The organism is Sporosarcina sp. FSL K6-5500, from assembly GCF_038005665.1.
GTDB classification, from domain to species: Bacteria; Bacillota; Bacilli; order Bacillales_A; family Planococcaceae; genus Sporosarcina; species Sporosarcina psychrophila.
The window spans coordinates 3,432,058-3,547,400 of the sequence record NZ_JBBOTP010000001.1 but is presented as its reverse complement, the minus strand read 5'-3'; the positions used below and the strand labels follow the sequence as shown (position 1 = coordinate 3,547,400).

The following is a 115,343-nucleotide window of genomic DNA, read 5'->3' as shown; positions in this document are numbered from 1 at the left end:
TGGTAAATTACATAAACGATTGTCACCAAGGGTAAATTAAACAAAACGAGCCCAGTAAAAGTATGTCCAATGTCCCCCATTGGTTGGCCTCTCAAAAAGTATTCAAAATCAGGAGCCATACTACCGAATACCATTGCAGAAAAGTTAATATATTTACTTTTTCTTGAGAACGGAAGTATGGCTGCTGGGTGAGCAAAAGTTAGTGGCATGCTATTACACTCCTAGTTGTTTTGTTAAATTTTATTTCAGTTAAATATTGATAGTCTTAATCTATCATAAGAAACTTCGAAATAAACAGTGGAGTAATCCCTCATGATTGAAATCCCAGTTATCAACCATATTAATATGTAATTAAATGAAAGTTCTTTCATAGTAATGTTGATGGTTATTCAGCCCAATTAGCATAAAGCTTGTTATGCCCGCCACACTTTCAATATAAGCTCCTGCGAGACAATTACTCGATATTCAAAATAGCATATGCAAAACCCTCCTAAAAGTTAAACTTTCAGGAGGGTTTTTACTGAGTATTTTTTAGTTAGCTGCAGCTTCTAATAGTTCTGCCGGAACCTTTACATCATCCACGTTGTCGTAGTGACTATAAACTGCATTGATCGTTTGTTTAACTCGATGGGAATTACCATCAACTTGTACCATTGAGTACGTTGTTGTATCAAGTGTCATTTTGAAATCAGTTACATAGAATGATTTGCTATCAATTCCAATCACAATGTCGAATTTATTAATAAGGGGAAACTCACTGTCCACTACATCTACATCCGTATCGCTACCGTTGTTCGACAGGTACAGTGTTTTTTTAAATTCTTTATATTGTTCTCTCGATAATGACAGCCTTAAGTTATAACCATAGTCAATCGGTTCTAACACAAAATCGTTTTCAAAGTCGTTAAAAAACGCGAGGTCCAGTGTTGGCTGAACATTTTCAATCATCGAACCGAATAATTCAGCAATCGAACCGGACTGCAACTCTTCCCATTCCTTTACTTTCGTATCCTTAATGAAAACACGGTCATTTACTTTATATACTTCCGCATCCCATGGATCCCCATTTATCGGTTGCGGTCGCACTTTTACGTCCTGTTTAACTATTTCTGGTTGTAGCGCAGCATCTGAAGTCATTTCATATTTCACGCTATATCTTTCATCAGGTGCTGTTGTTTTCCAAAAATCATCATAAGAGATATGTGTACGCACATTTTTCAATTTAGCAGAGGCATCTTTCGCTTTTTCGAAAACGTCTTGTGCCGTCATTCCTTGTTTCGCTTCCACATTGCCACATGCTGTTAATAAAAGGGCAACTAACCCAAAAACAAATACCTTAAACACTTTATTCACACATAAACACCCTTTCTAGCAATCCAAGTTCATTTTCATAAGCAATCACTCTATTATACCTCTACCCATATTTTGGTGACAACCAAAAAGGTACCGCATGAAAATGAACACAGCCTAAGTTCGCCACATCGTGTGGCAACAAGGAGGGATGAAGTTCAATCCCTCCCTGCTGCGTGACCTACATCCTGTAGGTCCGCGGTGATATCCATTATACTTTATCTTTCACTCGCCGGATAGGAATATCGGCAACGATATCATTCATTACCCAGCTGGCGCAAACAAGACCAGCAACTGATGGGACGAATGCGTTCGATGCAGGTGGCATTTTTGCTTTTCGAATGAAGGCATCAGGTTTACCAACTGTGTCAACAACATCCGGTCTCACGACAATTGGGCTTTCATCAGAAAAGACCACTGACACTCCTTGATAAATACCTTCTTTTTTAAGTTTGCGACGAATTACTTTCGCTACCGGATCTGTATGCGTCTTTGAAATATCCGCAATTTGAAAACGGGTCGGATCCATCTTATTAGCAGCACCCATACTCGATATAATTTTCACGTTACGTGCGACACATTCTTTAATCAAATGAATTTTAAAAATGATTGTATCAGATGCATCGATGACATAATCAGGTTTGTAACTGAAAAACTCTTCAGCTGTCTCTTCCGTATAAAACATATGGAGCGAAATCACTTCACACTCTTTATTAATATCAGCAATGCGCTCTTTCATCACTTCTGCTTTAGAACGGCCGACTGTCGACAAATTAGCGATTAGCTGTCTATTAATATTCGTTATGTCAATATCGTCCTTATCGACAAGGATAATCCGTCCAATTCCGCTCCGCGCACATGCTTCTGCCGCAAATGAACCGACTCCTCCAACACCAAGTATCGCGACAGTCATGTCCCGCATACGATTTACACCTTCTGTACCTATGGCTAATTCATTTCTTGAAAATTGATGTAACAATTGAAATTCCGCCTTTCCATCCATTATAAATTTAAATTTTCCCCAATAAAAAACCCCTCCGCACGTAAGTCAGAGGGGTGTATGATCATGTAAGTAACGAATCCCAAATGTGCCGTCTTTGTAGTATCGCTTTGAACCCGCTCTCAGCAGGTGGGTGTCCTATCCGATTCTTTTGAGGTCCCGACTAAAGGCATGTCATCCGACTCGAAATGCGGACTCCCGACGAAAAAATGTTCGGTCAAAACTGATTGGCAAATAACGAACACTTCAGGATTCGTATTACATGTATAATAACATACATCTTTAGTCAGTTCAACGATTTCACGGAAATAGTTTTTACATTTTTCTAACTTAACTGATTACCGTTTACTCTTTGCCATCACTCGAATTCCAAGTTCAGCTAGTTGAGTATCGTCAACGTGATCAGGCGCTGACGTTAACAGGCAGCTTGCACTCGCTGTTTTCGGAAATGCAATAGTGTCGCGCAAGTTCGTCGAACCAGATAACAACATTACAATACGGTCGAGACCGAATGCAATTCCGCCATGCGGAGGTGTTCCATAGTCAAATGCTTCAAGAAGGAATCCGAATTGTTCGTTCGCTTGTTCCTTACTGAATCCAAGTGCTTCGAACATTTTTTCCTGAACATCACGTTTGTAAATCCGTAGTGACCCACCACCAAGTTCATAACCATTTAAAACAAGGTCATAGGCTTGTGCTTTTACTGTCTCAGGACTTGTTACTAGTTCTTCCACATCTGCCGGCATTGTAAATGGATGGTGTGCTGCCTGGTAGCGACGAGCTTCTTCGTTATATTCGAACAGAGGCCATTCAGTTACCCAAAGGAAGTTGAACTTCGATTCGTCAATTAAGTCGTGGTCTTTTGCAAGCTTAGTACGTAGTGCTCCTAATGTATCTGCGACAACTTTCTTTTTGTCTGCTACAAATAACAATAGATCTCCTACTTCAGCATTCGCTGCAGCTTTTAGTCCTTCGCCCTCTTCTCCTTCGAAGAACTTCGCGATAGGTCCTTTCAGACCTTCGGCATCGACTTTCAACCATGCAAGGCCTTTTGCGCCATAGACTGCTGCAAACTGGCCAAGTGCGTCGATGTCCTTACGAGAATAGCTATCCGCTACTCCTTTTACATTGATGAGTTTAACTTGCCCACCTGACTCGATTGCTGCCGTAAATACTTTGAATGAAGAATCTTTAACGACGTCAGAGACATCTGTCAGTTCCAATGCAAATCGCGTATCCGGTTTATCTGAACCGAAACGCGCCATTGCTTCGTCATAAGGAAGACGTTTAAATGGAATTTGAACATCGATTCCTTTTACATCTTTCATTACCTTTTGCATCATTCGTTCATTCAATTCAATAATATCTTCAATTGACATGAAACTCATTTCCATATCGATCTGAGTGAACTCCGGCTGGCGATCAGCGCGAAGGTCTTCATCGCGGAAACAACGTGCAATTTGATAATAACGGTCGAATCCGGCTACCATCAGCATTTGTTTGAATAGTTGTGGTGACTGTGGCAGCGCGTAAAATTCGCCTTCGTGAACTCGGCTAGGTACTAGATAGTCGCGTGCGCCTTCAGGTGTAGATTTCGTTAGAATCGGCGTTTCTACTTCGAAAAATCCTTCATCGTCAAGGAAGTTACGGACTGTTTTAGTGATGTCTGAACGCATTTTGAACGTATTCGCAAGTTTTGGACGGCGTAAATCAAGGTATCTATATTTCAGTCTAATTTCTTCATTCACGTCTGTTTCATCTTCAATCATGAACGGCGGGTTTTTCGCCTCATTCACGATGTTCAATTCAGTAACTTGAATTTCAATCGAACCGGTTTTCAATAGCGGATTTTTCTGGCCTTCTGCGCGCTCAACAACTAAACCTGTTAGCTCGATTACGAACTCATTGCGCAGTTTGTCTGCCGTCACGATTGCTTCGCTTGAAAAACTCGGGTTAAATACTGCCTGAACGATTCCTGAACGGTCCCGTACGTCGACGAAAATTAGTCCCCCAAGATCCCTTCTTTTTTGAACCCATCCTTGTAATGTAACCGGTTGTCCGATTACCTCTTCTGTCAATTCACCACTATAATGTGTACGTTTCATTGCCTTCATCCGCCTCTCTTTAGCCAATCAATGTTTCTTTAAGTTTTTGAACCAGTTCAGCAACAGGAACTTTTACTTGCGCCCCGTCAGCCATGTTTTTCAATAAAGCAACGCCTTCCGCTACTTCATCTTCACCGATTAGTACAACTGTCCGTGCATTCAATCTATCTGCCGATTTCATTTGCGCTTTCATTTTCCGGTCCATATAATCCATATCCGACCGAATACCAGCTTCTCGAAGTGCACCAAGCAATTTATAGCCTGGACGACGTGCTGTTTCCCCAAGAGTAACGATATAAACGTCAAGTACTGGCTCAGCTTCAAACGATTTCCCTTCAGCAGCCATCGCAAGAAGTAAACGCTCAATACTCATCGCAAAACCGATACCTGGTGCAGAAGGTCCACCGATTTCCTCAGCGAGACCATTGTATCTACCACCGCCGCACAAAGTCGTAATTGCTCCGAATCCTTCCGAAGTGCTCATAATTTCAAATGCCGTGTGATTATAATAATCAAGGCCACGCACAAGATTTGCATCGACCTCATAAGAAATCCCTGCATCGTCGAGATAACCTTTTACATCTGCAAAGTATTGAGCAGACGTTTCATTCAAATAGTCAGCTAAGGATGGTGCTGAAGCAATGAGCGGATTGCCGTTATCGACTTTACAATCTAATATGCGTAGTGGATTTTTTTCCAATCTAGATTGACAATCAGAACAGAATTCCCCTATATGCGGATTGAAGTGCGCAATAAGCGCTTCGCGGTGCGCTATTCTGCACTCTGTATCGCCTAGCGAGTTAATAACAAGTTTCAACTTTGTCAATCCCACTCGCTTATAGACATCCAGTGCCAACGCAATCACTTCTGCGTCAATCGCAGGATCTGCGCTGCCGATTGCTTCTGCTCCAAATTGAACGAATTGACGGTAACGTCCTGCTTGCTGACGCTCATAACGGAACATTGGACCTGTGTAAAAAAGCTTTACAGGCTGATCCGGGTAACCAAACATTTTATTCTCCACGAAAGAGCGTACGACAGCTGCAGTTCCTTCAGGTCGTAGCGTCATTGAACGATCGCCTTTATCCGTAAAGGTATACATCTCTTTTTGAACGACATCAGTTGTCTCACCTACGAGACGTTGAAATAATTCCGTTTGTTCAAATATCGGTGTACGGATTTCTTTATAACGGTAGATATCGCATACTTCGTTAATGATTTTTTCTGCTTGCTGCCATTTCCATGTTTCAGACGGCAAAATATCCTGAGTTCCTCTTGGCACTTTGAAAATCATATAAATTCCCCTTCCTAAATAAGAATCGCAGTCTAGGTACACCACGACCTGTAGCAACTAAGAGGGATGAAGTTCAATCCCTATCCACTGCATAACCTACTTCCTGTAGGCCTGCCGAAGCCTAGACACGCTTAGTCGGTACACAAAAAAAGACCCCCATCCCTTGCCTATGCAAGGGACGAGAGCCTTTATAGCTTCCGCGGTTCCACCCAAATTGACGCAAAAGTTTGCGCCCACTCTAAAACCGGATAACGGCCGGTTCCGTCTGTACTTACTGAATTAGAAATCGTTCAGCACAGAGCCTCGATGGTGTTATTCATTGTAAATCGCTGTAGGATGGATTTCAGCCACGTCCGTCCCTCTCTTGTCAGTCAATTATACAATTACTTTCCATGTCGTTGGCATAAATATAACACGTACTATCCGTGTGAGTTAAATTGTTAATTAATCATCATCTTAATGATTCTGCGTCATAGTGTCAACCTTTTTCGATTAATTGTAGTTTTTTGTAGTGAAAACTTCTACAATGGACTGTAGGGGGTATGATATTTTGTCAAAAATGAGCAAATGGATGATCGCATTCATACTTTTATTCAGCGTATTCTACGACATTCCAACGACTTACGCTAATACGGATTCAGTCGTCGTTGATGCAAAATCCGTACACATCCGGTCCGGTGCCGGTCTTACTTCTGCTGTAATCGGCTCGCTAAAACAGGGTGATCGGGTAGACGTTATTGCTGTTTCTGGAGACTGGTACCAAATCCAGCATGGCAACAGTTCTGGATGGATTGCATCTTGGCTAACTGCTTCCGCAGATCAAGCTACTGGGACAAGTACCGCAGTCGTTTCACGTGTCAGTCAGTTAAATGTGAGATCCAGTCCTTCCACCAATTCAGCAGTACTTGGTCGGATGGCCGCTGGGGACGAAGCAATTGCCACTGGAAATGACGGTGAATGGACTTCCATTACATTTAACGGCACAAACGGTTGGGTACATACAGATTATATTACACCGGTGGCAGATCAAACTGAACCACTGACAACCAATCAAGCCGCAACACCCGAGTCATTTACCGTTTCAGTTGAAGCACTCAACGTCAGAAAAAATGCAGACCTGACCTCCAAACGAGTAGGACTCATCCGTCAAGGTGAATCGTATGACGTTAAGGTAGTCAATGGCAATTGGGTACAAATTTCATTAGATGATAACGAATTGGGTTGGGTCTACTCATTCCACGGCACGCTCACATCGAATGGCAACCAGACTTCCGAAAGCTCAAATTTAGGAACGGTTACCATCCTATCAAATGGGACGAATATCCGTGAAGCCGCTACGACTTCTTCACAGATTGCCGCTCGAGCAGATGCAGGAGAAAAGTTTCCAATTGTTAAACAAGATGGCGACTGGTATGAAATTTCTTTACCGACAGGGGCTTCTGCATTTATTGCTACATGGGTAGTCTCTACGGGCGACGAGGCACTATTGACAGAACCCGTTATGAAAGAATCAGTCCCACGTGTTGCCGGCACTTTAAAGGGGCTTACTATCGTGATTGATCCTGGACACGGCGGTAATGACCGCGGCACAACAGGAGCCCGTGGAACAGACGAAAAGGACATTACAATTCTTACTTCTGAATTATTAGCAGCTAAATTAAAAGCTGCAGGCGCGAATGTGATTACAACTCGTGAAACAGACACTTATGTATCGTTGAGAAAACGAGTCGCTATCAGTAATCAGCATGCTGCGGATGCATTCATCAGTCTCCATTATGATGCCAATCCCGATTCTAGCGTAGCGGGCTTTACGACGTATTACTCACACGCACATCAACAAGCGCTTGCTTCTTCGGTTAATGACGGGCTTGCCTCAACAGTGAATTTGCGTAATCGAGGATCTCAGCCTGGCGATTTCCTAGTTCTTCGTGAAAATAGGCAAAATGCTATTCTGATTGAACTCGGTTTCCTATCGAATTCTGCCGAGGAACGAACGGTCACAAGCGATATGTTCCGTGAACGTGCGACGCATGGTATATATCAAGGTCTTCTTGACTATTTCAATAAAAATTAACTAGAAATGTTGAGTTAAAGAATCCCATTGAATTCGTTACGACGCTCGGGGATGCCTTCCGCCCTAAGCCAAGCAGCTTCGCCGCCGGTCTTAGGGCTTCGGCTACCCCTTGTAAGGCGCCTTCACTTAGTTTGTATAGAATACAATCACTAGTAGTATGAAGAAAAATGCAACGTGCCAGTTACTAACACCATTCGTGCACTTCGAATTGTGGCAGCAGCTGGCACCACGCATTGAATAGAAAAGGACATACCAAACACTCTCTTCTCTTCCAAAACATAAAGGACCTTCCCAGGTATTGAGGAAGGTCCTTTTTCTTATTATTTCGAGTCTAGAATAATCGTTACCGGACCATCGTTAATGAGCTCGACATCCATCATTGCGCCAAAAACACCGGTTTGAACTTTCAAGCCCTCTTCTTCTAATTTTTGGTTGAAGAATTCCCAAAGCGGTTTTGCCTGTTCGGGTCTTGCCGCTTCAATGAAACTTGGGCGACGTCCTTTTTTCACGTCTCCGAACAAAGTAAACTGGGATACTGAAAGAATATCCCCACCTACCTCAACGATTGAATGGTTCATCTTCCCCTCCGTATCTTCCCATAAACGAAGGCCTGCAATTTTCTTCGCAAGATAGGCAGCGTCTTCTTCGCTATCCGAGTGAGTTACACCAACAAGGAGCACGTAGCCCTTTTCAATTGACCCCGTTTTCTCCCCATCGACGCGGACAGTAGCTGGACCCGATCGTTGCAACACAACTTTCATCTGTTACACCTTCCAATCAATTAATGACACGTTCTACAGAATAGATATCGCGGATTTGTTTAATCCGATCAACAATTCTTTGCAAATGTGCAATATCCATAATTTTAATCGTCATATGAATGCGAGCGATTTTGTCTCGGTCCGCTTTGCCACTGACCGCAACCATCGGCGTTTTCGTATCGGCGACAACCATCATCACTTCATTCAACAACCCTTGTCGATCAAAAGCTGACACTTCTATATCAACCAGGAACTCTTTCCTTGAACTAGAAGGCCCTATCGCCCATTCGACGTCGATAATTCGATCATGCTCATCATCTTCGACCACAATATTAGGGCAGTCGGTACGATGGACGGAAACACCGCGACCTTTTGTGATGAATCCTACAATCTCATCACCTGGGACTGGATTACAACACTTCGATAACCTAATTAGCAAATTGTCGATCCCTTTAACAATAACACCTGATTCAGTCATTTTTTCCGGTTGAGGGGATTTCATGTCTGAAACGATTTTGTCAATTGTATCTTGTTGTTCACGTACTTTCCGTAACTTTTCAGCAAGACGATTAACTACCTGCTGAGCGGTTATTCCATTGAACCCAACAGCTCCATACATATCATCTTCGGAAGTGAAGCTGAATTTTTCGATTGTGCGTTTAATATTTTCCTGTGTTAGTACTTCTTTCACATCAAACTCTTGTGATTTTATTTCTTTTTCAATCATTTCTCGGCCTTTTAGGATGTTTTCTTCCCGGAGTTGTTTCTTGAAAAACTGCCGAATTTTATTTTTCGCCTGCGATGTATTGGCAAGTTTTAACCAATCACGGCTTGGTCCAAGCGATTGCTTCGATGTCAAAATTTCAATAATATCTCCCGTAAACAATTCAGTATCAAGCGGGACCATTTTTCCATTCACTTTTGCACCTATTGTCCGATTCCCAATTTCTGAGTGGACACGGTAGGCAAAATCGATGGGGACTGAACTTGCCGGCAGTTCAATAACGTCTCCGTCCGGCGTAAAGACATAGACCATATCCGAGAATAAATCGAATTTAAGTGATTCCATAAATTCTTCAGCGTTAGATGATTCGTTTTGAAATTCGAGTATCTCTCTGAACCAAGTCAATTTCGAATCAATATTACTTGGGGTTTCGGCTACCGTTTTTCCTTCTTTATAGGCCCAGTGTGCTGCAACTCCGAATTCAGCAATTTTGTGCATCTCTTCGGTCCGAATTTGTACCTCAAGCGGATCGCCAGCCGGTCCTACTACGGTCGTATGCAACGACTGATACAGATTCTGTTTTGGCATCGCAATATAATCTTTGAATCTGCCAGGCATCGGCTTCCATAATGTGTGAATGATACCAAGAACCGCATAGCAATCTTTAATACTTGAAACGAGAATTCTGACAGCCAGAAGGTCATAAATCTCATTGAATTCTTTCTTTTGGATAACCATCTTGCGGTAAATCGAATACAGATGTTTTGGACGTCCTGAAAGATCAGCGTCAATTTCCATCTCTCCAATTTCCGTCTTGATTTGCTCCATAACGTTTACTAAATAGTTTTCTCGTTCGACGCGTTTGCGCTTCATCATATTGACAATTCGATAATATTGCTGTGGGTTTAAATAACGTAATGCCGTATCTTCTAACTCCCATTTAATAGCTGAAATACCTAAACGATGGGCAAGTGGCGCAAAGATTTCCAGCGTTTCAGCCGCAACCCGGCGCTGTTTTTCTTCCGGGACATGTTTTAACGTTCGCATATTATGAAGCCGGTCCGCTAATTTAATAAGTATGACACGGATATCCTGAGCCATTGCTACGAACATTTTACGATGATTTTCTGCCTGTTTCTCTTCTTTGGATTTATATTGTAATTTTTCGAGTTTCGTCACACCATCGACAAGCATTGCCACTTCTTCTCCAAAATCTCGGATGATGTCGTCCCTGCTGATGTCTGTATCTTCCACAACGTCGTGTAGAAACCCAGCTGCAACTGTCGAAGGGTCCATTTCCAATTCGGCAAGAATACCCGCTACTTGGACAGGGTGAATAATATATACCTCACCTGAACTTCTATGCTGTCCTTCGTGTGCAGTTTTCGCTGCCTCATATGCTTTTTTGACGAACTCAACATGTTCTTCATTCATATAAGAGGCAACAAGTGTGAATATTTCTTCCGCCGTCATGTCACGATTTTTCGCCATACGATTACCCCTTCCGACTTTATCCGCAAAAATGATTGTATTACCTATTGTATGTATAAATACATGCTCGTGTAAAGGGTTAGTATATGGAAAAGTGGTTCGCACCTTCATTCTGAACATATGAAAAGATCCCCCGCTTATTATCGCGGAGGACCTTTTTCAATATGTGATCAGTGAACGCATGTCATAACCTTGCAATTTTTCACGACCGCTTAAATACGATAACTCTATGATAAACGCACAGCCCGCAACAACTCCGCCTAGTTTTTCAACTAGCTCGACTGTCGCTCCCACCGTACCGCCTGTCGCAAGAAGATCATCGACAATCAATACACGTTGACCAGGCTTTATGGCATCTTTGTGAATTGTTAATGTATCTTTTCCATATTCAAGATCATATTCGACTTCAATTGTTTCTCTTGGCAATTTTCCGGGTTTACGGACAGGAGCAAATCCTACTTCCAGTGCATAGGCAACTGGGCAACCAATGATAAATCCACGCGCTTCAGGGCCGACAATTATATCAGTATTAACCTCTTTCGCAAACTTAACAATTTCATCTGTTGCAAATTTATAAGCTTGACCATTATCCATGATTGTTGAAATATCCTTAAAGCTGATTCCCTTTTTCGGATAATCCGGTACAATCGTCACATATTCTTTCAAATCCATTAGTGTTCCTCCCTGTCGACAATTCCATTTCGCACAGTATCGAACCATTGTTTCAATTCCATATAAGGCGCATATAGCAGTCTTTTCTCAAGCTCAATTTGACGTTCGCGCTCTTTATAAGCTGGCGCTTCCGTCAAATCGCGTTTACCGGCTGTTTCCTGAACGGAAACAAAACCATCTTCAATCTTAACAAATCCTAGCTCAGAAAACACCTTTGACATGAAATAAACCGTATCTTTTTTCCATGCTTTATGTTTTGTGAGCTGAGCTCCGTTCGTAACGAAGTCAAATTTCTCACGTTTTTTCAAGAAACTGTAATACCAGCCAAACTGCTCACGATCAGGAATTCCATCAAAATACCTTGATTCGGATGCATGGAAATGTGCATAGACGCGATCTGGATGGACAGAACCTACAAGTTCTTCAAGTTGGATAACATCGTCCGGTATATCTAGAAGGACAAGATTTTCAGCCTTCGTTATTGCTTCTTGTCCAAATAGAGTAATAACAATCCCCTTCATGGATGATTGAAAATGTGTCACCGTTTGTTCATGGAAAGCAACAAACACTGTATCGTCTAATGGAATGGTTGGCAGCCATCTTGTTGCTTCGCGTACGCCACGCAAATCGAACAGTTGCCATTCATCTGAACGGATATCGCTGATTAATAACTGTGGCTTCTTATTACCATTCCATTCATTCACCTGCAAATCGCCCGTAACCGACAACTTTACACCTGGTGTCAGTTGGTCCGCAATAGGACCCAGTCCGAATCCAATGGCATCAAGTGAAACGCCCTCATCCGCCAATTCCAGCTTCATATGATTCTTTGCCGCACCAATTTTCCGCACAGTCGTGGCTGTAATATCTTCGATCATATAAACAGGCTTTTCAAAAGCCATTCCAAATGGACGCAGCAGTTCTAGCGATTCCAAAACGCTAACATCAATTTCACTAATTGACAGTGGAACATCGATACGAACTTCAGGCGTCAACATTTCTTCAGTCAACACCTCAACTGCCTGTTTATTCAGGTTTTCACGTAGCGTAACAACGTCTGTCACTGCAAGAGACATTCCCGCCGCCATCTGATGACCTCCAAAGTGAGGTAGAAGCTGCGCATTTTTGGATAGCTCGACAAACATATCAAAACCAGCAATACTTCTTGCAGACCCTTTCGCAATTCCTGTTTCCCTGTCAATCGACAAGACAATTGACGGACGGTAATATTTCTCAGTTAATCTTGATGCTACAATTCCCACCACACCTGAATTCCAACCTTCTCCTCCGATAACGAAGACGAGCGGAACTGTATCACCATACATTTTCAATATCATGTCTTCCGCTTCTTTAGCTATTTCAGCTACAATCGCTTGTCGTTCCTTATTCAGCGTATCAAGTTCTTTTGCCAATGTTGTCGCAAGCGTTGCGTCTTCTGTCTTCAATAGTTGAACTGCCGGGGTAGCATCGCCTAGACGCCCAGCTGCGTTCAGACGAGGCCCAATCATAAATCCGATTGACTCCTCTGAGAGTGTTGCTTGTTCAGTGCTAGCGATGCGTGCGAGCGCCTGGATTGCAGGACGTTTTGAAACACGCATCTGCCTGATGCCCTCTTTGACGAAATATCTGTTTTCATCGCGAAGCGGAACTAAATCTGCAACTGTCCCGATAGCAACAAGTTCAAATAAATCTTCCGGAACATCCTCAAGTAATGCGCACGCAAGTTTGAATGCTACACCAACCCCAGCAAGCTCTCCGAACGGATACTCCCCTTCTGGATGTCGAGGATGGATGATGGCATCTGCTGCTGGTAAAACTTCACCGATTTCATGGTGGTCTGTAATGATGATGTCCATTCCGAGTGATTTCGCATATGCAATTTCATCAATACCCGAAATGCCATTGTCGACAGTAATAATAAGCGAGGCCCCTTTTTCGTATAGCTCCAAGAAAAGGTCTTTATTCGGTCCATAGCCGTGCTGGAACCGATTGGGTATCGCATAGAACACATCTGCACCCATTCGCTCCAAAGCCGTTGTAAGGACCGTCACACTCGTCACACCATCACCGTCATAATCGCCATAAACAGCAATTTTTTTATCTGAAGCGATTGCTGTTGTTATGAGCGACACCGCTTTGTCCATATCATATAGTAAAAAAGGGTCATGCATGCTAGATGCATCCATATGTAAAAAATCTTTTGCCACTCCGGAATCTATTATTCCCCTTGAAGTAAGTATTTTTGCCTGGACAGATGAAATACCGAGATCCTTTGTCAACATTGCTACAATTTCTTCATTCGGTCGTTCCACTTTCCATCTTTTCATTGATTCGATCAAATTCCTTCACATCCTTACATTCATTATAGCGGATGGTCTCCGACTCTAAAAGAAAAGACTGCTAAAATTTCCTGAAGTAGAAGTCTGCACTAAATTCGTTAACAAAAAAGAGCATCTTCCCTGTATTAGTAGCTGGAAGACGCTCTTTGCTTATACATTTTTATTTTCGATAATTACTTCGTCATTGGATGGTAAGGCTGTGTACTTTTGCAGTTCCGCAATTTCATTCTGTTGTGCTGCAATTGTAAGCTCTTTGGTGGTCATTTCTTTCATAAGCTCTTTTATGCGACGGCTTGATTGAAATGACAGGAACATTGCGACAAATCCGCTGACTACGGCACCAAGAAGTGCTGCACCTAAAATAACAAGAACGAGTGGCCACTGTGCTTTGCCAAACACATAATTGACTTGAACCGCGTCAACATTAAAAACAGCAAAGATGGCGATAATAATGGCGAATAATAGACCTAGCAGCAAATTCCACTGAAACTTCATATAGTTTTCCCCTTTCATTAAGAAAAAAATAGAACAGAGTATACATAAAGTATACCCTGTTCCATGAATAACCGAAACTTATCATAATATATATTAAACGATAGGTTCGTCTGAACCCCATTGTTTCTTCTTGTCTTCGACTTTAATTGCGCCTTTTTTATTGATTTCACGTTTCTTCAGATCAAACCAGATTTGAGCTGAGATGAAAATCGATGAATAAGTTCCCGCAAACAGTCCAATTAGAAGTGCTATTGAGAATGTCCGGATTGATTCTGCACCGAATAGCATAAGCGCTACTACGACAATGATAACTGTGAGTACCGTATTAACAGAACGCCCAAGTGTCTGACGCAATGATTTGTTAACGATATCTGCCAGTTCTGCCACATTATCGATACGACCGCGATGATTGACATTTTCTCGTATCCGGTCAAATGTCACAATCGTGTCATTGATGGAGTAACCAACAATCGTCAATACGGCGGCGATGAAGGTAATGTCGACTTCTAGACGCAAAAGACTGATTGCTGCTACCATAAAGAACACGTCGTGGAGAAGTCCGACGATGGTCGCGACTCCCATACGCCATTCAAAACGAAGTGCAACGTAAATAACGATACCTAGCATGGCAATCAGCAATGCTTTAATAGCATTCTTCGCGAGTTCCTTACCAACTGTTGGTGAAACAGTAGATATATTCGGATCTGCTCCATATTCTACTGCAAGATCCGCTTTAAATTTGTTGACTTCCTCTTGTTTAAACTCTTCTTTGTAACGCATAACAGCCATATTGCCGGTATCACCAGAAATAACGATATCCTCTGTCGGGTGCCCGATTTCATCCAGATAAGTAGAAATTTCATCTTTCGTCACTGGATGATCGGCAAGCACTTCAACACGCGTACCACTCGAGAAATCAATGCCGAGGTTCAGCTTGAAGATACCGAGCGCAATGACACCACTAATTAGCAATACTGCTGAAATAACATAGAACTTTTTGCGCGTAGCAACGAAATCGAAACGATCAAATTTCGTTGTCAGGTCCAATGTTTCAACATTTTCTTCGGGTGCATGAACCCTGCTTTTCGAAATACCGAACCATGCAGTTTTCCCATCAAACGCACCACTATCAACGAGTAGACCCAAGAGTATACGAGAGCCCCATACAGCCGTTAAGAAGCTAGCTAGAATACTGATGATGAGAATTGTTGCGAAGCCTTTCACTGAGCTTGTCCCGAATATGAACAGAACAACTGCTGCAAGAAGCGTCGTGATATTAGCATCTAGAATGGCGGTGAAAGAATTTTTCGCTCCAGCCATAAACGATGTCTTGACGGATTTACCAACACGTAATTCTTCACGTATCCGTTCATACATTAAGATATTCGCATCGACCGCCATCCCGACCCCGAGCATGAGTGCCGCAATACCAGGCAGGGTTAGCACGCCGTTAATGAGCGTGAAGACAAGTAAAATGATGAAAATATAAACCGTTAACGTAATGACTGCCACTAAACCTGGCAGGCGGTAATACACAAGCATGAATAAGAAGATAAGCGAGATACCGATAATCCCCGCAAAAATTGTCTTGTTAAGTGCTTGTTCACCAAACTGTGCGCCGACGGATGTCGAATAGACTTCTTCAAGGTGAACAGGTAGTGCACCTGCGTTCAAAATTCCCGCAAGGTTCTTCGTCTCTTCTAAAGAGAATGATCCCGATATTTCAACGTCTGATGAGTTAATCGGGTTTGCCACATAGGGTGCTGAAACGAATTTTGGTTTTTCTTTCGTTACTTCCGCTCTAAATGAATCTTCACCTTCTACGAAGTCTAACCAGATGACCATTACGTTCTCTGGTTTTTTTTGTGAGATCAATGTTGTCACTTCACCGAATTTAGTTGGTGATTTCATTTCAAGGGTAACAACTGGATTACCATTTTCGCCAAAGTTAGCCTTGGCCTTCCCCTCTTTCAAGTCGTTTCCGTCTAAAAGGAGATTGTCATCGGCATCCCTGAACGTCAGATTTGCCTGTGTCGACAGGAGTTCCCTAGCTGATTCCTGGTCCTCTACTCCCGCAAGCTGCACGCGAATCCGGTTACCCGACTCGATTTGGATACTTGGTTCACTTACCCCAAGTACGTCAACCCGGTTTCTTAGTGCATTTGCTGTATCTTTAACCATTTCTTCCGTTATTTTTGGGGCATCGTCTTTCAAAGGTTTCACTTGATAAAGGACTTCAAAACCGCCCTGTAAATCCAGACCCAACTTTACATCGTTCACTACCGGTTTCGCAGTCGTTCCAATCGTCAAGCCAAACACGACGATTAATAATAGAAACGCTACGATCCGTCCTCTTCTTTTCATAATCCAATTTCCCCCTCTAAATATGGAGTGCAACTGTACGGCATTTATCTATGTACATACTCCGAGAATAGCGACAGCGCCCCGCAACAACTAGGCGCTGAATACTACACAATTATAAAAACACAATATGTCTATTATGAAACACAGTCATTCATGTGTCAAATTGTCACCTTTGACTCTATCATAACTCACTTTTCGATTTATGTGGTGTCAGTAAGATTTGAAGTTCTTCACTGTTCAAGTCGGTAAACCAGTTTGCACCACGTTGTTCTTCAATCTGTGTAAACGTCATATATTCTGCTGGTGAGATTTTGAGGATTCCATTTGCAATTTCATGCATCCCCATCTCCTCGATATTTTTTTTACGCCATTTCTTCTGGACGCAAAATGTCCAAATGTCCTCTTCGGTTACTGTTGTATAGCCGTACAGATGAAATTCAGTCTTTTTGCTTTCAATTGCAGGCAGCATATGTGTGAACAGTTGTCCGAATCGTCTTGGCATCTTTTCCATCCCTTTCCTGGACAGTCGTAAGTATGGATATTTCTGCATAGGTTTAGTGTATACGAAATGACCGGAATTGAGAAGGAGTTGTTTAAATTGTCTTCATTCATCCGCGGAACTGTCGTACTGATGGTTGCCGTCTTCCTAACCAAGCTTTTAGGATTCGTCTTCCGGATTCAATTCATGCGGATTGCAGGCGAAGAGGCGGTCGGCATCTACATGACCGCTTATCCCGCTTTTATCTTTTTCCTGTCACTTGTTCAGCTTGGTGTACCGATTGCCATAGCCAAAGTGATTGCCGAACTCGAAGCGAAAGGGCAATCCGTAAAAATCCCTTCTCTTATGAAGACAGCTTCCTTCATCACTATCTTGACCGCAGTGGTATTCATTCCAGCTTCTATTTTGTTCGTTCCCTACTTAGCTGAAACACTTCTCGGTAATTCTGCTTCATCCACCACACTGTATGTCGGAATCGCAATCGTACCTATCGCTGCTATCGGGGGCTTGATCCGCGGATATTTCCAAGGTATCGCACGAATCGAAGAAACCGCATGGTCACAAATCATAGAACAAATATGCCGTATCACGCTAATCACATGGCTTTTACCGCATCTACTCGTAGCTGATAATACAGCACTGAGTGCCGCTTATGCGATGGGCGTCACGCTTCTTGCGGAAATGCTATCCGTCCTTTATTTGTTGTTCAAATATAGGCAACAAAAGAAGCGAATACCAAAACAGCAGGAGAAACTCAAGCGCTATCCAATGGAACCTTTGCTAGCCATCGCTTTGCCATCGTCTGGTAGCCGCCTATTCGGTACGTTCACTTGGTTCCTTGAGCCGATTATCTTCCTCCGTGCACTCGCGTTTTCAGGTGTTTCAGCGGTAGCTGCCACAACGTTGTACGGCATTGTATCCGGTGTCCTTGTCCCGTTGCTCCTATTTCCGGCGTTCATCCCATATGCCTTGTCTGTTGTCCTAGTGCCCGCCGTAAGCGGAGCAGTCGCATCAAATAATACGAGAAAACTGAAAGAACGAATTCATCTATCGCTCCGCCTGTCCGCTTTAACAGGTACGTTTGCAGCAACTGTGTTTTTCATTCACGGTGAGGATTTGGCAGTAAAGTTATTCCATGTCACTCAGGGTGCTTCCTATATGGCGTTACTTGCTCCAGTTTTTTTCTTTTATTATATCCAAGGCCCGCTCTATTCAATTTTACAAGCTACGGGTGATGCCAAGGCAGGGATGATGAACTCCGTATACGGTGGTATTGCTAAACTGGCGGTCATGTTCATCCTCGCTTCCCAGCCTGGTTTACAGGTGACAGGGGCAGTCCTTGCGATCGGCTTTGGCGTGCTTATTACATCATTCCTTCATATAGCAACACTTCGGAAAAACAAATCGACCGCTTCCGGCTTCACCATATTTGCTCTGCCTTATGCTTCCTTTATCATGACCTGTATTATGCGACCAATTTTCATCCCAATTGGAGATTTTGGTTTATTCACAGAATGTGCAATCACAAGTGTTTTCCTTCTTGTGATACTTATTTTGACGGGTCAAGTTAAAAAAAGTGATCTATTTCTGTTCAGGAGACTACTGAAAAGTCATTGATAACTCTCTTTCAACTGAAACTTCAGTCCATCATTTTCAAATGAACAATAGAAAATCTGTTCAACATCATTTATTCCGAGGTTCAGTAGTTCTTCTAAAAGCCACTCTTCGGTTTTATCGATAAGTTCAAGATGTTTACCTTGGATAACTCCATCGGAAATAAGCGAAAGTACTGGTTGGATACTGTCGTGTTTAAAGACCGACAAATTTCCCGATGGTTCCAAATAAGCGAATGAGACTTCATGAACAGAGCCAATCTGTTGTTCACGAAGTTGCTGAAATAAATCGTCAAGATTATAACGTTGTTTCCGCATTTCATGCTCAATTATTTTACCGTGCCTAATAATAAGTGTTGGTTCACCATCGACAATATCTCTAAACCTCTTACTTCTCATTGAAAAATAAGAAGAAACGACTTGAATGACGAGTAAAATAAGCATCGGTATGACGGATTGAATCAGATCTTTGTCGGGGGAATCGAGTGCAAATGCGGCAACCTCCGCCATAAAGACGAAGACCACAACATCGATTACACCCAGCTCGCCGACTTCTCGTTTACCCATAATCCGTAAGATGATCAAGATGAGCACATAAAGAAATACCGTCCTAAAACCGATAATTAATAAATCGTTCATAAAGATCTACCCCTTTTACGAAAGGATGCCCTTTACACTTCTGCTTATATACACGTTCAGTACGGAAAAAGAGGCGATTGCCTGAATGGGAAATATCCCACTCAGCCAATCGCCTCTTCAAATTCTTACAATACTTAAATTGATTCTGTTACACGTCCAACAGCTTGTCTATCGAACTGCAGTGTCGTGCCTTCAGAAACTTTAAGAAAAACCGATGAATCATCTACAGCGTCTATCGTGCCGTGAATGCCACCAATTGTGATGACCTTATCTCCACGTTTCAAATCTCCTTGCATCTGCTTCGTCGCTTTCTGTTTCTTTTGCGCCGGTCTGATTAGCAAGAACCACATCACTGCGAACATCGCAACGAATGGCAATAGTTGTGTTAATGAACCCATATATATATCCCCCCTTCAATCAAGATTCATTATACTAGATTTAAAAGTTTTTTGCATTCGGTTTATTAAATCCGTAGCTCTCAAAAAATTCTTCACGGAAATCTCCCAGTCGATCATGGCGAATTGCATCCCTTACCTGCTCCATTAAATTAAGTAGGAAGTGGAGATTATGATAAGAAGTCAGCCTGATTCCGAAAGTTTCATCCGCTCTGATAAGATGGCGAATATAAGCCCTGCTGTACGTTTTACAGACATGGCAGCTACATTTTTCATCAAGAGGACGGAAATCACGCTCGAATTTCGCATTGCGGATATTCAAACGTCCTTCACTCGTCATAAGCGTACCGTTTCGCGCAATACGAGTCGGTAGGACACAGTCAAACATGTCTATACCGCGGATAGCACCGTCAATAAGTGAGTCAGGCGAACCTACACCCATCAAGTAACGCGGCTTGTCCTGTGGTAGAAGCGGTGTTGTGTGTTCAAGGATACGGTTCATAATATCTTTCGGCTCGCCAACAGACAAGCCGCCGATTGCATAACCTGGGAAATCAAGTGACACAAGATCTTTTGCACTTTGAGCACGTAAATCCTCAAACTCGCCACCTTGTATAATGCCGAATAGTGCTTGATCTGCCGGACGTGCATGTGCTCCTAGGCATCTTTCAGCCCATCTAGATGTCCGTTCAACGCTAGCTTTCATATATTCACGAGTTGCAGGGAACGGCGGACATTCATCGAAAGCCATCATAATATCTGCGCCTAGTGAATTCTGAATTTCCATCGCTTTCTCGGGGCTAAGGAACAATTTACTACCGTTCAAATGATGTCTGAAATGGACACCTTCCTCTTCGATTTTACGGAATTCGCTTAGTGAAAACACTTGAAAACCGCCTGAATCGGTCAGAATCGGTCTATCCCAGTTCATGAACTTATGTAGTCCGCCTGCCTCTTCAATGATATCCTGACCCGGACGAAGCCACAGATGATAGGTATTACTTAAAATAATGCCTGCTCCGACTTCTTTCAGCTCTTCAGGTGATAATGTTTTGACAGTTGCCTGTGTACCAACCGGCATAAATGCTGGTGTTTCAAATGAACCGTGTGGTGTATGGACGATTCCAAGACGTGCTCCGGTTTGTTTACAAGTTTTGATATGTTCGTATGTAACTGCTGTCATTTTATGATTCCTTCCTTTGTGACGGTTTTATGAACATTGCATCTCCAAAGCTGAAGAAGCGATATTTTTCCTCAACCGCCCTGTTATATGCCGCTAAAATATGTTCTCGAGTTGTTAGCGCTGAAATCAGCATGATCAACGTCGATTTAGGTAAATGAAAATTGGTTAATAGTCCATCCAAAATACTGAATGTATAACCTGGATAGATGAAAATCGAAGTCCAGCCGCTTGAAGCCACAATTTTACCGGCATTTTCCGAAGCGATTGTCTCTAGTGTTCTCGCAGACGTCGTACCGACCCCTATGACGCGTCCACCTTGTGCTTTGGCTTCATTTATTGCATCCGCTGTTTGTTCAGTGACATGATAATATTCGGAATGCATCGTGTGATCCTCAATCGTATCTGCACTGACTGGACGGAATGTGCCAAGACCGACATGCAGTGTAATGAATGCGATATTGACGCCTTTATTCTGGATACTTTCTAGGATTTCATCGGTGAAATGAAGTCCTGCAGTCGGTGCTGCTGCCGAACCTCGTTCTTTGGCGAACACAGTCTGATAGCGTGCTTGATCATCCAGCGTTTCAGTAATATATGGTGGTAGTGGCATCTGCCCAAGTTCATCTAGGATTTCATAAAAAATACCGTCATAGATAAATTTGAATGTACGTCCACCTTGTTCCAAAATCCCCGTGCACTCTGCTTTCAGACGTCCGTCACCAAAAGTGACAATCGTACCAAGTTTCACACGTTTCGCAGGTTTTGCTAGCGTCTCCCACTCGTCATCTGCCGTTTGCTTCAATAGTAACACTTCAATCATGGCTCCAGTATCTTCTTTCACACCCATTAATCGAGCAGGCAGCACCCGCGTATCATTGAGTACGAGCATATCTCCCGACTCTAGCTCTTCGAGAAGATCACGAAAATGACGGTGCTCTACTTCCCCTGTTTTTGGGTCAAGCACCATAAGACGGCTTGCTGTGCGGTCTAGTAACGGTGTTTGTGCTATTAGATTATCTGGTAAATCGAAATCAAAATCATTTACATCCATCGTCTATAAATTCTCCCTTTATAATTGAATTAGAAATCGTTGTGCTCGGGAATTGGATAGCCAAAATGTTCATATGCAAGACGAGTCGCAATCCGCCCACGCGGTGTCCGTTGGATAAAACCGATTTGAAGGAGATACGGTTCGTAGACATCTTCAATCGTTACCGATTCCTCGCCAATACTTGCAGATATCGTATCAATTCCAACAGGCCCGCCACGAAAGCGCTCAATCATTCCCGTAATCAACTTATGGTCAATATGATCAAGACCACGTGAATCGACTTGCAGCATTTCTAGTGCTTCATTTGCCATTTCCATTGTAATGCTCCCGTTGCCTCTTACTTGTGCATAGTCACGCACACGGCGCAACAGTCGGTTTGCAATACGCGGGGTGCCGCGAGAACGGCGTGCTATTTCTACTGCAGCCTGTTCATCAATTGCTACTTCAAAAAGGCCTGAGCTACGAATGACAATTTCCTTGAGCGGCGCAACTTCGTAATACTCGAGGCGCAGCGGAACACCGAAACGATCACGTAGCGGCGCCGATAATGCTCCTGCACGGGTTGTCGCACCAATCAGTGTGAATGGCGGCAAATCGAGTCGGATAGAACGCGCAGAGGGCCCTTTTCCGACAACGATATCCAAACAGAAATCTTCCATGGCAGGATACAGCACTTCTTCGATTGTACGGTTCAGCCTATGGATTTCATCGATGAATAATACATCCCCTGGTTCGAGAGATGAAACGACCGCTGCGAGATCGCCAGGGCGTTCAATTGCAGGGCCACTGGTCATGCGGATATTGACGTCCATCTCATTGGCAATGACCGTTGCAAGCGTCGTCTTACCGAGACCTGGTGGTCCATACAATAGGACATGATCCAAACTTTCGCTACGACCTTTTGCTGCTTCGATGAAAATACCGAGGTTTTCCTTCACTTTTTCCTGTCCTATATACTGACTAAGAAATTGCGGTCTAAGCGATTGTTCAAAACGTTCATCGAAATCCGATGCTTCTCCGGAAATAACACGTTCCTCCATTGTCCGCCCCCCCTTTCTGCCATTGCTATATATGTTGAGATAAAGAATTCCATTGAATTCGCTACGGCGCTAGGGGATGCCTCCCGCCCTAAGCCAGGCAGCTTCGCCGCTAGTCTTAGGGCTTCGGCTACCCCTTTTAAGGCGCCTTCGCTTAGTTTACATAAGCATTCATTTGTTCAACATATACATACAATTAGTTCTGTTTTAATAATAACCGAAGTGCCATTTTCATGTAGCCTTCTGTATCAAGTTCTTCTTTTTCTAATTTAGGTTTCACTTTTGTTAGCTCGCGCTGTGAGTAACCGAGTGCTTCTAGTGCAAGTATTGCTTCATCAAGTGCACCATTTTCCGCCATTGTCAGAAGTGTGATATCCTCATCTGGCATGTCCATCGCATTAAATAGATCATACAACTTCCCTTTCAAATCGAGGATCATCTGTCGTGCCGTTTTTTTCCCAACTCCCGGAAATTGAACAAGGAACGTTTCATCCTCCCGTTCGATTGCACCAATTACTTGTGAAGGGACGCCGCTAGCAAGTATTGCCAAGGCACCTTTTGGGCCAATACCGGATACCGTGATCAATTTTTTGAACAACTCCCGCTGTTCCAAGGATTTGAATCCAAGAAGCAACTGGATATCTTCACGTACATGCAAATAAGTAAATACTTGTTGGATTTCTTCTGTTTTATGAAAAGCATACGGATTGGGCGTCATGATGAGCCAGCCAATCCCACCCTGTTCGAGTGTGATATGTTCAGGCGTCACACGTGTGACCTGCCCTTTTATGTAGTCGTACACGCTACTCTCCCCCTATATATAGAACCGATTATACCATACGAACGCGCTTTCTACCTTTAACTTGAATCTTCAGAAGTTCCTGCTGATTAGTGGAACTCAGACTGAAAACACCGTATCCAGTGGCAAGCCCATTTCAAAAAGTGGACATAATAATAACCAGGCGCAGTTGATTGGTGGTTGGTATGCAAAAGAAAAGATGACCGCTTTATCGGCGGTCATCGGTCATTCACTCACATAAATCTAGATTACACTTATCATAGCAATTACCACACTATTTATCAATATAGTTATACAGGTATGTATAACAGAAAAGTTGTTCCCTTCCCTACCGTACTTTTCACTTTAATTTCCCCTTTAACATTCCTGATTGTGCTATAAACCATGAACATTCCAAGGCCTGTTCCTTCTGTTTTTGTAGAATAATATGGTTTTCCCATTTGTGAAATCCCTTCTCTTGTCATGCCGCTCCCACTGTCTTGAATCTTTATCAAGATTTTTTTCTTGTGTTCCGACACATCGACATAAAGCACACCACCGTGATCCTGCATTGATTCGATACCATTTTTAACCAGATTAATGAGACATTGCTGCATCTGATTTTCATCATATGTTGCTTTCAGCGTATTTGTTGAACGAACAAGGATTTCAACTCTATTCCTCTTCGCATACGGTTGCATAATATTCTCAACATACTTTATATCTTTTGCAAAATCAGAGAAAACCATATTTTCACATTGTGGTTTCGAAAACGTTAAAAAGTCACTGACAATAGTTTCTGCTCGTCCTAATTCTTTCAACGAAAATTCGATATATATTTTTTCATCGGCATTAATCGTTTTGGACTCATTTAACAGTTGGAGAAATCCGCGTGTTACAGTAAGTGGATTTCTGATTTCATGAGCAATACTTGCCGAAAAATGACTAACGTCTCTCATTCTTTCTGCTTGCACATATATTTCGCGCCTTTTGATGTTAGAGATAATTTTTTCAATTAAAGCCATTAGTATAAAGGTCGCCATTAGATAAGTGCTAAGCGTATAAAATACCAAGTACCAAAATTCGCTTGTCAGTTTCGGAAATTTAAAGCTCAATGTGAAAAAGTAATACGTCATAGTAAGAAAAGTGACGCAGATAGCAATAAAAATTCGCCATCGCGAGTTTTGTTGCTTAAATTTCGCACTTAATAACGGTACCAAAATAAGGACCGCCGTCGAGAGAGCAAGCGACTGAAAAATCCCATCTCCACCGATAAAGAACCGATATGCATTTAGAATTATATAAAGTGGAAAGGCCATTTTGTATCCGCCAAAAAGGGCGACAATAATAAACGGAACATATCTTAAATCAACGATATATCCTAACTCCAATTTAATTGGGAATGCCATACAAAAAACGAGCGTCACAGAGGACAGTAACATAAGCAAATATTTATTAAAATTAGTCAACCCATTTTCAATGAAAATTACAGCAATCAGAATCGGAAAGAGTAAAAACAAAAAGTTCAATAATAATGTTTCAATCAAAAGAAATCACCTTCCCACGACTCCTATTACGTAATTACTTTTTTTAGATGCACAGACACAATTAGATTGTACACTAGTTTACTGATTGATATGTATATTATTTTCACTGTTCATCTATCACAATAAATATCCATCCACCATTCTTAAACGGTGGATGGATATTAGAATGAATCCTATTTAAAGGGATTAATCTTGGTCTTCTGCATTATGGTAGATATCCTGAACGTCCTCATCATTTTCGAGTACTTCGAGCATCTTTTCAAATTGCTCTTCAGCATCTTCGCTAAGGACCGTGTACATAGAAGGAATCATCTCGATGTCCGCCGAAATGAAATCGATTCCTTCCGCTTCAAGGATCTCTTTCACTGTTAAAAAGTCCGTTGGTTGCGTAATAATTTCAAAGCCATCTACTGTCGACTCAATATCATCTGCACCGGCTTCAAGCGCCGCCATCATAACTGCATCTTCATCAGTACTGTCCGTCCGTTCGATGAAAAGACGTCCCTTTCGGTCAAACATATAGCCTACCGAACCACTTTCACCGAGATTACCGCCGTTTTTGCTGAAGGCGACACGCATATTCGGCGCAGTTCGATTACGGTTTTCTGTTAAGCAGTAAACAAGTACTGCCACTCCTCCAGGACCATATCCTTCATAGATTACTTCCTCATAGTTTTCATCCGCGCCAGCACCCGTCGCTTTATCGACTGCACGTTTAATCACGTCGTTTGGAACATTAACGCCTTTTGCTTTTTCAATAGCCAAACGAAGAGATGCGTTCGATTCTGCATCAGGTCCGCCTGCTTTTGCGGCTACAAAAATTTCTTTCGACATCTTTTGGAAAACCTTACCGCGTTTTGCATCTTGTGCGCCTTTACGGTTTTGGATATTTTTCCATTTAGAATGCCCTGCCATAACCTTACCCCCTATGTGTTAATCCGTTCTACATCATACCATAATTTTGGCCAATGTGAGAGTGCGGACTCCGTAAAGGGGACCAGTTGCTTCGCCTGTCTTTCTCTTCCAGACGGTGACAACGTGAAGAAATGAAGCCATTCTCGAAGTATTTCATTTGGAAATAGAAGCAGTGTCTTGGAAGCATAATTCAGTCTTCGAAGCGACGGCTGTTCATCAAACAGAAAATCAATGTCATATCCTATCTGTGGCAGCACTCGATGAATCCAGAGCGCAATTTCAGTACCGGCTGGCCCCGTACTCGCTAGATCGAAATCGATGAAACGGATGACGCCATCTCTATCACGCAATATATTATGATGGACGACATCACCGTGAAGCAATGTACCATTCAGATTGTCTTTATAAGTTTTCTTCACTGCGCTAATCGCGTTCAATGCATAAAATAAGATTTCATCGACAAGGCCTTTTCCAATATACGCCTCACACTCTCCACCAATTTCGCGGAAACGGCTGATCCGGTCTTCCCACTTCGCGATAAGGGGGTACGGATGCAGATAGGGTGAGGCGTGCCAGTCGAGTTGTGCTTTTGTTTCATGAAGTGCATGAAGAGCAGCAAGCGAATCCGTCCGATCTGCCCTTTTCTTGAAGTTGACCGCCTTCGCACCATCCAACCATGGCTGAACAAACGTCAGTTGATTCTCTTGGGACACTACATCTACAATATGCGGGAAAGAAACAGAATGAAGAGCTTCGTGTACACGTTGTACTTTCATCGCGGTGGAGTTGGACTGATATCGCTTCACCGAAAAGCGCTTGCCATCACTCTCTAACTTCCACACATTATCTTTTATTTTTTCTAATTTCCCATCCAGCGCCATATGCCGGTCAATACGCTCCGAACCAGTTGGAACCTTGATTAGGAGGCATTCCAGAATAAGGAGTTGCCTGTTGCATGCATGAAGGGCAATTGCATGGATGACCATAAAAGATCGGGACCATCATTTGCTGACGATGTTGTTGGTGCTGACCCTCGCAGCCACACCCTTGATGATAACCTGGTTGCGGCATTGCAGGATAACCGAATTGTCCGGGATTCCATTGACCTTGTACAGCTGGTGATATAGCCTGCGGTACGTAGCCCGGCCCAGGTGGACACGGAGCAGATGGTTTCAGGTCAATTTCAGGTGATTCTTCATACATATACTCTGGTGAATACTCAGCGGCTGGTTGCATAACCATTTCAGCCGTCTCTTCAAACATAAAATCAGGCGATTCGAGCAACTGCCACCCTTCTACCATAGGTATTTCTAAAGGAGATGTTGCAGGGCCTTGGCCAGAGAAAATCGGTGATTCTTGTTCATACATCGGAAATTGAGTCGATGGTAAAGGAGCGTGGTGCATCGGTTGTTCTTGCCTTGGCATCGCCTGGATTTGCCCCGAATGCATGAACGGGAAACAATCTGCGTCAAAAATCGGCATCCACCCACACGGAATACCTATCATCGGATGAGCAAATGTTTGTGGCGGATGCATTGGCATCGGCATTGGTGTTGGTGTTGGTGTTGGCGTTGGTAACGGTATGGGAGCTGGCACTGTTGGTTGTACTGCTGGTGGTGGTGGTGGTGTTGGTTTGGATGGTGGTACTGGTGTTGGCGGTCTTGGCGTTGGTGCTGGTGGTCTCGGTGTTGGCGGTTTCGGTGTTGGTGGTCTCGGTGCTGGTGCTGGCGGTATTGGGACTGGTATCGGCTTTGGTGTCGGTGGTTTTGATGTTGGTGGTTTTGGCACCGGTATTGGCGGCGACGGTTTTGTACCCTTTGGAGGATGCGGCGTCACCGGCCCTTTCCCTTTTTCAGGATGTTCAGCATTATGCTGTCTTTTTGGCAAGAAAATTTTCATTCCAGGAACAATATAATCTGGATTAGCAAGATGCGCATTCACCCGCTTTAAATCTTCAAACGGGATACCGTATTGGCGCGCAATCTTCCATAGCGTATCCCCTTTTACAACAATATGGACTTCCACTTAAAAATTTCCCCCTTCCGTCAATCCATCGTATGAACGGACGCCCGTCTGTGTGACGCTCATCTTTAACGAGATATCCTCTCTTGCCATGTATATGCGGAAGTGGGTTATTTATTCTAAAGAAAAGCCGGGGTTGGACACTGTATATGTTTAAATAAAGAATCCCATTGAATCCGCTTCGGCGCTTGGGGATGCCTCCCACCCTAAGCCAAGCGGCTGCGCCGCCAGTCTTAGGGCTTCGGCTACCCCTGTAAGGCGCCTTCGCTCTGTTTATATTAAGTAGTGATTTATTGCCCAATAAAAAAACCACCACGGTCATATTGAATGACGTGACGGTAGTTGGTCGTATATGAAATATGAACCGAATGAGCGAGCAGTACAATTCAGTGCACTGAGTTCTTCCATCGCACCTTTCATCATCGGGTGATCTTCGGATTCCATTACATCGATAATGAAGAAGTAATTGCCAAGTCCTGTTTTTAGCGGCCTTGATTCAATTTTACTTAAATTGAGTCTGCGCCATGCAAAAACGGATAAAACCTGGTGCAGCACACCTGAACGGTCATCTTCTGGTAATTTTACCATTAATGTCGTTTTTAGTTTTGCAGAATGGCCATTTGTTTCCAAACTTTCTTTTCGCAGGGATAATACGACGAATCGCGTATGGTTAAAATGAAAATCGTGAATATTCTCCTCTGCGATATGTAGACCATATTTTTCAGCCGCCAACTTATTTCCGATTGCCGCAACCTTCACTTCCGGGTTTTCGGAAATATATTTGGCAGCTGCCGCCGTAGAGGTCGTCTGGATAAGCGGGACACGACGGTAATGGTACTGCAAATATTTATGGCATTGCGCAAGGGCATGGGGATGGGAATTGATGGATTCGATTTCAGTGATAAAAGGAACTTGCTTTTTATTGACCATAAGATGCTGTTCGATCGGTATCGATATTTCAGCATTGATGAACAAATCTGCTCCATGGAACAAGTAATCGATGGTCATCGGAACGGATCCTTCCAACGCATTTTCAAGCGGGACAATCGCATAGGCGACACGCCCTTCCGCCACAGCCTCTATACAATCCGGTATCGTAGGTTGAGGTATCAATCCCGAATTTCCAAAAAGAGTGCTTGCCGCAACGTGCGTGAATGATGCTTCCGGCCCTAAATAAGCGACAGTCGGCGTATATCTTTCATTTCCCATACTAGTATCCTCCCATCAGAGTGCACCTGAACTGATTAAGACAACTGAATCGACAAAGTCAGGTGCTTTCAACCGTTGCAGGAACTCTTCCATTTTTATGATCATTTCTGTTACATCGAGTGACAAAGTAATATTAGCCCGCGCTTGAACAGGAATGGTCTGATGAATTGTTAACACATTACATTTTGACTCAGAGACAATCTGCAACAATGTCGCAAGCGATCCTTTACGGTCTTCCAGCTGAATGAAAATCGTTAGGATACGCTCACGTGCAATTGATTCGAACGGATAAACAGTGTCACGGTATTTATAAAATGCACTACGGGATAATCCTACCCTCTTCGTGGCATCTTGTATCGTCGATTCCTCTCCGCTTGCCAAAAGCCTTTTCGCTTCTAACATTTTCAGCATCGATTCTGTCAGTACGTCTTCCCTTACAAGATAAAACTGACCTTCCCCCAACTGCTTCATAGGATATCCCCCTTCGTGCGTAGCTTTTGTCATTTTTTAGTCATTCAGTCTGATTAATCTACGAAGTCAAATTCGAAGTCAAGAAGTCGCACAGTATCTCCGTCTTTCGCGCCACGTTTACGGAGTTCATCATCTACACCCATAGCACGCAATTGTCTCGCGAATTTACGTACGGATTGGTCAAAGTTGAAGTCGGTCATTTTGAACAGACGCTCAATTGTATAGCCCGACAATACGAATGCGCCATCATCATCACGCGCCACTTTAAACAACTCTGCTTCTCCATCATATTTGTACAGAACTGAGTTCTCTTTGTCTTCGTCCTCAATTTCATGCATCGGGAATTCCGGTGTCGTTTCAAGTAGATTTGCAACCGCATGTAGCAATCCGTCAAGTCCAGTTCTTGTGAGTGCAGAAATTGGGAAGATGAGTGCGTTGCTATCATTCAGTTTTTCCTTGAAGATTTCAAGGTTTTCTTCCGCTTCAGGCATGTCCATTTTATTGGCAACAATGATTTGCGGACGTTCTGTTAGACGTAAGTTGTATTGTTCTAACTCCTCATTGATCGTCAGGAAGTCCTCGAATGGCTCACGTCCTTCAAGACCGGACATATCGACTACATGGATGATGACGCGTGTCCGTTCGATATGGCGTAAGAATTGATGGCCTAGACCGATACCTTGGTGCGCTCCTTCAATCAATCCTGGAAGGTCAGCAAGCACGAAGCCACGGTGATCATCCGTTTCAACCATTCCTAAATTTGGAACAAGTGTCGTAAAATGATAATCTGCAATTTTCGGTTTTGCAGCGGAAACGACAGATAATAACGTCGATTTCCCTACGCTTGGGAAGCCGACTAGTCCTGCATCCGCTAGCACTTTCAATTCTAGGTTAATTTCTTTATTAGCGCCCGGCTCACCTTTTTCAGATAGTTCAGGTGCAGGGTTTGACGGTGTCGCGAATCGGCTATTCCCGCGTCCTCCACGGCCACCTTTAGCAATGATTGCTGTCTGACCGTGTTCAACGAGGTCAGCGATGATTGAACCATCTTCTGCATCTGTCACAATCGTACCAGGTGGAACTTTGACAACTACATCAGTTGCGTTCTTCCCGTGCATATTTTTACTGCCACCATGCTCACCGCGTGGCGCCTTGAAATGACGCTGGTAACGGAAATCCATCAGTGTACGCAATCCTTCATCCACGATGAAAACAACGTTAGCACCTTGTCCTCCATCACCACCGGCTGGACCACCATATGCGATATACTTTTCTCGACGGAAAGCAACCATTCCATCACCACCGTCGCCGCCTTTTACATAAATCTTTACGTGATCGACAAACATTTATTTTCCTCCTATTGTCCACTAATTGTGAACATCCATTGATTTTGCGAAAGTGTCTCTTTAACAGTAATGTTTCCGAGTGTCACCGGTTCTAACAGATCTTTTTTCAAGTGAGCATGAACGGTGATTGTAATTGACCAACTTGCCGCTGATGCCTGCACATCGATTTGTGTTTCATATTCGGAATTCGGGTCTAGTGTTTTTTCGACTTCGCTGAACATTCGTTCTAAGTATGTTGCAACTGCCACATCATCGGCTTTCCGGATGCCGGATGCTATTGTACACGTCATCGTTTTTGTAAACGCACCATATAGCCAGTCGAACGTAGTGAGCCATATCTCAACGGCTGGAAGTCCGAGCCTTTCTAATAATGCCACTTCACGCATACGATTGGTTGCTTCCAAAATCTTTTGTTTTGCTTCCGGTAGTTTATCAAGATCGATGTAGAGCAAGACTAATTGAAGTTCATTTAAAAAATCATGTCTTGCAAATTTCAGCGCTTCCGCCGTGGTAAGTTTACTGTTCCCCATTCCCATTCACCGCCAACAATTTTCATGTATATAGTATAGCATCTGTTGCCTAGAAATGCGCAAGACGCCGTTTAGACGCTAAAAGCGCTGGAAGGCTTGAACATAAAGGCACTCTTTGCTTTTTCATCAAGTAAGAGGGATGCAGTTCTAATCCCTTTCCACTGAAGCAATGCGAGCGTCTGGCGCCTAGACAACAATCTAAGTAGAAAAAGCACATTTTCTTCTCTCGGAAAAAAAGAAAAAGGACTGCATATTCGTATGCAGTCCTTTCTGTCGTACGTATATTAAGCTTCCTGAACTTCAGGGTATACGCTAACTTTCTTTTTGTCACGACCAAAACGTTCGAAACGAACGACGCCGTCAACTTTTGCGAAAAGAGTATCGTCACCACCGAGACCGACGTTTTCACCTGGATGAATTTTCGTTCCGCGCTGACGATAAAGGATTGAGCCGCCAGTAACAAACTGTCCGTCCGCGCGTTTTGCGCCAAGACGTTTCGAGTGAGAGTCACGACCGTTCCGAGTAGAACCTACCCCTTTTTTCGATGCGAAAAACTGGAGATCTAAACGTAGCATGTATGCCACCTCCTACTATTTAAGAATAATTTTTATATGTTGCCCATAGTCATTTTCAATCGTCTGCAATGAAACAATCATCGCCTTTACAATCAACTGTGTATCGTGATCGTTTTCTTCAGTTTCAGGAAAACTGACTTTCAAATAGCCACCGTCAGATCCTTGTTGAATCTCAGGGGTTTTGCCTGTAAGTGCAATAATTGCATTGACAGCACCAAATGATACTGCAGATGCAGCTGCACAGACAAGGTCTTTTCCGTATTCTGCGGAATTAGCGTGGCCTGTCATCTCAAAAGAGTTGATACGACCGGATGATTGTTTCTTGATGATGATCTTGATCATGCCGGCTTACAGGTTAATACCGTCAATGACGATTTTAGTGTATGGCTGACGATGACCTTGTTTTTTGTGATAGTTCTTTTTCGGCTTGTATTTGAAAACAGTGATTTTTTTAGCACGGCCCTGTTTAACAACAGTTCCTGTAACTGTAGCGCCTTCCACGAATGGAACGCCTACTTTCACGTCTTCTCCACCTACGAATAGAACTCTGTTGAAAGTGACAACTTCGTCAGCTTCACCAGCTACTTTTTCAATGTAGATTTCCTGGCCTTTTTCAACTTTGATCTGTTTTCCACCAGTTTCAATAATTGCGTACATACTTGCACCTCCTCTATAATTACAGACTCGCCTTCCAAGGTGATCCGTACGGATACTTGTACCTTATCAGCGCGGTTGTAGCACGGGTGCTACAAACAATAACATTTGAATATTACCACGTATATTTAATTACGTCAACCTATTTAATTTTATTTCTGCAAATGCTTTTTCATATTTTCGGAACCTAAAAGCGGAAATGTTTTGAAGCAAGAGGAACGTTGCCAGGAGAATGTAGGGCAATGTCTTAGGTATATCAATTGATAATAGGATAATACTAGCGCAAAGAAGTAGAATTGAATGCAGCAAAACGAGCGAACGTGTGCGATAAACGGAACCTTCTGTTTCGAGCAGGGCACATATTGCCTGTCCACCATCAAGCGGTAGAATGGGAAGCAAGTTAAGCATTAGCAATGCAACTTGAATCCGGATAACTTGGTCGTCACCCGGAAATGGAATCCAAATCGCCATTAATAAAAGGAGCAACGTTGCTAAAGGACCGCTGAGCGCGACGAGGAGACGATCTCTCCTTGGTGCCATATGTTTATTCCAAATAACGATTTCGCCGCCGTAGGGCATGATTGTACAGGATCGTATGCGCATTCCAGTAAGGTAGGCAGCTAGGAGATGCCCAGCTTCATGAATCAGAAGCGAAATAAATATAATGGCGTAGATCGAAATGCTGCCGGTCATGATTAAAAATAGAAAAAAAGGCAAAAGAACAGGATGAAGCTTAAATTTCATTGTTCCCCGCCCGAAAGATATGTCGGCAAAAGCGACGCATCCATTTTCACACCATCACGCTTTACCTTCAGATAAATCGCCCCCTCATCCATTAGCGCCAGCGTGTCCCCTTTTTTCACAGCTGTATACGGCAGTTTGACAACTTTTCCAACGTAACCATACGTCACTTCATCTCCACTATCATATAACACCGTAACAGTTTTCCCCGATTCGCGGGTGAAACCTGTAAAAATGACAAGCCCGTTCTCTTGCGCATCAATCGTTAACGGTTGTGTATAGGATACAATCACACCCTCTTTATATGGCTGCATTGATTCATACGCGGAAAAAGGGTCTTCCTGATGGGGATCTGCCATGACCGCGATTTGGTCAGCAGCCGGATCTTTAATTATTGTTGCCACCCATTTTTTCATCGCTATAAAGTCCTTGCCAGACGTGACATACTGCGTAACAGGTTCCCGTATTACGCCCGCATCCTCCAACTTCGCCACACCAATCACCCCGAGCGTCAACACAATTGCCATCATCCACTTCGTTCTCCATTTCAACCGGTCACACCACCCGTTTTTTTTAGTATATGACGTAGGTGGGGGGAATATTATGGGCGGTTGAACGGAATTTGAAGATTTAAATCAATCTTCTTTAGCAGTAATGTCAACTTTCTGTTTGTAATGTCAACTCGCGGATTGTAATGTCAACTTTTCAAATCTAATACCAACTTCGCAATTCTAATCCCAACTTCAAGGACTTGATTGATAACTTTCTGTTTACTGCTTCATCTCCTTATTAACAAAGCCTTCTAAGTAGGTTAATTTTTCACTGATATGAAATAATCGATATCTCACCTTCCCCGCTTTCGGGACTGCCGATTTATTCAAAACCCTAATCGTAAAGTTCATAGATTCATTTTGAAAAAACTCTTTAGCATGCCGACTAGTTATTTCAGGTCCGAATAATAATCGATATTCCTGCAATGACCCCAAATGAGCATTCCGGCACTCTGCTCCGCATCTTGTACACGACCAACGGGAATGTTTACGCTCCATTGGGATTTGGTGGCATTCCGGACAGCGAACACCTCTTATCACATCTTTTTCAGAAACAGCGTAATAAGTTGTTAATCCACTCATCGCTTCTGACCTATCTTCATCCAACAATGAAAGCGCTAACTTTTTGCAGATATCATCAGTAAAAACACTACTTGTTTGTCTTTCCAGCGCTTCGATAAATTCTGTAAGTGAATCCAAAGGAATCGTTTTCCACCTCTCAGGCGCATTCATAACGATTCCCGCACGACTGACTAGTACGATAATCCCTTCAGCAACACCGTCATATCCTTTGCTACAGAGAAATGTATTAATTGCTTTTATTGCGCGATTTACTTGAGCTTCGGGATTTCGCATGCCTTCTTTTTTCCCGTTATCATTAACTCTAAAAAATTGTCGGTTTTTCGGATCAAAATAAAATTCACCCCGCATATTTTTTATTTCCATCAGCAAAATGAAATTCGGGTGAAAAAGTATGGTATCTATTTGGACTTTTTTTGTTCCAATTTTGATGTCCAAATCATGTATTATATAATGTGGCCTTTGTAATTCAAGCTCTTCCAGGAATTTATCAACTTTTAATTCACCAGCAAAGCCTGCACGACTCATTTTATAATCAGATTTAACTTTTTGCATTGACGCTGCAGAATCTGGCAAGCGTGAAACTAATGATGCAAGCGCAGCTAGTTTTCTTGGTATTCCCCTCGGTTTGATAATCAATGAATATCCTCCTCCTTTTGATGATTCGATGTTTGCTACTTATAATGTCAACTCTTGAATTCTAATCACAACTTTGAGAATGTAATATCAACTTTAAAAACGTAATACCAACCTCTGCGTTTTAATCCCAACTCTCTACTCACCACCTAAAATTCACAAAAAACCCCCAACACAAAAAATATGTGCAAGGGGTTTTAGGGTTATTTCACAAATATCGATTTAAGTTTACCGAAGAATCCAGGTTTTCCCGTGGTAAGAGACATAAGCGGAACTGATTCGCCGAGGATACGGCGCGCAATGTTACGATAGCCAATTGCTGCAGGATTCGCTGGATCCATGACGACGGGCTCCCCTTTGTTTGAGGAGGTGATGACGTTCTCATCGTCTAGGATGATGCCGAGCAAGTCGATAGACAAGTGTGTCGTAATATCGTTGACATCAAGTGCATCTCCGCTATTCATGAGATGCCGTCTGATGCGGTTGATGATCAGTTTCGGGGGTTCTATGTCTTCCTGTTCAAGCAAACCAATGATTCGATCGGCGTCACGAACGGCCGAAATTTCAGGAGTCGTAACGACAATGGCACGGTCAGCACCAGCAATGGCATTTTTGAAACCTTGTTCGATTCCAGCCGGACAGTCAATCAATATATAATCATAATCCCGTTTCAGTTCAGTAACCAAGTTTTTCATCTGTTCAGGATTGATTGCGTTTTTATCAGTAGTCTGAGCAGCCGGCAATAAAAAGAGACCGTCCTCGAAACGTTTATCCTTCACGAGTGCCTGTTGAACTTTGCAGCGTCCTTCAATAACATCCACTAAATCATAGATGATACGGTTTTCAAGGCCGAGAATGACGTCAAGATTGCGGAGGCCGATATCAGTGTCAATCAGACACACTTTTTTACCTTGGAGAGCCAGTGCAGTTCCAAGATTTGCGGATGTCGTCGTCTTGCCGACACCACCTTTACCAGATGTTATTACGATTGCTTCTCCCAAACTAGCTTCCTCCTTTGAATGATGACAGACCAGGCCGAAGAATCCGGAGTTCCTGCAGACGGTCGATGGCAATGAAGCCGTTCGGATGCAAATAAGCACATTCCATTTCCGGTTGTTCCGACAAAATCGTTAACTCATCCGTCATCGTTTCCATTTTGTCCGCGATTATAAGATGTGTTGCTTCAAGCCAAGAAGCCGCGATCACAGCCTTCGTATTGCCGCTCGATCCTGCATGAGCGATCCCCTTCAGTCTACCAAGTACATAAATGCTGCCCGCAGCGACGACGCGGCCATTGGGATTCACGTCACCAATGACAACGAGATCCCCTTCTGCCTGCACAACTTGACCCGATCGCACGATGCCGATGTAGGTTTCAGATTGATTTTCAAGTACTTTTCTATTGCATTCTTCCATCGTGATAACATCACTTTGGATTTTTGATACACGTAAATTTGGAGAATCATGAATCGCGTTCATTATCTCTCGCAATTCTTCTTCATTGCAGTAGCGACTACCCGTATGAACCTGCACTTCCGCAAGTCCTTCCAAGCCGTCTTCCTCCACTTTTCTGCGGAGCTCGGCAATCATGTCCGAATAAGCGCATTTGTCGTCAAGCCGAAGAACAAGACCGTCTTTTGTCCCTTTTATTGTTACATATTGCTGTTTCGTCATTTGCGTCACCCCGCATTTTCTTTTACAAAGTTTCGCCCTGTCGCTCTACTACTCTTTTATAAATAAGTGTTTTGAAAAACCAACCGAACATACCAACGAATATTGAGTTGGCAATTATCGTTGGAATAAGTCTCCCTGTAATGAATTCATCCAATCCAATAGATGTCAATGAAACGAGACTAGCAAAAAAGTATGATAGTACTTCGAGCACGATAATCAGAAGTAAGGCCAAGAACATCACCGTAACAATATGGCGGTGGATTTGGCGAATAATTAGTGTTGCAATAAAGCAGATCAAAGGATAGAGAAATGCATATAATCCAATAATATCAATATGGTACATATCATACAAGAGTCCAAGCACAATTCCGTAAATGATTGCATGTTTTCTACTGTAATAGACAGCTATAAAAATAAGGTACACGATAACAAACCGCGGAACAAGCGTATAGCTATCACTACCAATGTTCACCGGTGAAAACAGACTGAATACAGGCTCTAGGAAAAACAGCAATACGGCAATAAGAGGGATGACGGATCGGATCATGATCCATCCTCCCCCTCAGTATTTATTGTATTGTTACCGTCCGTACCATCCTCAAAGATTATTGAGCGCTTGGCTATTATGACATGATCCAACAACGAAAAGTCTGCAGCCGGACGAATATACGCCAACTTCGTCAGTCCATAATCATCTGTCGATACTTCTGTTACTTCTCCAATTAAAAGCCCTTTTGGAAAAATACCACCCAGACCTGATGTTTGGACTTTCTGACCGACTTTGACTTCGAAACTAGAGTCAATACGTTTCATAATAAGCTCACTGCGTTTAATGTCGTACCCCTCGATAAGTCCGTAAGTCTTTTCACCTGCAACAACTGCGGCAACACGGAAATTACGATTCTCAGTCGACAATAGCTCAACTGTGGAAGTAAACTTTGTAACAAGTACAACTTTTCCAACTAGGCCATCTGCTGTAATGACTGCCATATTTTTTTTAATACCGTGTTCTTTGCCTCTGTCGACGATGATTTTCTCTTCCCACTGATCAGGGTTTCGTGAAATGACCGTTGCCTGAACCGGTTCATACACACGCAATTCATCTTTTTTGCCCACAATTTCGAGCAAACGTTCATTTTCAGCTTTCACATCCGCCAGCTCGGCTTGTCCAGAGGCGTATTCGCTTAATCTTACTTTTAAATGTTTGTTTTCTTCATATGTATTCAAAATCCCATCAATATTCCCAATAACGTTTGTTATGTAAAGCGCCGGCTTCGAGAATAGTGACTGCCCGAAGCCGACGACATCTTTCACAACTTGTTCTGGAAGGGAGGCATTCTGCCGGTCTTTGAGGGAGAATGAAATTAATGCCACAAGGATAATGACGCCCACGAGCAGTAATATCAAACGTTTATTTGAAAAAAATCGCGGCATTGCCCATGTCCTCCCTTACTTATCTACCTTGCATTTTTTTGATCAATTCAAAATTATCAAGTGCTTTACCTGTACCGATTGCAACACAATCAAGTGGATCTTCAGCTATGAAAACAGGCATTTGTGTTTCATCAGAAATGACTTTATCAAGATTCTGGAGCAATGCACCACCACCTGTTAGCACAATTCCGCGTTCCATAACATCCGAAGATAATTCCGGAGGAGTTGTTTCAAGCGTCTTCTTCACACCATCAATGATTTGTGCAATTGACTCACGCAATGCTTCTGCGATTTCATCAGAAGAAATTTCGATTGTTTTCGGCAGACCAGTCAAAAGATCACGTCCACGAATTTCCATCTTCTGTGTATCGCCGATTACTTTTGCAGAACCAATTTCAATTTTAATAGCTTCTGCAGTCCGTTCACCAATAGTCAAATTATACATTTTGCGGATATAACTAATAATCGCGCCATCCATTGTGTCGCCACCAACACGGATTGACTCGCTTGTTACGATGCCGCCAAGTGAAATGACCGCAACTTCTGTTGTACCGCCACCTATATCGACGACCATACTACCAGTAGGTTCCCAAACAGGTAGATTTGCACCGATTGCAGCCGCAAACGGTTCTTCAATTGTGAACGCTTCTTTTGCACCAGCTTGACGTGAAGCATCGATAACCGCACGCTGTTCAACGGAAGTAATTCCGTAAGGCACACAAATTAGGACGTTTGGCTTCTTCCATGCTCCGCCCGACGTTTTCGTTGCCTCTTTCATGTAATGCTCAATCATTGCTGTCGTAATTTCAAAATCAGCAATGACGCCGTCTTTCATCGGGCGTGTTGCCACGATAGATCCAGGTGTACGACCAATCATATTTCTCGCAGCGCTACCGACTGCTACAATTTCACCAGTATGTGTATTTTTCGCTACTACTGAAGGCTCTCTGAGGACAATGCCTTTTCCTTTAATGAAAACTAATGTATTTGCTGTGCCGAGGTCAATCCCGACATCTCTAGATCCAAATCCAAACAATTGTGTTCTTCCTTTCTGCTAAACCGTTAATTACGGCATTCATGAAATCATACACCATAGTATAACGGATAGAAGAGCAAATTCACAGCGTCACATGTACCCTTATTCATTTTTCGTGCCATTCGAAGCATTATTTCAGAATAAATTTACATATAACCCTTCTCTTTCAGGCTTAAAAACTGGTGATCTCCAATGATAACGTGGTCGAGAACTTCGATGCCCATAATCGAACCCGCTTCAATTAATCTTTTCGTTACTTCGATATCTTCTGGAGATGGTGAGGGGTTTCCACTCGGATGATTATGCGCAACTACAATTGACGCGGCAGACCGCTTTACTGCTTCGCGAAAAATTTCACGCGGATGAACTATGCTGGAGTTGAGGCTACCGATAAAAATAGTCTGTTTATGAAGGACTTCATTTTTAACATTCAAAAAGAGCACTACGAAATGCTCTTGATTGAGTGAGGCCATATCCGTCATTAAATAGGCAGCTGCATCTTCCGGGGATCTTATCGTGTATCGTCCCTCTGAATGCTTACGATACATCCGCTTGCCAATCTCTGCGGCAGCAAGAATTTGGACAGCCTTCGCCTTACCGACTCCTTTTACCAGCATCAGTTCTTCAATCGTAGCGTCTTTCAAGTCTTGGATTTTATCGAATGAGGATAAGATTCGGTTAGCAAGAACAAGAACAGATTCCTGTTTTGTACCTGTGCGTAACAATATCGCGATCAGCTCTTGATTGGACAAACTTTCCGCACCTTGTCTAATGAGTCGTTCACGTGGCCTGTCCGCAATATGTACATCGCGAATCATCATTTTGGGCTGAAGATCAATTGTCAATGAATGATACACCACCATTCAATTCCATAAAGCCCAGCTTCCGCATATACTCAGTTAACTTCGCAATTGGCAATCCCATAACATTGTAGTAATCACCATCAATTTTATCGACCAATAATGCGCCAGCCGTCTGAATACCGTATCCGCCAGCCTTGTCCATTGGATCTCCGGATTCCACATATGCGTTAATCAACATATCATCAAGTTCACGAAAAGTAACTTTTGTCTGGACGGAAAATGTACATATCTTATCATCCATAAATACTCCAACGCCTGTTATAACTGAATGCGTTTCCCCTGAAAGCTCTTCTAAAAATGCTCGCGCTTGTTCTTTACTTTCAGGTTTCGAATATAATTTGCCTTCATGCACAACAATCGTATCCGCTCCGATTACAATACAATTGGGCTTATCATTCGCTACTGCCTGCGTTTTCATCGCGGCAAGTTGCCGTGCATAGCCTTCAAAATCGTCATTTTCTACAGCTAAATCCTCAGCCACATTGCTTGGCACGACTGTAAACGGGAAGCCAAGCAAACTTAGAATTTCTTTCCTGCGCGGAGATGCTGAAGCTAGAATAACTGGTTTAACAACTGTAAATTTCATTAGTAATTCCCCCTTTAGCCAATCATACTGGATAAAAGGATTTGTGAAAATTGTCTCAAAATCCTCACAACTCAAATCCGACCCCTTTTCAAGCCTCAAAATGTGATTTTAACGCAGTTTTCTGTATGTGAATACTGGGAAAGAAGAAGCAATCTAACGACACGTAAATCCTTCGTAAATGTTGTAATGGTGGTAATATTCTTGTAAAAACCTTTTGTCTTATCATCATCTTTCCCCTCCTTTGTAGTTTCGTCCAAATTATTAATTTTGGCTATTTCTGTTTGCATGAGGACCTCACGCAATTTCCCTGCACCGATTGCCCCGCAGGATGAGGTATCTGCCCTGAATGTTTTCCGATAAGTACCTTCAGACTCACTAGAATCAATCTCATTTTCCGTCAATCCAACAGCGGTCCAAACTAAGTATTTATCGGCCGCCTTTATAACGGCCGCTTTCGATAGAGTTGGATCTTCTGCAATAAATAGAGTTGCAGATTCCGAGGACGAGAATGCCCCATGCTGTTTTGCAAATAATTGTAACGGCTCTTCATCAGGCTTTGCTGAATTTTCAACAGGTGCTGGACCCGATGCGGCTAATTCTTTACCGCTGGTCTTTACATCGTCTTTCCCTTTGGTCCCAGCAAGTAGTAGACCAATCACTGCAACAGCTGCGACACCTATGAGGACACCGTGAAGCATCGCCATGAAAACTGTCCCTTTCGAGTAACGTTTTCCGAATTTCATTGCTGACCACCCCGTTTTAAGTTTATCTAGCGCCTAGTTGCTTGGGGCATAAGTCTGCCCTAACCAAGGTACTTTTATAGTTAACCGTATCAGAGTGGACATGAAAAAGAACAAGACGTATGTCGCCTTGTTCCAATAAATTTATCGACTTAATAGAATAGATTGCCATACCAACCGACAAAATCAGCTCCCCAGAAATAAGAGATGACAGCAGCCACTGCAATCGAGGGACCGAATGGGATTGGTGTTTTTCGTCCTTGCCCTGTCCGTTTTAACACGATAAGCCCAACAATAGACCCGATGAACGCCGCTAAAAACAGTGTCACAAGTGTATTTGTCGTACCCAGCACAAGACCGATAACGAAAAACAACTTGATGTCCCCGCCACCCATGCCACCTTTCGACACAACAGCGATGAGGAAGAGTACTCCAAAGCCCACTATAGCCCCAAGGAAGCTATCCCACCAAGGTTCAAGGGGAATGATTAACCGCAGTCCGATAAGCACTATAGCGAACGGCAGCAATACCTTATTAGGGATAAGCATATACGCGATGTCCGACACAGTGATGATGACAAGAAGCGACACGAATAAAATTGCGATGATTAATTCGCCACTGAATCCGAGCATTGCGTAACTTAACACAAATAAAATCCCCGTCACCAGCTCCATGATTGGATAAATCGGGCTAATTCTCGTACCACATCCCCTACATTTCCCTTTTAAAAATAGATAAGAAAAGACTGGAATAAGATCTAGAACGCCTAATTTCCGATTACAGACGGTGCAATGTGAAGGAGGCGAAACGATCGACTCCTTTTTCGGTACACGTAATCCGACAACATTGAAAAATGATCCTAATACAATACCGTATAGGAAAAAGAAAACACCAATAACAATTCCCATGCAATTCTCCTTCTACTGTTTATCTACTGGGTCTATTTGGAGCGCCCTTCGCGTCCTTCTAGACTTTTCCTTATCTTCATACATTCTGACATCGGCCAATTGAAATAGTTCGTCGAATTGGCTTGCCTCAATTGAATAAAAAGCAACCCCGATACTTGGCTCAATTTCCAACACCAAGGCATTTCCAACAAACGGATTGGTTGCGAATTCCTCCCGTAAAACATCCACCCACTCATCCACCGCTTGATCCGTTGAGTATTCCTCCAGGAAAATGACGAACTCATCACCGCCAAAACGTGCGACAATGTCACTTTCCCGTGTTATTTTCATCAAAATGGATGCTGTATGCTTCAGCACTTGATCACCGACAGCATGTCCATATGTATCATTGATCACTTTGAATCGATTTAAGTCAATAAGTACAACCGCCGTCCCATTCGTTGACTGAACGGGCAAGGATTTTAATCTTTCCTTTACTTCAGTAACGAAATACGCTCGGTTGGAAATATTAGTGAGTGCATCATGATAGGCTAAGCGCTGTACTAGCTGCTTACTTTCCAATTCATCGGTCACATTACGCCAAATCAAATAATAAAAGACATCCTCATCCATTCTCACTATCGATGCATCCAGCGAAAAATAGAGGGTTTCATCCTTGGCTGGGTTCATAATTTTAATGAGGTAATCTCTAATCGTCACTTCTTTTTCCAACTGCTCACTGAGTCGAAGAAGTTGCTGTTTATTCTCTGTCACTCTAAAATAATCGATTAAAATGAAACCTTCTTTAATTTGAGACCCAAGCTCAATAGCCGCATTGTCATTGAACTCCAATACTTCCCACTGATCATTCGTAATGATGATGGATACCGGACTTAAGTTGAACAATTCTTTATATCTTCTCGAGACGGAAGGTAGTAACTGAAAACGCAAAACGGAAATAGATAGGAAAACAGAAAACACAATACCAGATAGTAGATAAGGATGCGGGGGTAAGAACCTACCATAATTCGGATAACCCAAAATGACTGTCAAAATGAGCATACTTATCATTCCAACCAGTAAAAACTGAATGGATTTACGTTTTCTCAACGAAGTCGCGCGGTTCATCCCATTCCATAAAGTGACTATCATAAGAACAATTATTACAGTTGAAAGGATCAGTTTCATATAATAGGTTTTATTAAAAATCGGTGAGTACCAAATGCCCGTTTGAATAAATTCAATATCATCCACGACATTGACGTTCATCAACGTTAAAATGACGACGATTGCGATAGGAACGTAAATAAGATATGGATAGAAGGGAATGCGATAATGCTTGTAAGTTTTCGTCATATGTATAAGAAAGTGGAATAAAATGGTGGTCGTCAATAATCTGATTTGGTAAAAAAGTATACCAATCATCCAAACACTAGAAGACAGTGGTAATAAATGCCGAATAAATTCTTCAAGATACAGCAGACAATACGTAAAACTAAATGCCACCATTAACTTATGTTCCAAACGCCGAGGGCTTTGCGCCAACACCATACAGCCTATTCCAAAAATTATTAAGGCAGGAACCATATATACTAATAGATAGATTACGAGTTGTTGAGTAGGCAATTGTTCCACCTCTTTCTGCTTATAGAAACTAAAAGGAGAAATCGTTTTGATTTCCCCCAGACGTGAAACTTTGTAGCGCCACGCCACGCACCAACTGCTTAAAATTAAACCCTATTCAGAATAGAAAAGACCGGAACGAGGTCAAGAAACCGTAGTTTTTGGTCACATGTCGTGTAATAGGAATGCGGTGACACGATGGACTCTTTGTTAGCCAACAATGTTGAAGAACGAGCAGAAGACGATTCCGTAGATGAAGAATAAAGTTGTGTATACATGAATCAATAGGCACACGCTCCAAGTAATGTGTTCTTACGGTTATTTCAGATAAAAAGTTGTCAGTTGAATAGTTGATGACATTGTTTCCGTGTTCTCAGATCCCGTTTCCTCTCCAGCCAAACTAAACTTTACAGAATCGATTTTTATTATTCGATCATTCTTTTCAATTTCATCTATAAATCGAAGAAAATGTTCATAATCTTTATGGACTACTATTGTTTCAAGTGTTAACAACATCAGATTCTCAGGTAAAGAAACCTGTGCAATTTCTGAAACAGGCGTCTGATCAGTAGCTACGTTGCCCTCGACTGCTTCAACTGGATCGTCCACTGAACTTTCATCAGTCTCACCTGCTGTTTCGGTTTCAGGTGCTGCAGCGTTTAAACTAGAGTCCTGTATATTCCCGTCGTAATCATTAAATACAATCGACTGGATTTTAGATTCGCTAATGAATTCCGCTTCCTGCAACAGTTGAATGATATTCGGCAGTTCACGGTTCTTGGGTAGTTTGTTCATGAGCTCCAATTCACCAGCCCCATCATCTTCCCACTCAATCGCTTCTGAACGAGCTTGTAACGCTTTCACTTCCTGTTTTGCAGTTGTAAGCGACACTTCCGCGGATTTTGTTTCCTCTTTAACAGGTTTAATGAAATAGAAATAAAATGCAAACAACAAGGCAATTAAAAGTATCGTCAATAAGGCAAAGGGTAAATTGCGATTCGATGTCATCGTGTTTCCCCCTTGTCTTGTAAATTGGAACTGTTAATATCGAGCGTGAAACGCGTTGAGTAGCGCGGCATTTCATCAAAATCATCTGAAACGCCTTCAGTTGATTCATTTCCCGGACTGAACGAAGTGATTTCATCTACTTTAACATCGGTAAATAGTGGACTAGTCAAAAGATCTGAAACAAATAGCGCGATCATCGTCTTGTCTTCAAAATCGACTTGAAACGAAACCGACTGTTCCTCAAACTCATAATCTCGTAAATACGTATGTAACTGCAAAAACGAATCGACTTCAAGAATAATTGGCGAGACCGGATACGAAACACTTTCCGTGAAATGCACAGCTGATTGCCTTGAATCCGATTCGCTAGTTGACATACTTTCAACTTCACTTTGCAAGGTCGCTACATCCGCCTGGATTTGTTTAAGTTCTGCATTCACCAGCGTCCGTTCTGCCTTACTAGCGAAAAATAGATAGAAAAAAAACAGTGCAATAACTATAAAAATACCAGTTAAAACAATTATGTACATTTTCCCACTAAGTGCCTTTTTCTCTTTTTTAGGTAGTAAGTTAATTTCAGCGACCACTTATATTCCTCCTCTTAATGCAAGACCGACAAGCGACGCGTGTCTTCCATTCAAATTCGGATACAATCCTTGAATAAACGTATCATCGATAACGATGATTTCCTGCTCTTGGACTTGTTCGATTTGTTCTTTGATGAAATCTAGTTTAGGATTGTCCCCCATGAGAATAATCTTCTCAATATTGCGCTCACCTTTATGGAGTGAGAAGCGGTAAAAGTTAATAATCCGACCAACTTCCATTACTTGGTCAATCAACTGATTACGATAATCGATTGGATCACCTGAGAATGTAAATAGGAATCGATCCTCTTCAATTTCACTCGTCTTCCACTGTGAAGAAACACTTTCAATTTCTTGGAAACGTAAAAATTCTAATTCATTATTGGTGAATATCCCTATCGAAAGACCATTAATCGTCCAATCTGCAACTACATACGAATGATTGGATGAGAAAAGATCTACCTTATTCAGAAATCGTCCATTTGCAAGCATCCGGATATCAGCAATTTCCGGCACAAGAGATAAGTCATCATATAAATCAGTGAGCCGCCTTACATCTTCGTCAGGTGCAGCGAAAAGAATCGCTTTACCATCAGCTGGATCTAGGTCGTGCACATCAAAGAGCGGATTTTCAAACGGCAGATGAATCGAGTTACCAATTTCCATCTCAACAAACCCTTTGAGATTAGTATTTTGCAACTCCTCAGGCAAATCGATAGGACGCATAAGAACAGATTGATCAGGTACGAAAAATCGAACAGCTTTTTTACGCATATTCCATCCACTTAATTTCTCTTTTAGTAAATCAAATAACTCCATTTCATTGGCAAGTTGACCATGCGAAACGAGTCCTTCATCCAATGCAACTTCATGAACGAAATAACTATTTTCTTCAGTAGACTCTCTATATAGAAGTCTGAACACATAGTCATTCAATTCGACACAAACAAATTGTTTTTTCCCTAGTTTCCTAAACATTTAGATCCCCCTTGAACTTCAGTATACCTATCCAGCGAACGATAGACACGTTTGCTCGAGAAGAAAACTGAAATACTGCAGCAGCAGTTCGGGCTGCTACAGTGGTGTTAGTTTTCATTTTTAGTTAGTATTATTTACTCTTACCTTCCAAAGCTTTATTTAAATCAGGTTCTGTTGCAGGAGAAGTAACTTTATACTTTTCATTTTTGATTTCACTCAATTTAGGATAGGTAACAGTCCAAACTTTAGTAGTAGCGTTGTAACTTGCAGCGTAATCTCCGGCATCCGCTTTAACGTTTTCAACGTGTCCTTCTAATTCTTTTTTTAAACATGTCACATCCCCTGAAGTTGCCACTTCACAAGCACCATCAACGTTAGCTATCTTCGCTCCAGCTAAAATATTACTCGCATCCGCCAACACTGCTTTATCACGTGAATTATTAATAATTCCGCCAATAGCCGGCACAGCAATCGCCGCGATGATTGCAATAATTACAATAACTGCTAATAGCTCAATCAATGTCATCCCTTTTTCATTCTTCATATGCTTCGTGTATTTCTTCATTTTATTTCCCCCTGTAGTTTCATTGGTATAAACTTCTTCCATCTTTCTTTCTCACCTCCTTTCAGATGGTTAATCTAGCTATCTATATTTATATCTGTTCAAACAAACTGAACATCGGAACCATAATAGCTAGGACGATTGTACCGATAACAACCGCTAGTACGACAATCATCAACGGTTCGATGAGCGCCTTCAGCGTATCGACTGTCCGATCGACATCGTCTTCGTAGAAATCCGCAATTTTTTCAAGCATATAGTCAAGCGATCCGGTCTGTTCCCCAATTGCAGTCATTTGTGTGACTAGCGGAGGGAAAATCCAACTTTTTTTCAAAGGGGCAGTCAATGTCCCTCCCTGCTCTAAACTTGCACGTGCCTCTAACACCACTTGTCCGATAACAGGGTTACCTACCACTTTTTCAACAATCGTTAACGCGTTTAAAATGGGTACTGAACTACTGAATAATGATGACAAAGTTCTCGTCATCCGTGCAATGGCCGCCTTTTGAAGCATCTTACCGAAAACCGGCATTTTCAGCGACAATAAGCTAACGTTGTATCGAAATACCTCACTATTCTTCTGCAAATAAATCAAAACAATCGCAACCACCACAACAAGTAATAAGCCGCCCCACCAATAATTTTGTATCAGTTCACTCATGCCAAGAACAAACAACGTAATCCAAGGAAGTTCTGCTCCAAAATCTGCAAACATAGATGTGAACCGAGGCACAATAAAAATCATCATGAAAATGACAACGACGACTGTCATAAGTAGAAGAGCCACAGGATACATTAGTGTCGATTGAATCTTCTTTTTTAATGTGTACTGTTTCTCGTAATAGATTGCTAACCTGTCCAATGTATCTTCTAAACTACCTGTTGCCTCACCCGCGCTTATCATATTAATGAATAACGGCGGAAATATTTTGCTATGCTTTCTTGCAGCATCCGAGAACGGAGTTCCGCTTCGGATATCGACTTCTACTTCATGCAATGCATGTTTCAAAGGTTTGCTGGCTGTCTGATCACCTAAGATTCCGGTCGCTTCAACGATGGAAATGCCTGCACGTATCAAAGTAGCGAACTGACGACAATAAATGACGAAATCTTGGTTTTTTACAGTCGCACCCATTCCAATATCTTTATGTAGAATGCTTTTTGATGGTTGAATCTCTCTTGGATTAATACCTTTTGCACGCAAAACTTCTATTGCTTTACCCTTATTTGGCGCATCGATAATACCCTTTTTATGTGATCCATCCTTCGCTCGACCACTGTATTTAAAAACTGTCATCTGTATTCACCTGCTGTGAAAAAAGGTTTTGCTAGATCATGGTCGATTATCCCCGCAGTCAGCAACCGTTGCACATCCATTTCAATTGTGTGCATGCCTTGTGCCTTACTGGTTTGGAGGACATTCGGAATCTGGTGAATCTTTTCACTGCGAATCAAGTTCGAAATAGACGGCGTTTGGATCATAATTTCAGTCGCCGCAACGCGCCCGTTTCCTCCGGATTTCGCAATCAGCCGTTGTGAAACAACTCCCCGTATAACACTAGACAGTTGTTGCCGAACTTGGTTTTGTTGCGTTGGTGGGAAGACATCAATAATTCGGTCGATTGTAGAAGCCGCAGTACTCGTATGCAATGTGGCTAACACCAAGTGCCCCGTTTCCGCAGCGGTAATCGCAGTTGAAATTGTTTCCAAATCTCGCATCTCACCCACAAGTATGACATCGGGATCTTGCCGTAACGATGCCCGTAATCCGCTTGCGAAACTTGCGGTATCTAAGCCGATTTCTCTCTGATTAATGACCGAATTCTGATGGGTATGTAAATATTCAATCGGATCTTCGAGTGTAATGATATGCTTTGAGAAGTTTTTATTGAGATGATCGATCATTGCTGCTAATGTCGTCGATTTACCTGATCCAGTTGGTCCCGTTACTAAGACAAGCCCTTGCCTTTGTTCCACTAGCTCTTTAAAAACAGATCCCATACCAAGCTCATCCAACGAAGGTATTTTTGTCGATATAAGCCTTAACGCTAATGCATAAGATTGTTTTTGCTTAAAGGCGTTGACACGGAATCGACAAGTATCTTCTAAAGCAAAGTTGAAATCTGCTTCGCCAACCTCCTCTAGTTCCTTACGTTTCCGTTCTGGTGTAATTTCTTCGACCATAGACCGTAAGTTATCTGTCGCCAGAGGTTCTATCCCTTTTTGAATCAACGTCCCATCGACACGGAACACCGGGGGGAGATTAGCAGTCAAATGGATATCGGATGCACCTTCGTTGAACGCCTGTTTCATCAATTCTTTTACTGTATAATCCATTTTCTCACAACCTATTCGACCGTAGTAACTCGCAAAATTTCTTCAAGTGTCGTGATTCCTTTTTCAACTTTCAAAAGGCCATCTTCCATCATCGTCTGAATGCCATCTGTTTTCATCTGTTGTTTGATATCATTCGAATTCATGGATGTCATCATGATGTTTTTGATTTCCCGATTAATGGGTAGAACTTCGTGGATGGCAATTCTTCCTTTAAAGCCAGTGCCATTACATGAAGGACAACCCGCTCCTTTTCTAAGCTGAGTTACCTCAATGCCGTACTGGCGGAATATAGTGAGCGTTGCATCATCCGGCGTGTAGGTATGACCACAGTCCCTGCATATTTTACGGACGAGACGTTGGGCAACAATTCCAACCAACGAAGACGAAAGTAAGAATGGTTCAACTCCCATATCATTCAGTCGTGCAATGGATTCAACCGCACTGTTGGTGTGCAATGTACTCAGAACCAGGTGGCCTGTCAATGAAGCCCTAACCGCAATTTGCGCCGTTTCTAAATCCCGGATTTCCCCAATCATGACGATGTCAGGATCCTGACGCAAAATTGAGCGTAATCCAGAAGCGAATGTCAAACCAACTTCGTCACGCACTTGAATTTGGTTAACCCCTTCCATTTGGTACTCGACAGGATCTTCAACGGTGATAATATTTACACCTTCCGTATTCAACGTACTTAGTGCAGCATAAAGAGTTGATGATTTACCTGATCCAGTAGGTCCTGTAACAAGAACGATTCCATTTGGCGTAGTAATCATTTTTTGGAACAACGCTAGGTTAGGTTCTGAAAAGTTCAATTTGTCAATCGAATTCAATGCATTTCCCATGTCTAGAATCCGCATAACAAGTTTTTCGCCATAAACGGTCGGAAGTGATGAAAGACGAATGTCGATTGCACGGAAGTTGATGATGGTTTTAATTCGCCCGTCTTGTGGAACTCTGTTTTCAGTAATATTCAAGTTCCCTAAAATTTTAACCCGAGCAATAATAACATTTTGCATATGTTTTGGAATGGCTCTTTCCGTACGTAGGACACCGTCGACCCTGTAACGAATCCGCAACTCATTTTCTTGGGGATCAAAGTGGATGTCACTCGCATTTTGAGCAACCCCATTGGCAATAATCTGGTTAACTAGTCGCACAATCGGTGATTCTTCGTCGTTCAATTCCGCATCGTTTGCCACTTCCTGGAGAGTAACGTCACTCATTGCATCTTCCATGGATTGTTGCAAGTCGTAATATTTAGTTATCGTTCGATAAATGTCGGTTTTAGATGAGATACGAGGTTCGACATGATAACCCGTTGTGAGGCGTATTTCCTCGATGGCAAAGTAATCCATAGGATCAGCCATTGCGACATATAGTTTATTGCGTTCCCGGCTTATTGGCATGACATGAGCCCTTTTTGCAAGCTCTTCCGGAATCAGTTTTAGCACTTCCGGTTCAATAGGAATCTGACTCAAGTGAACATGTGGGATGCCTAACTGAAATTCCAATACTTCTATCATCTGTTGTTCCGTAAGAAGATTTTCGCGTATCAAGTAATCTCCTATTTTTTCTTCAGCTCTCTTGTCAGCAAGAGACTTTAATAATTGCACTTCTGTAATGATCCCAGCATCGACAAGCAGGTCACCTATTCGTTTTCGTTTGATCATAGGAGCATCGCCTCTTACTTCCCAGACGGCTTGATAATATTGCCACCTTTATCATATTCTACTTCTTCATTAGTCCCTTCAATCTCTTCACCTGATGATGAATCTATCCCCCCACTCGAACTCGAGTCAGTACCTGCTTCATCGGTAACGAGTATTTCACTTGGTTGTTTTGTGTTACCTGTTTCCAAGTTAGCCCCATCTTCTTCGGCTGGTAGTTCTGCACTCCCAGTTTCAAGTTGCTTAGAGGATTTTACGACGACTCGATGGGTCGGTGGGTAAAAGTCTGTACTAATTAGTTCTTCTGTTTCAAATGAGCCATGTTTTTCAGAAGTCATTCGGAATGTAGACACTTTGACTCCCGGCTCACCCACTTCTATAACCTTTTCATCGTATAAAGGTAATTTATCCGAATACCGATAGATTGTCCTCGGTTTAACTTCCTGTTCTTCAACTTGATAGGACTCTATTCTCACATCGAGCGGAATAGATAGCAATTCAGCCGTTAACTGATTTTCTACAATCGTAAACTTAAAAGTTCCCGAAACTATATTTGGATTCTTGAAAATCAAATCTTTACTCATCAATTGATTGACGTTTGCCTCTGTTCCAGGTAAAAAGGTTTGTAATTTGACAGGGCTTGCATGTCTCTCCAACACAATGTAATTGGATTGTAAAATAAGCGAATACATAATAGAGGCCATGTAATCAAGTGCATCTTGATCCCCTAGTTCACTTATATCCGCCAATGATTCTAGATAGGAAGTCTTTTCCTCCGGGTTTATCTTAAGCCCGTCCAACTCTTGCAGAATAAGGTCAAGTGAATTTCTTTTCACCGCAACTTCCTTAACAACTAACGCGATGCGTTCTTCTACAGCACTATTTTCCGATTGAACGGCTTGTATAACACTAGTCAACTGGTAACCTATCTCCTCATTCAATTGATCCATCGTTTCATCGACTGAAATAGCTGAATCCTTTTTCAATAGCTCGATTATTTCTTCGTCTATAGAAAACTGAATCGGTAGATCGATGTGGACTTTCTTTTTCCAAAATTGATACCATGATTTTTTTGTTTGAACTTCAAACTCGTTTATTGTTTCCTTCATATGAAAATGAAATAAAGACGTGTCAAGCTCCATATCCCCATTGGTCGTTTTTAGCAATAAGGAAGACTCTTTCCACTCAAGAACTTTTTGTAACAACATCTGCTCAATTTCCTTCTTGTCTTTCGAATCGATTTTATTCCCTGCGATAGTCGATAATTCTCCTCCAGATGAAGCGAAAACAGTCGAAAGAGATAGTATCACCGATAATAATAAAATAAAACTAGCTGAAAGTACACGCACTATAAATCTAGTATTCATTGAACGTTTATACATAAAGACCCTCCTACACACGGAAATAGCTCATTCTTAAATAAAACAGTACTAAAGACCCAAATGTGAATGATTATTTTAAATTTACCTTACAAAATTATATCTTTTGTTCTAGATTATATCCTAATAATAAGTTAAAAGATAGAGATTTACAATAACTATTATGTTATCATATTGGTAATTATAGTAATAGTCCTAAAGGGAGGGTAGATATGCACTCAGAAAAAGGTTTTTCACTATTAGAAGTCGTCGTTTCCCTCGTCCTTATTTCAATCGTTCTATTAAGTTTCTACCCCTTTCTAATCAACTCTAAGAAGATGTCCGATTCAAACATGGAAAGACTGGTCGTCATAAATCTTGCGGATGCGACATTAGAAAGATTAAAAGTAGATCCTTATAGTTACATAGAGAAGCCTAGTGACAAACCAGAACCACTGTACCTCGTAAGCAAGTCTAAAGAAAAATCTTACACATGGTCAAATTGTAGTTCGGAAGAATGTAAGGCTCTCTACTCCATCTTATTGAATGAAAAAAAATATAATATCGATGTAAAAGCCTCACAAAACTCTGAAGAAGGTACATCTCAATTGATTAGAATTATTGTCACAGTCAAAAACATAAACAAGAAAATCAGTTATTCGGTGGAGGGATACGTGACTTATGGACAAACGGGTACAAACTGAAGCGGGCTTGACACTCATTGAACTGCTTGGCGCCATAGTTATTTTAGTCATTATTACAGGACTAACCTTCCCAATTCTTATTAATGGTTTAAAAACTGCGACCACCATTCAGCAAGAAGTAAAGCTACGGGATGAAGCAGATTATTTGATGGCCGCTATGCTAAAAGAAATGTATGTCATGAAAGAATCGGAAATAAATAAAGACAATTTACCAGCAAATGGTACAGCTAATTATTTCTTAATAAAAAAGGTCCCTACTAAACCCAATGGAATAAAAACCGGTTTTATCAACGGTGAGCTAATCCTGTCAGACACAGTTATCCACGCGAAAGATAGCTCCATCAAATTATCTCCAAACCCAACCATCACATTTGTTGAACCTAATCAATATGAAATAAGTTTCGAGCTAAAGCTAACAGGCGATAAACCAAAGAAAATGAAGTTCGAAAATGTTATCAGAACGATTAATGATATTGATATAAAGGAGCAAAGTTTATGAGGCTACTAAAAAGTGACAAGGGATATGCATTATTTATCACTCTTGTGATTATCATACTATTTACCGTGCTCGGGATGACAATGTTGGCACTCACATCTGATGGGATGAAGAAGAATAATGTCCGAAAGGAAACAGTACAAGCTAAGGCATTGGCAGAAACGGGGATTGATGGCCTTGTAGCGAAAATAAACTCGGAATTGACCCTTTTTTTAGGTGAAGATGGTAAACCCAGAGATGATTTTAGTAAGGAACTTCTGAAAACATTAAATAAATATGTTTGCTCATCTCAAACTAAAATATTAGAAAAAAGAAGTACGGGCGAATTTGGATCCTGCATTAAAAAACCGGATGGTGATGTGAAAGATAAAAATGACGTTGTCAGTGACCTCCGTAAACTTGTGACTTTTGAAAGTATCGGGAAATCTGGTTCTGCTAAACGAATACTAACGAGTACTATTGAAATAGGTGCAGAAGCATTTCCCGAGACAATGAAATATGCGATTGGGACAAATATTATGTCGAAAACCCCAAAAGAGGGAGAAGGTAACTTATTATTGCATGGGAGCTCTGATATTCATGGAGATATTAAGGTAGATGGCAATTTAATTTCTTATGATCACGGAACTGCTGCATATAAATGGGAACCAAGCCTACTTCCTAGAGCATACCCTTCTGAACATTCGACTTCTTCGAAACTTGTTTTAGGTAAAAGTATGTATAAGGTCGTCTCAAAACCTAGCAGTAATGGAAGTCAAAGTGGCTACGATAATTATATTAAAAAAGATAATTTTAATACTAGCGGTTTTTCTCTACGGACAGAACCAAAAGACTTGTTTGACGAGAAATTAGCGCCAAGAATTGTCAAACGCGATCCGACTATAAGCCCTATTGGTATTACAGATAAAAAAGACTTATATTATTTTGATAATAAGCATGGTGGGCAATACTTGGATATTACGAACTCGACAGTTATATCAGGTATTGATAAGCCGTTCTCGAATTTGCTACCACGGAGAAAAGGTGAATCTAGTGGAAAGCAAACGTCATTAGACGATAATCTTGATTTTTCAATGACTAATACTAACAACTTCAATAAAATGGCAGTAAAACAAAGCTTAACTATAGTAAAAGGGGACCATACTTTTAAAGATGGATTATTTGTTGGATCTGCTCCCCCCCAAAAGAATAGTCAGCATAACTTGACTATAGGAAATAAAGTCCAAACAGACAATCCTAATTCTCGCGATAATATAAAACTAGATGGATCTATTTATGTAAACGGAGATGTAACGATTCAAGGTGCCAACCTAGAAAGTAACGCTCTCATGTACGTTGATGGGGATGTAAACATACGATTTTCTTCTATAAACGGAAAAAAACTAAATGATGGAAGTACTGGTACTCTCATAATTTTTGCGACGGGTGATATTTATATAGCAAATAACTCCGTGGATCGGGATGAACCAAGTACGATTAAAGGGTTCTTTTACAGTCAGAAAAACTTCGAAATGTACGGCGTTGGTTCAAACATTAGGATTGAGGGTGGAATTTCAGCAAGTAGGATTGTTTTAAATGCTATTAGAGGTAAATCTTCAAATGGCACATATCAAAGTGTCGCTATACAAAAAAATAGCCCATCCCGTCTCCAAGTCATTTATGACGCTAATCTAATTGAAAACTTTTTAAAACTAAACAAGCCTGAACCGATTATCCGAAAAATTGATCCACCGCTTGAAAAGGACCGAAAGTAATTAAGTTAGAAAGAGCCAAAGAAAATTCATCTTTTCTTTGGCTCTTTCATTAAGTTTAGATTTTAATATCTTCAATTCATCTCAATGTGCTAAACACTTACAACCTCCCTATCTTCATAAACCCCAACCCTATTCCTACCCGCCTGCTTCCCACCGATGTAAAGTGCCCTATCGGCATTACGCAACAGTTCTTTCGCATCTCCTGCATCTTCAGGAACACTTGCGACGCCGATGCTAACGGTCATATGGACATCAACAGGCTGCCGTTCATTAGAGAGATCTGGAATAATTCTGAACGAAGACGACTCCACTTTAACTCGAATTTTTTCCGCAAGTTTGACCGTTTCCTCTTTTCCGTAATTCGGCAAGGCTATGACGAACTCTTCTCCTCCATACCGGGCAAGTGTTGCTTCAATTGGGATAAATGATTCAAGCAGTCTAGCAAGTCCAATAAGAAGGTCATTCCCACTCTGATGTCCGTGCGTATCATTAATCGATTTGAAATAATCGATATCTAGCATTAAAACCGAAAGCGAATTGACCTCCCCAATATGGAATCGGATAATTTCTTCGTCCAACTTTGCATCGAGATAGCGAAAGTTATGTAAGTTGGTCAAACTACATCGCTCACTTTGCTCGATAGTTTTTTCATAATAGCGCGCCTTCACTAGTGAAATTGCAAAGTATCCGGTCAATACATCGATGATTTTCAGGTCAAGTGCTTCAAACATTTTTTTCCTCTTGGACGTTAGAATGAGGAACCCTTCCGTTTTTTGATTTCGCTTGATTGGCGCAGTCATAACACTTCCTACTGGTTGCGTAAATTCGAAGTTTCTCAGCGATTGCGCTTCCTTTTTCGTCGAAAATATTCTCGGCACGTCGTTATCCAGCCCATCGTTCATAGACTTTTCCGGTTTGAATGAAAGGCCATTCAACTCCTTTGAAATTACATTGTCTTCAGAGGCCATCAGCGTGATTAGATGTTCTCCAGCACGGAGATCCAGGACATAGGCATTGTCATAGGGTACTACATCCTTAAGTTTTCCGATAAACGTTCGGATAACATCTTCAAAGCCAAGACGATCGGCAAGTTCATGCCCGATAATACCCGCAGAAGATAGTTTATCATTCAAATTATCGGAATTATTGTACCTTTTCGCGATTAATAAAACAAGAAGGAACGGAATCCCAATCAAAAGTATCGCACTATTCCCAAAATGTTGACTCAAAAAATACAGAGCTATACTAAACGGAAGCAATATCATTGTGGAAGCAAAATCCCATACCACGAATTTCTCTTTATAAGAATAAGTACCAAGTTCAAAATATAGATATAATTGCATCAAAACACTATTTATAAATGTATAACTGATTGCGTAAATAATCCCAAATAAGCAGATATTCGAGAAAGCCGTTGACCCAATTTCTCCACCCGCATAATGAAATAGGGATCCGCTCGCTAATGAGATGGGTATGAAAATCATCGAATTCACAAAAAAACGATGCACAATCGGTATATCTGATTTTCTACCGAACAGCAAGAGAAGCATTGCAATCTGTGTAAAAGCCAACTCCGCAAATAACCCGTATTGAAAAAAGACTGTGAACGTAATCCAACGCTCCAAATAAACTGTGATATTTTTCACTTGCAAAGGAATTGTCATCGTCATGATTAACATAGAAAATAGAATACCTAGATTCAACCAATCTATCTCTCTTGAAGGAAATAAAGTGAAAGCAAAAAAGATGCCGGGAGGAGCGATAGCAATCCATATAATTATAGTGATATTCTGAAACCTTCTAGAAATCTCCACTCGTCCGGCACCTCCTTGCAATAATTCATTTCACATATTCCGCAACCTTGTTCCGTCCTCCCTGCTTTGCACCTAAATAAAGCGCTCGATCCGCATTACGTAGCAGCGTCATTGCTTCGTCCGTATCTGCCGGGGACGATGAAACACCAATACTGGACGTAATATGGACAATAAGTGGATACTTATCTTCGACTAAATCTGGAATTATTGTAAAATCATAGCTACTAATTTCAGCACGTAAATTTTCTGCGAATTCGACGGCTTCAGTCTTTTCCATACCAGGCAAAATATAAACGAATTCCTCTCCCCCATAGCGCCCAACTGTTCCGCCATTAGGAAGGGCAGCTTCAAGTTTCCTAGCAAACATATGCAGAATGTCGTTCCCGCTTTGATGTCCATATGTATCATTCACTTGTTTAAAATGATCAATATCAAGCATTACGACAGAAAGACTTTTTATTGCGTTGTTTTTAAGCCGGTCCATTTCGTACGTTAAACGTTCTTCAAGATACCCGTAATTATAAAGCTCCGTTAACGCACAACGCTCATTCTTTGTAACTGCTTCTTGCATGTATCGTGCTTTTTCCACAGAAACAGTGAAATAGGAACACAAAAGATCTAAGATTTTCAACTGATATCCATCAAAGTATGATTTCTTGTCTGAAGCCAATAACAGAATGGCCTCGATTTTCTGGTTCCGTGAAATGGGGACACAAAGAACACTTTGCATTTCATCGGGTGAATAATCTTTTGTGACAGCTTCCCACTCTTTCCTTTCCGAATAAATGACTTGTTTATTCTGTTCAAGAACCAATCCTGCAATGCCTTGCCCGGCGGATAAAAGGTCAAAATCAATATCGATGAATTTTTCATGTTCATAGGTACGAATAAGCTCAAGCCAACCATCTTGATGGTCAAATAGATATGTATACTCTGCTCCAAACATTTCTGACACCTTTATAACAAATTGGTCAATCACAGCCTTTTCCGTCAATATTTCAGAAAGACCGTGTCCGATATCACCCGCTTGCCGCAAATTAATGTTGATATTCTCAGAATTATTATACAGCCGGATAATTAAGGATATAAAAAGAAAAGGTAATCCGATTAAAAGAAACGCACCCGCTCCGATAAATTGCAGTAAATAATAGAACGTAAGCGACAATGGCAATACGACTAGGATCATCGCATAATCCAGCCATAAATCTTTTGAAAAGAAAGGTGAATCTATTCTTTTGTACACAGCATATAGTTTTAGCACAATATCATTAACAACTGTATGGATGATTTGATAGCAGAATACCGAAATGATAACAGGCCAAAACTTGACTGAATCGAATTCACCGCCTACAAGATTAAAGACTAGAGCAGCGATTATTGATAAAAAGAAAAATAGTATAGAGTTAATAAAAAAGCGTTGCATTAATGGAAGCTTGCTTGGAAATGACAATATGATTGCGATGATAGAGATTTGCATGACAATCATTTCAATAAATAGTCCATACATTAAAAAAGCGGGCACAGTTACCCAGAGTACTAGGAATATCGGTATATTATTCCTTAACATCGGAAAATAGGTTGTAAGGAATCCGAATACCATAAAAACCGCCACATAACTCCAGTTTACTTGCACTGGAGGATATTTTAAAAAAACATAAACCAATCCAGTTGGAACGGTCAATAACCACAAAATAAAATAACGAATAGTGGACCTATTTGCAACCTTCATTACATTATCCACTCCCAATTAAATAAGTCAGAAAAGGTAGAAGTCTTCAAAAGTTTATCAGACCAAAATACATTTGTCACTATTACCCAAAAAAAATTCGATTAATCAATTTGCTCCGTAGTCCATTAGACTGTTCAGTAGGTATAATGAACCTGTTACTATTTTCTTTTTATTTCTATCTATAGATAGTATTATAGTATCATTTTCAGCCATTGTCACCTTTTTCTCTTCATGGTGGCAATATTCCATTAACTGCTCACCAGTTGCCGCTTGAGGATGCGAAAATGTCAGGAACGTAAATGATGCCGCCACTGGGGTGAGCTCATCCAGCGTTTTCTCGATGTCTTTTCCCTTTAGCATCCCAATTACAAAGTCCACTTTCTCCCCTGGGAACTCCGAGCGAATTGTGGCCGCTAACACTTTTGCAGCTGCAGGATTATGTGCCCCATCCACGAAGACCCCTGGTGATATCTCTTGGAAACGATGTGCGAGTTGCGTGATAGCAACTGCCCTAGAGACCGCCTCTTCAGCAAGCTGAATGCCCGCCACAAGAAGTGATTGAATCGCAACCGCGGCATTTACACCTTGGTGCAGCCCTTTCATCTTTCGTTCAGCCAACTGGAACGTTTCGGTTCCGTTAAACACATCATCCAACATCCAAAACTGCTTACCGTACGTGAAAAGCGGACTCCCTTGTCGATTTGAACTAGCTTGGACGACCTCAAGTGCTTCTTTAGGCAATGGACCTATTACGACAGGTATTCCATTTTTTATAATACCTGCTTTCTGCTCCGTCACGGCCGCGACTGTTCCTCCGAGAAATGCGGTATGTTCGAGCGCAATCGAAGTAATCACAGCAACGAGCGGCACCACCACATTCGTACTGTCCAGCAAGCCACCCATACCCGTTTCTAGTAATACATAATCCGGTCCAATCCTTCCAAATGTTAGGAATGCTGCAACAGTTAGTAATTCAAAATCTGTCAGTAGCCCACTTACCCCAGCCTCTTTCATCGCCCGAAATGATTTATCTAGTTCCTCTCCTGTTATCGCATCGCCATTAATACGTATCTGATCATGTATATCGATAATTGCAGGCGATGAAAAGACCCCCGAAGAAAACCCATGCTCTTTTAAAATCGCCTCCATAAATGCTATTGTCGAACCCTTTCCATTTGTCCCCGCAACGTGGATGACTTGTAATTTCCTTTCCGGATTCCCCACCTTAGACAACGCTTCTTGCACCGCATCTAGGCCAGGTTTTATTGAATTGTCACTATCAATTCCCCATCGCTCTGTATAGACATTCATATTTGGAATCAAAACTATCCCTCCGTATGTTAGAATCTAGTTATCAAAAGTATATCATTTCCGGAGGGTTCCACATGCAAAGTTGTTGGATTATTTATAATGGAAGTTTAACGAGCGACAAATTCAAAGATCAAGCCGAGTTAATGAGGGAAGCGGCAGAACGCGCGGGTGTACGCGCTGAGCTTAAGAAAAATTATGAAGTAATGATGAATTTGAAAACGAATATAGAGATTCGTCCTGATTTCGTTGTTTTTCTAGATAAAGATATTCTTCTTGCGAATTTCCTGAAAAATGCGGGAATCCCTGTTTTCAATGATCCCGATGTCATTGAAACATGCGATAATAAAGCCATACAATATCTCGTGCTTTCGAAACAAGGCATTCCAATGCCTGAAACAATTATTGCACCGAAAGTGTATCCGAATTTCACAATTAAAGATTCAGGTTACTATGAACAAGTACTCAACCGTCTTGGATTACCGATGGTTATTAAAGAAGGTCATGGTTCATTCGGTATGAAAGTGTATTTGATTGAAACGGAAGAGCAGTTCTATGATAAAACGGATGAATTGCGCGGTATCGACTATGTATTTCAGGAGTTCATCGCAACGAGCAGAGGGCGTGATATCCGCGTAAACATTGTTGGAGGGGAGATTGTAGCGGCAATGTACCGTCACTCCGAAACTGATTTCCGTGCAAATATTACAAACGGCGGCGTTGCGACAGTAATCGAACTAACAGACGAACAGAAAGCGTTAGCGATACAAGCTGCGCACGCAGTCAGAGCGGAGTTTGCCGGTGTTGACTTATTGTTCGGTGACAACGAAGAACCGCTCGTTTGTGAGGTCAATGCGGCCGCCCACATCCGTAATATTTATAATGTGACTGGCATTAATGTTGCGGATGCGATGATCGCCTATATTTTGAGGAAGCTAGGTTGAAGGGCTATGTTTATTATTCAAAGGCAGAATCAGTTAGAAATCATGCGTTTATTGATGATTTGATAATCGAATCCGAGAAAATTGGTATTGAACTGCAATTATTGGTTGAAGATGAAAAACCAAAATCAGATGCAGATTTCATTCTTTTTAGAGATCGTAACTCAGAACGTGCTGCAACCTTTGAATTGGATGGTTTCCAGGTATTCAACCGAGCAGAAGTGAACCGAATTGCAAACGATAAATTGCGGACATTTGAACTTGCTACCCTGCTCAGCGTTCCAGCTGTGCCTACGCGAAGAATTCGTTCTATCGAAGAAATTAATTCGTATCCTTGCGTGTTGAAAACGGTTGATGGTCATGGCGGAAATGAAGTTTTTCTTTGTACTTCGGCTGCGGACGCGAAGTTGTTTTTCACCAAATTCCACGATCGAAAACTAATTGCCCAACCCTTCATCGAATCCGGCGCCCGAGATATACGTGTATTTATGATTGGCAATGAAGTTGTCGGAGCCGTAAAACGCACTGGCCATGGGACATTCAAATCAAACTACACACTTGGTGGCTCCGTCGAAAAATACATACTTTCCAGCTGGCAGGAAAAAGATGCGAAAACTATTTCCCGAGCAATAAAAAGCGATTATGTTGGAATTGACTTCTTGTTGTTGCCGGATGGCAGGTGGATGTTGAATGAAATTGAGGATCCTGTTGGTGCACGTTCGCTGTATATAACGCATGATTTTTCGGTGGCGATGAAATTAATGTTTTACATTAAGAATAAGCTTTCTTAAAATTGATTGATAAATCTTCAAGACGAAAAGCCCTAATCGCATAATTGCAATCAGGGCTTTTCGTTTTAAAATCAGATTTCCTTCAATTCCTGCATACGACGCTCAACCGCCGCGTACTTTTCTAGATAGTCACTTTCTTTAGCTCGCTCTTCTGCAACTACTGCTTCAGGCGCTTTTGACATGAAGCGTTCGTTGGAAAGTTTGCCTTGGACACGTTTTACTTCGCCTTGCCATTTCGCAAGTTCTTTTGTCAGGCGTGCGAGCTCTTCGTCGATGTTCAAAAGACCTTCTAGTGGTAAGAACAGTTCTGCTCCTGTAACGACAGCTGACATCGATTTGCCTGGTGCTGTGATGTTGTTGCCTAGCGTTAATGTCTCAGGGTTACAGAATCGTTCGATGTAGCTACGATTCGCTTCCAACACAGCTACAGTTACATCATCTTTAGCTGAAATATAAAGTGGAACTTTTTTGCTTAATGGTGTATTTACTTCTGCGCGGATATTACGTACTGCGCGGATGATATCCATCAGCAGTTTCATATCTGTTGCACGCGTTTTATCAGTAAGAGCAGGATCTGCAACCGGCCACGCAGCGATTGTGATTGATTCGCCTTCATGCGGTAAGTTCTGCCAAATTTCTTCTGTGATAAACGGCATGAACGGATGTAGCAGACGCATTGTATTATCGAGTACGTACGCCAGTACAGAACGCGTCATTTTCTTAGCTGTTTCATCTTCACCGTAGAGTGGTAGTTTCGCCATTTCGATGTACCAGTCACAGAAATCATCCCAGATGAAGTTATAAAGTGCACGGCCGACTTCACCGAACTCATAGCGATCTGCAAGTTTCGTCACTTGGTCGATTGTTTCATTCAACCGTGTCAAAATCCATGCATCTGCTACGGATTTTTCACCCGTTAAATCGATTTCTTCGTATGTCATGCCATCCATATTCATTAGCGCGAAACGGGATGCATTCCAGATTTTATTGGCAAAGTTCCAGATGGCTTCAACTTTCTCAGTCGAGTAGCGAAGATCCTGCCCTGGTGATGAACCTGTAGACAAGAAGTAGCGTAGTGCATCCGCACCGTATTTTTCGATAACATCCATCGGGTCGACGCCGTTACCAAGTGATTTAGACATTTTACGACCATCTTCTGCACGTACGAGTCCGTGAATTAAGACGTCTTTAAATGGACGCTGTTCTGTAAATTCAATTCCTTGGAAGATCATTCGTGATACCCAGAAGAAAATGATGTCATAGCCTGTTACGAGTGCATCTGTTGGGTAATAGCGTTTGAATTCTTCGTTGTCGAGATCCGGCCAGCCCATTGTCGAAAACGGCCATAGCGCAGATGAGAACCATGTATCGAGAACGTCATTGTCTTGACTCCAGTTTTCGCTGTCAGCAGGTGCTTCATGGCCGACATGTATTTCGCCCGTTTCGTTATGGTACCAAGCCGGGATGCGGTGGCCCCACCAAAGTTGACGCGAGATACACCAGTCATGGACATTTTCCATCCATGTTAAATATGTTTTTTCAAAACGGTCTGGCACGAAGTTTACTTTACCTTCTGCTTCTTGCAATTTAATCGCTTCATTAGCAAGTGGCTGCATTTTTACGAACCATTGTGTCGATAAATACGGCTCAACGACAGCGCCACTACGTTCTGAGTGACCAACAGAATGATTATGTTCTTCAATGTTGAATAGAACAGCCATTTCCTGCAAGTCTTTAACGATTTCTTTACGGCATTCGAAGCGATCCATTCCTTCGTATTTACCAGCAAGCTTGTTCATTGAACCGTCTTCATTCATCACAAGAACACGTGGAAGATTGTGACGGTTACCGATTTCAAAGTCATTCGGGTCATGTGCAGGTGTAATTTTCACTGCACCACTTCCAAATTCCATGTCAACATAATCGTCTGCAATAATCGGAATTTCACGGCCAACGATTGGTAATGTAACCGTTTTGCCGATTAAATGCTTGTAGCGCTCATCTTCAGGATGGACTGCAACCGCAGTGTCCCCAAGCATAGTTTCAGGTCGAGTTGTCGCAATTTCGATACTGCCCGTTCCGTCTGCTAGTGGGTAACGCATATGATAGAAAGCACCCTGTATGTCTTTATGGATAACTTCGATATCGGATATAGCTGTTTTCGTTGCCGGATCCCAGTTGATAATATATTCGCCACGGTAGATAAGCCCTTTGTTGTAGAGTTTAACGAAAACTTCCTGTACTGCTTTCGAAAGTCCTTCATCCAGGGTAAATCGTTCACGTGTGTAGTCAAGACCCAATCCAAGTTTCGCCCATTGCGCACGGATATGACCTGCGTATTCGTCTTTCCATTTCCATGTTTCTTCAACGAATTTTTCGCGGCCTAAATCATAACGTGTCGTTCCTTCTTCACGAAGTTTTGCTTCAACACGAGCCTGTGTCGCGATTCCCGCGTGGTCCATTCCTGGAAGCCATAGTGCATCATAGCCTTGCATACGTTTCATACGCGTCATGATGTCTTGTAGCGTTGTATCCCATGCGTGGCCTAGGTGAAGTTTACCTGTGACGTTCGGCGGTGGAATAACAATTGTATAGGGCGTTTTATCGCTTTTAGGTTGTGCTTCAAAGTACTTCCCTTTCAGCCACCATTCGTAACGACCTGCTTCAATAGTCTGTGGATCATATTTCGTCGGCATCGACGTGTTGTTTTCAGTTGACATGTTGTTTCCTCCTTTATTTTTGGGTACAAAAAAACTCCTATCGCCTTAAAGGACGAAGGAGCTGTTCGCGGTACCACCTTTATTCGTGCACACAAAAGAGCTGTGCACCTCAAACTTCGATAACGGCTTCAAACCGGCTTCCGCTACTACGCTCAAAAATGTTTTTCTTTTTGAACACACTTTCACGGAAACTGCTCATGGGTTACATTCGGTAAATAATCGACAGGTCCTTTCAGCACTCGAACCCTCTCTTTAGTCTAATCCATTCACGTACTATCCCAATCATCGCATCCATATGCAGTTGCAGTAATTGTAACGGAATAACCGGTATCTCGTCAAGTATATAACGAAAGGATTGTGTTATGCGTAGAGGATATAACCCTTATTTACTTCCTCCCTGGCTTCGAAAATGTCGATTTTACGCTAAAGGAATCATTATCCCTATTTGCCTTTTTCAGTTGATACGATTATTGATCATACCGACGACAGGCGACTTTCTACTGTTCTGTTTCCTGTGTGGTTTAGCTTTCGTTCTTTACAAAAACATCATTTGAACGGTAGGCTGTCGTCGATATGCCATCCGTAAGCTCCGCAATGAACGACAGCACTTCGTCCATCTCGTCTAACGGAGTGCTGTCAATTGCTGCTACAATGGGCGCTGCAACCGCAACCGCTACTTGCACTTCCTCAGGCTCTTCCACTATTGCAACCGCTTCTGTGTACGTACATTCTACATTCCAGACAACCCCATAAGTACCTTGTCCGTCTGATTTACCTGTTGCTTGCGTTGTTACAATCTCAAGTGAGCTCTCTGCTACTGAAGGCAAGTCAATATTAAGCGGTACCGCGTATTCAAAATAACCATCCTTGCCATCCACTTCGACATCGTCAATGAGGATAAATGAATCGTCCCATTCCTCCGCCCTTAGCCCTTCACCGAATTCGACATTCGCCGCAATATGATAAATGCCTGTCAACCGGACTGAGTCTTCTGTACGCTCTTCAGTATACCTTGGCGTCACTGTGACTGACTGTACACCAGACGGTACGCCAGCATGTTCTGGGAAATAGAAACTTTCCTCCATTGACCACTGTTTTTTCTCCATACCTGTTCCCTCCTTCTATTCCTTCACAAACAATTGTATGCGCGGCATGGTTACAATAGAAGATTAAATAGATTGAACGTAAATATCCTCCGACCAGTAAACTAGTCGGAGGATATTGTCTTTATTATTAAAACAAACATAACTATCAAATTCATATTTGAATTGACTAAGCTATTTTACGCACGAAGTTTAGCAAACACCGTATGGAACGCTTCAATTGTCTTCTCAATATGCGCTTCTGTATGCGCAGTTGATAGGAACATGCCTTCAAACTGAGATGGTGGAAGGAAGATACCCTCTTCAGCCATTAAGCGATAGTAATCAGCAAATAATTCAAGGTCAGCCGTTTTCGCTTTGTCGTAATTCGACACTTTTTCGTTGGTGAAGAAAAAGCCGATCATCGAGCCAGCACGGTTTACCGTGTGCGGGATATCAAACTTTTCAGCCGCTGAACGGAAACCGGCTTCTAGCTGATCACCAAGTTTAATGAAGTGGTCATATGATGCAGGCGTTAATTTTTTCAACGTCTCAATACCTGCAGTCATCGCCAGTGGATTACCTGATAAAGTTCCTGCCTGATAAATCGTTCCTGCAGGAGCCATGTTTTCCATAATTTCACGTTTTCCTCCATATGCACCAACTGGAAGGCCGCCGCCAATTACTTTTCCGAGACATGTAATATCCGGCGTCACACCGTAATAACCTTGTGCGCAATTATAGCCAACACGGAAGCCCGTCATTACTTCATCAAAAATAAGAAGCGTGCCGTTTTTCTCTGTCAACTCACGCAATCCTTCAAGGAAACCTGGTTCAGGTGGGACAACACCCATATTACCCGCGACAGGCTCAACAATAATTGCCGCTAAGTCGTCACCAAATTCTTGAATTGCGACTTTAATACTCTCTAAATCGTTATAAGGAACAGTGATTGTGTTTTTCGCAACCGATTCAGGTACACCTGGGCTATCCGGTAGGCCAAGTGTCGCAACACCAGAACCCGCTTTAATGAGCAATGAGTCAGCGTGACCGTGGTAACAGCCTTCAAATTTCAAAATTTTATTGCGACCAGTATAACCGCGCGCCAAACGTAGTGCGCTCATCGTTGCTTCCGTACCGGATGACACCATACGAATCATTTCAATTGAAGGAACGCGTTCAATAACAAGTTTCGCAAGTTCATTTTCCGCTAACGTTGGTGCACCAAAGCTTGCTCCAGTTTCTGCAACGCGCTTAATACCTTCCACTACGTCTTGATCAGAATGACCGAGAATAAGCGGACCCCAAGATAGTACATAATCGATATATTCATTGCCATCGATGTCTGTAAGAATAGCGCCTTTTCCGCTCTTCATGAAAATCGGGTCCATATTGACAGATTTGAATGCACGAACAGGAGAGTTAACTCCTCCTGGCATAAGATTTACCGCTTCAGCAAATGCTTGTTTCGACTTTTCATAATTTCTACCCAATTATTTCTCCTCCAGCCAGCGTGCCGCATCTTTCGCATGGTACGTCATAACGAGATCCGCACCCGCACGCTTCATACTTGTCAACGTTTCAAGAACGATTGCTTTTTCATCAATCCAACCATTTTGCGCTGCTGCTTTAACCATTGCATACTCGCCGCTCACGTTGTATGCAACTACTGGCAATGTAAGATTGTCTTTGACATCACGCATGATATCGAGATACGAAAGCGCCGGTTTAACGATTAGGAAGTCAGCACCTTCTGCAACATCTGATTCCGCTTCACGCATTGCTTCTATGCGGTTTGCTGGATCCATCTGATACGTTTTGCGATCGCCTGATTGGGGGGTAGATTCCGCAGCGTCACGGAATGGCCCGTAATAAGCGGATGCATATTTCACTGCATAAGACATAATCGGGATATGCTCAAAACCAGTTGCGTCTAGCCCTTGACGAATGGCAGCTACAAAACCGTCCATCATATTAGACGGTGCAATGATGTCCGCTCCCGCCTTCGCCTGGCTTACTGCAGTACGCGTCAACAGTTCCAATGACGGGTCGTTTAATACGTTACCGTCTTCTAGAACACCGCAATGTCCGTGATCTGTATATTGGCACAGACAAGTATCCGCAATGACGACAAGTTCAGGATAACGTTCTTTCGCTAAACGAGTGGCTTTTTGGACAATCCCTTGATCAGAATAAGCTTCCGACCCCAATTCGTCCTTAGTTGCTGGAAGACCAAATAAAATAATTGATGGAATTCCAAGTGACACAACTTCATCGAGTTCAATTGTAAAATGGTCGAGTGATTTCTGGAACACACCCGGCATAGAAGCGATTGGATTATTGATGTCTTCCCCATCTATAACAAAAATCGGATAGATGAAGTCCTCTTTCCTCAAAACAGTTTCTCTCACCATAGAACGCAATGTAGTTGAAGTGCGCAAACGTCTGTTGCGTCTGAATTGTAAAGTATCCAAAATTACCCTTCCTTTCGCCCCGCCAATTTCTCGACGAGATCCATAAGTGTGTATGTATCGGGTCTAACATGAACGACCGCACCAACTTCTAGCAATGCTTTTTCCGTCACATGTCCGATAGCCCCGATTGTAAAGCCGTTCCAACCTGTCCGCGGAGCCACTTCTTCAGCAAAAACTTCAACTGCCGAAGGACTTGCGAATAAAACGCTCAAATGCTGTTGTTGTTGCAATAAATCTACGAGTGAATCGATGGAATCATTTGCACGCTCTGTCGCATAAACTGTCCATTCATCCACTTCAAAAGGAATTTCCTCTTTGATGGTGACGCCTGCAATTGATCCGCGTAGAAAAAGAATACGACGAATATCTGTTTCAGCAGGATTAAATTCCTTTACGAATGTATCTGCACTGAACACGGTCGGAATGAAATCGACTGTAAAACCAATTTTTTCAAGCGCGTCTGCAGTTCGAGTGCCTACCGCTGCTATTTTCGCCGGAATTGATCCCGAAGAAACACCATGACGAATGAGTTTTGCACCAAACGCCGCAACCGCGCTTTGACTTGTGAATATTAACCAATCATACATCGGACAAGCGGTCAAACGAAGTTCATCTGTCTGTTCCACTAACTCCGCCACTTGGATAAGTGGCAATGAAACAGGCGTCCCTCCGTAGCTCTTTACCAATTCAAATACATCTTCAGACTTCGGAGTCCCTGTAAAGATGACTGTTTCAGCTAACAGCGGTTGACGATCACGCATCCATATCCGCCTTCACTTTCTCAATCACTTCTGAAGCCCCTTCGGCACGCAATATTTTTGCAACTTCCATACCCGCTTCAACGGGATCCGTGCTTGAGAAAGTCTTTTTAAACACTTGTGTTGCGTCTGGAGAAGCAATATAGCCCGTCAATTCGACTTCGCTACCGTTATATTGCGCAAATCCGGCAATCGGAACTTGGCACGAACCATCCATTTCTGTTAGGAAAGTACGCTCTGCTTCAACTTCTTTCCATGTTTTTTCATCCGTTAATTTCGCAAGTTCTGCAAGTAACTCTTTATCATCAAAACGGCATTCAATTGCTAGTGCCCCTTGTCCTACTGCTGGAATACAATCTTCAACGGACATATATTCCGTAGTCACATCCGCGCTCCAGCCCATTCGCTTCATGCCGGCAGCCGCAAGAAGAATCGCATCGTATTCACCGTCAACCATTTTTTTCAGACGTGTATCGATATTGCCACGAATCCATTGGATGTCAAGATCGGGACGCAGAAGCAGTAATTGTGAACTACGACGTAAACTAGACGTTCCAACTTTAGCACCTACTGGTAAGTCCATGAATTTCACATGACCATTCGAAATGAATGCATCGCGCGCATCTTCACGCGGAGGAATACAACCGATAACAAGTCCTTCTGGAAGAACGGCTGGCATGTCTTTCATGCTATGTACAGCGAAATCGATTTCTTTATCAAATAATGCCTGCTCAATCTCTTTCACAAAAAGCCCTTTACCGCCAACTTTCGACAGCATTACATCTAGGATTTGATCTCCTTTTGTAACGATTTCTTTCACTTCGAATTCAAATGGAGCACCGGCAGCTTTCATCTGGTCTATAAACCAGTTTGTTTGTGTCAATGCAAGTTTACTTCTTCTTGAACCTACGATTATTTTTCTCATATTAATTAATCCAACCTTTCTTAATCGAATACACCTTGGCGTATTTGTGTTCAGATTTTTTCGAGTTTGCTTGATAATAAATCCCCAAAAAATCTGTAGCATCCGCCAGAGGCTTTAACTTAATACAGCCGGGGTTTGAAACCAAGCTGTATTAAGTTATAACCAAAAATGGAACCCGGATAACTTACTTCCAAGAAAAAAATTGATGATAACAAAAAGGAATGCAAATACGTTCGCCCATGCAAAGTCATTTCCTGTTAGCTTGCCACTTCGCTTCAAGAATAATACAGAACCGTAAATGGCAAGAAGGATAAACGAACCAATAATCTTCATATCAAAAAAGGACCATACATCGAGTGCAACTATCGCCCACTGCATGCCGAGAATTAAACTAACGAGCAGAAACGGAATACCTGTATAAAGAGACGCCTTCATGCCTATCTCTGTTTGATGAAGAGAAGGAAGCCTATTAAATTGTTTTGACCATTTCTTCTTCTTTAAAACTTTATAAACAAGAAGATAGAGTATCGAAAAAACGAATGACATCGCAAACGCTGCATAAGACAAAATCGCGAATGTAATATGGATGAATAGCAGCTCTGAAATAAGCGCTTCCCCTATCGGCGACTGTTCAATTTGTTCAGGTCCAAATGTATGAATTGTCATAAAGATGAATCCAATCACATTTAAGAAAAAGACGGCGTGACCAACTTTGTAAAACAGATGCATGACAATTGATAAAGTAATCAACAACCAAGCGTAAAAGTAAATCCCCTCAAAAAGAGTGAGTACAGGGAACCTTTGCCATTCGATTATATACATCACAAGAAAGAATGTTTGTAGAAAGTAGACGACGGTTAAAATCCAAAAAGCGCTTCGGTGTGCAAACGTATCCTTATTCAAGTAATCTATAAAATAAAAAACAAGGCTTACTGCATAGAGTACGACCATCACTTCATGCAGTCTCGCCATCATCATTTCAGCCATGATAACCTCTCTGCCTTTCCGAACTAATAGGGGCGTTTCTGCATCTATAGTGTATCACACTGATGCGGAAACGCCCCTTTGACAAACGTTCAAAATGTCAAATCCGGTTGTGCCGTCGCATGTCTTTCAGCTCTGACTTTTAACCGTTGTTTCGCCTGTTTTGCAAGCGTTTCTTTCTCATTTACTACATCTTCATCAATACCGAATATTTGCTGGAACAATTCCAGCTTTTCGGATGCTTTCGGATCCATTGACAGCTCTTTCGCCTGTAGAATAGGATCTTTCAATAATTGATTAACGATAGATTTCGTATGCTTGCTTAATACTTTCTTTTCACGTTCAGTTAAATTTGGCATTTTGTTTTCAATACTCGCCATTGTCTCCGATTGGATGCGATTCGCTTTTTGACGAAGTGCCGATATAATCGGAACCACTCCAAGTGTAGCAACCCATTCTTTAAATACGACAAGTTCCTGCTCAATCATAAGGCCAATTTCTTCGGCTGCTCGCTTTCTTTCCGCGAGATTCGCTTCCACAATTCCTTGTAAATCATCGATATCGTAAAGGAAAACATTTGGAAGATCGCCGATACGTGGATCCAGATCCCGCGGCACTGCGATATCTACCATAAATATTGGTCTTCCTTTACGCAACCGACCTACTAACTGCATAAGTTCAAAATCGATAACGAAGTCGTTTGCACCTGTTGAACTAATCAGTACATCTGCTTCAAGAAGTGTACATTGCAGTTCTTGCATCGACTTCGCAACACCTCCGAATTTATCGGCAAGGACTTCCGCTTTCGACAGTGTCCTGTTAACAACAGTCACTTTGCTTGCACCGCTTCCGTGCAAGTTCTTAACGGCAAGTTCACCCATTTCGCCTGCTCCAAGAATGGCCACATGCTTTTGGTCCAATGTACCGAAGATCTTTTTACCGAGTTCTACAGCAGCATAGGAAACTGAGACAGCGTTATCGCCAATTGCAGTTTCAGTGTGGGCTTTTTTCGCAAGCGTTACAGCTTGTTTAAATAGCTCATTGAAAACAGTACCTGTTGTACCAATTGTTTGGCCTTCAAGGAAACTGTCCCTCACTTGACCTAAAATCTGTGTCTCACCAAGTACCATAGAATCGATACCTGCCGATACGCGCATCAGATGCTCAATCGCACCATCATTTTCCATGATAATTAAATGAGAAGAGAAAGACTCAAGTGGCAAATCGAACCACTCAGCCAAGAAATTCTTCACGTAATAACGACCCGTATGCAACTGATCAACAACTGCATAAATTTCAGTTCGATTACAAGTTGATATAATAATATTTTCTAATATACTTTTTTGCTGTTGCAATGTTTGCATCGCCTGCGGCAGTTCTGTTTCAATAAAAGATAATTTCTCTCTTATTTCAACAGGTGCTGTCCGGTGATTGACACCGATTACGATTGTATGCATCAGGTGTTCACACCTCTCACGTTCTATTTCACGCTTCCCATTATACCATATAGTTATCACTTTTCTTGTTGGAAATTGTGAACAACCTATGACTACGAACGGTTAAACGTAACTATTTATAATGATTATAATCTAATCCTAACAGCCTTCGATTTCACATGCAATTAATGTGCAATCCTAAATCAAATTTATTGGAACTGCATTACCGATTACTAATACTATACGACTGATTGACTAAACTATACGACTGGATAAGAAAACTGAAGAACAAATTATTATAGTATACGACTGAATTACTAAACTGTGCGCCAGCACACTATAAAAAAACGGAAAACGATGTATATCTCGTCTTCCGGATTTCCCAATTCTACAATTACATTCTGCTTTCAATCTCTTTCCATGCTTCGTCCATTCCGATTCCCTTTTCAGATGAAAAGACAATTAATGCATCGTATGGTCGCATTGCAAGCGTTTCACGAACGACTTTTTTATGCTTTTCCCATTTCCCTTTTGGAATCTTGTCCGCTTTCGTCGCAATGATGATTGCAGGCATATTATTCTCTACAAGGAAATCGTACATTGCACAATCATCAGCACTTGGAGCGTGGCGTAAATCTACAATTTGAATGACAGCTCGAAGTGGCTCCCGTTCAGTCATATATTGTTGAATGAATTTCCCCCATGTTTCACGAGAAGACTTGGATACTTTTGCATACCCGTATCCCGGTACATCGACGAAAAATAATTGCTCTTCAATTTTATAAAAGTTTAATGTTTGTGTCTTACCTGGCTTCGAAGAAGTTCGAGCAAGGCTTTTTCTACCAATCATCTTGTTTATGAAAGATGATTTACCGACGTTCGACCGGCCTGCTAACGCAAATTCCGGATACCCTTCCGCCGGATATTGTTCGGGGCGTACAGCACTCATTATCATTTCTACGTTATGGACTTTCATTTGGAAGTCTCCTCCAATGCAATTTCGAGGACCTCTTCTGCGTCAGAAACGAGTTTAAATGTCAGTTCCTCTCGGACGCTTTCTGGAATATCTTCGATGTCGCGCTCATTTTCTTTTGGCAAGATAATCGTCGTCAAGCCAGCTCGATGGGCACTTAATGTTTTTTCTTTCACGCCACCAATCGGTAAAACTCTACCGCGCAGTGTAATTTCACCAGTCATCCCGACCTCACGGCGTACTGGCCGTGAAGTCAATGCAGAGACCAGTGATGTAGCAATCGTCACACCGGCTGAAGGACCATCTTTAGGGATCGCACCTTCAGGTACATGGATATGAATATCACACTTTTCATGGAAATCTGGATCAATACCGAATTCCACCGTTTTCGAACGCACGTAGGACAATGCAGTTTGGGCAGACTCTTTCATAACATCTCCAAGTTTACCCGTCAGTATAAGTTTACCTTTTCCTGGCGATAAAGAAACCTCAATCTGCAATGTATCTCCACCAACTTGCGTATAAGCAAGTCCTGTCGCGACGCCTATTTGATTTACTGTCTCCGCCTGTCCATACCTGTATTTCTTTTTACCAATAAGAGATTCAAGTGTTTTAGAACTAACCGTTATACTTTTCTTCTCTCCCGTGACAATCAGTTTCGCAGCTTTACGGCAAATACCAGCAATTTGTCGTTCTAGGCCACGTACACCTGCCTCGCGTGTATAATACCTTACAATGTCCTGAATCGCAGGATCATTGATACGAACCTGCGATTTTGTCAGTCCGTGCTCTTTCAACTGTTTCGGGATCAAGTGATTTTTCGCAATAGCGTGCTTCTCAATTTCTGTGTAACCGGCAATTGAAATGATTTCCATCCGGTCACGAAGTGGTCCCGGAATTGCACTTAAATCATTGGCAGTCGCAATGAACAAAACATTCGATAAGTTATAAGGCTCTTCGATGTAATGATCACTAAATTTATTGTTTTGTTCTGGGTCAAGCACCTCAAGCATCGCGGACGATGGATCCCCACGGAAGTCATTCGACATCTTATCGATTTCATCCAGTAAGAACACGGGGTTAATCTTGCCAGCTTTTTTCATACCTTGAATAATTCGCCCAGGCATTGCGCCCACATATGTCCGTCTATGACCACGAATTTCCGACTCGTCACGCACTCCGCCAAGTGAGATTCGAACAAACTTCCTACCTAGAGATTCTGCAATAGACCTAGCTAAAGACGTTTTTCCGACACCTGGTGGACCCGCAAGACAAAGGATTGGTCCTCGTAATGAATTCGTTAATTGACGAACTGCCAAATATTCAAGTATACGTTCTTTAACAGCTTCTAGTCCATCGTGGTCGCGATTTAAGATTTCTTCCGAGCGATTAATGTCAAGCTGATCTGTTGATGCATCGGACCATGGCAACGTAACGAGCCACTCGATATAATTACGGATGATTCCGCTTTCAGCTGCAGCAGATGGTAGTTTTTCATATCTGTCGAGTTCACGCAACGCGGCTTCTCTAACACCTGCCGGCATACCGGAACTCTCGATTTTTTCAGTCAAGTCTATTACTTCTAGACCTTTACCGTCTTTATCACCGAGTTCAGTCTGAATCGCCTTCATCTGCTCACGCAAATAAAACTCTTTTTGCGTTCGCTCCATGGCTTCCCTAACACGTTCATTAATTTTCTTTTCAAGGTTCAGCACTTCTTGCTCATTATAAAGTCTACTCATAAGCCATTCAAGGCGTTCATTGACATTTTTTATTTCAAGTACTTCTTGCTTTGCAACCAATTTCAGCGGTAAATGAGAAGCGACCGTATCTGCCAGTCTTCCCGGTTCTATAATTGAAGCGACAGAATCATATGTTTCTTCTGTCACTTTTTTCGAGATTTTTGAGTACTTTTTGAAATATGTAAGTAGCGTTCTCATTAGCGCTTCTGATTCAGCATCAATTTCCTCATCATCTGGATAACCAATTACTTTAACCACAGGATAAAGATCCGCTTCCTCATAATCCGACCATTCTGCACGTTCAATTCCTTCAATAAGTATACGATACGTCCCGTTTGGTAGTTGTGTCATCGATTTAACAAACGCCAATGTCCCTACTTTATACAGATCCTCCGGTTCCGGATTTTCTATACTTATATCTTTCTGCGTAGCAAGAAAAATAAGGTTATCCTGTGCGATTGCGTGTTCAATGGCAAATACGGAGCGCTCTCTTCCAACATCAATATGTAAAATCATCGTAGGGTATACGAGCAGCCCACGCAGCGGCAACAATGGTATATTGTTCAATTCATTAGTTAACATGCGGAAGTCACCTCCATTAATTATGTATATCCAACTTTTAGTTCAATCAAATATTTAAAAAAAGCTGACATCCGAAGAGCGCATTTTCACGCGCGTCATCGGAGTCAGCTTCATCCTTCAGGCGTTACGCCGAGTCTTTCTCATTATCCAGATGAACTCGGGTACCGTCCGCTGTTAAAAGAATTGGATTTGATTGCCCCAAGACGGAGTCTTTAGTAATGACACACTCAGTCACTTCTTCAAGTGAAGGCAGTTCATACATTACGTCGAGCATGATATTCTCAATGATTGAACGCAGACCACGAGCACCTGTTTTTCGTGTGATTGCCTCTTTTGCAATTTCAAGCAAGGCATCATCTTCGAATCGCAGTTCAACATTGTCCAGCCCAAACATTTTTTGGTATTGTTTTACAATCGCATTTTTCGGAAGCGTCAAAATCTGATACAGCGTATCTTCGCTTAACTGTTCCAAACTTGCAAGTACAGGTAAACGACCTACGAATTCTGGTATCAAACCAAAACGTTGAAGATCTTCCGGAATCAGTTTAGCAAGGTAAGACTCCTCTTCAATAACCAAGTTCGGCTCAGCACCGAAACCAATTACTTTTTGTCCGATACGGCGTTTAATGATTTCTTCGATTCCGTCGAATGCTCCCCCAACAATAAAGAGAATATTCGTCGTGTCGATTTGGATAAATTCTTGATGTGGATGTTTACGTCCGCCTTGTGGTGGCACGCTCGCAACTGTCCCTTCAAGAATTTTAAGAAGTGCCTGTTGGACACCTTCCCCTGACACGTCACGTGTAATGGACGCATTTTCGGATTTACGAGCGACTTTATCGATTTCATCAATATAGATGATCCCTTTTTCCGCACGATCTACATCATAATCTGCAGCCTGAATCAGTTTCAATAGAATATTTTCTACGTCTTCACCAACATATCCCGCTTCCGTCAAAGATGTAGCATCTGCAATCGCGAAAGGTACATCGAGGATTCTAGCAAGCGTTTGAGCAAGTAATGTTTTACCGCTCCCTGTTGGTCCGATTAAGACGATATTGGATTTCGATAGCTCGACATCATCAATCTTACTGTTCGAATTAACACGTTTATAGTGATTATAGACAGCAACTGAAAGTGATTTCTTTGCACGGTCCTGTCCAATAAGGTATTCATCGAGTATACTTTGTATTTCTTTCGGCTTCGGAACGTCTTTAAGCTCGAAACCTTCTTCAAGTCCGACTTCCTCTTCAACGATTTCAGCACAAAGTTCAACACATTCATCACAAATATAGACGCCTTGACCAGCGACTAACTTACGAACCTGTTCCTGGGATTTCCCGCAAAAAGAACAGTTCAAGTTATCTTTTTCATCGTTAAATTTGAACATTATGCTCACCCCTATTCAAGTGACAATCTTACAAGATTCCCCCGTTTTTATCAACTAATTAGAATTCTTCCCTACTCAAGAAGGTAATTCTATGTCTTTCTATGAAAAACAAGGTACGGTCTTCCGTACCTTGTCCTTATTTCACTTTATTATTCAGTAATCTTTGCATTTTCAACAAGGAATTCAACTGTTTTATTGAAACGAAGGTCATTTTCAAGAACAGAAGTTCCACCAAGTGTTGTTTTAATTTGCTCAACATCCATACCGAATTGCGCGGACATTTTTTCAAGTTCTGCGTTAATATCAGCTTCTTCAACTACGATGTTTTCAGCTTTACCAATCGCTTCAAGTACAAGTGAAACGCGAACACGGTTTTGTGCATCGTCTTTCATTTGTGAACGAAGTGCTTCTTCATCTTGTCCAGAGAACTGGAAGTAAAGCTCAAGGTTCATACCTTGTGATTGAAGACGTTGTCCGAACTCTTCCATCATACGTTCAATTTCAGAATTGATCATTACTTCAGGGATTTCGACTTCCATATTTCTCGCAGCCGCTTCGACAAGATCGTCGCGAAGTGCTACTTCAGATGCCGATTTCTTCTCTTCCAAAGTAGTTTCTTTCAGCTTCGTACGCAATGCTTCAAGACTTTCTACTTCTTCATCAATTTCTTTTGCAAGTTCGTCATCAAGTGCTGGAACTTCTTTTGACTTGATTTCATGAATTTTCACTTTGAAAATCGCTGGTTTACCAGCAAGTTCTGCTGCATGGTATTCTTCAGGGAAATTCACTTCGACGTCTTTTTCTTCGTCTTGTTTCATGCCAACCAATTGTTCTTCGAATCCAGGGATAAATGAACCTGAACCGATTTCAAGGTCGTACCCTTCAGATTTTCCGCCGTCGAAAACTTCTCCATCAACAGAACCTTCGAAATCGATTTTCACTGTGTCGCCATTTTCAACTGCGCCATCTTCTTTAATAGCTAATTCAGCGAATTTTTGTTGACGATCTTTCAGTTGCTCTTCGATTTCTTCGTCAGTAACTGTTGTTTCCTGACGTGTTACTTCAAGGCCTTTATAATCGCCAAGTTTCACTTCTGGTTTCAATGTAACAACCGCTTTGAAAATAAGGTCTTTTCCTTTTTCCATTTGCTCGATGTCAATTTCAGGACGATCGATTGGTTCAACGCCTGCTTCGTCAAGAGCATTTGAATATGCTTCTGGAAGGATGAAATCAAGTGCTTCATTGTAAAGTGATTCTACGCCATACATTTTTTCAAACATTTGACGTGGCATTTTCCCTTTACGGAATCCTGGTGCTTGTATTGTTTTCACAACTTTCTTGAATGCTTTATCAAGACCTACCGTTACTGCTTCTGCAGGTACTTCTACTGTTAGAATCCCTGTGTTTCCTTCTTGCTTTTCCCATTTAACTGACATAATTAAATACCTCCGAATCGTTTTGGCCAATATCTTTTGTTCCGTATATACTCCATTGACAACCATTTCAGTATATCATAGTCTCTTCATCTTTCAACAGATTTCACACTTTGTTAAAGGTCCGAATCGTTGTCAATCTGTTGAATAAGTAAGTTCAGTGCTGTCTCGGGTAACTGCTCACCTGAAAACAGACTTTCTATGTAGTTTACATAGGCTGTTGCGACTTCTTCTGCTTGATGAGTCCCCCAGCCGAAAGGGAAAGCAGTAATTGCAAATTTCTCAATGAGACCTTGAGCCATTTCTAATCTAGATGGATCCTTCAGTAACCGACGATCCACTTCTTCAAGAACTTGTTTCGTTAAATCATCTTGCCCAGGTAATGTCATAGCTGCTGGAACAATACGCTTCTCCCAGCCGAATTTCCGCACTGTAAGTTCATCAGAGTGCCCTGTCTGATGCAGTAGCGTTAATGCGAACGTAATTGCTAATGGTGCCACATCGTCCCGCGCTACAATTATCGCAAGTAAAGGGACTAAATCAGTTAAATCACTACCTTCAAGTGAAGCCAGTGCATACTGTTGTGCCAAAGCATCCATCTTCATGAATTCGTCTAGTGTGAATAATTCCATTCGATAGCTGGGCTCGTCCTGTGCATAGCGGTCAGACAAACGACCATTCAATTCCCGCAGATAATTGAATTTGTTCAGCATATCAGGCGGAACGATTCCTTCATCAATTAGCGCATCAATTGTCATTTCAACTTCATCGTACTCCTGCAGTTGAATGCTAATTGTCAAATACAGCTCCATTGCATCGACGTAATCGGCGGTTCCGCTATGAAGGAGCCTTGCTGCAATTTCTTTTGCACGTTGAAAGTCTTTTGTTTCATAAAGGGCAACCGCGTATGGTCCCAGAAATTCCGGATTGTCAGGTTCATATACAATAGCTTGGTCAAATGCTTCCACCGCTAACTCATAGTTCTCCTGCTCGACGGCTACATGGCCATTTTCAACAAGCTTTTCAAATGTTCCTGGAAAGACGATAACATTTTCTTTTTTCCTGAGTCTTCCGTATTTCTTTCTCAATACGCACACCTTCTTTCATCATTTCCCACTATATCACAGCGATTTCTGTTTTAACATTGATAATTGGTCAATTAGGTAAAAAAAGTCGATGAGCTATCCCGTAAAACAGTAAAGCGTCACCCGACTAGAGCTCGGTGACGCTTTCACAAGGACTTGAAACATCTTTGTTTTATATTTGATGAAATAAATAATCCCATTGAATTCGCTTCGGCGCTTGGGATGCCTCCCGCCCTAAGCCAGACAGCTTCGCCATCAGTCTTAGGGCTTCGGCTACCCTTTGTAAGGCGCCTTCGCTTAGTTTATATAGTTTTTAGTAGTTCAATATATAGAGCCATTCAAAACGCTAAAAGCATGCAAAAGTGCAATGCCTTAAATCGTTGAAATCACTCACCGATTCCTTCTGATTTTATTACTTCATCCACTTTAGCCATTAATGCTTCTTCATCCTCACCATCAGCGATGATTTTAATGTCGGCTCCAGCTGAAATTCCCAGTGACATAACACCCATAATCGATTTCAAGTTCACTGTCTTTTCCATGTATGCAAGTTTCACATCTGACGTAAATGGTGTCACCGCTGATACTAATACGGATGATGGACGGGCGTGAAGTCCCTCGTTGCTAGTAACTTTGTAATTTTTCTCAATCATTTTAAACTCTCCCTTTTAATAGATTAGTCGAATCAAGTTAAAACTTAATTCGCTTGCTATAAGTAGCAATCATTTGCTCATTATGTGCTGAGCTTCCATCCAAATTTGCGCTTTTAAATATTGGAGGTTCTATACCACTTTCAATCATCATACCAATCACACGACTGAATGTCGCATGAAGAAGCATATTCCCAATGACGCCAGAAGCCGGTGCATAAGGTGTTCCCTCCGATAGCAGAAGCCCATCCCCAACCGTTACATGCGTATTCAAAACAGCTTCAGTAACATCTTCAAGTCTATTTCCTGAATGGTGTTTAGATGGCTGTTCAGACGCGTTGTAGTAAAGAGACTGGAGAGAAACAACATAAGCCCCGGACTCTTTTGCAATATACGCCACATCTATTGGTACCACATTTCGTCCAGAAGTTGAAATAATAATGACTACATCTTCAGAACGAATGTCTAGCTGACCCGCAAATGTTTGGGTAAATTCAGGGTCTTTTTCATTCGTAGATGCCTGTGAAGCCCCATTATGAAGCATCAAAGTCTCGACAATAATTGGTCGTACTGGTACTAAACCGCCCGCACGGAAAAACGGCTCCTCCGCTATTAAGTGAGAATGACCTGAGCCGAATAACTGAACAATACCACCACGCGAAAGGCGTTTCATTATCTCTGCTGCAATCTTTTCAACAGATTGCTGTTCTTCTTGAATAACTTTTTTCATCAATGATTCGATTTCCTTGAAATACGCATTCATTCAATCATCTCCGAATCTCACTGATAAATTTATAACGATCTGCCCGATATGTACTTCGAACAATTTCAATCGGAACATCGTTCGTTAAATAACTGATTCGTTCTATCAACAAAACTGCTGAAGGCATAAAAATTTGAAGGAACTCTGCATCTTCCTTTTTCACTAACACAGCTTCCATGCGTTGAGAGGCATGGCTAATTATTAGCCGTTTATCCTTCTCAATAAACGAATACAGTGATCCTTCTATGTCATTCAATTCAAGATTTGGGACGAGCTTAACAGGAAGATATGACCTTTCGATCGCCATCGGTTTGTCGTCCGCATACCTAATTCGCTTAACGACGAATACTTCTTCATCTTTAGCCAACTGTAACTCATGCATAATATCTATTTCAGGTATCATTTTCTCAAAACTAATAAGTTTGTTACTAGGTTTCATCCCACGTGACAGCATATCTTCCGTAAAGCTTGTAAGACCACTAAGAGGCTGTTCAATCTTGGGTGTCGCTACATATGTTCCGCGCCCCTTTTCACGATAAAGGAGCCCCTCATTTACTAGATTCGTTATGGATTGGCGGACAGTCATGCGACTTACGTCAAACGTATCCGTCAGTTCACGTTCGGAAGGGATTGCCTCTCCAATTACAAAATCCCCTTGCAGAATTTGATTTTTCAAATAGTCCTCGATTTGGACGTACATGGGTATCGGTGACTGTTTATCTAACATAATACTCACTTCCCTTATGATTTAACCAGTTCATATGCATCCCTATCAACAATAAGTGTAACATTATCGTGATTCCATAAAATTGATGCTGGAAAACTTTCAGTCACATCTTTATTTAATAATGTTCTCACAGCTTCTGCTTTATCTTTTCCGGATGCCAGTAAAATAATTTCCTTACTTTTTAATATCGATTTGATGCCCGTTGTAATCGCATGTGTTGGAACTTCATCAATGGAAGGAAAGAAGCGTGCGTTACTTTCTCGGGTAGATGCAACAAGTTCAACGACATGTGTCAGACTGTTTGAATCCGTTCCAGGTTCGTTAAAGCCGATATGCCCATTTCTCCCTATTCCCAATACCTGCAGATCAATCGGCCCTACGCTATCAATTACTTGTTCATAACGCAGACATTCTTCTGCTGAATCAGATGTTCCATCCGGAATATACGTATTTCCAATTACAATGTCAATCTTATCAAATAAGTTTTCAGTCATAAATGTGCGGTAACTTTCCGGATGCCCTTTATCTAGACCTAGGTATTCATCTAGATTAATCGTGCACACATTTTTATACGATATCCCACGTAATTTAACACCTTCAACTAATCGTTCATAAAGCCCTAGTGGCGTTGATCCTGTTGCAAGTCCAAGCACCGAGTGATCATTTCCAAGAATTTGTGCTTCTACCAATTGTGCGGCCTTTACGCTTACTTCATCATAATCAGCACATATGACTACCTTCATCCCATTACCTCCTTAGTATAAGCAATTTCCCCCCTACAAATAGTCATCTGGACATTCCACTCCCCATCGATGATGGTAAGATCCGCATCTTTTCCAGGCTCAATCCTGCCTTTATTGGATAGGCCAAGTTGTTCGGCAGCATTTGTTGAGGTCATTGCAACTAATTCAGCTAATGAACAATTTGTAATAGCCTTCATATTCTGCGCTGCTTGTTCCATCGTTAATATGCTTCCTGCAAGCGTTCCATCGCGAAGCCGCGCATCTTTGTCTGATACTTCTACATCTTGGCCTCCTAAATCATAAATGCCAGGTGGAAGCCCTTTCGCACGCATTGCATCCGTAATAAGAATAATTCGATTGGAAGTCTTTTGACGATAAGCGAGTTCAACCGATTTCGGATGACTATGAATGCAATCGACGATAATTTCAACGAAAAGTGAATCCTCTAAAAAAGCAGCTCCAACAACCCCTGGTTCCCTATGATGAAACGGGCTCATTTGGTTATATAAATGAGTCACATGAGTAGCACCCTCCTCAACCGCATTACGAACGATATCCGATGTTGCATCCGTATGTCCAATAGATGCAATCACACCACTCGTCGTTACCTTTTCAATGAAAGCAAGACCGTTTTCCACCTCAGGAGCAACAGTTACAATTTTAATGCGGTTACCACTCAGCTCTTGCCATTGTTCAAAAAGGGCAAAAGACGGTGTTGTAATATGCTCAACCGGTTGTGCACCCGCTCGTATAGCTGAAATAAAAGGCCCTTCCAAATGAACCCCCAACATTTCAGCTTGCCTTTCATCCGCATTGAATAAACCCGCATTGCGTAACGCCCCTGCTATCGCTTCATCCGACTGCGTCATTGTTGTTGCTAAAAAACTCGTCGTCCCTTCACGGGGAAGCGCGCTCGCCAAACCATTTAATGCTTCCGGCGTCGCATCCATTACATCAAAGCCTGAAGAACCGTGAATGTGAATGTCAATAAAACCAGGCACAACAATCCAATCCTTACCCGCCGCATCGATTCGTATATCTGCAACTTTATTTATAGAAGTAGCGATTTCTATAATTTCGCCATTTTCTATATAAATGTCTCCTGATATACCATCCTTTGTTGCATTGGCAATTGTAATATTTGAAATCAACAATGTCTTCATCAAATTCCTCATCCCTTTTGAATATCCTGTATAAATAGAAATAAATTCCATTCAAATCCGCCGCTTACAGCGCCTTCGCTGGTTTATATAGGTATTATTTGTTCAACATGTCTAGTATTCTTAATTTTCACTATACACTCAATCGGTATAGTTGTCTATACCAGTTTATAATCTAATAAAATAAATTATATGTACTCACTAGAAAAAATAACCCTAAAGAAATTGTTCTTCTTACAACAAAAAAGTAGTATAGACCAATCACTTAGTCTGCACTACTTTTTGTATATTTATCCCCCAATACCTTCTAGATATGTTAAACAAATGAATACGGCGTATGCGCTTTACAAGGGATTTTAGGAGGCCACTGAAAAAGCCCTAGTAATTGGAATGAATTAGTATTACCACTAATACCGCTTCGACGCTTTGTGGATGCCTCCCGCGATAAGCCAGAAAGGAAACCACTTGGGAGGGATTTAACTGCATCCCTCCTTAGTCTTATCGCTCCGGCTACCACGAAGACGCGCCTGCGCTGGATGGTCTATTTGAGAAAGCGCATTTCATTATTAGTGATGAAATCTGCAACCTGGAGTGCGTCTTTCTTGACTATAAGCAGTATCAACTAGTAATCACATTATAGTCTCGGCATATACATCTTAAAATCACATTTCTCTCGATAATGAACACCCTAGCGCAGGCGCGGCAAAGGGGTCGCCGAAGCCGTAAGACTGGATGCGAAGCGCTAATCCAGGCTTACGGCGAGAGGCATCCCCAAAGCACCAAGCGTTCTACAATCCACACCCCGAATTACACCTCTCTTATTATTGAGCGCCACGGCAGATTCAATAGGATTCTTTAATTCAACATATATAGGTTATTTCTCTTACAACATTCCTTATAAAGTCACATCTCAATTGTTCCATTTTTTGTGGTAATAATAAATTGTCATCAGAACGATGAATTCAGATATTGGTATAGCGAGCCAGACACCTGTTAATCCAAATAGTCGTGGCATGATGGCGAGCAAGATTAGCAAAACAACAATTTCCCTTGCTGCAGTAATCCACGTTGCCATTCGGATCTGTCCGATGGATTGATAATACGTCATCATGACAAAGTTTGTGCCCATAAAAAGATAGGCGATAAAGAATAGTTTAATACCCGGAACCGCAATTTTCATTACTTCTTCTGGAAAATCGCCGAACAAACTTGCAATTGGAGCGGCTGCAAATTGGCCGACAAGCAGAAAGAAGATGCCGGCCCCGAGTGCTGTCCCAATAGCCATACGAACAGTCTTTTTCATCTTGACTTCGCTACCTGCCCCACGGTAATAGCTAATCAGCGGTTGAATCGCCGCACCCATACCTAAAAATAACAGCAACATAACACTGTGAACATAATTCAATATCGTAAATGCAGACACGCCTGCGGTTCCAGCGAGGTATTCAAACGTAATATTATGCGAGATTGTAAAGACCGAAAATCCAACTTCCGCAAGAAAACTCGGAAATCCAATCACTAATATTAATAGAAAAAGCTTTCGATTGAACTTAAAGCGAACAAAACGCAAATTACTTTTCTTTCTGAAAAAATGCGTGCTCAATATGACAAGCCCCACAAATGCACCAATGACCGTTGCCGCTGCAGCACCCTCTACACCATAATCAAGTACGAATAAAAACACATAATTCAATCCGATATTGACGACTGCCGTAGCAACAAGTGCAATCATTGATAAGTTCGGTCCACCGTCATTTCGCACCAAAATACTGAATGCATTTTCAACAGTGAAGATGAATCCAAATAGCAACATGACCTTCATATAACCTGCAGTGTACTGAAATGTGTCGGCATTCGCGCCCAATAAATACGCAAGTTCCGTCCTAAAAACAAAGGCAGTAAGCCCGACAATCAGCGTTAAAATAAATATAGAGACAATGGCATGTGAAAAAATAACACGCGCCTTATCAGGTCGTTTAGCTCCCATCATTGCGGAATAACGGGTCGCTGCACCAATTCCAATCCACAGTGACATCGCGACAAAAACCGTATAAACTGGCGCTGCAATCCCTACCCCGGCAAGGGCGACTGGACCTAAGCGATTGCCTACCATAATTCCGTCGATCACAATATTGACAGCCATCAGTAGCATCCCAATCATCGACGGGATTAAATACCTCAAAAAAGATTTCCCAACAGATTCCGTATCTAAGCGATTTACTACTTGTTCCTTTTTCATTACCAATTCAATTCCTTATCTTTTGTCGTTCCATAAAACACGGAAACGATTTTAGTTTTTATAGTTTCGTCAGTCAAAAAAATAGACTGGCAGTTAAAATGCCAGTAAGCTCACCTTATTTTTCCTTCACCATACCTGTCAATAACACATCCACAATCGCCCCGTACGCTTCCGTAACAGAAATACTATGTTCTAAAAAAAATTGTCGGTCGAGCGTTGCATTCGAAGCTTCAATAATCAATTTCATCAGCAGATCGATATTTCGATCCACAATAATACCTGTTCGGATCCCTTCTTCAAGAAGACCCTTTAAATCATCCCACTGATGCAACTCACGGTTCACCCGTTCCCACTGTACAGGGTAAGTCCGTTTTAATTGGTTCAGAATCCGGAGATCGTAAAACTCATTGTATTTTGGCATGACGACAATCGCCTTACGAATTTTTTCTAACAGCGTAAGTTCTGGATTGTCAATTATACGCCGTGTTTGTTCATCGAACTCAACGAGCGTCATATCTATAATTGAGTCAAGGATATCTACCTTAGATGAAAAATTTTCATATAACGTCCGCTTGCTAATTCCAAGACGCTTTGCCAAATCATCCATCGTGAACTTAATGCCATTATTTCGCGTTTCTTCAATAAATGCATTTCTGATTCTTGTTTTCAATTTTCGACCTCCCCAGAAACTAATAATCCGTTTGTAGTTTTACCAGTTTCATTATACAACCTCTGTGAGATGAATGTCTACAGAGTTAAGTAGGTCAAGTTCTAAACGATAAACCAAAAAACATTATAAACTTTTCACCATTAGCTTTTCATTATTACTATCCACTTCACCATTGAACTTAAAGCCAAATTTCTGATACAAGTGAAGTGCTCCTTGATTATCGGCGATGATGCTTAAATAGATTTCATTGCAACTATATTCTTGTTCTAACCGTTGAATTAATGCGCTTAACATAATGCTTCCTAATCCAAGACCTTGATATTTAGAATCGATTAAAAACCGATCCAGCCACACTCGTCCATTTATTCCTTCATCAGGAAAAAATCCATACATAGCAAAACCAACTAAATTCTTTTCCCAATAAAGCCCTACTGGTTGAAAGTTGCTGCATACCTTTGCCTCATCTAAACATTGTTGCGGCGTTTCAATAAAAGACTGTTGTTCTTCATTAATACGCAGTTTTAGAATATCGTTTATATTGTCTTTTGTAACTTCATTTATAATTACTGTCATCATTTTTCCTTTCATATTTAAAGACTAGATTTATATAAGAATATACAACTAATAATGGCCGTCTAACACTTTAACATCTATATATGTTGAACAAATGAATACGGCGTATACGCTTTACATGGGCATTTGGAAGGCCACTGAAAAAGTCCCAATACTTAGAACTAATTAGAATCCTCCCAATACCGCTTGGACGCTTTGTGGATGCCTCCCGCGATAAGCCAGAAAGAAGACCGCTTTCAGTCTTATCGCTCCGGCTACCACGAAGTCGCGCCTTCGCTGGATGGTCTATGTGAGAAAGAGCATTTCATTATCTGCGATGAAATCTGCAACCTGAAGTGTGTCTTTCTTGAATAGAATTAGTAGCAAAAATAATCACCTTACAATCTCGGCATATACATCTCAAAATCACATTTCTCTCGATAATGAACAACCTAGCGCAGGCGTGGCAAAGGCATCCCCAAAGCGCCAAGCGTTCTACAATCCACACCCCGAATTAAGAAGCCACTGAAAAAGTTCTTTTTTAATAGTAAGAACTAGTTGATTGTAGTGAAGAGCGGCGACTCCAGCGGGAACAGCGCGAGCTGAAGACCCCACAGGAACGCAGTGACGAGGAGGCTGAAGCCGTGCCCGCGGAAAGCGTCCGCTCGGAACGGAAATCAACGGGATTGAAGGAAACAGGACTTTTTCAGCGGCCTCCGAATTAATACTCTCTCCTTATTGAGCGCCACAGTAGATTCAATGGGATTCTTTAATTCAACGTATATAGTATTCTGTATTGCCTGTCACAGCATTATTAACGATTCGATCTCTTCTAATGCTCACATTCATTATCTTAGCAATATAGCTTTCGTCGAAATAAAAATTCCATTGAACTCGAGGTGGCGCCTTCATTCAGTTTATTTAGGTATTCATGTGTTCAACATATATACCAACCTTTTTCACACTCTAAATTCATAACTGATGCAAATGTAGGAGATAAATCTTCTTCCCTAATTTTTAATATGCTCGATTCCTTCTTTAAATGCATTTAAATTTCTTGTTTTCAACTTCAACTATCAAGAAAACTAAAAAACCCATTTTAGTTTTATTGGTTTTATTGTACACCATCTGTGTGATGAATGTCTATCGAGTTAGATTGAAATGATAAAATGACAATAATAGTAGAAATAAAATAAACGTCACACCTGAGGAAAAACCCCATGCGTGACGTTATTTATTTCATAATAGTGTCAGTAATGAACCACCGATAGCTCCTGTAACTACAATAATCCAAGGTGGAAGCTTCCAAAAGGCAAGCATACTAAACAATAGGGCAGCTAAAGCAAAATCAATAGGCGCTAAAATGGAACTCGTCCAAATAGGAAAATAAAAAGCGGCTATTAATATCCCTATAACTGCTGCATTTACGCCCATGATGGCTCCTTTAATTTTAGGATTGCTTCGTAAACTATCCCAAAAAGGGAGTGCACCGAGAATAAGCAGGAATGCAGGTAGGAATACTGCAAACGTAGCTACTAAACCACCTTGCCAGCCCTTCATTACCGTTCCTAAATAAGCTGCAAATGTAAATAAAGGGCCTGGTACTGCTTGTGTAGCACCATAACCAGCTAAGAATGATTCTTCGCTTATCCATCCAGTTGGTACAAATTCCTGTTCTAGTAAAGGTAAGACGACATGACCGCCACCAAAAACTAAAGCACCTGACCGATAAAAACTATCGAACATAGCTACCCAGTAGGATCCAGTTACTTCCCTGATTACGGGTAACAAAAAGAGTAACCCGAAAAATAGCAGTAAACAGATCACTGAAACACTCTTAGCGATTGGAAATTGCGAACTCACTTCATCATTTTCTTTGTGTTGCTTGAACAGAATGAACCCCAAAAATGCAGCGATTACAATGACGCCTACTTGAGCAAAAGCTGTTTGCAAAAAAAGAGTACCTATTAGTGCGAATAGAGCAATGGATTTCCTTGTTAAATCCGGTGTCAAATTTTTAGCCATTCCGATAATAGCATGCGCAACTACCGCCACTGCTACAATTTTCAAGCCATGTATCCATCCAGCATTTCCGACGTCACCCCCTGTGAGCAACAAGGCAAATAAAATAAGTGCAATAACTGAAGGCATTGTGAACCCAATGAAGGATATAATTCCACCCAAAACGCCCGCCCGCATAACACCTATACCAATACCTACTTGACTACTAGCTGGGCCAGGTAAGAACTGAGCTAAAGCAACTAAATCTGCATAGCTTTTTTCATCCATCCATTTTCTTCTTCGTACATATTCTTCATGAAAATACCCCAAATGAGCTGTTGGCCCACCAAAGGAGGTCAATCCAAGTCGTGTTGAAACTAAAAATAGTTCCAAAAGTGATTTTAATCCCCTATTTGATTTAGCTTTTTTCATATTGACTCCTCTTAATACTTTATCTTCTATGCCACTATTCCCTTAATATCGATATTGTTTTGCAACAAGACAAATATACCATTTTAAATAATACATTCAAGATGTAATCAAGAAGCTTTACATACTCTTAACATGTTTTCACGATTAATGTCCGCTATTTTCTTTTCCTGCGATTAACACCATCCAGATACGACACGATACCGACCACTGAAAAGGACGGACTTTCTTGTTTGAATTAGTCCGGAATGCCTCTTACTGTTTATTGGTCGATAAAGTTAACCATTTCAACTCTCAAAAAACCATTATACCCCATTAATTAACCTCCAAAATAAATAGTATCCCTTAACATAGGGATACTATTATCAGTTTTAAATTGGCGTTATTGTCTCTCTACTCCATGCTTTGCACATTTGTAATAGCAGCTACCCGTATTATTTCTGTACCGAGCGGATTCTTTAATTCAATGCACAGCTCCCTCAAATCGATGTCTTCAACTATCCCATGATGTTGAATAATTCGTCCACTATCCCAGGTTTTAATTAGCGTTTCACATTGCCTCTTATACGCTAATTCAAGCTCTTCTTGAATCGATTGAAGATCCCACTCGTTTAGTTCCGGTCTTTCAGTGTAATTATCCTGATCCATCCATTTTCGTAACTCCCTTACATGCTCCGACAGCATCATCGCTGTCCATTTAATATTTCCTCGGTCCCTAATCATAGTACAACTCCTATCCCTGATGACCGCCAACTAATGTAGATCTCTTAATAGATGTCCCTGCATTTGTAAGTGATACCGCCCTTAATATAGCGTTATCCCCATAACAAGTACGAATAGTATCCATTGTTGTACCTAGCTTCCGTACTTGCCATTTTTTCGTATCAAATAAACTTAATTGCATTGAACGCTCATCTTCTAACTTCGTAATCGAAACGGTGACTTGCCGCACGGCTTGATTGCCATGATTTTCATTCAACAATTCTTTGCAAACGTTATAAATTTTCATTGTGTCGTTTGTGGCTTCCACAATAGTACGAGAACGACGAAATCCACCTCCAAAAGCATTTTTACTATATCCGATACCGAGCGATATAGTGCGTCCGGCCTTGTATTCTTCCCTTACTCTTCTGGCGATATCCTCGCACATCTCTAACAAGACCACGTTTACTTCTTCCCGCAAATTATAATCTCGCATAAGTATTTGACTCTTCCCATAGCTAACCTGGCCTTCAAGAATTGGTGCACCCATCTTGGAGAGGTCTATTCCCCACGCATGATGGAATAACTGATTGCCCATTACTCCAAACTTTTTTTCAAGCCTTTGTAAATCGGCATTGGCCAAATCACCAACTGAAAATATCCCCATATTGTTTAAATTTTTTTCCGTTTGACGACCAATCCCCCACATTTCACTTAATGGAGAAATTGGCCATAATTTCCCCGCTACATCCTCAAAGGTCCATTTTGCAAAGCCTGTATCCTTTGCCTCTAGATCTAGTGCAAGCTTTGCCATTAACATGTTTGGTCCCATGCCGACCGTTGAAGGTAAGCCTAGCGTCGCAACTATTTCCTGTTGAATAACTTTAACAGTTTGCACTGGGTCGCCCCACAACTTTTCGGTTCCAGTTAGATCAATAAAGCTTTCATCTACACTGTAGACATGAATCGCTTCAGCCGGAACGTATTTATGAAGTAGGCATGTAATAGCCATCGACATTTCTAGAAAATAACTCATTTTTGGATTGAATAGCCTAATGTCAGGGTGTTGTGGAATTTCGTACAAACGAGAACCTGTTTTAACGCGAAATCTTTTTTTCATTGGAGGCGATGCCGCGAGCACAACAGACCCTTTTCTTTCAAGATTCCCAACGACCGCAATCGGCACCTTTTGTACATCTAAGCTATACAACGAAGCCATACAACTAGCATAAAAACTCACCATATCAATACAGGCGATGTGCCGATTTGGAAATTTACCGTAGTCAATCATACAACAATCCGCTCTCTTGAAGTAACGGGAACGAGTGCAAGGATAGTGTCGATTTTAAATGTACAATCGGATTTTGGTGAATAGCGATTGGCCCTAAATAAGACATCACCTACTTGTAGTATTTTAATGCTTCGCTTGCCTATCGCATCGTCTTTCACCGCGGATATCATATCTGAGACGTGATTCCATTCCATTGACTTAATCAACTCAACACGCACACTCATTCCCTCCTCTTTTAGTCATCATATAGAATACACGTTCGTATTGCAATGAAAAATAAACACTTAGCAAGAGTTACCAAAAATGGTCTCTCGCTAAGTGTTGGACACCCGATTTACTTCGATGTTACTTGATACACATCTTTAAATGAATGAAATCCATCGAAAATCACCGTACTATCTAGGTTGTGTTCATTTACAGCGATTGGTGTTAGCAGCACGGAAGGAACTTCGATCTTCCCATTATTAACTTTCTGTTCAGCAGATACTTTCTCACCTTTTGCCATCGCAACCGCTAATTTCGCCATTTCCTGTGTAAGCATCTTGATTGGTTTATAGACTGTCATCGTTTGTGTTCCAGTAACAATTCGCTGCACTCCTGCCAAATCCGCATCCTGTCCGGCAACTGGTACTTGACCTGCTAGTCCAACAGCCGAAAGTGCTTGAATAACACCACCTGCCGTGGCATCATTCGCAGCAATTACCGCATCAATCTGCTTGTTCGTTGTCCGAAGAGCTTCTTCCATATTGGCTTGTGCATTCACTGGAGTCCAATCCTTCGTCCACTGATCATAGACAATCTTAATATCACCTCGTTCAATATAGGGACGCAGCACATTGAACACACCTTTTTTCAATAAATGTGCATTGTTATCGGTAATCGCACCACCAATAAAGACGTAATTCCCCTTCGGTACGAGAGCAGTGATGGCTTTCGCCTGCATTTCGCCCACTTGTTCATTATCAAAAGAAACATATAGATCGAGATCCGCATTTTTGACGAGTCTATCATAGGCAATTACTTGGATATCTGCAAGATGCGCCTTGTGAACAATCGCGGCTGTTGCCTCAGCATTATGTGGGACAATTACCAAAAGGTCGATCCCGCTTTGAATGAGCGCCTCTGCCTGTGAAATTTGAAGCGCATCATCTCCATTCGCAGCGACAATCTCGATTTCGGCTCCTAATGCTTCAACGGCTTCTTTAAACAAATCACGGTCTCTCAGCCATCGTTCTTCAAGTAGTGTGTCCATCGAAAATCCAATACGGATTGGACTGTCGATTGCACTAAAAGGTATCGTTTCTTCTAACTCAACGGTCTCCAATGTCTGCTTTGGTATAGCTATACAAGTAACTAGTATCAAAATCATTCCCAATAGCCATACGATTATAGCCTTTCGTTTCATCTACTTGCCCCCTATCAGACTTCGACTTTTTTACTCATTAACGTTTTTCGGTACTCCTTCGGGGACACTCCACACATTTTCTTGAACACCTTACTGAAATAATTCGGCTCATGATAACCGACCTCAAACGTAATTTCTTTTAGGCTTCGCTCTGGATCATTCAATAGCTTCTTTGCTTTTTCAATTCGGCACTCCGTCAGAAAATCGATGTAGTTAATGCCCAACTTCTCTTTGAACATTTTACTAATATAAATCGGGCTTAAATCGACTTTTTGCGCGAGAATGTTCAGTGAAATATCTTTATGTGAATGCTCACTGATAAATTGTTTAATTTGATGTATCTTATCAGCCTCCACTCGTTCGTAATGTGCCTCATAGGCAGCATTCATCCGTTCGAGTAGCAGTAGCGTCTCCGTACGCAATTGTCGATAGTCCTGTGCTTGAAACGAAAAAAATGGGGCATTCGCTTCCATTCCCATTTCATCCATCACTCTGTTCGCAATCCAAAGCAACTCAAGCATTCGTTGTTGCGTGTAAATTAGTGAATTCCCCTCATTCTCATGTTGTTGTATCAAATCCAATATCCCAGAGCGAATGGATACCCAGTCCCCTAAACGAATTTGGTCAAAAAAGTCTTTCTGCTGCTGCTTGATAACCTGATTATCTGTCTCTAAACTGAGCACTGGAGCGTCAGCATAAAACCGACTCTTGACCGCTAGCGTTGTATCCATAGTCGCAATAAGCGCTTCTTGGTACGACTGACGAATCTCGTCTAATGGTTCGCAAACCTGACCAATCCCAATAAACCAGTCTAAGCTCATTTGTTCCTTAGCCAACGATAAAATCGCTTTGGCTAATGTCATTGCTTGCGAACGAAAGGATTTCTCTGGATCACGAAACACAATGATGGGTAGCTGCCGTCCATATAACGCACCTACCCAAGCATTTCCCGCTTCACGCACCTTTTCCTTAATCCTCACATAATAGTGTTCTGCTCCCTCTGGCAACAACACTACTACTACAAACTTTTCATGAGTAGAGCGAATATCTAGCATCTCGACAAGCATATCAATATGAACTTCATGAACATGATCAAATAATAGCTGTGTCACGATATCTGTTTCCACTAATGTCAACGCCTTTTGCCACTTTTCATGCTGCATTTGGCTCGTAGCCTCTGCAATACGTTCTAGCCTGCATTCCTCTAATACTCTCCCTACCGTTGCAACAATCTCACTTGCTCTACTGGGTTTCAGTAAGTAATCCTTCACACCGAGCTTGAGCGCTTGTCTCGCATAATCGAACATATCAAAGGCCGTCACCATAACAAATTTGATAGTAGAATGCTTATCTTGAATCTTTTCTAAGGCTTCAAGTCCTGTCATACCAGGCATCTTAATATCCATTAAGACCAAATCTGGTTGAATTGTATCTGCTAATTCTATTGCTACTTCCCCATTTCTTGCTTGGTAAATGGAAAGTTCAGGGAACGCTTTTTGTAAGATTGCCTGCATCCCTTCTCGCTCAATCGGTTCATCATCAACGATTAGAAGCTTCATCATCATTTCCCTCTTCCCTGGCCCTTGGAATTTGTATGACCACCTTTGTCCCCCGACCTTCTCTACTTTCAATCGTGACCAAATCCTCTATTCCATAGAATAAATGCAATCTTTTCACCACATTTTGAAAGCCTATTCCTGTAGAATGTCCTTCGATTGGTATAATGTGCCCCTTCAGCAACTGCTCCACTTTCTTTGGGGACATCCCTTGCCCACTATCCTCGATTTCAATGATGACCCATGGACCGTCATTCTTAATCCTAAACCAAATAACGCCTCCATCCTGCTCCGGCTCAATAGCATGAATTACCGCATTTTCAATGATGGGTTGAAGGGTTAGTCCCGGAATTTTTACATCTAAGCAAGATTCGTTGATGTCAGATTTAAATTGTAAGCGATCCGTAAAACGAGCCTTTTGGATTTCCATATACTGATTCAAAACGACTACTTCTTCATACACCGTCACAGAGCGGTCAATCCGCTTCAAATTATAACGTAGCAAGCCGGCTACACTGACTATAAGATCGCTCGTCTCCTCCGCACCATCTAAATACGCCTTTTTCGACAATGTGTTTAATGTGTTGAATAAAAAATGTGGATTTATCTGGTTCTGCAAGCTTCTAAATTGACTCTCCTTCAATAACAACTTACTTTGCTGAAGCTCATGCTCGAGCTGTGCCTTTTGTTGAATTTCTACTATTAAATCATTAATGTTTACACGCATCTCATCAAAGGTCTTTGCTAAAAAGGCTATCTCATCATTAGACTTCACTTCAATCTGTTGATTAAAACTACCTTGAGACAATGCGTTAGCGGCCTTCGTGAGCTGATGAATCGGCCGCGTAATACTAAGTGAAAACCAGTAGATAGCCAAAAGTAACACAGCAGTAATCAATAGCAACAGCCAGATTCCTAGCTTTTTCAACTCCTCCGATTGCTTGATAATACCTCGATAAAACCGATTAGAGGTCTTCAGCTCTCGGTCTAAAATCGTTAAGGTCATTTCAGATATGTACATAGAAATACGGTTTGCTTCATTAAATTCGTTCGTCGACCCTTCCATTTCTTGCTCCTCTGAAAACATAATGGAGCGATTCGTCGTCTCAATAAGACTATCGATTAAATGAATATAGTTGGTTATTGAAAATGCATTTTCCACATTCCGCAACTCCGCTACATCCTGTTGTACCTCCTCAATAACGGCTACGCTTTTCTCTATCTGTTGCTTATGATTAGCTGTTGGGTCAAGTAAATAGTTATTTAAGTTGGTAATTATTTGCTGACTTGCTGTTGTTACTTCATTCATCCGCAAATAGCGTTGTAAAATATCATTGGATTTTTCCTGAGTTTTCTGATTATAAGATGTAAGCGTCAACCAAATAATTCCCATTATCAGCAACACAACGGAAACGAGTATCCAAATCTTTTTTTGAATCGTCATCATAGTTCTTCACCTTCCGCGTCAACCATGCGCGTTTCAGTGAGGTAACCATTTGAATCGAGCGGGACGGTCTCGCCAGAAATCCACTCCATCAACCGCTTAACACTCTCGCTGCCCATCGCTTCTGGCTTTTGCTCCAAAATTCCATCGATCTTGCCTTGCTCTAAGAGGGCAGTTAATCCAACGCCGTCATCGAAGGTATAAATATAATACGGCTCTACTTGAGTACGTCTTCCGATCTCTTGAATCATTGGACCTGTATAATTTGCATTGATGGCTATAAATGCAGTGACTCGCGGTACTTCATTCATCAGCTGTTGCGTCGTTGTCATTACTTGTTCCTTTGCATCTGCCGTTCCTTTAACAATCATTTCGATGTCTGGATAGCCACCCAATACATTCTGGATACCGGCTAAACGTTCTTTTTGATAATATGCTTGCTCTTGATCACCAAGTATAATCACTTCTCCTGTGGTGCCCATTTCTTTTATCAATTGACGAGCAACCATTTGTCCTGCCCCAAATTGATCTGAACCAACATATGTTTTTCGCAAGCTCTCTTCCACTGGTACATCATTAGCGATGGTAATGATAGGAATCCCATAAAAAGCCGCCTTAACCTTTGTCAGTTCTTTAAATTCTTCATTATCTAGCCCCTGAACGATAATACCATTCACCTTAGAATGAATCGCAATCTCCATTGTCTTCAAAAAATCATCTTGGTTATTTCCATAGCTTCCCCACACTTCAAGCTGAACATTTTCTTCTTGTGCCTGCTTCAATGCCCCTTGGCCAACCTTATTCCAAAATGGAGTATCAAGCTCTTGGGTAATGAGCACGAGACGAATAGATTCCGGGGAAATGGGGAGGTTAGCTGGCCTATCACTAGTTAAACGATACGCTTTAGTTGCGGATACAATAGTCAAATAGCTAAAAATCATAATGAGTGCGACAAGTATTAAAACAACTTTTTTCCGCATATCCCTTCCCCTTTCCTAAAGCTTGTTTCTTTCATCTTATCAACCTGTCTAGGAATTAACAATGTCTTACAAAACGACATCAGGCACCCTACAAATAGGGTGCCCAGTTATTCTACTATTCTCTTTTAACCCCGTTGCTTCCGTGTCATGACGTCAAAGATTACCGCTCCAGCTAAAACACCACCGCGAATCATATATTGATAGGAAATTCCTACACCTAGTAAGTTCATCCCACTCGATAACGAGGCCATCACGATGGCTCCGATAATAGCACCTGTTACTTTACCGACACCACCTGCAGAAGATACTCCACCAACATATGCCGCTGCAATCGCGTCAAGCTCAAAGAGAGTTCCAGCTGTGGTCGTTGCCGATTGAAGCCGAGATGTAAATAGAATTCCTGATAACGCCGCGAGCATCCCCATGGAACCGAAGACGATATATGTAATCTTTTGTACATTGATCCCACTCAAATGCGCGGCCTCAGGATTACTACCGACTGCATAAATGTGACGACCGAGTACTGTTTTAGTCGTTAAGAAGTGATAAACTATGACAACGATTATTATAATGACAACCGTCCAAGAAAAACCGTTATAGCCAGCTAAAATCCAAGTAATGTAAGCAATAATCGCTGATATCAAAACAAGCTTTACACTAAATATCCCCTTAGACATTACATCAAAGCCATACGTCAATTTGTTACGACGATTGGCGATTTCATTGTATATATATAAAAGTACTCCGACAAACCCTACTAATAACGTCAGTAGATGCAAGCCATTAATTTGCATAATCGATGGAATAAATCCATTTCCAATCGCATTGAATTGTTCATCCCTAACAATAATCGTTCCCGTTTTTTCTGTAACCTGAAGGAGTGCACCACGGAAAATCAACATCCCCGCCAGCGTAGCAACGAATGATGGAATTCCAATTTTAGCAACTAATACCCCGTTAAATAATCCAATGATAGCACCTAAAATTAAAATCAGCGGAATAGTAATCCATACTGACAAGCCCATTTGCGTCAAGAAAATGGCTGTAATCGCACCTAGAAATCCTGCTAAAAAGCCCACCGATAAATCAATATGACGAATGACGATAACAAGGGTCATCCCAACCGCCAAAACCGCAATATAACCAGCGGAATCCAGTAAGTTACTTATGTTTCGAGAAGACATAAACAAGCCGTTCGTCATAATCGTAAATGTTAACAAAATAACGATTAACGCAATATACATCCCGTAATCTCGAATATTGGCTTTGACGAGCGCTTTAGTTTCTTTATAAAATCCCATCGTTATCCCTCCTATTGCGTCGCAAGTTCCATAATCGCCTCTTGTGTCGCTTCCTTCATGGCCAGTTCTCCTTTGATCGAGCCATTTGCCATAACATAGATACGATCACTCATCCCTAGCACCTCACCAAGTTCAGAGGAGATCATAATAATACTCATACCTTCGTCAATCAACTGATTCATAATCGTATAAATTTCGAATTTCGCCCCAACATCGATTCCCCTTGTCGGTTCATCTAAGATCAAGATCTTAGGTCCAGTAAACAACCATTTCCCAAGCGATACTTTTTGTTGGTTTCCACCACTCAATTTGCCAACTATTTGCTCTAGTGAACTCGCTTTAATATACAACGAGTCTTTGTACTCTTTACCAACCTTCACTTCTTCATTTAAGTTGAGAATCCCCTTCGTCGAAATACCTTTCAGATGTGCCGCCGAGACATTACTCTTAATATCCTGTAATAAAAACAGTCCGTCTCCTTTTCGATCCTCCGTCACATACGCAATACCAGCCTTAATCGCATCACTTGTATGCTTCAGTACTTTTGGCGCCCCTTGAATTTCCAAATCCCCTTGTAACTTATAGTTTTTCGGATTCCCAAAAATGCTAAGAGCAAGTTCTGTACGACCGGACCCCATCAGACCAGCGATCCCAATAATCTCGCCTTTTTTTACGTGAAGATTGATGTTTTTCACAACATTTCTTCCTAGTTGCGTGTCATACGCTGACCAGTTATCCAATTTGAGGACAGTATCTCCGATTTTCTTATCAGGATGTTTCGGGTAAATGTCTTCGATTTCACGTCCTACCATATTTTTGATAATGACATTTTCCGCTACTTCCCCTTTACTTGCATCTAGCGTACAAATCGTCTTGCCGTCCCGCAAAATCGTTACTTTATCCGCTATCTCGATAACTTCCTTCAGCTTATGAGAAATCATAATGCAGCTAATTCCTTGGCTTTTTAATTCCTTTAGGAGTTTTAACAGATTTTCACTGTCATCTTCATTCAGTGCTGCCGTCGGCTCATCTAAAATCAGCAGATTTACATCTTTACTTAATGCTTTGGCAATTTCTACGAGCTGTTGTTTTCCTACACTTAATTCCCTAATCAGTGTTTCCGGCGTCACCTTCAGCTTTACTTTTTTCAGTATCTGCGTAGCTTGAACGATTGTTTGATTCCAATCAACGAACGGACCCTTTTTCACTTCATTGCCAGCAAATATATTTTCATAGACGGACAAATCCGGAAAAAGTGCCAACTCTTGATAAATGATGCCAATACCAGCCTTCACACTATCGCTAATCTCATTGAACTGTTGAACTTGATCTTCAAATACGATATCTCCGTCGTATGTGCCATATGGATAAACTCCACTCAACACTTTCATCAGCGTCGATTTTCCTGCACCATTCTCACCAACCAAACAATGAATTTCGCCTTTTCTCACTTTGAAATTCACGTTCGATAGGGCCTTGACTCCCGGGAACTCTTTAGATATGTCATTCATCTCTAAAATATATTCGCTCATTCTATCGCCTCCCTAACCCAAACAAAATAGAAATGGAGAAATAGTGATAGATTACACTATCACTATTTTCCATTTTCCAATGTGATACTTTTACTCTAAACCTGTGAATTCGCTTGCCTCGTAGTATTCAGAATCGATTAGCTCAGATTTCACGTTATCTTCATTCACCACGATTACGTCCGTTTGTTTCGCTTTAACTTCAACTGAACCATTATCATAAGAACCTGTTGTTTCTGGTGTATTGCCATCTAAGATTTCAACTGCCATACCCATCGCATCTTTCACCAGTGCACGAACGTCTTTGAATACCGTCATCGACTGTTTTCCGTCGATTATATATTGGATAGATGCTTTCTCTGCATCTTGCCCAGTCACAAAGTAACTTGAAATTACACTATCAGAAGCAAATACGTCTGCGATTGACCGAGCTGTTCCATCATTCGGAGCTAGAACTGCAACATCACCTTTTAAGTCGTCACCCGCAGCTGTTAAGTGTGTTTGCGCTTTGTTTTTCGCATCATTTGCATCCCAGTTCGTTGTAACTTGACCAATAATTTTTCCCAGTTGGTCGCGCGAAAGTTCGGCTGAATCTTTTAACCCCTCTGCTTCACTTGAGTTAGCAATTTTAAAGGTACCATCTGCAATTTTCGGTTGAAGCACTTTCCAGGCCCCTTCGAAGAATAAAAATGCGTTGTTATCTGAAGCCGCACCTGCATAAAGGTAAAGAGGAACGTCAGACCCCTGTGCATTGTCCACTAAATACTGTGCTTGTGCAGCACCTACTGCTAAACTATCGAATGTTACATAATAATCTACTGCATCCGTATCTGTAATTAAACGGTCATACGCAATAACAGTTACACCCTCTTTTTTCGCTGCTTCTACTGCAGATGCAGCTGCCGCACCATCATGAGGAGTGATAATTAATACCTTGATGCCTTTATTTAATAATGCCTCTACATTTTCTTTCTCTTTCGCTGAAGATCCTTGACTAAATAGAATTTCCGTTGAATAATCTGAATCTGCTAATGCATCCTTGAAACGTTGCTCATCCTGTACCCATCGAGGTTCATCCTTCGTCGGTAATACGATACCTACGTCAACCGAACTACCTCCGTCATTGTTACATCCAGCTGCGACGAGTGCGAACACCATCAAGATTGCCAAAAATGTTAACCCCTTAAATTTCTTAATCATTTTTTTACCCCTCTCTTTTCGAATAAAAAGTATTTACTACTTAATCATAAACTCTGAAAATTCAATATGAAAGCGCTATCAATAGCATTTTTTCAACATTTACTATACTTTTTTAGCTTTTCGATGAAAGAGGAGTTTTTCAGCTAGTAAAAGGGGCGGAATAAAATCGTTTATGCAAAATGAGATTAGCATTCGACCAGTACTATTTTATATGTGCAAATGGAGGGCTATCAAAAATAACCAAACAAAAATCTCCCACCAATTCGCAAATTGTGAGAGACTTTTGTTTGGTTCATTATTCTATTCGAATTAATTTCAACTACCTAAGTTCAAGCCACTCAAAACATCTTGGTCGTCCAATTTTCGCCGTTCCAAACATCAGTTACAAGGCCTTCATAAAAATCAGGTTCATGAGAAATAAGTAGCACGCTGCCATTGTATTCCTTTAAGGCACGTTTCAATTCCTCTTTCGCGTCTCTATCAAGGTGATTTGTCGGTTCGTCAAGGACGAGCAAATTTGTTTCGCGGTTAAGCAGTTTACAAAGACGTACTTTCGCCTTTTCTCCACCACTTAGCACCTTCACCTTACTCTCAATATGTTTGGTCGTTAATCCACATCGTGCAAGGGCTGCACGTACTTCGTATTGTGTGAAATGCGGGAAAGCTTCCCATACTTCTTCAAGACAAGTATTGTTGTTTTCCGACTTGGCTTCCTGTTCGAAGTACCCGATTTCCAGATGGTCACCACGAGTAACAGAACCGGCAAGTGCAGGGATTTCTCCTAGAATGCTCTTTAAGAGAGTTGTTTTCCCAATACCATTCGCACCAGACAAAGCGATTTTCTGCCCACGTTCCATCGTAAGATCCAAGGCATTTGACAACGGTTCATCATAGCCAATCACAAGTTCCTTTGTTTCGAACAGATATTTCCCCGGGGTCCGTGCCTGTTTAAAGGAGAATTGTGGCTTCGGCTTTTCAGCATCTAATTCGATGACATCCATCTTGTCCAGCTTCTTCTGGCGAGACATGGCCATTTTACTCGTCGCTGCATTCGCTTTGTTACGTGCCACGAAGTCTTTAAGGTTTGAAATTTCCTTCTGTTGCTTTTTGTAGGCGGCTTCCACCTGTTGCTTCTTCATTTCATGCACACGTAAAAATTCATCATAATCCCCAGAATATCGAGTGATCTGCTGATTTTCCATATGGTAGATAAGCTGAATAACACTATTCAAGAAGGGTATATCATGGGAAATCAATATGAAAGCATTCGCATAGTTCTGCAAATAATTGCGTAGCCAGTCAATATGCTCAACATCCAAATAGTTCGTCGGCTCATCAAGAAGAAGAATGTCCGGTTTTTCCAATAATAACTTACCAAGCAACACTTTTGTCCGCTGCCCTCCACTCAAATCATGAACGTCCCGATCTAGACCAAATTCATTTAATCCTAGTCCGTTCGCTACTTCATCGACTTTGGAATCGACGATATAAAAATCATTGTTCGTCAATTCTTCCTGCATCTGACCCGTCTCCTCAAGAAGGGACTCCAGTTCATCTGCATCGACCTCAGCCATCTTGGCAAAGAGCGCATTCATTTCTGTCTCCTGGTCATAAAGATATTGAAAAGCGGTCCGCAGCACATCACGAATGCTCATCCCTTGTTTTAACGCGACGTGTTGATCCAAATACCCGACCCGCACCCGCTTCGCCCAACTTACCGTTCCCGCATCTGGCTCTAGCTTACGCGTAATAATGTTCATGAACGTCGACTTACCTTCGCCATTGGCACCGATTAAGCCGATATGCTCTCCTTGCAATAACCGAAAAGAGACGTCTTCGAAAATCGCACGATCACCGAAGCCGTGACTTAAATTTGCTACAGTCAATAAACTCATATGTTTTACACCTGTTCCTTCACTAAGAATAATTCTTCAAAATTTAAAACTGTCCACAACCGGGACCCATATTCCGTTTCTACTATATTATATAGGGATTTCATTGATGAGGAAAGCTATGATTTCACACTCACCTTACCCTGAATTTTTAATGCGGATAGGAATTCGTCTATTTTAAAGTCTGATATAACAAAAAAAAGGTTAAACTAATTTTATGTGCTATTATTAAGTTAACTTTGATTGCCTTTTTCCACTTTAAAAATGATGATTCAATTACGTAAATAGTACAATTTCACTGGAGGTTTATACATGAATAATAATGATATATTAATTAGATTACGATATGCTCTAGATATAAAAGACTCGGTTATGGTAGAGATATTTAAACTTGGCGGCGTTGAAGTAACACAAGAAGAAGTGTCCATGTTGCTCATAAAATCAGATGACAATTACCATGATGCAGCTGAAAATGAAGGGACTTTAAAGTGTAGTAATAGTATGTTAGATTCATTTTTAAATGGCTTTATTATTTTCAAAAGAGGGCAACAAGATCCAAAACCAGGACAAGCTGAAAAACCGGCTCTGGCTATAAAAAATTATGAAAGCGTTAATAATATCCTTCTAAAAAAAGTAAAAATAGCACTATCATTAACAAGCGATGATATGCTTGAAATATTAGAAGAAGCAGGAGTCGTTATAACAAAAGGTGAATTAGGTGCTGTATTAAGAAAAGAAGGACACAAGAATTATAAAGAGTGCCTTGACAGATACGCAAGGAATTTCTTAAAAGGATTAGCTATAAGATATAGAGAATAAGGAACCGTCCGCATTAATAACTGCAGCTTCAATTATTCAGCAGGGGTGCAGTTCATAAATAGGATTTTGTTTAAAATGGACCGCAATTCCCACGGATTAAAGTACTTACAAGCCCTTTTCTAGCGGCATCGACCACACTGTTGCTTGATGTTTCATTACAAGTGAATTGAAAATAGAAATAACACCACTCAGATTTGAATGGTGTTTTTTTATATTCGGATACTAGAGAGTCATCCTAATATCCATTATCCTTTCCCGTGAATAACATAATCACCTACTGGGCGCTACTTGTATAGTTGCATTTTCCGATTGCGTTGGTTGAATGGCTTCTAAACAATTACCGGGATGTCTGTCTGTGTAGAGATGCGACTTTGTCGCATCTCTACACAGTTTTTTCGGTAATCGTCTGGTGGCCCTTCATCCGCCCTGCTCCAAATGCATAAGTATTCGTGGTGCAGAAATTTTTTTTGACTAAAGAATAGCTGACATCTAAGCTAGAGAAAAACCGCCAAAGATGCAATTTTGGCGGCTGATGCTTTCTATATGGTTTTCCCCTTTTTTAGTAAAGAAGTGCCACTTTCTATAAGGTATCACATGATTAGGAGCATACTTTTTGCTAAACAGTATTACCTCTCGCCACACTCGGACCCCACAGTAAATCTATCCTGAATAGTTAGTCGAAAGCGGGCCGAAAATAGTGCTGTGAAAATGAAATTCATCAAGCCCGACTCACCAGTATTTTTGCAAATAAATGGTTCATCAACAGACGTATTATGATTTATTTTTAACTTGCGCGTATGCTTCTAACGCACGAATTCTGGCAAGTGAATGATCAACGATAGGGAGCGGATACGTTTTGCCAAGTACGATGCCGGATTCATGTAGTAAATTTGCGGGTGTTTTCCATGGTTCATGGATAAACTTCGAAGAAATTCCAGCAAGTTCGGGAACCCATTTCCGAATATATATTCCTTCCGGATCAAACTTTTGACTTTGAAGAATCGGATTGAATATCCGGAAATACGGCGCCGCATCGATCCCTGACCCAGCGACCCACTGCCAACCCATTGCATTGTTAGCCGCATCAAAATCAATTAGCGTGTCCTTGAACCAGCTAGATCCTTCTACCCAGGATATGAGTAAATGTTTAACTAAAAATGAGGCGACAACCATTCGAACCCGATTATGGATTACACCCGTCTGCCATAATTCTCGCATTCCCGCATCGACTAGAGGATAACCCGTCAAACCTTTTTGCCATTTAGCAAATTCTTCATTAGAACCCTGCCAAGGAAATGCTGTGAATTTTTCACGTAAAGGGACTTGTAGCACTTCCGGAAAATGAATGAGCTGGTGATATGCGAACTCACGCCATACTAACTGCCTCAAAAAGGCATCGATGGATGATTGCATGTACTCTCCTGTTTCCGTTTCGTTCAGCCGCTTAGCTGAATACCAAATTGCTCTAACACTTATTTCTCCCCAGGCTAAATGGGGCGACAATAATGAAACCGAATCTGAAGAGGGGATATCACGCCCCTCAACGTATCGGCTGAGGCCATCATCGGTAAATTTTTCCCATCTCGTAATAGCGCCCTTTTCACCTGGCTCCCAGTGCGGATGGAACTTTTCATTCCAGCGATTCACTGGTAACAAATCAAGTTCTTCCACTTGTAGAGACGGAAGAACTTGATTGAATGGATTAATGTCAACTGGAATAGGAAGCGGACGATTAACAGACTCCCCCATCGTCCTTTTCCAAAAAGCTGTAAACACTTTATAAGGTTCATTCTTTTGATTCAGTAAATCACCAGGTACGAAGAGTAGATTTGAAGGAAATGAACGAACTTCCATCCCATTAGAAAACAGGTTTTGAGTAATCGCGTTATCTCTTCTAATAATAGATGGCTCATATCTTTCACCAAAAAAAACAGCATCTGCTTTTGTTTGTTTACAAAGTAAAGAAAGCTCTTTTAAACTGCTACCTCGTCTAAAAATGAGGGATAAACCAATTGATTCTAGCTTTTTTTTCAACGCTATCAATGAATGATGAAGCCACCATTGCCCTACTAAGTTTGAGGTGTTTTCATGCTCTTCTTCTTCCGACCAGATAAAAACAGGAATAATCATTCCTTGCTGGGCTGCTTCCCACAAAGCGGGGTTGTCATGTACTCGTAAATCTTTTCTAAACCAGACAATTATTTTTTCCAACTACATCTCATCCTTCAAATCAGTTATCCGTAGTATGTCCAATTTGCTTACTATTTTTTTGGAGGCATTGGTACAAATTTACTCGTTCGCATTGCATAGTCAGCGAATTCAGGATGATTCTTATATTTCTTTTCGAGCAAAGGTACTCCTGATACAAATAATAGAAGCAAAGTAATGATGATTGGACTAATTATTCCTATCCATCCATTAGGTGAAGAGAAGGCGATTAGAAAAATTCCCCACCACATGGTTGCTTCTCCAAAATAATTAGGATGACGCGTATACTTCCATAAACCATACTTCATCAACTTCCCTTTATTCTCAGGTTTTTTAATGAAAGATTTCAACTGATTATCTCCTACGACTTCAAAGAAAAATCCGATTATCCAAACTATCAATCCAATATAATCCAGCGTTCCAAGACCTTTTGTAGAAGATACATTTGTCAGTAAAATAGGTTGCGCAATGATAAATAGCAATACTAACTGGAGTACATATACATTTAGAAATATTTTTAAATAGACAAAATTAGTTCCCCATCTTTTCCTCATATTAACATAGCGGTAATCCTCAGGCTTATTCCAATTTCTTTTGAATAAGTAATACGCTAACCGTACTCCCCAAATAATAGTTAAAATTGTTATGAGAGTTGCGCGATCAGTTTGGAACCCTCCAGCAAAGTAACTAAAAATTGCCGCTATGACAAATCCAAGTCCCCATGCAATATCGACTAGACCGTTGTTTTTCTTTTTCTGAGCAACCAGAAAAAAAATGAAGAAAAATAGTAACAAGGTAATGAACGTACCCAAATAAATAGCTGACATCATAAAACCTCCTTTATTCTGTTGTCAATGCAATTGCAACACATCCCACACCCGCATTCACAGCTACAATTGAAGATATTTCAGTGATGTATTCAGGTGTTCTTCCTATAAGAGGCGAGAAAATTTGTTCATATTCATTCGCCCGATCAATCGCATTTGCATGAACGATTGAATAACTGACAATCTTTTTCGTACGAGTAATTTCCCTTACCAAAGCTTGCATTTTTTTAGTATTAGCTTTCACACTAAGTGCTTTACCAATAACTATGCCATCTCCAGTGTTATTAATGGATACAAGAGGTTTTAAATTCAGCATTTTAGCAGCAAGACCTGTATATTTTTTAATGCGTCCTGAACGAACCATGTACTTCAACGTATCAACGCTCACAAAGATTTTTGTTTTCTTGATTGTATCGTTAATTATTTCAATTACATTCGTAAATTCTACGTCTTTCTCAATCGCTTCAGCAGCCTTTAAAACAACTAGACCTTGTCCGCCTGAGTTTAACATCGAATCTATTACCGCAATTTTTGCACCGGTGCTTTTAATTTTCTTCGCTGCATTGACAATCGTATCGTATGTTCCGCTCATTTTATTAGAGACGGTAATCACAATGATTGATTCATAGTAAGGCACTATAGAATTCAAATAACTTTCTACTGCTTTTACAGTAGGTTGTGAAGATGTCGGATATTTTTTGGCATCATCCATTGATTCATACAAATAAGAAGGACTAATTGTCAATTTGTCTAAATAACTATTATCACCTATAAGTAGATTCAAAGGAATCATATGGATTTGGTGCTTGTCCATTAAATCTTTTGGTAAGTCAGCAATTGAATCTGTAACTAGCGCAATTTTATGTTTCCTACTATGAACAGTTTCAAATTGTCTAAGCATATCATCTGCTTTTTGCTGAATAATCATTCCAAATTCTCTTAGTCTATCAAACAGTATCTCAGGATGGTTTGTATGGATATGAATCTTGACCTTCTCCGGACTTCCTGCGACAATCAGCGACTCTCCTAGATCTAATAGATTATTTCTCAACATTTCCAAATCTATCTGCTCGCCTTTTATAAGCGCCTCCGTACAATATCTGTGACTTGGTTTTATATTCTCATTCGAATGAAGTCCACTATCCTTAAATTCCACGTCAGCAGATACGTAGTCTGTTTCTTCAACCTCTACTTTCAAAAAGTAATTAGTTATACCTTCAAGAAAACAAACAAATCCTTTTCCACCGGCGTCTACCACTGAAGCATCTCTTAATACTTTAAGCTGCTTACGCGTGGATTGTAGTGATTGGGTGGCGGCTTCCAGCGAGATGGTAAATAGTTGAGAAAAGTCGGTTACACGATCTTTTAGTAAACGAAGAGAGTTACTCCAATCTTTCATAACCGAAATAATTGTTCCTTCTACTGGATTGGAGATTGATTTGTATGCATAGAGTACCGCACTTTCTACTGCTTCAGAAAAACCAGATAACGTTATCTCCTTTTCATCGTCCAATCCTAGATGAAGTCCATTCAGAAACTGCGCAAAAATAATACCAGAATTCCCTCTCGCACCTGTTAATGCCGCATCTGCAATCGATCCTATTGTTTCTTTTGCAGAGCCTTTCATTTGTGTTTCTTCAATAATATTTTGCATCGTAAATGTTAAGTTTGTTCCGGTATCACCGTCAGCTACTGGAAACACATTTATTCTATTAAGTTCATTCTTATGTTTAATAACCCTATTTGCGCCTGAGACAAAAGCATAATATAGCTTCTCACTGTCCAAGTGTTTACTGTTCATTTGATTTCACCACCTTTTCAAGATTCTTTCTACATAATTCATTTTCTATGTATGGAGAAGGGTGCCTTAACCATTAGTAAGGCACCAGACTTCTTTATTTTTCTTGCACAAGTACACCGTCTGTCATTTTGAATACCTTGTCGCAATAGTCTACGAGACGTATATCATGTGTGACGACAATGGTCGTTGTGTTTTTGTTCTTTGTTTCGTTTTTCAGTAGTTCCATAACTTCATAGGCACGATCTGAGTCAAGAGATGCTGTTGGTTCATCAGCTAAAATAATGGAAGGGTTACTGTATAACGCTTTGGCAATTGCCACACGCTGACGTTCTCCGCCAGACAAGTCTGCAGGGTATTTAGTTCGTAAATCCCCAATACCCAAGTCATCATATAACTCTTCTAATTGTTTTTTCGTCATATTTTCTTTCTTAACTTGGTCCAATAGTTTTAACTGATTGGCGACTGTTAAAAATGGAACTAGATTCGATGCTTGTAGAATGAACCCAATTTCCTTCAACCGAATCTTTGAACGCTCTTTCTCATTTAAATCCGCTAGATTCTTATCATTTATGACCACAGACCCTGAAGTGGGTGTAAGAAGCCCGCCGACAATTGTTAGAAATGTGCTTTTACCGGAACCAGACGGACCGATAATAGCTATCAGCTCACCCCTGTCTGCAGTAAAATTTGTTTCCTTCATTGCTTCTATTTCTTTATGGCCACTACCGAATGTCTTTTTCACTTGTTTTAATTCTAAAACTACCATCATTTACCCTCCTATTGCTTTCAATGGATCGATTCGAACAATTGTAAGAACTGAGAACACCGCACCCAATATCGCAACTCCTATTAGTACGAGTCCGTAGATGACCATTGTTACAAGATCGAATGCTACTGGTACCGCACTTGGTAGAAATGAACCGGTGATTAACGTCAATCCGAAACCTACTGCCACACCAATCGCAGCTAATATAAATGTTTGTGCAATGACTGAACGTGACAGATAGTTATTAGAAATACCTTGAGCTTTCATGACGCCAAACATACTGATTTTTTGGACGGTCAATACGTAAAGGAAAATTGCAACAATGACCGCTGAAATACCAAACAAGAAATAAATCATGAAGTTTAATGTTAAACTCTGTTCCGTGTACCCTGGTAAACTCCGTATAAATGTTTCAATTTCAATGGATTCCAATGAATCATTTTTCATGTCAGCAATTGGTTCATCCCCGCGAACAACAATTCCACTTATACTTTCCTTATTTGCTTCGGCTGCTTCACCGAATTTCACTGATTGGAAAGTAGACAAATCTCCATATAGCACTGGAGCCGCATTAAATCTTGCATTGTCTGTGAAACCTACAATAGTTAATATTTCGTCAGATGATGATAATTGCAGTTCATCGTCTACTTTAAATCCATCTTCTTTTAATGCATCACTGGCGATAACTTCATTGCCTTCTGCAAATTCTTTGCCTTCCGTCACATTCGGCATAATGAATTCATCTTTGTTTATCCCAAAAATAGATACGTTCGTCTTATTATCACCATTGCCGGCAACTGCATTTATTTGACCGATTACGGCAATTTCTTCAGCATCGATTTCATTTGCATCTTGAATTGTTAATGAAGATTGGTACATGCTCTTATCCGATTCCTCTGTCAAAATGATTTCTGTTGCTTTCCATTTATCAACTGATTCACGATTCAGATTTTCTAAGCCTGTAGCAAGTCCCGATAGAAAGAACACTAAGTATGATACGAGCATTAGAACACCAATGATCAACGTAAAGCGTAATTTGTTTTTCTTAATTTCATTTAAAGCTAAAAACATTTCTTCACATCCTTATGTAATTTTGGTTTAAGTAGTTTACATTTTCGAGATTATTTAGCAGCTATCTATCCATTAATTTAATCGATTCAAAACTGTTACCCCTTTCCTAACTTCTCAATTCTTTTCTATTTCTGAACTCAATTAAAACAGAGTAATAAAAGTTTGTCAAACCTTTGTACACTCTAAACAATAAAACGTTATACAAATGATAAGGGTTGTTATATACTAGATGGAGAGGATTCTAGCCAAAGATTAGGAGGAGACTATATGCACATTTGTACTTCATGCAATCCAACGGAGCTGTTTTACAAAATCCGTATTTCTGGAGAAAGTAATTTAACTCACCTTCCCCAACTTATGTCTTACCTTAAAAGTAACGACTTATTGGTCAACTCCCGTGATAATATCATTGTTGTAAGAGAGGCTGCGGTTGCGGGGCTATACGATTATTTCAGTGATGTAATGGAAGTAAAGTCAATTTAATTTAAAGTGGACGACAGTGACTGGAAACCGATTAATGAAATAATTGAATTGCTAGAATTTAAATGGATTGACCAGGTCATACTTAAAAACAACGTCACATTTCACATACAGCCAATCGTTACGAAAAGCCAAGAAGTCTTTGCTTATGAAATGCTGGCCCGTTTCCAAGATGATAACGGAAATTCTGTGGCTCCAAGTAAAGTATTTACAGCAGCAAAAAAAAGAAACCGTACTTATGCGCTAGATCGCGTTTGCAGAATTGCTGCCGTTAGGAACGCCGCCGCTATTCATAAGAAAGTGTTCATTAACTTTATCCCGACTTCAATCTACTCTCCCGAACATTGTCTCAGAACTACCGTTCAACTTGCAATTCAGTTGGGGATCCCTTTTTCTCAATTAGTCTTTGAAGTAGTTGAGACAGAAAGTGTGGATGATATTGAGCATTTGAAAAAAATATTAACTTTTTACAGAGAAAGGGGTTTACACTACGCGCTGGATGATGTGGGTGTAGGCTTTAGCACAATTGAAGTCCTTGAACAATTAATGCCCAATTATATGAAGTTAGACATGAAATTTGTACAGGGGGTATCTGGTGATTTAACAAAACAGGCAGCTGCTAAAAAGTTTTTATCGAGTGCCTTACAAGTTGGTGCAATTCCGCTTGCTGAAGGGATTGAAGAGCGAGAAGACTTTGAATGGTTGAAAGAGGTCGGATACGAATTATTCCAAGGCTATTTGTTTGGAAAGCCAACACCTATCCCAACAGACCTAGCCAAATGATAGGCTGTGTTGGGATCGAATTTCCCCATTGTATAACGTTAAAACTACAACATTGTACAAAACATCCAAATTCCCTATACTTACACTAAGACTTCTAGTTTGTCGAAAGGATGTAATGAACATAATCACTCCAGCAGATTCTAATGGTTTATATTTTATACAACAAGTTTCAGACATGACAGGATTATCGAAACAAGTAATCCGCAAGTGGGAAGAACGTTATAATCTTGTACAACCCAATCGATTAGAAAATGGCTATCGTATATATAGTGAGGCAGATATCAACTCCCTATTAAATGTGAAGACTCTTTCTGGGCAAGGACATTCCATTAAGCGTGCTGTCGAACTTACAAAGGATAGACGTAAGTTGTTAGATACTGTTCCAGATCCAATCCATGCGATTCAACATCAAAAATTGCTAAATGATTATGTCTTTCAACTTCTAGAAAAAGGATCCTATTGTGATGAATTGGAATTATATCTAGTGTTGCAGCAGGCTTATCATTCTTTCGGATTAAACGATTTTTTAACATCTGTGATTGTTCCATTTTTAAATGAGGTCGGTAATAAATGGCACATGAAGGAATGGAGCGAGTATCAGGAATCTGTCTCAAGCTTGGTCGTACGAGACTTCCTAGTGCAAATTCGTCGTAACTATCAAAGCAGTGACGATGCACCTTTAGTCTTAGGAGCATGCCTGCCTTATGAACGTCATGAAATCCCTTTGCACATACTATTATTGCAATTTATGATGAAAGGCTGGAAAACAGTATTGGTTGGTACTTCTCCTGCTCCTGGCGCTATAGAGTCTCTGGTAGAAAAATTGAAGCCTGCAAAAGTACTGCTATCAGCAACAACAACAGCCCCTTTTATAAATGATCCGGATTTACTGGAGAGTTTAGATCAGTTTGCAGCTAATAATAAACATATTGATTTTTACCTAGGTGGCATGGGTGCACTCGACTACGCAACAAACAAAACACTTCAGGCAATCCACGTCACCAGTTCACTTGAAGAAGCCTTACGCCAATAAACCAAAAAAAGGTACCAGCTCCTAATGCTGGTACCTCTTTGTTCATAGTGTAATCTCTTTTGGTTCGTCACCTTTTTTATTCATCAGCCGAATTGAATCTGGTGAAATTTTCAAGATAACAAGATCGGAATCCTCAGGACCACTGAACCATGGTTTCAGATGCTCATTCCATACTTTTTCTTTTACACTTTCATCGTCGGAAATACTGACAGTTCCTTCTATTTCAAGATATTCGTCACCCACACCTTCTCCTTCATAACCAATTAAGATATGGGTATGTGGATTCACTTCAAGTTCATCCACTTTCTGCGTTTGTTTTGATGTTGCGGTGTAAAGCGTAAATTCATCACTGAAAAAAGTCATATAACGAGTGTGTGGCTTGTTTTGTTGAACTGTAGCCATCGTACCCACGAAGCTTTCTTTCAATATTTTCAGTGCTTGTTTTTTTTCATCCATCATTATCTACTCCCTTTTTTAGCCCTATTGGAGTTTACCTCGCTAAGAAGTGAACTAAACATCATTTACTGAAATGGAAATAAATAAGTGCAAGGAGTGAAAATATGCTTTTAACAAGACGGGGCCTGCAAAGAGCTTTTTTATATGGACTGATTTCAGGTTTATTCTTAGCTGCATTATTAAAAATTATTGAGCACATTACTCGTTTTAAAGTTTACACGCTATTATTAAACGTCGATTATATTCCTTACATCAAAACGTTTGTCTTTCCAGAACTTGTTGAAGTAGGTTTTCATCTAATTGTCTCGATAGCTTTATCGATTTGTTTGTATTTGATGATTATTAATGGAAAGATTTCATCTAGTAGGAAAATCATTGTTTTATGTACCTTCGTCTCTTTCATCATTGGTGTAGCAATATTCCCTACGACCACATTTTCCGACAGAACGCCTGCATTTACTAGTATTCCCTCATTTTCATACTGGATTGTAGGGCACATTATGTATGGCTGTATAATGGGTATATTGTTTGCTCGTTATTTAACAAAAGAAAAAGGATTTTAAGCCGTCAGAAGTCAAGGTGCAGAAACAGTATTCCTCCGCCAATCGTTGTAAAACGGCATGCGTAGCCAATATTGAAATATCCGTGAATAATTCAATATACAATGTACAGGCTTTCCCTTTTGATGGTCCCAAATTCATATAATAATTTAGGTGTTTATAATTGATAATTTGTTCTAACAAGAGTTAAACAGTAATTTTTTTCTACTACAAATCGCCTTTTCATTCGAAAGCTATTGTCCTGTCATTATTCATCATAATGAGTCACCTATTTCCAATCAAAAAGAAGAGAGGTAAGTATGACTACTCCCTCCCTTCCTCTCGAATATAATGATTAGGTTATAATGTTGCTTGCCAACCTCCGGTACCCGAAGTCCGGTAAGTGTATCAAGTTTTCACGGTGCCTAATCATCACCAGATTTTTAACCTCAGGATTCCACAAAAGACACCCCGATGCCCATTAACCTTTCCTTTGAAAAAATCTTAGTCATGGCCAATGGTCAACTTTATTATATGCATCGTCACATGAAATATGCACGATAGCCTGATCTAAGTAATTATATCTAAATACATAGCTTCCAAGTCTTACTTATACATCAATGTTTGGAGTGTTTAATCCAAATTAGTTATATCAACTTATACTGATTTTTAAACATTTCTGCATTAATCAAGGCATCAGAAACAGATAGGTGAATGTTTTTAGTTTCCGCCGTCTGTTTTCTTGATTCCAAATAGCGCAAAGAACTCCAGGTTCATCCTTTTTTTAAAAAAATTCTGAGTTTTTTTGTTATGCATTATTATCACTGAGAGTTTTTTGATTTTGTAAGAGTAAAGTGACGAAAATTCATTTCCCAATTCCAGAAGAGATATTAAAGCGGCTAGATTACACTATTGAGTACCAATGAATCGTGGAAATCAAAGAAGATTTGGATACCTATTCCCTCCCAACCGTACATCGCAAGTAGCTCTAATAAATTTTCATTGACAACCTATCAAAGTAAATATACATTAATAGAGAATGATTATCATTATCAATTATAAAAAGGAGACAATTAAAGAAAAATTTTATCCCCTTACTGATTCTTTGATCATCTTCGGAAGGTAAAGTTAAAACATCTTTCAAAAAACTTTACAAAATAAATAATGTGAGTTTATTCCGTAAAGTTAGTCACCAACCACTAAAAATACATTTTACGATAAGGAA

The 115,343-nt window shown here is 41.2% G+C and carries 105 protein-coding genes, 1 other RNA gene and 3 other annotated features (1 of these 109 running past the window's edge); of the genes, 12 read left to right on the top strand and 94 right to left on the bottom strand.

Going from position 1 to position 115,343, the window contains the following annotated elements; all coding sequences use genetic code 11:
- The 6 genes from MKX62_RS16965 to hisS form a co-directional block, all read right to left on the bottom strand.
- On the bottom strand, positions 1-209 hold the 5' portion of the coding sequence (locus MKX62_RS16965) for a DUF4184 family protein (protein WP_338652734.1). Its footprint begins 529 nt before the window's first position; 209 of the gene's 738 nt are visible here — the first part of the coding sequence; it begins with the start codon at positions 207-209; its stop codon lies off the left edge, out of view.
- Between the two features lie 322 nt (positions 210-531).
- On the bottom strand, positions 532-1,353 hold the full coding sequence (locus MKX62_RS16960; RefSeq protein ID WP_187047481.1) for a DUF6612 family protein: 822 nt from the start codon (positions 1,351-1,353) through the stop codon (positions 532-534).
- Positions 1,354-1,561: 208 nt separating this feature from the next.
- Entirely contained in the window at positions 1,562-2,329 is a 768-nt protein-coding gene (locus MKX62_RS16955) for a tRNA threonylcarbamoyladenosine dehydratase (protein WP_340741930.1), read from the bottom strand.
- 96 nt (positions 2,330-2,425) lie between these two features.
- Positions 2,426-2,606, bottom strand: a non-coding RNA gene (gene ssrS / locus MKX62_RS16950) — 6S RNA.
- 82 nt (positions 2,607-2,688) lie between these two features.
- Entirely contained in the window at positions 2,689-4,455 is a 1,767-nt protein-coding gene (aspS, locus tag MKX62_RS16945; protein WP_338652735.1) for an aspartate--tRNA ligase, read from the bottom strand.
- Between the two features lie 19 nt (positions 4,456-4,474).
- Positions 4,475-5,749: a histidine--tRNA ligase gene (gene hisS, locus MKX62_RS16940; protein WP_340741929.1), complete on the bottom strand. Its 1,275-nt coding sequence runs from the start codon at positions 5,747-5,749 to the stop codon at positions 4,475-4,477.
- 171 nt (positions 5,750-5,920) lie between these two features.
- Positions 5,921-6,157 (bottom strand) — a binding site (T-box leader).
- A gap of 151 nt (positions 6,158-6,308) precedes the next feature.
- On the opposite strand from hisS, the gene MKX62_RS16935 reads away from it, so the two are divergent.
- Positions 6,309-7,823 (top strand): N-acetylmuramoyl-L-alanine amidase, encoded by a 1,515-nt coding sequence (locus tag MKX62_RS16935; RefSeq protein ID WP_340742595.1) that lies wholly within the window; start codon positions 6,309-6,311, stop codon positions 7,821-7,823.
- Positions 7,824-8,143: 320 nt separating this feature from the next.
- Here MKX62_RS16935 and dtd read toward each other — a convergent pair whose 3' ends face one another.
- The 7 genes from dtd to MKX62_RS16900 form a co-directional block, all read right to left on the bottom strand.
- The gene (gene dtd, locus MKX62_RS16930) at positions 8,144-8,584 is read right to left on the bottom strand and encodes a D-aminoacyl-tRNA deacylase (RefSeq protein WP_340741928.1); all 441 of its coding nucleotides are present in this window, start codon (positions 8,582-8,584) and stop codon (positions 8,144-8,146) included.
- Between the two features lie 16 nt (positions 8,585-8,600).
- The gene (locus tag MKX62_RS16925; RefSeq protein WP_067208213.1) at positions 8,601-10,799 is read right to left on the bottom strand and encodes a RelA/SpoT family protein; all 2,199 of its coding nucleotides are present in this window, start codon (positions 10,797-10,799) and stop codon (positions 8,601-8,603) included.
- A gap of 159 nt (positions 10,800-10,958) precedes the next feature.
- Positions 10,959-11,471 carry an adenine phosphoribosyltransferase gene (locus MKX62_RS16920; protein WP_067208211.1) on the bottom strand — a complete coding sequence of 171 codons (513 nt, stop codon included), beginning with the start codon at positions 11,469-11,471 and terminating at the stop codon, positions 10,959-10,961.
- On the bottom strand, positions 11,471-13,810 hold the full coding sequence (gene recJ, locus MKX62_RS16915; protein WP_340741927.1) for a single-stranded-DNA-specific exonuclease RecJ: 2,340 nt from the start codon (positions 13,808-13,810) through the stop codon (positions 11,471-11,473). The genes MKX62_RS16920 and recJ overlap by 1 nt, the downstream gene beginning before the upstream one ends.
- Positions 13,811-13,960: 150 nt before the next feature.
- The gene (locus tag MKX62_RS16910) at positions 13,961-14,305 is read right to left on the bottom strand and encodes a LapA family protein (protein ID WP_067208205.1); all 345 of its coding nucleotides are present in this window, start codon (positions 14,303-14,305) and stop codon (positions 13,961-13,963) included.
- A gap of 93 nt (positions 14,306-14,398) precedes the next feature.
- The gene (gene secDF, locus MKX62_RS16905) at positions 14,399-16,669 is read right to left on the bottom strand and encodes a protein translocase subunit SecDF (protein ID WP_340741926.1); all 2,271 of its coding nucleotides are present in this window, start codon (positions 16,667-16,669) and stop codon (positions 14,399-14,401) included.
- Positions 16,670-16,850: 181 nt separating this feature from the next.
- A complete protein-coding gene (locus MKX62_RS16900; RefSeq protein ID WP_340741925.1) occupies positions 16,851-17,171 on the bottom strand; it encodes a post-transcriptional regulator in 321 nt (106 codons plus the stop codon).
- A 96-nt stretch (positions 17,172-17,267) separates the two neighbouring features.
- Here MKX62_RS16900 and MKX62_RS16895 point away from each other — a divergent pair, with 96 nt between their 5' ends.
- Entirely contained in the window at positions 17,268-18,785 is a 1,518-nt protein-coding gene (locus MKX62_RS16895) for a putative polysaccharide biosynthesis protein (protein ID WP_187047474.1), read from the top strand.
- Here the strand turns inward: MKX62_RS16895 and MKX62_RS16890 are convergent.
- The 39 genes from MKX62_RS16890 to MKX62_RS16700 all read right to left on the bottom strand — a co-directional run bounded on the left by MKX62_RS16890 (position 18,779) and on the right by MKX62_RS16700 (position 53,004).
- Positions 18,779-19,420 carry a DUF421 domain-containing protein gene (locus tag MKX62_RS16890; protein ID WP_067208196.1) on the bottom strand — a complete coding sequence of 214 codons (642 nt, stop codon included), beginning with the start codon at positions 19,418-19,420 and terminating at the stop codon, positions 18,779-18,781. The genes MKX62_RS16895 and MKX62_RS16890 overlap by 7 nt on opposite strands.
- Positions 19,421-19,554: 134 nt before the next feature.
- A complete protein-coding gene (gene yajC / locus MKX62_RS16885; RefSeq protein WP_067208193.1) occupies positions 19,555-19,818 on the bottom strand; it encodes a preprotein translocase subunit YajC in 264 nt (87 codons plus the stop codon).
- A 40-nt stretch (positions 19,819-19,858) separates the two neighbouring features.
- On the bottom strand, positions 19,859-20,998 hold the full coding sequence (gene tgt / locus MKX62_RS16880; protein ID WP_067208191.1) for a tRNA guanosine(34) transglycosylase Tgt: 1,140 nt from the start codon (positions 20,996-20,998) through the stop codon (positions 19,859-19,861).
- A 1-nt stretch (position 20,999) separates the two neighbouring features.
- Positions 21,000-22,049, bottom strand: coding sequence for a tRNA preQ1(34) S-adenosylmethionine ribosyltransferase-isomerase QueA (gene queA / locus MKX62_RS16875; protein WP_067208188.1), 1,050 nt, complete (start codon positions 22,047-22,049; stop codon positions 21,000-21,002).
- A 29-nt stretch (positions 22,050-22,078) separates the two neighbouring features.
- Positions 22,079-23,089 (bottom strand): Holliday junction branch migration DNA helicase RuvB, encoded by a 1,011-nt coding sequence (gene ruvB, locus MKX62_RS16870; RefSeq protein ID WP_187047471.1) that lies wholly within the window; start codon positions 23,087-23,089, stop codon positions 22,079-22,081.
- 193 nt (positions 23,090-23,282) lie between these two features.
- A complete protein-coding gene (gene ruvA, locus MKX62_RS16865) occupies positions 23,283-23,888 on the bottom strand; it encodes a Holliday junction branch migration protein RuvA (protein WP_187047470.1) in 606 nt (201 codons plus the stop codon).
- A gap of 287 nt (positions 23,889-24,175) precedes the next feature.
- Entirely contained in the window at positions 24,176-25,411 is a 1,236-nt protein-coding gene (locus tag MKX62_RS16860) for an ATP-binding protein (RefSeq protein ID WP_067208181.1), read from the bottom strand.
- Between the two features lie 186 nt (positions 25,412-25,597).
- A complete protein-coding gene (locus MKX62_RS16855; protein WP_340741924.1) occupies positions 25,598-26,326 on the bottom strand; it encodes a YebC/PmpR family DNA-binding transcriptional regulator in 729 nt (242 codons plus the stop codon).
- Positions 26,327-26,337: 11 nt separating this feature from the next.
- A complete protein-coding gene (locus MKX62_RS16850; protein ID WP_067208177.1) occupies positions 26,338-27,207 on the bottom strand; it encodes a phosphotransferase in 870 nt (289 codons plus the stop codon).
- A 7-nt stretch (positions 27,208-27,214) separates the two neighbouring features.
- The gene (locus tag MKX62_RS16845) at positions 27,215-28,351 is read right to left on the bottom strand and encodes a LysM peptidoglycan-binding domain-containing protein (RefSeq protein ID WP_340741923.1); all 1,137 of its coding nucleotides are present in this window, start codon (positions 28,349-28,351) and stop codon (positions 27,215-27,217) included.
- A 315-nt stretch (positions 28,352-28,666) separates the two neighbouring features.
- Positions 28,667-29,557: a prephenate dehydratase gene (gene pheA, locus MKX62_RS16840; RefSeq protein ID WP_338652750.1), complete on the bottom strand. Its 891-nt coding sequence runs from the start codon at positions 29,555-29,557 to the stop codon at positions 28,667-28,669.
- Between the two features lie 15 nt (positions 29,558-29,572).
- Positions 29,573-30,028 carry an ACT domain-containing protein gene (locus MKX62_RS16835; RefSeq protein WP_067208168.1) on the bottom strand — a complete coding sequence of 152 codons (456 nt, stop codon included), beginning with the start codon at positions 30,026-30,028 and terminating at the stop codon, positions 29,573-29,575.
- Between the two features lie 53 nt (positions 30,029-30,081).
- Positions 30,082-31,374 (bottom strand): GTPase ObgE, encoded by a 1,293-nt coding sequence (obgE, locus tag MKX62_RS16830; protein ID WP_338652751.1) that lies wholly within the window; start codon positions 31,372-31,374, stop codon positions 30,082-30,084.
- Positions 31,375-31,385: 11 nt separating this feature from the next.
- A complete protein-coding gene (locus tag MKX62_RS16825; protein WP_338652752.1) occupies positions 31,386-31,904 on the bottom strand; it encodes a Spo0B domain-containing protein in 519 nt (172 codons plus the stop codon).
- Positions 31,905-32,188: 284 nt separating this feature from the next.
- Positions 32,189-32,479 (bottom strand): 50S ribosomal protein L27, encoded by a 291-nt coding sequence (gene rpmA, locus MKX62_RS16820; RefSeq protein WP_067208159.1) that lies wholly within the window; start codon positions 32,477-32,479, stop codon positions 32,189-32,191.
- 15 nt (positions 32,480-32,494) lie between these two features.
- The gene (locus tag MKX62_RS16815) at positions 32,495-32,821 is read right to left on the bottom strand and encodes a ribosomal-processing cysteine protease Prp (protein ID WP_338652754.1); all 327 of its coding nucleotides are present in this window, start codon (positions 32,819-32,821) and stop codon (positions 32,495-32,497) included.
- Positions 32,822-32,827: 6 nt separating this feature from the next.
- Entirely contained in the window at positions 32,828-33,136 is a 309-nt protein-coding gene (gene rplU / locus MKX62_RS16810) for a 50S ribosomal protein L21 (protein WP_067208153.1), read from the bottom strand.
- Between the two features lie 13 nt (positions 33,137-33,149).
- Positions 33,150-33,223: a sequence feature (ribosomal protein L21 leader region), on the bottom strand.
- 42 nt (positions 33,224-33,265) lie between these two features.
- Positions 33,266-33,877, bottom strand: a complete 612-nt coding sequence (locus tag MKX62_RS16805; protein ID WP_340741922.1) for a M50 family metallopeptidase — start codon at positions 33,875-33,877, stop codon at positions 33,266-33,268.
- Entirely contained in the window at positions 33,874-34,425 is a 552-nt protein-coding gene (locus MKX62_RS16800; protein ID WP_156475998.1) for a hypothetical protein, read from the bottom strand. The genes MKX62_RS16805 and MKX62_RS16800 overlap by 4 nt, the downstream gene beginning before the upstream one ends.
- 219 nt (positions 34,426-34,644) lie before the next feature.
- Positions 34,645-35,643 carry a nuclease-related domain-containing protein gene (locus MKX62_RS16795; protein WP_340741921.1) on the bottom strand — a complete coding sequence of 333 codons (999 nt, stop codon included), beginning with the start codon at positions 35,641-35,643 and terminating at the stop codon, positions 34,645-34,647.
- 200 nt (positions 35,644-35,843) lie between these two features.
- Positions 35,844-36,641, bottom strand: coding sequence for a septum site-determining protein MinD (minD, locus tag MKX62_RS16790; protein ID WP_067208143.1), 798 nt, complete (start codon positions 36,639-36,641; stop codon positions 35,844-35,846).
- Between the two features lies 1 nt (position 36,642).
- Positions 36,643-37,314 (bottom strand): septum site-determining protein MinC, encoded by a 672-nt coding sequence (gene minC, locus MKX62_RS16785; RefSeq protein WP_067208140.1) that lies wholly within the window; start codon positions 37,312-37,314, stop codon positions 36,643-36,645.
- Between the two features lie 22 nt (positions 37,315-37,336).
- Positions 37,337-37,861, bottom strand: a complete 525-nt coding sequence (gene mreD, locus MKX62_RS16780; protein WP_067208137.1) for a rod shape-determining protein MreD — start codon at positions 37,859-37,861, stop codon at positions 37,337-37,339.
- Positions 37,858-38,748, bottom strand: a complete 891-nt coding sequence (mreC, locus tag MKX62_RS16775) for a rod shape-determining protein MreC (protein ID WP_340741920.1) — start codon at positions 38,746-38,748, stop codon at positions 37,858-37,860. The genes mreD and mreC overlap by 4 nt, the downstream gene beginning before the upstream one ends.
- 19 nt (positions 38,749-38,767) lie before the next feature.
- Entirely contained in the window at positions 38,768-39,784 is a 1,017-nt protein-coding gene (locus tag MKX62_RS16770) for a rod shape-determining protein (RefSeq protein ID WP_067208132.1), read from the bottom strand.
- A 146-nt stretch (positions 39,785-39,930) separates the two neighbouring features.
- Positions 39,931-40,602, bottom strand: a complete 672-nt coding sequence (gene radC / locus MKX62_RS16765; RefSeq protein ID WP_082786810.1) for a RadC family protein — start codon at positions 40,600-40,602, stop codon at positions 39,931-39,933.
- Positions 40,603-40,618: 16 nt separating this feature from the next.
- The gene (locus MKX62_RS16760) at positions 40,619-41,233 is read right to left on the bottom strand and encodes a Maf family protein (RefSeq protein ID WP_340741919.1); all 615 of its coding nucleotides are present in this window, start codon (positions 41,231-41,233) and stop codon (positions 40,619-40,621) included.
- A gap of 95 nt (positions 41,234-41,328) precedes the next feature.
- The gene (locus MKX62_RS16755; RefSeq protein WP_067208126.1) at positions 41,329-41,976 is read right to left on the bottom strand and encodes a hypothetical protein; all 648 of its coding nucleotides are present in this window, start codon (positions 41,974-41,976) and stop codon (positions 41,329-41,331) included.
- 149 nt (positions 41,977-42,125) lie between these two features.
- Positions 42,126-42,881: a prepilin peptidase gene (locus MKX62_RS16750; protein WP_340741918.1), complete on the bottom strand. Its 756-nt coding sequence runs from the start codon at positions 42,879-42,881 to the stop codon at positions 42,126-42,128.
- Between the two features lie 12 nt (positions 42,882-42,893).
- Entirely contained in the window at positions 42,894-44,486 is a 1,593-nt protein-coding gene (locus tag MKX62_RS16745) for a GGDEF domain-containing protein (protein WP_340741917.1), read from the bottom strand.
- 104 nt (positions 44,487-44,590) lie between these two features.
- Entirely contained in the window at positions 44,591-44,761 is a 171-nt protein-coding gene (locus MKX62_RS16740) for a prepilin peptidase (protein WP_340741916.1), read from the bottom strand.
- A 40-nt stretch (positions 44,762-44,801) separates the two neighbouring features.
- Complete coding sequence (locus MKX62_RS16735; protein WP_340741915.1) at positions 44,802-45,491, bottom strand: hypothetical protein; 690 nt, start codon at positions 45,489-45,491, stop codon at positions 44,802-44,804.
- A complete protein-coding gene (locus MKX62_RS16730) occupies positions 45,488-46,078 on the bottom strand; it encodes a hypothetical protein (protein ID WP_340741914.1) in 591 nt (196 codons plus the stop codon). The genes MKX62_RS16735 and MKX62_RS16730 overlap by 4 nt, the downstream gene beginning before the upstream one ends.
- Positions 46,079-47,056 carry a type IV pilus biogenesis protein PilM gene (pilM, locus tag MKX62_RS16725; RefSeq protein WP_340741913.1) on the bottom strand — a complete coding sequence of 326 codons (978 nt, stop codon included), beginning with the start codon at positions 47,054-47,056 and terminating at the stop codon, positions 46,079-46,081.
- 130 nt (positions 47,057-47,186) lie between these two features.
- A complete protein-coding gene (locus tag MKX62_RS16720) occupies positions 47,187-47,621 on the bottom strand; it encodes a prepilin-type N-terminal cleavage/methylation domain-containing protein (protein ID WP_340742594.1) in 435 nt (144 codons plus the stop codon).
- An 88-nt stretch (positions 47,622-47,709) separates the two neighbouring features.
- Positions 47,710-48,915, bottom strand: coding sequence for a type II secretion system F family protein (locus MKX62_RS16715; protein ID WP_340741912.1), 1,206 nt, complete (start codon positions 48,913-48,915; stop codon positions 47,710-47,712).
- Positions 48,912-49,955, bottom strand: a complete 1,044-nt coding sequence (locus tag MKX62_RS16710; protein ID WP_340741911.1) for a type IV pilus twitching motility protein PilT — start codon at positions 49,953-49,955, stop codon at positions 48,912-48,914. Before MKX62_RS16710 ends, MKX62_RS16715 begins: the two co-directional genes overlap by 4 nt.
- 11 nt (positions 49,956-49,966) lie before the next feature.
- Positions 49,967-51,625 (bottom strand): GspE/PulE family protein, encoded by a 1,659-nt coding sequence (locus MKX62_RS16705; RefSeq protein WP_340741910.1) that lies wholly within the window; start codon positions 51,623-51,625, stop codon positions 49,967-49,969.
- 14 nt (positions 51,626-51,639) lie between these two features.
- Complete coding sequence (locus MKX62_RS16700; RefSeq protein ID WP_340741909.1) at positions 51,640-53,004, bottom strand: G5 domain-containing protein; 1,365 nt, start codon at positions 53,002-53,004, stop codon at positions 51,640-51,642.
- 209 nt (positions 53,005-53,213) lie between these two features.
- Here MKX62_RS16700 and MKX62_RS16695 point away from each other — a divergent pair, with 209 nt between their 5' ends.
- From MKX62_RS16695 to MKX62_RS16685, 3 genes are all read left to right on the top strand, one after another.
- Positions 53,214-53,684 carry a prepilin-type N-terminal cleavage/methylation domain-containing protein gene (locus tag MKX62_RS16695; RefSeq protein WP_340741908.1) on the top strand — a complete coding sequence of 157 codons (471 nt, stop codon included), beginning with the start codon at positions 53,214-53,216 and terminating at the stop codon, positions 53,682-53,684.
- Entirely contained in the window at positions 53,662-54,183 is a 522-nt protein-coding gene (locus MKX62_RS16690) for a pilus assembly FimT family protein (protein WP_187047454.1), read from the top strand. The genes MKX62_RS16695 and MKX62_RS16690 overlap by 23 nt, the downstream gene beginning before the upstream one ends.
- A gap of 104 nt (positions 54,184-54,287) precedes the next feature.
- Positions 54,288-55,934 (top strand): hypothetical protein, encoded by a 1,647-nt coding sequence (locus tag MKX62_RS16685; RefSeq protein WP_340741907.1) that lies wholly within the window; start codon positions 54,288-54,290, stop codon positions 55,932-55,934.
- 89 nt (positions 55,935-56,023) lie between these two features.
- On the opposite strand, the gene MKX62_RS16680 is transcribed toward MKX62_RS16685, so the two are convergent.
- The 3 genes from MKX62_RS16680 to MKX62_RS16670 form a co-directional block, all read right to left on the bottom strand.
- Positions 56,024-57,748 (bottom strand): sensor domain-containing diguanylate cyclase, encoded by a 1,725-nt coding sequence (locus MKX62_RS16680; protein ID WP_340741906.1) that lies wholly within the window; start codon positions 57,746-57,748, stop codon positions 56,024-56,026.
- 25 nt (positions 57,749-57,773) lie between these two features.
- On the bottom strand, positions 57,774-59,477 hold the full coding sequence (locus MKX62_RS16675; RefSeq protein WP_340741905.1) for a sensor domain-containing diguanylate cyclase: 1,704 nt from the start codon (positions 59,475-59,477) through the stop codon (positions 57,774-57,776).
- Positions 59,478-59,582: 105 nt separating this feature from the next.
- Positions 59,583-60,800, bottom strand: a complete 1,218-nt coding sequence (locus MKX62_RS16670; protein WP_340741904.1) for a bifunctional folylpolyglutamate synthase/dihydrofolate synthase — start codon at positions 60,798-60,800, stop codon at positions 59,583-59,585.
- 62 nt (positions 60,801-60,862) lie between these two features.
- Here MKX62_RS16670 and MKX62_RS16665 point away from each other — a divergent pair, with 62 nt between their 5' ends.
- Both MKX62_RS16665 and MKX62_RS16660 read left to right on the top strand, forming a co-directional pair.
- A complete protein-coding gene (locus tag MKX62_RS16665) occupies positions 60,863-61,729 on the top strand; it encodes an ATP-grasp domain-containing protein (RefSeq protein ID WP_187047449.1) in 867 nt (288 codons plus the stop codon).
- Positions 61,726-62,517: an ATP-grasp domain-containing protein gene (locus MKX62_RS16660; protein WP_340741903.1), complete on the top strand. Its 792-nt coding sequence runs from the start codon at positions 61,726-61,728 to the stop codon at positions 62,515-62,517. Before MKX62_RS16665 ends, MKX62_RS16660 begins: the two co-directional genes overlap by 4 nt.
- Positions 62,518-62,588: 71 nt before the next feature.
- On the opposite strand, the gene MKX62_RS16655 is transcribed toward MKX62_RS16660, so the two are convergent.
- The 33 genes from MKX62_RS16655 to MKX62_RS16495 all read right to left on the bottom strand — a co-directional run bounded on the left by MKX62_RS16655 (position 62,589) and on the right by MKX62_RS16495 (position 103,338).
- Positions 62,589-65,237: a valine--tRNA ligase gene (locus MKX62_RS16655; RefSeq protein WP_340741902.1), complete on the bottom strand. Its 2,649-nt coding sequence runs from the start codon at positions 65,235-65,237 to the stop codon at positions 62,589-62,591.
- 45 nt (positions 65,238-65,282) lie between these two features.
- Positions 65,283-65,532 (bottom strand) — a binding site (T-box leader).
- Positions 65,533-65,758: 226 nt separating this feature from the next.
- Positions 65,759-66,343, bottom strand: coding sequence for a hypothetical protein (locus MKX62_RS16650; protein ID WP_340741901.1), 585 nt, complete (start codon positions 66,341-66,343; stop codon positions 65,759-65,761).
- A 176-nt stretch (positions 66,344-66,519) separates the two neighbouring features.
- Positions 66,520-67,812 (bottom strand): glutamate-1-semialdehyde 2,1-aminomutase, encoded by a 1,293-nt coding sequence (hemL, locus tag MKX62_RS16645; protein WP_340741900.1) that lies wholly within the window; start codon positions 67,810-67,812, stop codon positions 66,520-66,522.
- Entirely contained in the window at positions 67,813-68,793 is a 981-nt protein-coding gene (gene hemB, locus MKX62_RS16640) for a porphobilinogen synthase (protein WP_340741899.1), read from the bottom strand. It abuts the gene before it with no gap.
- 2 nt (positions 68,794-68,795) lie between these two features.
- The gene (locus tag MKX62_RS16635) at positions 68,796-69,554 is read right to left on the bottom strand and encodes a uroporphyrinogen-III synthase (RefSeq protein ID WP_340741898.1); all 759 of its coding nucleotides are present in this window, start codon (positions 69,552-69,554) and stop codon (positions 68,796-68,798) included.
- Positions 69,547-70,476: a hydroxymethylbilane synthase gene (hemC, locus tag MKX62_RS16630; RefSeq protein WP_067208071.1), complete on the bottom strand. Its 930-nt coding sequence runs from the start codon at positions 70,474-70,476 to the stop codon at positions 69,547-69,549. Before hemC ends, MKX62_RS16635 begins: the two co-directional genes overlap by 8 nt.
- A 156-nt stretch (positions 70,477-70,632) precedes the next feature.
- Positions 70,633-71,463, bottom strand: coding sequence for a cytochrome c biogenesis protein (locus MKX62_RS16625; RefSeq protein WP_067208068.1), 831 nt, complete (start codon positions 71,461-71,463; stop codon positions 70,633-70,635).
- 89 nt (positions 71,464-71,552) lie between these two features.
- Positions 71,553-72,917 (bottom strand): glutamyl-tRNA reductase, encoded by a 1,365-nt coding sequence (gene hemA, locus MKX62_RS16620; RefSeq protein ID WP_187047445.1) that lies wholly within the window; start codon positions 72,915-72,917, stop codon positions 71,553-71,555.
- A gap of 373 nt (positions 72,918-73,290) precedes the next feature.
- Positions 73,291-73,872, bottom strand: a complete 582-nt coding sequence (gene yihA, locus MKX62_RS16615; protein ID WP_067208063.1) for a ribosome biogenesis GTP-binding protein YihA/YsxC — start codon at positions 73,870-73,872, stop codon at positions 73,291-73,293.
- On the bottom strand, positions 73,869-76,193 hold the full coding sequence (gene lon / locus MKX62_RS16610; RefSeq protein ID WP_067208060.1) for an endopeptidase La: 2,325 nt from the start codon (positions 76,191-76,193) through the stop codon (positions 73,869-73,871). Before lon ends, yihA begins: the two co-directional genes overlap by 4 nt.
- Positions 76,194-76,317: 124 nt before the next feature.
- Positions 76,318-77,583 carry an ATP-dependent protease ATP-binding subunit ClpX gene (gene clpX / locus MKX62_RS16605; RefSeq protein WP_067208057.1) on the bottom strand — a complete coding sequence of 422 codons (1,266 nt, stop codon included), beginning with the start codon at positions 77,581-77,583 and terminating at the stop codon, positions 76,318-76,320.
- A gap of 149 nt (positions 77,584-77,732) precedes the next feature.
- Positions 77,733-79,019, bottom strand: a complete 1,287-nt coding sequence (gene tig / locus MKX62_RS16600) for a trigger factor (protein WP_067208055.1) — start codon at positions 79,017-79,019, stop codon at positions 77,733-77,735.
- Positions 79,020-79,132: 113 nt separating this feature from the next.
- Positions 79,133-80,104 carry a tetratricopeptide repeat protein gene (locus tag MKX62_RS16595; RefSeq protein WP_340741897.1) on the bottom strand — a complete coding sequence of 324 codons (972 nt, stop codon included), beginning with the start codon at positions 80,102-80,104 and terminating at the stop codon, positions 79,133-79,135.
- Positions 80,105-80,487: 383 nt separating this feature from the next.
- Positions 80,488-80,754: a phosphocarrier protein HPr gene (locus tag MKX62_RS16590; protein WP_304627122.1), complete on the bottom strand. Its 267-nt coding sequence runs from the start codon at positions 80,752-80,754 to the stop codon at positions 80,488-80,490.
- A 37-nt stretch (positions 80,755-80,791) separates the two neighbouring features.
- Positions 80,792-81,514, bottom strand: coding sequence for a sugar isomerase domain-containing protein (locus MKX62_RS16585; protein ID WP_187047444.1), 723 nt, complete (start codon positions 81,512-81,514; stop codon positions 80,792-80,794).
- Positions 81,515-81,518: 4 nt separating this feature from the next.
- Positions 81,519-82,241, bottom strand: coding sequence for a GntR family transcriptional regulator (locus tag MKX62_RS16580; protein ID WP_067208044.1), 723 nt, complete (start codon positions 82,239-82,241; stop codon positions 81,519-81,521).
- 14 nt (positions 82,242-82,255) lie between these two features.
- Positions 82,256-82,984 carry a glucosamine-6-phosphate deaminase gene (nagB, locus tag MKX62_RS16575; RefSeq protein WP_340741896.1) on the bottom strand — a complete coding sequence of 243 codons (729 nt, stop codon included), beginning with the start codon at positions 82,982-82,984 and terminating at the stop codon, positions 82,256-82,258.
- On the bottom strand, positions 82,981-84,150 hold the full coding sequence (gene nagA / locus MKX62_RS16570; protein ID WP_445683555.1) for an N-acetylglucosamine-6-phosphate deacetylase: 1,170 nt from the start codon (positions 84,148-84,150) through the stop codon (positions 82,981-82,983). The genes nagB and nagA overlap by 4 nt, the downstream gene beginning before the upstream one ends.
- A gap of 904 nt (positions 84,151-85,054) precedes the next feature.
- Positions 85,055-86,383, bottom strand: coding sequence for an MATE family efflux transporter (locus MKX62_RS16565; protein ID WP_340741894.1), 1,329 nt, complete (start codon positions 86,381-86,383; stop codon positions 85,055-85,057).
- 115 nt (positions 86,384-86,498) lie between these two features.
- Complete coding sequence (locus tag MKX62_RS16560) at positions 86,499-87,053, bottom strand: TetR/AcrR family transcriptional regulator (RefSeq protein WP_067208035.1); 555 nt, start codon at positions 87,051-87,053, stop codon at positions 86,499-86,501.
- 123 nt (positions 87,054-87,176) lie between these two features.
- Entirely contained in the window at positions 87,177-87,626 is a 450-nt protein-coding gene (locus MKX62_RS16555) for a GNAT family N-acetyltransferase (RefSeq protein ID WP_067208032.1), read from the bottom strand.
- A gap of 1,218 nt (positions 87,627-88,844) precedes the next feature.
- Complete coding sequence (chrA, locus tag MKX62_RS16550; RefSeq protein WP_067208029.1) at positions 88,845-90,038, bottom strand: chromate efflux transporter; 1,194 nt, start codon at positions 90,036-90,038, stop codon at positions 88,845-88,847.
- A gap of 390 nt (positions 90,039-90,428) precedes the next feature.
- Positions 90,429-90,758 carry a YolD-like family protein gene (locus MKX62_RS16545; protein ID WP_067208026.1) on the bottom strand — a complete coding sequence of 110 codons (330 nt, stop codon included), beginning with the start codon at positions 90,756-90,758 and terminating at the stop codon, positions 90,429-90,431.
- Positions 90,759-90,768: 10 nt separating this feature from the next.
- Positions 90,769-92,028 (bottom strand): Y-family DNA polymerase, encoded by a 1,260-nt coding sequence (locus MKX62_RS16540; RefSeq protein WP_340741893.1) that lies wholly within the window; start codon positions 92,026-92,028, stop codon positions 90,769-90,771.
- On the bottom strand, positions 92,025-92,252 hold the full coding sequence (locus MKX62_RS16535; RefSeq protein ID WP_340741892.1) for a transcriptional regulator: 228 nt from the start codon (positions 92,250-92,252) through the stop codon (positions 92,025-92,027). The genes MKX62_RS16540 and MKX62_RS16535 overlap by 4 nt, the downstream gene beginning before the upstream one ends.
- Before the next feature lie 110 nt (positions 92,253-92,362).
- On the bottom strand, positions 92,363-93,433 hold the full coding sequence (xylF, locus tag MKX62_RS16530; RefSeq protein ID WP_067208018.1) for a D-xylose ABC transporter substrate-binding protein: 1,071 nt from the start codon (positions 93,431-93,433) through the stop codon (positions 92,363-92,365).
- Positions 93,434-93,447: 14 nt separating this feature from the next.
- Positions 93,448-94,995 carry a response regulator gene (locus MKX62_RS16525; protein ID WP_187047848.1) on the bottom strand — a complete coding sequence of 516 codons (1,548 nt, stop codon included), beginning with the start codon at positions 94,993-94,995 and terminating at the stop codon, positions 93,448-93,450.
- A complete protein-coding gene (locus tag MKX62_RS16520; RefSeq protein WP_340741891.1) occupies positions 94,973-96,436 on the bottom strand; it encodes a sensor histidine kinase in 1,464 nt (487 codons plus the stop codon). Before MKX62_RS16520 ends, MKX62_RS16525 begins: the two co-directional genes overlap by 23 nt.
- A complete protein-coding gene (locus MKX62_RS16515) occupies positions 96,433-97,413 on the bottom strand; it encodes a substrate-binding domain-containing protein (protein WP_340741890.1) in 981 nt (326 codons plus the stop codon). Before MKX62_RS16515 ends, MKX62_RS16520 begins: the two co-directional genes overlap by 4 nt.
- 125 nt (positions 97,414-97,538) lie before the next feature.
- A complete protein-coding gene (locus MKX62_RS16510) occupies positions 97,539-98,714 on the bottom strand; it encodes a sugar ABC transporter permease (RefSeq protein ID WP_067208008.1) in 1,176 nt (391 codons plus the stop codon).
- A gap of 11 nt (positions 98,715-98,725) precedes the next feature.
- Positions 98,726-100,246: a sugar ABC transporter ATP-binding protein gene (locus MKX62_RS16505; protein ID WP_187047436.1), complete on the bottom strand. Its 1,521-nt coding sequence runs from the start codon at positions 100,244-100,246 to the stop codon at positions 98,726-98,728.
- Between the two features lie 90 nt (positions 100,247-100,336).
- Complete coding sequence (locus MKX62_RS16500) at positions 100,337-101,443, bottom strand: sugar ABC transporter substrate-binding protein (protein ID WP_067208002.1); 1,107 nt, start codon at positions 101,441-101,443, stop codon at positions 100,337-100,339.
- Positions 101,444-101,781: 338 nt separating this feature from the next.
- Complete coding sequence (locus tag MKX62_RS16495; protein WP_340741889.1) at positions 101,782-103,338, bottom strand: ABC-F family ATP-binding cassette domain-containing protein; 1,557 nt, start codon at positions 103,336-103,338, stop codon at positions 101,782-101,784.
- Positions 103,339-103,647: 309 nt separating this feature from the next.
- Between MKX62_RS16495 and MKX62_RS16490 the strand changes: the two genes are divergently transcribed.
- Positions 103,648-104,154: a YehS family protein gene (locus MKX62_RS16490; RefSeq protein WP_067207997.1), complete on the top strand. Its 507-nt coding sequence runs from the start codon at positions 103,648-103,650 to the stop codon at positions 104,152-104,154.
- Positions 104,155-104,925: 771 nt separating this feature from the next.
- Here the strand turns inward: MKX62_RS16490 and MKX62_RS16485 are convergent.
- From MKX62_RS16485 to MKX62_RS16465, 5 genes are all read right to left on the bottom strand, one after another.
- The gene (locus tag MKX62_RS16485) at positions 104,926-106,365 is read right to left on the bottom strand and encodes a cryptochrome/photolyase family protein (protein WP_340741888.1); all 1,440 of its coding nucleotides are present in this window, start codon (positions 106,363-106,365) and stop codon (positions 104,926-104,928) included.
- Between the two features lie 50 nt (positions 106,366-106,415).
- Positions 106,416-107,189 carry a DUF1295 domain-containing protein gene (locus tag MKX62_RS16480; RefSeq protein WP_340741887.1) on the bottom strand — a complete coding sequence of 258 codons (774 nt, stop codon included), beginning with the start codon at positions 107,187-107,189 and terminating at the stop codon, positions 106,416-106,418.
- A gap of 13 nt (positions 107,190-107,202) precedes the next feature.
- The gene (locus MKX62_RS16475; RefSeq protein ID WP_340741886.1) at positions 107,203-108,990 is read right to left on the bottom strand and encodes a DAK2 domain-containing protein; all 1,788 of its coding nucleotides are present in this window, start codon (positions 108,988-108,990) and stop codon (positions 107,203-107,205) included.
- A 94-nt stretch (positions 108,991-109,084) separates the two neighbouring features.
- On the bottom strand, positions 109,085-109,756 hold the full coding sequence (locus MKX62_RS16470; protein ID WP_340741885.1) for an ABC transporter ATP-binding protein: 672 nt from the start codon (positions 109,754-109,756) through the stop codon (positions 109,085-109,087).
- Positions 109,757-109,759: 3 nt separating this feature from the next.
- A complete protein-coding gene (locus MKX62_RS16465) occupies positions 109,760-110,827 on the bottom strand; it encodes an ABC transporter permease (protein WP_340741884.1) in 1,068 nt (355 codons plus the stop codon).
- 267 nt (positions 110,828-111,094) lie between these two features.
- On the opposite strand from MKX62_RS16465, the gene MKX62_RS16460 reads away from it, so the two are divergent.
- The 3 genes from MKX62_RS16460 (at position 111,095) to MKX62_RS16450 (ending at position 113,123) form a co-directional block, all read left to right on the top strand.
- Positions 111,095-111,310 (top strand): hypothetical protein, encoded by a 216-nt coding sequence (locus MKX62_RS16460; RefSeq protein ID WP_340741883.1) that lies wholly within the window; start codon positions 111,095-111,097, stop codon positions 111,308-111,310.
- Positions 111,311-111,358: 48 nt separating this feature from the next.
- Positions 111,359-112,090 carry an EAL domain-containing protein gene (locus MKX62_RS16455; RefSeq protein ID WP_340741882.1) on the top strand — a complete coding sequence of 244 codons (732 nt, stop codon included), beginning with the start codon at positions 111,359-111,361 and terminating at the stop codon, positions 112,088-112,090.
- 115 nt (positions 112,091-112,205) lie between these two features.
- Positions 112,206-113,123: a MerR family transcriptional regulator gene (locus MKX62_RS16450; RefSeq protein ID WP_187047427.1), complete on the top strand. Its 918-nt coding sequence runs from the start codon at positions 112,206-112,208 to the stop codon at positions 113,121-113,123.
- Between the two features lie 42 nt (positions 113,124-113,165).
- On the opposite strand, the gene MKX62_RS16445 is transcribed toward MKX62_RS16450, so the two are convergent.
- Positions 113,166-113,579: a pyridoxamine 5'-phosphate oxidase family protein gene (locus MKX62_RS16445; RefSeq protein WP_187047846.1), complete on the bottom strand. Its 414-nt coding sequence runs from the start codon at positions 113,577-113,579 to the stop codon at positions 113,166-113,168.
- Positions 113,580-113,683: 104 nt separating this feature from the next.
- On the opposite strand from MKX62_RS16445, the gene MKX62_RS16440 reads away from it, so the two are divergent.
- Positions 113,684-114,142 carry a hypothetical protein gene (locus tag MKX62_RS16440; RefSeq protein WP_187047426.1) on the top strand — a complete coding sequence of 153 codons (459 nt, stop codon included), beginning with the start codon at positions 113,684-113,686 and terminating at the stop codon, positions 114,140-114,142.
- Positions 114,143-115,343 lie beyond the last annotated feature (1,201 nt).

What these genes read in the sequence shown, in the direction of transcription:
- aspS (WP_338652735.1), bottom strand. Translation starts at nt 4,455, where the DNA reads ATGAAACGTACACATTATAGTGGTGAATTGACAGAAGAGGTAATCGGA.
- hisS (WP_340741929.1), bottom strand. Translation starts at nt 5,749, where the DNA reads ATGATTTTCAAAGTGCCAAGAGGAACTCAGGATATTTTGCCGTCTGAA.
- MKX62_RS16935 (WP_340742595.1), top strand. Translation starts at nt 6,309, where the DNA reads ATGAGCAAATGGATGATCGCATTCATACTTTTATTCAGCGTATTCTAC.
- dtd (WP_340741928.1), bottom strand. Translation starts at nt 8,584, where the DNA reads ATGAAAGTTGTGTTGCAACGATCGGGTCCAGCTACTGTCCGCGTCGAT.
- MKX62_RS16925 (WP_067208213.1), bottom strand. Translation starts at nt 10,799, where the DNA reads ATGGCGAAAAATCGTGACATGACGGCGGAAGAAATATTCACACTTGTT.
- MKX62_RS16920 (WP_067208211.1), bottom strand. Translation starts at nt 11,471, where the DNA reads ATGGATTTGAAAGAATATGTGACGATTGTACCGGATTATCCGAAAAAG.
- MKX62_RS16910 (WP_067208205.1), bottom strand. Translation starts at nt 14,305, where the DNA reads ATGAAGTTTCAGTGGAATTTGCTGCTAGGTCTATTATTCGCCATTATT.
- secDF (WP_340741926.1), bottom strand. Translation starts at nt 16,669, where the DNA reads ATGAAAAGAAGAGGACGGATCGTAGCGTTTCTATTATTAATCGTCGTG.
- MKX62_RS16900 (WP_340741925.1), bottom strand. Translation starts at nt 17,171, where the DNA reads ATGCCAAGACGATTCGGACAACTGTTCACACATATGCTGCCTGCAATT.
- MKX62_RS16890 (WP_067208196.1), bottom strand. Translation starts at nt 19,420, where the DNA reads ATGAACGATTTATTAATTATCGGTTTTAGGACGGTATTTCTTTATGTG.
- yajC (WP_067208193.1), bottom strand. Translation starts at nt 19,818, where the DNA reads ATGGGTTCATTAACACAACTATTGCCATTCGTTGCGATGTTCGCAGTG.
- tgt (WP_067208191.1), bottom strand. Translation starts at nt 20,998, where the DNA reads ATGACAGCAGTTACATACGAACATATCAAAACTTGTAAACAAACCGGA.
- queA (WP_067208188.1), bottom strand. Translation starts at nt 22,049, where the DNA reads ATGGATGTAAATGATTTTGATTTCGATTTACCAGATAATCTAATAGCA.
- ruvB (WP_187047471.1), bottom strand. Translation starts at nt 23,089, where the DNA reads ATGGAGGAACGTGTTATTTCCGGAGAAGCATCGGATTTCGATGAACGT.
- MKX62_RS16855 (WP_340741924.1), bottom strand. Translation starts at nt 26,326, where the DNA reads ATGGCAGGGCATTCTAAATGGAAAAATATCCAAAACCGTAAAGGCGCA.
- MKX62_RS16850 (WP_067208177.1), bottom strand. Translation starts at nt 27,207, where the DNA reads ATGGCGCTGGATGGGAAATTAGAAAAAATAAAAGATAATGTGTGGAAG.
- pheA (WP_338652750.1), bottom strand. Translation starts at nt 29,557, where the DNA reads ATGGGAAATGAAAGATATACGCCGACTGTCGCTTATTTAGGGCCGGAA.
- MKX62_RS16835 (WP_067208168.1), bottom strand. Translation starts at nt 30,028, where the DNA reads ATGAAGCAGTTGGGGGAAGGTCAGTTTTATCTTGTAAGGGAAGACGTA.
- obgE (WP_338652751.1), bottom strand. Translation starts at nt 31,374, where the DNA reads ATGTTTGTCGATCACGTAAAGATTTATGTAAAAGGCGGCGACGGTGGT.
- MKX62_RS16825 (WP_338652752.1), bottom strand. Translation starts at nt 31,904, where the DNA reads ATGGGGAACAGTAAACTTACCACGGCGGAAGCGCTGAAATTTGCAAGA.
- rpmA (WP_067208159.1), bottom strand. Translation starts at nt 32,479, where the DNA reads ATGCTACGTTTAGATCTCCAGTTTTTCGCATCGAAAAAAGGGGTAGGT.
- MKX62_RS16815 (WP_338652754.1), bottom strand. Translation starts at nt 32,821, where the DNA reads ATGATCAAGATCATCATCAAGAAACAATCATCCGGTCGTATCAACTCT.
- rplU (WP_067208153.1), bottom strand. Translation starts at nt 33,136, where the DNA reads ATGTACGCAATTATTGAAACTGGTGGAAAACAGATCAAAGTTGAAAAA.
- MKX62_RS16805 (WP_340741922.1), bottom strand. Translation starts at nt 33,877, where the DNA reads ATGAAATTTAAGCTTCATCCTGTTCTTTTGCCTTTTTTTCTATTTTTA.
- minC (WP_067208140.1), bottom strand. Translation starts at nt 37,314, where the DNA reads ATGACGAAACAGCAATATGTAACAATAAAAGGGACAAAAGACGGTCTT.
- mreD (WP_067208137.1), bottom strand. Translation starts at nt 37,861, where the DNA reads ATGATCCGATCCGTCATCCCTCTTATTGCCGTATTGCTGTTTTTCCTA.
- mreC (WP_340741920.1), bottom strand. Translation starts at nt 38,748, where the DNA reads ATGCCGCGATTTTTTTCAAATAAACGTTTGATATTACTGCTCGTGGGC.
- radC (WP_082786810.1), bottom strand. Translation starts at nt 40,602, where the DNA reads ATGATTCGCGATGTACATATTGCGGACAGGCCACGTGAACGACTCATT.
- MKX62_RS16760 (WP_340741919.1), bottom strand. Translation starts at nt 41,233, where the DNA reads ATGAAATTTACAGTTGTTAAACCAGTTATTCTAGCTTCAGCATCTCCG.
- MKX62_RS16755 (WP_067208126.1), bottom strand. Translation starts at nt 41,976, where the DNA reads ATGAAATTCGGAAAACGTTACTCGAAAGGGACAGTTTTCATGGCGATG.
- MKX62_RS16750 (WP_340741918.1), bottom strand. Translation starts at nt 42,881, where the DNA reads ATGGGAATTGTTATTGGTGTTTTCTTTTTCCTATACGGTATTGTATTA.
- MKX62_RS16740 (WP_340741916.1), bottom strand. Translation starts at nt 44,761, where the DNA reads ATGTATACACAACTTTATTCTTCATCTACGGAATCGTCTTCTGCTCGT.
- MKX62_RS16735 (WP_340741915.1), bottom strand. Translation starts at nt 45,491, where the DNA reads ATGACATCGAATCGCAATTTACCCTTTGCCTTATTGACGATACTTTTA.
- pilM (WP_340741913.1), bottom strand. Translation starts at nt 47,056, where the DNA reads ATGTTTAGGAAACTAGGGAAAAAACAATTTGTTTGTGTCGAATTGAAT.
- MKX62_RS16720 (WP_340742594.1), bottom strand. Translation starts at nt 47,621, where the DNA reads ATGAAGAAATACACGAAGCATATGAAGAATGAAAAAGGGATGACATTG.
- MKX62_RS16715 (WP_340741912.1), bottom strand. Translation starts at nt 48,915, where the DNA reads ATGACAGTTTTTAAATACAGTGGTCGAGCGAAGGATGGATCACATAAA.
- MKX62_RS16710 (WP_340741911.1), bottom strand. Translation starts at nt 49,955, where the DNA reads ATGGATTATACAGTAAAAGAATTGATGAAACAGGCGTTCAACGAAGGT.
- MKX62_RS16705 (WP_340741910.1), bottom strand. Translation starts at nt 51,625, where the DNA reads ATGATCAAACGAAAACGAATAGGTGACCTGCTTGTCGATGCTGGGATC.
- MKX62_RS16700 (WP_340741909.1), bottom strand. Translation starts at nt 53,004, where the DNA reads ATGTATAAACGTTCAATGAATACTAGATTTATAGTGCGTGTACTTTCA.
- MKX62_RS16695 (WP_340741908.1), top strand. Translation starts at nt 53,214, where the DNA reads ATGCACTCAGAAAAAGGTTTTTCACTATTAGAAGTCGTCGTTTCCCTC.
- MKX62_RS16690 (WP_187047454.1), top strand. Translation starts at nt 53,662, where the DNA reads ATGGACAAACGGGTACAAACTGAAGCGGGCTTGACACTCATTGAACTG.
- MKX62_RS16685 (WP_340741907.1), top strand. Translation starts at nt 54,288, where the DNA reads ATGAAGAAGAATAATGTCCGAAAGGAAACAGTACAAGCTAAGGCATTG.
- MKX62_RS16675 (WP_340741905.1), bottom strand. Translation starts at nt 59,477, where the DNA reads ATGAAGGTTGCAAATAGGTCCACTATTCGTTATTTTATTTTGTGGTTA.
- MKX62_RS16665 (WP_187047449.1), top strand. Translation starts at nt 60,863, where the DNA reads ATGCAAAGTTGTTGGATTATTTATAATGGAAGTTTAACGAGCGACAAA.
- MKX62_RS16655 (WP_340741902.1), bottom strand. Translation starts at nt 65,237, where the DNA reads ATGTCAACTGAAAACAACACGTCGATGCCGACGAAATATGATCCACAG.
- MKX62_RS16650 (WP_340741901.1), bottom strand. Translation starts at nt 66,343, where the DNA reads ATGGAGAAAAAACAGTGGTCAATGGAGGAAAGTTTCTATTTCCCAGAA.
- MKX62_RS16635 (WP_340741898.1), bottom strand. Translation starts at nt 69,554, where the DNA reads ATGCGTGATCGTCAACCGCTGTTAGCTGAAACAGTCATCTTTACAGGG.
- hemC (WP_067208071.1), bottom strand. Translation starts at nt 70,476, where the DNA reads ATGAGAAAAATAATCGTAGGTTCAAGAAGAAGTAAACTTGCATTGACA.
- MKX62_RS16625 (WP_067208068.1), bottom strand. Translation starts at nt 71,463, where the DNA reads ATGGCTGAAATGATGATGGCGAGACTGCATGAAGTGATGGTCGTACTC.
- hemA (WP_187047445.1), bottom strand. Translation starts at nt 72,917, where the DNA reads ATGCATACAATCGTAATCGGTGTCAATCACCGGACAGCACCTGTTGAA.
- yihA (WP_067208063.1), bottom strand. Translation starts at nt 73,872, where the DNA reads ATGAAAGTCCATAACGTAGAAATGATAATGAGTGCTGTACGCCCCGAA.
- lon (WP_067208060.1), bottom strand. Translation starts at nt 76,193, where the DNA reads ATGTTAACTAATGAATTGAACAATATACCATTGTTGCCGCTGCGTGGG.
- clpX (WP_067208057.1), bottom strand. Translation starts at nt 77,583, where the DNA reads ATGTTCAAATTTAACGATGAAAAAGATAACTTGAACTGTTCTTTTTGC.
- tig (WP_067208055.1), bottom strand. Translation starts at nt 79,019, where the DNA reads ATGTCAGTTAAATGGGAAAAGCAAGAAGGAAACACAGGGATTCTAACA.
- MKX62_RS16590 (WP_304627122.1), bottom strand. Translation starts at nt 80,754, where the DNA reads ATGATTGAGAAAAATTACAAAGTTACTAGCAACGAGGGACTTCACGCC.
- MKX62_RS16585 (WP_187047444.1), bottom strand. Translation starts at nt 81,514, where the DNA reads ATGAATGCGTATTTCAAGGAAATCGAATCATTGATGAAAAAAGTTATT.
- MKX62_RS16580 (WP_067208044.1), bottom strand. Translation starts at nt 82,241, where the DNA reads ATGTTAGATAAACAGTCACCGATACCCATGTACGTCCAAATCGAGGAC.
- nagB (WP_340741896.1), bottom strand. Translation starts at nt 82,984, where the DNA reads ATGAAGGTAGTCATATGTGCTGATTATGATGAAGTAAGCGTAAAGGCC.
- MKX62_RS16565 (WP_340741894.1), bottom strand. Translation starts at nt 86,383, where the DNA reads ATGAAAAAGGAACAAGTAGTAAATCGCTTAGATACGGAATCTGTTGGG.
- MKX62_RS16555 (WP_067208032.1), bottom strand. Translation starts at nt 87,626, where the DNA reads ATGACAGTAATTATAAATGAAGTTACAAAAGACAATATAAACGATATT.
- chrA (WP_067208029.1), bottom strand. Translation starts at nt 90,038, where the DNA reads ATGAAAAAAGCTAAATCAAATAGGGGATTAAAATCACTTTTGGAACTA.
- MKX62_RS16545 (WP_067208026.1), bottom strand. Translation starts at nt 90,758, where the DNA reads ATGATTAGGGACCGAGGAAATATTAAATGGACAGCGATGATGCTGTCG.
- MKX62_RS16540 (WP_340741893.1), bottom strand. Translation starts at nt 92,028, where the DNA reads ATGATTGACTACGGTAAATTTCCAAATCGGCACATCGCCTGTATTGAT.
- MKX62_RS16535 (WP_340741892.1), bottom strand. Translation starts at nt 92,252, where the DNA reads ATGAGTGTGCGTGTTGAGTTGATTAAGTCAATGGAATGGAATCACGTC.
- xylF (WP_067208018.1), bottom strand. Translation starts at nt 93,433, where the DNA reads ATGAAACGAAAGGCTATAATCGTATGGCTATTGGGAATGATTTTGATA.
- MKX62_RS16525 (WP_187047848.1), bottom strand. Translation starts at nt 94,995, where the DNA reads ATGATGAAGCTTCTAATCGTTGATGATGAACCGATTGAGCGAGAAGGG.
- MKX62_RS16520 (WP_340741891.1), bottom strand. Translation starts at nt 96,436, where the DNA reads ATGATGACGATTCAAAAAAAGATTTGGATACTCGTTTCCGTTGTGTTG.
- MKX62_RS16515 (WP_340741890.1), bottom strand. Translation starts at nt 97,413, where the DNA reads ATGCGGAAAAAAGTTGTTTTAATACTTGTCGCACTCATTATGATTTTT.
- MKX62_RS16510 (WP_067208008.1), bottom strand. Translation starts at nt 98,714, where the DNA reads ATGGGATTTTATAAAGAAACTAAAGCGCTCGTCAAAGCCAATATTCGA.
- MKX62_RS16505 (WP_187047436.1), bottom strand. Translation starts at nt 100,246, where the DNA reads ATGAGCGAATATATTTTAGAGATGAATGACATATCTAAAGAGTTCCCG.
- MKX62_RS16500 (WP_067208002.1), bottom strand. Translation starts at nt 101,443, where the DNA reads ATGATTAAGAAATTTAAGGGGTTAACATTTTTGGCAATCTTGATGGTG.
- MKX62_RS16495 (WP_340741889.1), bottom strand. Translation starts at nt 103,338, where the DNA reads ATGAGTTTATTGACTGTAGCAAATTTAAGTCACGGCTTCGGTGATCGT.
- MKX62_RS16490 (WP_067207997.1), top strand. Translation starts at nt 103,648, where the DNA reads ATGAATAATAATGATATATTAATTAGATTACGATATGCTCTAGATATA.
- MKX62_RS16480 (WP_340741887.1), bottom strand. Translation starts at nt 107,189, where the DNA reads ATGTCAGCTATTTATTTGGGTACGTTCATTACCTTGTTACTATTTTTC.
- MKX62_RS16475 (WP_340741886.1), bottom strand. Translation starts at nt 108,990, where the DNA reads ATGAACAGTAAACACTTGGACAGTGAGAAGCTATATTATGCTTTTGTC.
- MKX62_RS16470 (WP_340741885.1), bottom strand. Translation starts at nt 109,756, where the DNA reads ATGGTAGTTTTAGAATTAAAACAAGTGAAAAAGACATTCGGTAGTGGC.
- MKX62_RS16465 (WP_340741884.1), bottom strand. Translation starts at nt 110,827, where the DNA reads ATGTTTTTAGCTTTAAATGAAATTAAGAAAAACAAATTACGCTTTACG.
- MKX62_RS16460 (WP_340741883.1), top strand. Translation starts at nt 111,095, where the DNA reads ATGCACATTTGTACTTCATGCAATCCAACGGAGCTGTTTTACAAAATC.
- MKX62_RS16450 (WP_187047427.1), top strand. Translation starts at nt 112,206, where the DNA reads ATGAACATAATCACTCCAGCAGATTCTAATGGTTTATATTTTATACAA.
- MKX62_RS16445 (WP_187047846.1), bottom strand. Translation starts at nt 113,579, where the DNA reads ATGGATGAAAAAAAACAAGCACTGAAAATATTGAAAGAAAGCTTCGTG.
- MKX62_RS16440 (WP_187047426.1), top strand. Translation starts at nt 113,684, where the DNA reads ATGCTTTTAACAAGACGGGGCCTGCAAAGAGCTTTTTTATATGGACTG.